Below are 115,343 nucleotides of genomic sequence, written 5' to 3' on the forward strand. Positions count from 1 at the left end.
AAGGCAATGGGCGCTGTCTGATGCCGGGGTTTATTGACGTCCACACCCACGATGATACCAATGTGATTCATCAGCCGGAGATGCTTGCCAAGATTTCCCAGGGGGTGACCACGGTGATTGTCGGGAACTGTGGCATCAGCGCGTCGCCAGTGGTTTTACCGGATGCGCCGCCCGACCCGATGAACCTGTTAGGGAAAAAAGACGCCTTTGTCTATCCCACTTTTCAGCATTATGTCGCGGCGGTGGAAGATGCCGGTCCGAGTGTGAACGTGGCGGCGTTGATTGGTCATACCGCGCTGCGAGCCAACGTGATGACGCAATTTGATCGTCCGGCCACCCGCAGCGAACTCGAACAGATGTGCGGGACGTTGCAGGACGCGCTTGATGCGGGGGCCATCGGTCTGAGTTCCGGCCTGGCCTATACCAATGCCCGCCAGGCACCGATGTCGGAAATGCAGCCGCTGGTGGATATCGTTGGTGCCTCGGGAGCAATTTACACCACTCATATGCGTAATGAACACGATGGTTTGCTGGACTCGCTGGAGGAATCATTTACCACAGCGCGGCAGGCCGGGGCAGAGCTGGTTATCTCGCATCTGAAATGTGCCGGAGCCGGTAACTGGGGACGGGCACCGCTGGCACTGGCGGCGCTGGAAAAAGCCGCCAGCGAACAATCCTGTAACTGTGATTGCTACCCTTACAATTGCAGCTCCACCACGCTCGATGCCTGGCGTGTTGATGGCAAGATGGAAATTTATATCACCTGGTCGGAACCTCATCCGGAGATGGCAAAAAAGACCTTGCAGGAGATCGCTGAACTCTGGGGTGTTGATCAGTGGCAGGCCACCGAGCGCCTGCGTCCGGCCGGGGCGATCTACCATATGATGAGCGAGGACGATGTGCGTCAGGTGCTGGCCCATCCGTTGTCGATGGTAGGCTCCGATGGCTTACCTTCCGATCCCAATCCTCACCCACGTCTGTGGGGCACTTTTCCGCGCGTGCTGGCCTATTACTGCCGTGATCTCAAATTGTTCGACCTGGCAGAAGCGGTGCGTAAGATGACCGGCCTGTCTGCCACACGCTTTCGCCTGCGCGATCGTGGCAGGGTCCGTGAGGGGGCATTCGCCGATTTAACCCTGGTGGATATGACCCGCATTGAAGACGTTGCCACCTATCGCGATCCCTGCCGCCAGGCACCGGGCATAGATCTGGTGGTGGTCAACGGGGTGGTGAGTTATGAGGACGGAAAAGTGCAGGGCCGGAATGGACGCTTGTTAAAACGTGAACCCGGCATTCCGGCCATTTTATAACGTTAATGGGTGGCAGGCTGCCAGGTCCCAACATCACTTGCATTGATGCGTTTGGGTAACAGCTTCGCATCGTAGAACGCATCGGCAATTTTCTGTTGTTCTGCCAGGTTACTGATGTGCACCGGTTCGATCTGATAGCTGCGCTGGGCATTTGCCTGTTCCACGGTGGAGACGGGCAGATTGCCCCACAACGGCGACAGGATTTTCGCCGCCTCGGCGGGATTGGCTTTCAGCCAGGCGGATTCCTGTTGCAGCGCCTGATACACGGTATTCAGCACCTGAGCATGCGCTTTGGCATAAGGGGTGGACACCAGATAGTAGCGCTGGTAGCTCGCCAGGCCGTCACCGCTGGTCAGCACGCGCGCGTGCTGTTCCACCTTCGCACTGGTGACGTAGGGTTCCCAGGTGACCCAGGCATCAACGCTGCCATTCTCCAGCGCCGCACGACCGTCCGCCGGTGTCAGCCAGGCGGCCTTGACGTCATTAAATCCCAGTCCCGCCTGTTTTAGCGCCGCAATCAACAGATAATGGCTGCCCGCTGCTTTGGTGACGGCGATCCTTTTCCCTTTCAGGTCCTGCAACGTTTTAATCGCTGAGTTCGCCGGGACCAGGATCGCCTGTGCGTTGGGGGAAGGGGTTTCGCGTGCGTAGTAAGTCAGGTCCGCGCCTGCCGCCTGGGCAAATACCGGCACCGTGTCGGCGACATCGGCGGAAAGATCGACGTTGTTCAGATTGAGCGCTTCGAGCAATGGCAGGCCGCTGGAAAACTCGTGCCAGCTGACATTAATGCCTTCGGCAGCAAGGGATTTGTCCAGGTCGCCGCGCTGCTTAATCAGCGTCAGTAACGTTGAGGATTTCTGGTAACCAATTCGCAACGTTTCAGCCGCCTGGGTGGAAGCGGAGATGAGTGCTGTGAGCAGCAACGCGCTGACCAGCAGCGGTCGTAAAGTGGGCATGACCTTTCCTTTTGGCGTTTATTGTCATGCGATGGTAAAAGCCGGGCCGCTACACACCAACTGCCGTCTTTGCATAAGGTTTGCCGGATTTGAGATATCCTGTAACGGCGCGATTTATCACGCCTCTACAAAATAAGCTAACCCGTAAGTTCATCATATAGATCACGCAGCCGGGTGCGCAGATAAAGCACGGCTTTATGCTTACGAGATAATAATGTCTGCACGCTCACCCCGGTTTCTTCTGCCAGCTCTTTATAGCTGTATCCCTGCAACTCGGTTTTATCGAACACTTCTCGCTGCGCGGGTGGCAGCTCCGCAAGGGCTTCGCCTAACTCTGCCCATATCATCGCTTTCAGGTATTCATCCTCGGGCGTGTGTGGCACACCGAAAAGCGTCTCCGCCAGCTCATCCTCCGCCGTTTCACCCGCCTCATCATCGGCAAAATAGGCAGACAGAGGCAGCTCGCTTTTTTTGCGCGACCGGTCGGTCATTTCATTGCGGGCGGCGCGAAACAGCCAGGCGACGGCATTCTCCACCGGCTGATCCACCGTCATCAGCCGCCAGGTAACTTCCTGCAGGATATCCTCGGCATCGTCACGTACCGGGATGCGACGGCTGATAAAGGACTTCAGCCGCGATCGGCAGGCACCGATCGCTGACATTAGCAGGGATTCCTTCGCCGTTGCGGATTTCATGGCTGTCACTCAGCTTCCGGCGTTTTAGGCGGCGTGTTTTGGGTATCCGCATTATCCTCCCAGCGTCCACGCCAGCCACAGTGACCGCGAGCATCACGGCGTCCAAAACCTTCACGGCGTTGGCGCATAAACTCTTCACGTTGTTCGGGGGTCATTTGCATCCAGCGTTCGTGCATGCGGCGACGTTCGCGCACCATGCCAAACATGCCTGCATGGAAACCCAGGCCACCAAACAGGATGCGGCACAGGACTAACAACCCCAGCGCCTGCCAGAAGCCAATACTTTTCACCCCGATGATGGCGGGAAGTAACGCATTCCACAACGACATCACCAGCAAGCCAAGTACCACCAACAGCGCGACACCCAGCAACAACGGTTTAGCCATTCTGTGTCCACCCATGCCGCGACCACCAAACCGACGTCCACGCATATCAAAATCTCTCATCGTCTTTCCTCTCATCACATTAGCGGATTACTGCCTGTGTTGAGGTAGACGAATGAGCGAAAGAAATATTGCTAAAAAAAAGAAAAATTGTGGTGCACTGACTTTCTGATGATCTTTGTAGCGCAATTTACTGGCGCAAATCTTAATCAAATTTTTTGAATTTTTTCAGCAAATCCCTCAGCTTTTACTCTCCAGGTTACAGGTCTATTCTCTCTCACATCGGGGCACGACACCCCACCCACTAAAAATTATCTCTGAGGAATTGACCATGAAATCTATCAAAACTTTCGTTGTAGTTGCGGCCCTGTCACTGGTTTCTTTCGGCAGCTTCGCGCAGAGCATCACCGCTTCCGCTTCAACCCTGGATGGCGCAGAAGCCAAAATCGCTGCTCAGGCGAAACAGGCCGGTGCCTCTTACAAAATCACCGGTGCACGTGTGGATAACGGTGCTTACCTGTCAGCTGAACTGACTAAATAAACGGTTAACGCGGGAGTAATGATTAGCCAGATCACAATGATCGCACTAATTATCAATCTAGAAACAATAACTATAGTTATTATTACTTCCATCGAAGGCGCACAGCCTTCTAAACAGACAAATTAAGGATTAAGACCATGAAAACTATCAAAGCAATGTCCATCGCCGCTGTCGCTGCTCTTTCACTGATGTCATTTGGCAGCTTTGCCCAGAGCATCTCCGTAACCTCTTCAACTCTGGACGGTGCGGAAGCGAAAATCGCCGCTCAGGCAGCACAGCAGGGCGCGCAGTACAAAATTACCGAAGCGAACACCAATAACCGTGTTCACATGACCGCAGAACTGTACAAATAACGGATGGTCGTACAGGGAAGTGCCGGAAAAGGTCGCCGCAAGGCGGCCTTTTTCGTATGCGTGGCCCGTCCTGTGAGCGGGTAAGGCAAAGTAGAAAGTCGTTAAACCAGCCAGAACGTGATGGCAATGACGACAATTGCGAAAGTCGCCGTCGTACCCCAGGCGTAAGACGGCCAGAATGTCACTGCCAGCATCCCGAATCCGAGAATGAGCAGCACCGGGATCAGGGTGCTGGCAAAATATCTCAGTTGCCTGCGCAGCCACGTCATAAAGTAATTACTCATCTTATTCGACTCCTTTCCCTGGAAAACATCTTTGATCGTCCGGAAACTCAACCCGGTCCGTCGCTGCCTGCGGCCAGTAGCGGCACAATAATGTCGCTGATCGGTGTCGCGATGCCATGCGTCCGGCCGAGCCGTGACACCACGCCATTACGGATATCCCATTCCAGCGGGCGTCCGGCCTGGCGATCGGCGAGAATGGAGGTGCCTAAATCCGGCGGGGCACGATGGAAGCCATCGATAATCTCCTGCGGCACGTCATCACTCAGGATTGCCCCCTCGGCACGGGCAACCGACAGGCATTCACGTAAATAGGCTAATGCCACATCGGTGATATCGGCACGGGAGAACATACCGGCGCGGCGTCCTGACAGCACCATTAAACCGGCGACTGCGTTTTGCAGCAATTTACGCCAGGCAACCGAGGTGAAATCATCAGAGAGGGCGACTTCACAGCGCGTGCCCTCCAGCGTTTGCCGCACCCGTCTTGCTGCGGGCGTATCAGGCAAGGTCAGGCGTGGTTTGGCTCGCAGCCAGACGGAAGCATCCGGCTCGCGCTGTGCCGGAAACCACACCACCGATGGCAACACAGTCGCTCCCGCAACGGCATTCGCCAGCATCGCTTTCTGCTCCACACCGTTTTGCAACACGCAGACCACCGTGTTCTCGTTGCATAATGCAGCCAGCCACGGGGTAGTGGCTGCCAGCTGCGTCGTCTTCACGGCGACGAAAACCACGCTGAACGGATGGGTAATCGCTGCCGGATCGGTCAGTACCGGTCCCGGCACCACGATTTGGCCGCCATCAAAACGCACTTCCAGCTGTGGGTGAGCGGTACGGCCACACACCACCGGCGTACGTCCCACTTCATGCAGGGCGGCGACGATAGTGGTGCCAATCGCCCCTGGGCCGATAAGCGCAACCCCTGAATTTCCGGACATCATCAACTCCTCAATACGACGAATAAGGTGAGTAATACCATCAGGCATACGCTGATGCTATGCAGCTCAGTGCCAGAATTAAAGCAAAGTCTTTTCATTATGGTATGAATAAAAACTCATGCTTCAGAGATACAGGTCCTGTGCCTTACGCGACTCTGCCAGCAGCCAGTTGCGGAAACTCACCACATGCGGCTGCGTTTCTAACCCTTTCGGGCAAACAAAATAGTAGGCGATAGGGGAGGGAAAGGGCGTATCGAATAAGCGGATTAGGCTACCCTCGCCAATCTCTTTTTCCACATGGCCACTGCGCGCCAGAGCGATGCCCTGGCCCAGCAGTGCGGCTTCAAGCGTCATATTGGTATCCGCCAGCCGGACGTTTTCCTTCAGTGCCGGAATGCTGATGCCAACCTGTTTAAACCAGCTCTCCCATTTGGGCACCAGATCAGCACCGTCACGCGTGAGCAGGGGATAACGTAATAATTCGGCGGGTTCCTGCGGGGTGCCAAAACGGCTGAGCAACGCCGGGCTGGCTACCGGAAAGATTTGCTCCCGAAACATAAATTCGGAGTGCAGTGCGGGATAATTGCCGTTGCCGAAACGGATCGCCACGTCCGAATCAGAACTGGAGAAATTGATCACTTTATCGCTGGATTCCAGCGTTACCAGGATTTCCGGGTGTTGTCTCGTCAGATCAGGTAAACGGGGTAACAGCCATTTCAGGGCGAAGGAGTAAGTGGTGTTCACCCTCAGCCGGAACCTGCCGTTCTGCTCGTGGAGATCGGCCAGGGTGGCATCCAGATTCATAAAGAATTCACGCACTATCGGGGCAAGGGCTGCGCCAGCTGGCGTCAGACTTAAGGTTTTTCCACGCTGAAAAAGCGGTAACCCCCAGATGTCTTCGAGATTTTTCAGTTGATGGCTGACGGCGCTTTGCGTGATATGTAATTCTTCTGCAGCCGAGGTGAAGGTTGAATGCCGGGTGGCGACTTCAAAGGCGCGTAAGGTCGCAGTTGGCGGCAGATGTTTCATAAAACGGTGTCTCCCTGGTGAGCAAACCCTGGACGATAGCTATGAGTGAATGGTCATAGTATGGCATGTTCCGGGAACCGACAGGGAGTGCACATTGTTATTATTTTATTAAATTATTATGTTGTTATAATAACCGCAGGATAAGAACAACCGGCTCAGTTCTTATCCAGCCAGCTGATAAAAAAATCACTGAACGCCGCCACCTGCTGTGGCTGAAACCGGCGCTGTGGATAGACAAATTGCAATCCCACCTGGCGGCTGTCATAACGGCTGAAGCCGATAAAGTGATCGCCAAATAACACCACCAAATCGCCATTTGCCACGTCACGTTTCACATCCCACCACGACTTGCTGGCGATACCCGCACCGCCCAAAACCCACTGGCGGATAAGCGCGCCGTCATCACTGATCATCGCAGGGCTGATTTCCACCGTCCTGATTTCATCTTCAACGGCAAAGCGCCAGATATTCAGCAGTGAACCGCGTTGTTCCATCACCAGACAACGATGCTGCGGCAGTTCAAGCGGATGCCCCGGCGTGCCGTGGCGGGCAAGATAGTCAGGTGACGCGACCAGCACCCGATGGTTCGGTTTGATCTCGCGCTTCACCAGGTTGCTGTCAGGAAGATTGCCAAAGCGGATGCTCATATCCAGCCGCTGGGCGATTAAATCCTCAACCTCTTCGCTCAGCAGCAGCGTGCTTCTGACTTCCGGGTGCAGGCGAGAAAATTCGAGCAGTGCCGGGGAAAGATACTGGCGACCAAAATCTGAGGGTGCTGAGATTCGTAGCGTGCCGCTTAGCACGCCTTCGTGCTGCGCCAGTTTCGCTTCGGCCTGTTCCATCTCTTCCAGCACCCGCAGAGCGGATTGATAAAATTCTTCACCTACCCTGGTCAGAGAAATTGCCCGGGTTGAACGGTGAAAGAAGCGCGTCTGATAACGTTCTTCCAGCGCTTTCAGACGTGCGCTCATGGTGGCGGGCGACAGGTTCATGCGCCGTCCTGCTGCGGCCAGCCCACCGGCTTCAACCACTTGCACCAGTAATGTCAGGTCTTCAAGCTTGCCCATATTGTTCTGTTTTTCCGAATAGAGATTCAGTTTTCATCATCATTATCAAAATACCCGGAATGGTTTAGTGTCAAGCCACTTTATCTGACAGAGGAAAATGAGGAATGGCAGAAAAAATGCTTCTGAAGCCAACTCAGCTGGGGGGCATGACGCTGGCAAACCGCATCGTGATGGCCCCCATGACCCGCGCACGCTCGGCACAGCCGGGAAATATTCCCACCGCGCTGATGGCTGAATATTATCAGCAACGTGCTTCGGCAGGGCTGATCATCACCGAAGCGACGCAGATTTCACCCGAGGCGCAGGGCTATTCATGGACACCTGGTATGCACACGCCGGAGCAGGTTGCGGGCTGGAGTCTGGTCACCACGGCGGTCCACCGTGCCGGGGGGAAAATTATCTCCCAGCTGTGGCATGTCGGGCGCATGTCGCATCCGTCGTTCCATCCTGATGGACGGCCGCTGGCACCGTCAGCTATCCCATTTGAAGCGCAGGTGTGGATCGTTGACGAAAACGGTCAGGGACAGATGGTGGATTGCCCGTTACCACGCGAGATGACGGAACAGGACATTCAGACGGTGATCAATGAGTATCGTCAGGCGGCGATCAATGCGATTAAGGCAGGATTCGACGGTATTGAAGTGCATGGCGGCAATGGTTATCTGGTTGATCAGTTTTTGCGCCGCACCTCAAATCATCGTACCGATCAATATGGTGGCCCGCTCAGCAACCGTATCCGCTTTGCTCAGGAACTGCTGACGGCGATCAGCGATGCCATTGGTGTGCAGCGTACCGGGATTCGTCTGGCCCCGTTTATTACCCAGCGGGGTATGGATGACCCCGAAGCGGTGGATGCCATTCTCGCGCTGGCGGCATGGTGCAGCGAAAAAGGCATTGCCTTTATCCATCTGGCAGAAGCCGACTGGGATGATGCCCCAACCATCCCGGATGCATTCCGTAAAGCGCTACGTGCCGCTTTTAATGGCAGCCTGATCGTGGCCGGGAATTACACCATTGAGAAAGCCGAAACGTATCTGCATGCCGGATGGGTCGATCTGGTGGCGTTCGGTCGTCCGTTTATTGCCAACCCGGACCTGCCAGCACGCATTGCCAGCGATCTGCCGCTGGCTACCGTGAGCGATCCGTCCACGCTGTTTGGTGGTGCGGAGGCGGGGTACACCGATTATCCACGCTATGATGTGGCAGCGGCTAGCCAGCACTAGCCAGCGAACGCAGCCACTGTGCCAGAACCTCAGCATGGTTGTGCTGCGTATCTTTCGCGGCATATAACAGGGTGACAGTACCGTTGCTTCCCCGATCAGCCAGTTGGCGACCTTCCTCTTGATGTGCGGCCAGTTCATGTCGGTAACTTGCACTGAAAGAGGTGAAATCCATAGTTTCAGCGTGGAAGGCTTTGCGCAGTTCCGTTGAGGGAGCGAGGTTTTTACACCACTCGTCATAATGAAGATCGGTCTTTTTAATGCCGCGCGGCCAGAGTCTATCAACCAGCACCCGGTAGCCATCGTCAGCGCTGACAGGATCATAGAGGCGTTTACATTGGATCACAGTTATTTTCTCCTCTCCTGGGATTCCAGCCAGCCCAGGGTTTTTTCCATCGTCTGGCGCTCCTGGTCGGCCTGCATAATAAAAGGCGCTGAAATAGTCGCGCCTGCGGCGGATTTCGCCAGAATATCAAGACTATCGCCAATGCCGTACCCGCCATGGGTGATAAAAGGGATGATATTTATTCCAGATAAATCATGGCGAACTAAAAAGGAGCGCACGATAGAGGGCAGACTCATGCCCCAGATAGGATAACCAAGATAGACCGTTTTATATTTTTTCAGGTCGGCCAGATTATTCAATAAGGGAGGATTAAAGCCGCTTTTTCTCTCATTGCTCGCCTGTTCAACCATTTCCAGGTAATCAGCAGGATAGGGTTGCTGGGGGAGAATTTCATATTGGTCAGACTTAAGGGCGCGTTGAATAATACCGGCAATCACCCGCGTGTTGCCGCTGCGGGAATGCCAGGCCACCAGTGTCTCTGACTGGCCGGTGAGGATCGAACCGGTCAGGGGCTGCGCCACAGCGTCCTGAGCCAGCAGGGAAACACCGGTCAGGAAGGGAAACAATGCCCGGCGGCTGAGGTTAAATTCATCGTTCATACTGCCTCCGGCAGCAAGGTATTTATTCAGTTCAGGGCAACCTTAAAGCTTAACAGGCCCGAAAAAATACACCTTTTGCGGCATGATTGATGAGCGGGATTCATAGGGGTTATCAGGCTGTAGCGGCGCAATTTATTGCGCGGGGTTTACCGGCACCGTACTCAGAATTGCGCGATAAATCGCGCCGCTATGGAATCGTGCGGTTATTATAATGGCAGCGATAAGCTGCCATTTTTTAATCAAAGAATTGAGAACGGATATTCAACAAATACGCGGACTTCATTACCACCGACATTATAGTCAGAAGCATCAGACGAGACGCGCAATGAGGAGAAGCGCAGTTTCACTTTCAGGTCCTTCGCGGCACCATCCGGCACTTTATACTGCAGCTGGTTGAAGAATTCGTGCTCGTGACCATTATCGGTCGCTGCGGTTTTGATATTGTCACCACGGACATAAGCAACGTCATAGCTCAGACCATTGATACCGACACCGCTCAGATCGATGGAGTAAGCCACCTGCCATGAACGCTCGTCTTCACCTTTAAAATCAGACCAGTAAGAGTTCGCCAGCCAGATGGTGTTGCCGCCATCGCCTACGCCACCCTGATTACGGTATCCGCCATAATGGTAACCGGTGCTCCCGCTGCTTTGCTGATAAGCAACTTTGAAGGTATGGATATCGAAGGTATAGCTGGCCGCCAGGCTCCAGATGGTATTACTGCGGCCAGTGTCGAGCTGATCGGCATATTCCTGGCTCAGGCGTGAGTTATAACCGTTGAAATCCAGGCCAAAGGATTGATTAGCCGCAATTGGCGCTTTGTAGTTCAGACCGAGATATTGCTTGTTAATCACGTCTTCAACATTTGACGCGTAAAACGCACCACTCAGCTGATCGGTAAATTGATAACTGGCACCGGCAAAGCTCAGGGATTTCAGGCCGGTATTATGGCTGTCGTCACTTTTCTGCTGTTCATCGGTGAAATAACCAGCTGAAACGTTTAATCCGGCAACTTCCTGCGAGTTGATCATGAAACCGGTATAGGTTTCATCCAGCAGGCGTGAATCATCGGCGGTCAGGATTGGCAGAACCGGGCGCTGTGTACCGTAACTGAGCACGGTGTTGGAGAAGCGCATTTTTGCCGTGGCACCGAATTTAGCCAAATCTGACTTTGCTTTGCCATCGTTATCCTGGGCAAAGAAATCGATGCCGCCTGCGCCACTACGGCCACGGCCGCCATCCAGTCGAACCGCATACTGCGCCAGACCATCGACGCCAAATCCGACCGGTCCCTGAGTGAATCCAGAGGAGAAATTGGCGATGATGCCTTGTCCCCACTCGCGGCGAGTGCGAATGCCGTCGTCTTTATAATTCCTGTTGATGTACGCATTGCGTAACAACACATCCAGATGGCTATCGTCGAGGAAACCGTTGGAATCCTGCTGCGCCGCAGCGGCCATTCCCGAGAGACCCATTAATGATGCTACCAGTGAAAGTTTGAAGATCTTTTTCACGTTATGTCTGCCTTAAAAAATCAATATTATTCTGTTAATGCGAAAGACTGCGCGCGGGATATTACCATCGAATGCGTGACCGAAAGTGCCTCGTTTTTATCGATTTATGCGATTTTAACGGCATTAAATCTTTTCCTGGCGGGATGTAATGATGTGGAGAGTCTATAATTCGTACGTTCAAATGGCCGGAGAGATGGCGATATTAATTAAAATCACTCATAACTGATATCAGGCAATAACGCTACAAAGCTATTTTACTCATGGCTACAATCATTTCGTGCATTACGTAAATTAAATACCACCACCCGTACCCTCTGTATGTCCCACCTGTCATGACTGGCTGATATTAAACAGCCTGAATTTTTGCAGTGATGTTTGTCGCATCGTTTTCATAATAACAATTGAAGCAAACTACTGGAGAGCTATGGAACTTTTTATCAATAATCAGACGGTTCAGGTCGATACAGACGCCGATACCCCGTTGCTCTGGGTCATTCGTGATGATCTGGCGATGACCGGGACGAAATACGGTTGTGGCCTTTCGCAATGTGGAGCCTGTTCGGTGATGGTTGACGGGCAACTGGTCCGTTCGTGTGTCACGCCGATAGATAAGCTGGCTGGTAAGCAGATTACTACCATCGAGGCGATAGAAAGCGACGAGGTTGGCAAGCGCGTGGTGGCCTCCTGGATAAAGCACCAGGTTCCGCAGTGCGGGTATTGTCAGTCAGGACAGGTGATTGCGGCGACGGCGTTATTGAAACAGGTTGCGCATCCTTCTGATGAAGAGATTGCGGCGGCGATGGTCAACCTGTGCCGCTGCGGCACGTATAACGCCATCAAAGCGGCCATCCATGACGTTGCCGCACAGGAGGGTGAAGCATGAAATTCTCTGCGGACATCTTCACCGTCTCGTTGGCACAAATGACAGAGGGAGAGGCCACCAATCTCTCACGCAGACGTTTCCTCCTCGCCTCGGCCGGAACCGTGGCGGGGGCGTTTGTATTGGGTTTTGGCCTGCCGCTGGGCGAGGCGCAGGCGCAGGATGCTAACGCGACCGTCGCTGCCGGTACGCGCGTACCCGCATTCCTGGAAATTCGTCCCGACAACAGCATCCGTTTCCTTTCCCCATTTGTTGAAGGCGGGCAGGGTATCTTCACCGGCATGGCGCAAATCGTAGGGGAGGAGCTGGATGCTGACCCCTCGCTGTTCATTGTCGAAAATGCGCCAGCAGGTAACGATTACAAAGTGATGGAGGGCGGCAGGCGCATCACCGGGGGCAGTATGTCGGTGCGCATGAGTTACGACACCATGCGCCGCCTCGGCGCGCTGGCGCGCCACATGTTACTCCAGGCTGCCGCCGCAGAACTCGCGGTGCCGCTAAGTTCGCTGATCACGGAACCGGGTAAAGTGATCGATCCGGCATCCGGCAAGTCCCTCTCCTATGGTGAGCTGGCCGCGCGTGCCATGGATCTGCCCGTACCTGCGTCAGACACGATTAAATTGAAAGATCCGGCACAATTCCGCTGGATTGGCAAACCCGTCCCGCGTCTTGATATCCACGCAAAATCAACCGGCCAGGCAATCTATAGCATTGATTGTAAGGTGGAAGGCATGTTGCAGGCAGCGGTTCAGCATGCACCGCGCCTCGGTTTGACGGTGGGGGAGATCCGTAACGAAGAACAGGTTTCAGGTATGAAAGGCGTTCATTCGGTGCATCGCTTACCGGGAGCCGTAGCGGTGGTCGCCGAGCGCTGGTGGCACGCTAAGCGAGCCGTTGAAGCCTTACAGGTCAGCTGGAATGAACCCGATGAGTCGGCACGTGAGCGTTATATGCCAGCGGATTTCTCCTCAGACCAACATGCAGAGGCACTCGCGAATGAACCGGGTAAGGGTGACGATGCCGAGACTAAAGGCAATGTCAGCCAGGCATTAGCTAGCGCCCACAGCACCCTGCAAGCCACGTATCATTCGCAGTATCTGAACCATGCGCAATTAGAGCCACCCTCTGCCCTGGCGCGTTTTAACGCTGACGGCACCCTCGAACTGTGGCTGCCTAATCAGGCCCCGGAAATGTTCCAGGCTGACGCCGCAAAACGCACCGGTCTGCCGCCCGAAAAGATTTTCATCCATTCGCCACTGTTAGGGGGCTTTTTCGGCAGACACTTTGTCTATGACACGGCGATGGTGTATCCCCAGGCAATTGAACTGGCGAAGGCGGTCGGGCGTCCTGTGAAAGTGATCTGGAGCCGTGAAGAGGAGTTCTTACGCGACACCCATCGCCCGATGGCTGCCGTCCGTTTTCAGGCCGGGCTTGATGAAGCGGGCTATCCGGTGGCGCTTGAGGTGGTCAGTATTACCGAAGGCCCTACCGAGGGCATCGTCGGTAAACGTGGTGCCAAACTGGATCCCAGCGCCGTCGAGGGATTGACCGGCAAAGCCTATGACATTCCGCACCGACGTATTGCCCAGATTTACAAAAAAGGGCCGGTGATGCTGGGTTACTGGCGCTCGGTGGGCAACTCGATGAATGATTTTCTCTATGAAAGCTTTCTTGATGAGATCGCCTTTGCCGGAAAAAAAGATCCGTTTGAATTGCGCCTGCATCTTTTACAAGGCAATCAACGGCTGACTCATTTGCTGAATGCCGTAGTTGAACTTTCCGGTGGCTGGAAACCCGGTCCTTATGACGCTGCTGATGGCTCGAAGCGTGCACGGGGTATCGCGATGGCCTCTCCCTTTGGTACTCAGGCTGCCGCCATCGCTGAAGTGTCGATTGTCGATGGCCGGGTGAAAGTCCATGAAGTCTGGGAAGCGATTGATCCCGGCAGCATCATTAACCCGGCGATTGTGGAAGCGCAGGTGAACAGTGCTGTCGCGCTGGGATTATCCCAGGTGCTGCTGGAAGAAAGCGTCTATGAGCAGGGCAAACCCGTCGCCCGTAATTACGATATGTACCCGATTCTGCCGCCTTCAGGTATGGCCAACGTCCACGTCAGGATTGTAGCCAGTGGTGAAAAAATGGGAGGGATTGGCGAACCGCCACTGCCGGCTATTCCCCCGGCTGTAGCCAATGCGGTGTTCAGGCTCACCGGTCAGCGTGTTCGCAGCATGCCGCTATCACGCCACAACTTCGCGTAATCCTGAACTGAAGCCGGAGAATAACAATATGACCAAGCGCAGTATCAGTGTGGTGTTCGCTTTATTGATCGTTATCCTGGGCGTTGTGGCGTGGGTAATGCGTACCCCGACAGATAACATCGCAGTGAGTGAGTCGATGGATCCCCCATCGGCAGAATGGCTGAAACAGGGGGAATATGTTGCCCGATTAAGTGACTGTGTTGCCTGCCACAGTGTGCCAGATGGCGCGCCGTTTGCGGGCGGGTTAAAAATGGCGACACCGGTCGGCAATATCTATTCAACCAACATCACCCCGGATAAGGAAACGGGCATCGGTGAATATACCCTGACCGAATTTAGCCGGGCGGTACGGCATGGCGTTGCACGTGATGGGCATCGGCTTTACCCGGCGATGCCTTATCCTTCCTATGCCAAACTGAGTGATGAGGACGTTGCCGCGCTTTACGCCTGGTTTAAATACGCGGTTAAGCCGGTCAATCAACCCAATAAACCCAGTGACATTCCGTGGCCGTTAAATATGCGCTGGCCACTGGCCTTCTGGGATAGCGTGTTCACCGTTAATGGTCCCTGGCAGCCAAAGTCCGGCCAGGATGCGCAGTGGAATCGCGGCGATTATCTGGTCGAGGGGCCGGGTCACTGTGGCAGCTGCCATACGCCGCGTGGCCTGGCCTTTAATGAAAAAGGTCTCGATGCCGACAGCCCGCATTTTGTCGCTGGTGCAGCGCTGGATGGCTGGTATGCCCCGAGTCTGCGCGGGGACATCAATACCGGGCTGGCGCGCTGGAGTGAAGACGACCTGTATCAGTTCCTGAAAACCGGACGTAATCAGCATGGTGTGGTGTTTGGTTCGATGGCAGATGTGTTTAATAACTCGACGCAATACATGAGCGAAGACGATCTTAAAGCTATCGCACATTATCTGAAGTCCTTACCTGCGGGCAGCAACAATCAACCTCAGGCATGGAAATATGATGGTGATTCGATCAACAAGCTAAGTCTGCCAGCAAGGCTCAGCACCCCTGGCGCACAGACCTTTATGGCCCGTTGCAGCAACTGTCATGGTGCTGATGGTCGTGGACAGGCACCGTGGATCCCGCCGCTGGCCGGGGCGACCTCAATGCTGGTGGATCAATCGTCGGCAATCAATGTGACGCTGAATGGCTCGGCACGCGTGGTGGCGAATGGCATGCCGGATGCTTATCGTATGCCGCCGTTCCGCAAGCAGCTGTCCGATAAAGAAATGGCGGATGTGCTGAGTTTTATCCGCTCTTCCTGGGGGAATACCGGCGCGCCGGTAAGCGAAAAAGATGTGCATGATTTGCGCCAGCGCACCGATCCGGCCAGCAGTGACGTGATTATTTTGCAAATGCGTTAAGTGCAGGGGAACTCTGTAGAGTGACTCCGTCTTCTCAGACGGGGTCACTCAATACTACCGCCGATATCGGAGCGCATCCACCATCAGGGTAAAGGCGCGGGATGGTGCCCGGCGGCTTGGATAGTAGAGATGGTAGCCATCCCAGTAAGGACACCAGTCTTCCAGCACCCGCACCAGTTTTCCCTCGGCGATCAGCGGTGCTGCGAGGTCTTCCGGCAAATGCGCCAGGCCAAAACCACTCACCGATGCATTGAGTACATGGAAGATATTGTTGAAAACGGTCTGGCCCTCAACCCTGACACGTAGCTCTTCCCCCTCTTTTTCAAACTCCCAGGCATATAAGCCGCCATGCGTCGGCAGGCGAAGATTGATGCAGCGATGCGACACCAGATCGCGTGGATGGAGCGGGGTGGGATAACGCTGAAAATAGTCAGGCGAGCCAACCACGACAAAACGGACATCGTCACTGATTCTTACCGAGATCATGCCCTGAGCAACTGTCTCTCCCAGCCTGATCCCGGCGTCAAAGCGGCCTGCGACAATATCGGTCAGCCCATAATCGGTGATCAGTTCTACCTGGATATCCGGATAGTCAGGCAGGAATTTTTCCAGTTTCGGCCAGACCAGATAGGTGATCGCATAATCAGTCGCGGTTACGCGCACCACGCCGGTCGGGTTATCCCGCAGGTCGAGTACCGCATCCAGATCATTTTTGATTTCATCCAGCTTCGGACCGAGCGCCTGTAATAAACGCTCACCCGCTTCTGTGGGCGAGACGTTACGGGTGGTACGAGTGAGAAGGCGCAATCCCAGTCTGGATTCCAGCGCCTTCATGGAATGGCTGAGCGCCGACTGAGAAACGCCCAGTGTTGCCGCTGCGCGGGTAAAACTTTGCTCGCGGGCAACCGTGATGAAGGCCACCAGATCATTTAGGTTATCGCGCGACATTAATGAAATTCCTTCATCATTACATCCTGTTTTTACACCATAGTCAGAAGTTAACCTGTCAGATAAGGTTAAGAGTAGAGCGGTTAGACACAGACGAAGGGGAGGTTATGAACACAATCCGGGCGGGATTGGGTTCATTTTCCGGGGAACTGTCCGACAGGTAAAGTAAAATGCAGTACAAATCACCCGTAAGGATAAAAAATGCCACATGTAGATATTAAATGTTTGCCACGTAACCTGACGGAACAGCAGCTTGCAGCGTTGGCTGATGATATTACCGCTGCGCTGGTAAAACATCTGGGCACCACTGACGATGCGGTATCCGTTGCACTGAATGAAATTCCATCCGAAAAATGGAAGGGTGACGTTTATGACACCATCATCAAACCGCATTTAGCTGAGTTAATTAAAAAACCAGGTTACCAATACTAAGTTTATACAGGCCGGAATCGCCTTCCGGCCTGTGTCATACCATTTATGCCGGTAAGCGGGTTCTGCTGATGGTTAACCAAATCAGCGTTATCAGCATGGCGGTTGCCGCCACCATTTTCCCCGCCAGGAGCAGGCTTTCGTCACCACCGTAATCGGCGAGGCCATTTTTTCTCACATAGAGCACGGTGGCGGACGCGACCGGGGTCAGGGCAGGATCGGAGGCCATGATGAATGGCGCAGAACGGGTGATAATCACCCCGCACCGGCAGCAAGCGCACGGCAGTGATCTTCAGCCACCAAGACGGAACCAGATTTTTCCTTTACGCACCGCCCGGAAAATCCGGGATAGCGCATCGACCAGCATGCTCCGATCGTTTGTCCGGTGGTGATATAGCGTTGGGCGGACAAGAGCTGAAGCACATCGGATAACGGGTCCATAAAACGCTCACAATATACCGGGTAAGGGTTAATAGTGTCTGTTAACGCCCCGATTCTGTAGCGGCGCAATTTATTGCGCTTTTATCATCTGCATCTATGATTTTCGCTCATAACACTATTCACCTTTACGCGGTTCATTTTACGCTAACATTTTGCTAAAAAGACTCGCCTGTCATTTTCAGTGATAGTGTTGGTTCTGTGCTCATCACATCGTAATCACTCCACACGCATTTCCGGCTCCAGCCCCAATAATCAAGCAATGCAAAATAAAAGGAGAAAACGTGGCCAAAGCGGCACATGCCTCTCACTCTGTGGGAATGACCAAAAGCCTGACCTTATTATTCTCGATCGCCGGGGGGATAGCGGTAGGAAACCTTTACTGGGTGCAACCTCTGCTCGACTACATTGGCAACGCATTTCACGTTTCTTATAGCCATGCTGGATTGTTGGTCACCCTGACACAGATTGGCTATGCGTTAGGTGTGCTGTTACTGGTCCCGCTGGGAGATAGCCACGATCGCCACCGCCTGATTCCCGCCATTATGGCGGTATCCGCCCTGGCGTTAATTGCCTGTGCTTTCGCACCCACGTTTAGCTTCCTGCTGGCTTCACTGTTTTTTGTTGGACTCACCACGGTGACGGGCCAGTTGCTGATTCCGTTAGCGGGCGATCTGTCGGCGGATCACCAGCGCGGCAAAATCGTCGGCACCGTGGTTTCAGGTGTTCTGACCGGCATTCTGGCTTCGCGTACGGTCAGCGGCCTGGTGGCCGATGCCTTCGGCTGGCGTGCGATTTATGTTCTCGCGGCGCTGATGACGCTGGCTTTGGCCCTGATTCTGTTACGGTCTTTGCCAGCCGATCAAAAACGCGCAGCGGGTTCTTACCCGCAGCTGTTGGGTTCTATTATCACGGTCGTGCGTCAGCATCCCACCGTGCAGGTGACGCTGGTCCTGGGTGCCATTGGGTTTTCAGTCTTCACGCTATTCTGGACCGGGCTCACTTTTTTACTCAGCTCAGCTCCCTACGGTTACAGTGCCAGCCAGATTGGCCTGGTCGGCCTTGTGGGGCTGGCTGGCGCGTTGGCCGCACGACGTGCCGGGCGACTACACGATCGTGGTTGGTCAGCCGGTGCGACAGGTGGGGCGCTGCTGCTGGTGATGGTGTCCCTGATCATTGCCGAGATCGGGGGTTCCTCCATCTTTGCCATTCTGGCTGCAGTGTTATTGCTGGATATCGCCATTCAGGCCACCAACGTACTCAATCAGACGCGATTATTCGCGGTGGATGTCACGGCAAGGAGCCGTCTGAATACGGCGTTTGTGGTCAGCAACTTCATCGGTGGGGCGATCGGTTCTTCTCTGGCTGGTACGCTGTGGCAACTGGGTGGCTGGTCAGGGATTACCGCAGGAGAGATGGTCCTGACAGGCTGCGCGTTGCTGATATGGCTGGTACAGCGTAAGCGGCTGACGGTATTAGCATAAAAACAGCCCGCAATCCTTCTCAGGATTGCGGGTGGCGATTACTTGCCAGCCAGTTTGCTCAGCAGACGTTTGGCGACATCTTCGGAGCTGGCCGGGTTTTGTCCGGTGACCAGATTGCCATCTTCCACCACAAACGGCATCCAGTCGGCACCTTTCTGGTACTTAGCGCCCTGGGCGATAAACACATCTTCAATCAGGAACGGCACCACATCCGTCAGTTCCACCGCCGCTTCTTCGCTGTTGGTAAAACCGGTGACCTGCTTACCTTTCACTAACGGTTCGCCATTGGCGGCTTTGACATGGCGCAGTGCGCCCGGTGCATGGCAAACGAAGCCAATCGGTTTACCTGAGCGTTCAAAAGACTCAATCAACTGAATGGATGTGGCCGACTCGGCCAGATCCCACAGCGGACCGTGACCACCAGGATAAAACACGGTGTCAAACGCCGCCTGGTCAACGGTGTCCAGCTTCACGGTAGTCGCCAGCGCCTGCTGCGCCGCCGGGTCGGCTTTGAAACGGTCGGTCATTGCGGTCTGAAAATCAGGCAGGTCGCTTTTCGGATCCAGCGGTGGCTGCCCACCTGCCGGAGAGGCCAGCACAATCTCTGCGCCTGCGTCTTTAAACACGTAGTAAGGTGCAGCAAATTCTTCCAGCCAGAATCCGGTTTTCTTACCGGTATTGCCCAGTTCTGCGTGTGACGTCAGTACCATTAACACTTTCATGATAAATCCTCAGGTTGCGTAGTGAATTACTGCTGTTGGGTCTGGAATGACTGATCAAGCATTGAGGCGATGATGGCCGTTTTTTCCTGATAAGGCGCACGCAGCCGCAGGTTTGTGGTTCCCGCCTCGTCCTGAATCACCACCGGTTTGGCGTGGCTGAAACGTCGGAAGCCGTGAATGCCGTGGTAAGCGCCGATACCTGACGCACCGACCCCACCGAACGGTAAACTGTCGAGAGAAGCATGCGTCATCACATCATTGATGACCAGTGCGCCAGATGTTGTTTGTTGTGCCATCTGCTGCTGATGCAGCGGGTCATTACCAAAATAGTAGGCAGCCAGCGGACGCGGATGCGCATTGATGTAAGCAATGGCTTCACTGGCTGAGGTCGCATAGGTTTTCATCGGTAACAGCGGACCAAAGATCTCTTCCTGCATGATAAGCATCTCTTCGCTGACATCGAGCACCAGATGCGGCGCGATTTTTCTGCTGCGGGCATCGAAATCCGGCTCACCCTCAGGCGCCAGGCTGACCACCCGTGCGCCTTTGCTTTTCGCATCGTCAAGCACCGCAAGCAGGCGCTGATAATGACGATCGCTGATGATTGCCGTGTAATCCGGATTCGCCTGGACAGTCGGAAATGCCTGACGCATAAAGTTGCGGGCTGCGGTGACAAATGTGGCTTCAGCCTGCGGTGGCAGCAGCAGATAATCCGGTGAAATACAGATCTGTCCGGCGTTAAAGGTTTTAATGGTCATGGTTCTGGCTGCGGCCAGTGCGGCATCGGCATCAACATCCAGCACCACCGGCGATTTACCGCCCAGCTCCAGCGTCACCGGCACCAGGTTCTCTGCGGCAGCACGCATGACGTGTTTACCCACAGCGGTGCTGCCGGTGAACACCAAATGGTCGAAAGGTAAACGGCTAAACGCCTGTCCGACATCGGCATCACCCAGCACCACGGTCAGCTCCTGCGGGTCGAAATAACGCGCGACCAGTTCAGCCAGCAGTTCGGAGGTTTTTGGCGTCAGCTCCGAGGGTTTCAGCATCGCCGTATTACCGGCGGCAAATACACCTGCCAGCGGACCGAAAGCGAGGTTGATGGGGAAATTCCACGGACTGATGATGCCCACCACGCCAAGCGGTTGCGGTGCAATCCATGCCTGCATACCCGGGACCGGTACTTCGGCTGCTTCCGGTTTCATCCATTGCGCCAGATTATCGGCGGAATGTTGCAGCATATTGATGGTGGTGACCAGGTCGGCAGCCATGGTCTGGTACAGGCTGCGATGGCCGAAATCAGCACTGATCGCGGCGCTGATGGCAGCATGGTTATCACGGATCAGCGCGATGCTGCGCATCAGGCGGTCACGACGTAATTCAGCTGAAGCCGGACCCGCCTGCAAATGGGCGTTCTTCATCGTTTGCAGGATGTGCTGTAGCTGTTGATCATGGGGAGCGTTGTTCATCATCTTTTCCTGTCTGAATGCGTTTACTCAAGATGCGACAAGCTTAACCGCGCTGGATTTCCGCGGCTAACAAGGCTATTTTCGTGGGGGTATAAATTAATTTATGGGGACGTATGTCACTGGTTCGTTTGCGCACCTTTATGGAAGTTTACCGTCAGCGATCAATTTCCGGCGCGGCCAGAGCGCTGAACCTGACGCAACCTGCGGTATCTCAGCACATCAGCGGCCTCGAAGTGGCGATCGGACGACCGTTATTTGAACGCCAGCCACAAGGGGTCATGCCCACGCCAGCGGCTGAGGATTTGGCGGCGGATATTGGCCACTCCCTCGACACCGCCGAATCGGCACTCGCTTCGGCCAGGGCGCGTTCGATGGATGTCAGCGGTACTTTGCAAATTATCGGACATGCCGATTTTATGGCGGATAAACTGGCCGGGGAGCTGTTGCCGTTGCTGGAAAGCGGTATCCGGGTACATATGCATACCGGTGATGGTCCGCTGGTGGCGCAAATGGTCATTGAAGGTCACTGCGATCTGGGGATTACCGCGCATCCGGTGACCGATAGCCGTCTCAAAGGGGAAGTTATCTTTAGCGACAAGGTAGTGGCGGTAGCCGCCCCTGAGGTAGCGGAGCGGATCCATACCCGCCACGATTGTGCGGCGGGCCTGCTGCAGGAGCCGCTACTGGCGTATAACCTTGAACTTTCGCTGATCGATCACTGGCTGGATAAAAATCGCATCAAATACCAAACCCTGTTGCCTGCGCTGGTCGGCCAGGATTTACGGGGTCTGCGTAGTCTGCTGCTGCAGGGATTTGGCTGGTCGGTGATGCCGCTGTTTTTGTGCCAGCAGCATATCGACAACGGTGAGTTGGTCGCTCTGCACGCCCCCGTGGGAGATACCGAAATACGTTATAACCTGGTCTGGCTGCCCAGCGCACTGCGACAGCCAAGGATTGCCCATGCCCGGCAAACCCTGGTCTGGCGGCTGAACCGGGCAAATTGAGGAACGCGCATCAGAATGCGTGCTTTTTCTCCAGCACCCGGCAGGTAACGAAAGCACCTGCGGCGCACAGCAGGGCGGGAACAAAATAGTCATGATCCATGTGGGTAAACTCCATCACCAGCGTCACGGCGGTCAGCGGCATTTGCATTGATGCTGCGAGGAAGGCGGCACCGCCCACCAGCGCAAAGCTGCCGTTGTCACCGCCGGGGAAAGCCAGTTGCCAGAGAAAGCACAGCAGCAGGCTCAGCAGCCCCCCGACGGTTAACCCAGGGGTGAGTAGCCCACCTTCGGCTCCGCCCCGCAGCACCGCCAGAATGACCACCATCTTCAGCCCGAGCAGTAACGCCGCATCGTGGTAATCAATGCTGTCGCTCAGGGCCAGCTGCATCGGCCCTTTACCGTTGCCCGGTAACTGGGGGAAATGGAGGCTGAGAACAGCGAGCAGCGCGAACGCCAGCAAACAGAAAACCGGCATTTGCCAGTTGGCACGTACACCGGCGCGGGCGACACCGGTGGTTTTACGAAACAGCCATGCGGCACCGCCCAGCACCGGACCCGCAACAATCGCCCACGCCAGAAAAGAGTGGGAAAGGGTGCCAGAGGTAAAGTGATATTGTGATTCATTGCCCAGCCCCAGCGTTGCCGTCCAGGCCGCGATGGCGGAGGTGATGATGGCGGCCAGCGCTTTCTCCCAGCTGAACGACAGCAGCAGCACTTCAAGGCTGAACAACGCGCCGGCCAGCGGCACGTTGTATACCGCAGCCAGGCCAGCACCGGCACCACAGGCAATCAGCGTGCGGGTTTCGTCGGGATCCAATCCCACCCGGCGAGCCATAAATCCCCCTGCCAGCGCCCCCATTTCCCGTGGCGCAACTTCACGCCCCAGCGGAGATCCCAGCGCGACGGTGATGATTTGCAGCAATGCATGCAGGGTGGTGGTTCCCATCGGCATCCTTGCGCCAGATGGCGCAACAGCCGCGGCGACAGAGACCCGCTTGCGCCCATAGCGGCCGAGCAGCCACCAGCCACACCCGGCGACGATGCCCCCGGTTACAATGGCTGCAATACGGCGCAGGTGCTGTGAATCCGTCACCCCTTGCAGAAAAGATTCCGGGCTGATGACCCGGTCCATGCTGTAGCCAAAAGCGAGATGCTGAATGCTGTGTAAAATCATGGCGAGGAGCATTCCTGCCAGTCCTGCAAGCAATCCGGTTATTACCACTGCTGCCAGTCGCGGCAGGTATTTTTTATCGCCAGAAGAGGGAGTCATGACCAGGCGTCCTGTAAAAAGTGAAGCGTCAAAGATAACAGGGGCTTAGTCAATAGAAAGTCTATCAATGAATGTTAGCAGGTTATTATATGCAGATAATGTGGACAGATGCTCAGGCAATGGCGTGGGTATTGATGTCAGATCATTCCATTCCACAAATAAATATTTGAGGTTTGGCTGTGTCGCTGGATATGTTACGGGTCTGTTCTGAATTACTGGAACTTGCGCGGATAAATAAGTGTGCTGATGTGTAATTATTAATTATTGGCATTTTAATTTCCTTATTCTGTTTTAATATGTCACTCCCAATATGATTATATTATAATGACAATTGACGCGTCCCTGCGTCAATGGGCGCCAGCAGAATGGTATTATTTTTTATCTTCTGGAGGTTCAGGGATACTGGTTTTTCCCAGTTTTATTTTAAATCGATCACCTTCTTTTTTGATTTTTGCCCCCCGCTCACACCAGTAATCGGAGAGAGCAAAGAAGTCATCACTGCTGATATCAAAATCGATAACAACTTCTTTGAATTCACCGTTGAGCAGCTTCTCGTTCACATCACGAATTGATGTGGCTTTTACGCTTTTCATCTCGTTCCCCGGGTTAATGTCATCAGATTACAGCCATGCTTTTGTAGCACAGTTTTGGGGCAAGAACGGAAAATTAGGAGAGAACCAGGCCATTTTCTGGTGCGATAATTGGTCAGGCGATTGTTATATATAGAAAATCATTCTGCCCGGTGCGTCACCGGGCAGAGGGTTTTCTGAGCGGTTTCAGAGGCGTTGTTACTTCTTGTATTGCTCGTCGGTGACCTTTTCCATCCAGTCAACCGGGCTGCCGTTGACAGATTCGGCGATGGCGATGTGCGTCATGGCATTATCAGGGGTTGCACCATGCCAGTGTTTCACACCTTCCGGGATAAAAATGATGTCACCCTGATTCATCACCACGGTCTCTTCACCTTCACACTGAATCCAGCCCTGACCGTGAGTAATGATCAGCGTCTGGCCGAGCGGATGGGTGTGCCATGCGGTACGCGCACCCGGTTCGAAGGTCACAGTCGCGCCACCCACCTGAGCCGACCCGGTGCCACTAAAAGGTGCATCAAGACGCACGGTGCCGGTGAAATACTCTTCCGGGCCTTTGCGTGAGGGTACGGAACCATTAGGGATAATTTTTAACATGTTTAATTCCTTCTTAATCAGTCTCTGAATAACAGCTAAACCTTAGCAAAGCTGCGGGCCGAGGATTAGATGCCATACACGGGATGTACCTATGAGCATTATTCATGAGTTTGTTGCACTACTGGCGCGTTGTGATTGAGGAGAGGTGGTTATGACGCTTCAGCCCCCAACTAATAACGCAACCGGTGATAGCAACCGCACCTAAAACCGCACCCATCGGCCAGGGAGAGCCATCTTTCCACCATCCCAGCACTGCGGCGCTAAAGATGCCTGAGCCATAATGCATGGCACCAATTAACGATGAGATACCGCCAGCATTGGTGGTGGCCTCGGCTAAGGCACCGGCAACCGAGTTGGCTACAATCAGTCCGTTCATGGCAGCATAAACCAGAAATGGCAGGATCAGGCCGCTAATGCCGCCCCAGCCTGATCGACTATCCAGTGCGAACATCACCCCGGCTAATGCCGCAATGGTACTGCCGAGATGGAACAGACGATCGCTGCCGATGCGTTTCACCGTACGGCTGTTGAGAAAGTTGGCACCCATCACGCCAATAATATTGACGCTAAACAGCAAGCCATAAATCTGCGGTGAGATATGGTAATAGTCGATATAGGCAGAAGGCGTACCGGCGATAAAGGCGTAAAACCCCGCGTAGTAACAGGCTCCCGCCAGGCCATAACCCATGACCCGTTTATCCTTCAGTATTTTGACGTAGTCCTTCAAAGCATAGGAGAGCGGGGTGGTGGCGCGTGATTGAGGGTTGAGCGTTTCCGGCAGAAAGGCCAGCCCGACGATGGCAATCACGCCCAGCAGCACCATAAACCAGAAAATCATATGCCAGTTACTCCAGGCCATGATTTGGCCACCGAGTATCGGGCCGGATAACGGCGCAACCGCCATAAATAAAATCAGCGTCGACAGCATTTGTGCGGCACGTTCGCGGCTATAGAGATCGCGTACCATGGCTCGTGCCAGTACCGGTCCGGCACAGGCTCCGACAGCCTGGATCACGCGCCAGCTGACCATCTGGGTGATGGTGGTGGATAAGGCACAACCCATTGAGCCGATCAAAAACAGTACCAGACCGAGCGCCACCGGAATGCGTCGTCCATAACGATCACCCGCTGGCCCCCAGATTAATTGCCCAAGGCTAAAGCCAATCAGAAAGCCGGAAAGGGTGAATTCGATTCCCCCGCTGGCAGCATGCAAATCCTTGCCCATCACCGGCATCGCCGGTAGGTAGAGGTCAGTTGATACTGAGGCAAACGACATCAGTGCGCTCAGGATAATCAACAGACGTAAATCACGCCGTTGCGTTACAGCATCCATCACAGGAGTAGTCATAGTCGGTTTCTTGCTGGAGAAGTTATTCATGCAGGTGCGGAGAACAATCGGTATCTGCAGGTAAATTAACAGATTTTTTGCCGATGATTAGCCTGGCGACAGGGATTGACCTTATGAGGCGGATTCATAAAAGATGCCGAACGCCAGCCAGAGCGTTCGGTGACATCCATTTATGCCAGACAATAGCAAACCAGGACACCGATAACAGGTGTACGCAATAGAATTAAATTAATCCGGAGAAGGGCTTATATCGGCTTATTTGGTCTTCAGATCGGGGGAATTACTTATAAATTTCCGCCACACCGTAAAGTTTATTTTCACCGCCAGCGGCGATAATTTTCATTGATGTTGCACCCTGTGCCTCGGCCTTATCCGCCAGTTTATTGGTCAGTCCGTCGAGGGAATAGGCACCGGAAGCAGAAACCACACCGACTTTTTGTTTACCGGCGGTATCGTTGATGACATCGACGGCAAAGGCGCTGTTAACAGCAAAAAGAGTGGTTAAGGCAAAAGCGGAAGCAATTAACGTTTTCATAGAAACCTCACATAATTAAAAGAAGAGTTGGCTAACGACGAGATAATAGTATCATTACGAATTACAGTTTATTAGCGGGCAAAACCCGATAGGCGTAATGAGTAAAACTCATCAGTACCGCTCCAAAAGGTTAAGCATTGAACCGAAATCTGGCTTAGAACAGGGCTTATGTCACAATCCGTCAGCTTTTTCTGGTCAATTTGTGAATAAATCACATATATTTCAGTTTATGTATGGTTTTCAGGCCGGTAGCCTGACAAAAGATGACAAAGAGGCGTAATCGATGCTCAGGGAAAATTTTAACGACCTCATCTATCTGGTGATGGTGGCGCGAGAGCAGAGTTTTACCCGTGCTGCCGCCAAACTGGGGGTATCGCAATCGGCGCTGAGTCACTCTATTCGTGGACTTGAGGAGCGGCTTAATACCCGCTTACTAACCCGCACCACCCGCAGCGTGGCACCGACGGAAGCAGGCGAGCGGTTAATTCAGAATGTCGGGCCGATGATTGCCGATATCGAAAAAGCCTTGCTGCAATTAACCGATGATCAGGGCAAACCCTCCGGGAATATCCGTATTACTGCCGGGGAGCACGCGCTGGCTTCAACCCTCTGGCCGTTATTAAAACCTTTTTTACAGGCCTACCCGGAAGTCAATATTGAATTATCGGTGGATAACACCCTGACGGATATTGTCAGTGGCCGCTTTGATGCCGGGGTGAGGTTGGGTGAACAGGTTGAGAAAGATATGGTGGCGGTACGCATTGGTCCGGACTGGCGCATGGTGGTGGTGGCTTCCCCCGACTATTTCGCGCAAAACGGGATACCGGAGACCCCATATGAACTCCAGAACCATAACTGCATCAATATGCGTTTGCCGACACTCGGGGGGATTTATAACTGGGAATTTAGCAAGGATGGCAAAGAGATCCGGGTCAAAGTTGAAGGACAGCTGATTTTTAATAACCTTGCCTCGCGCGTTGATGCCGCATTAACCGGGATGGGGGTCGCCTGTGTGCCTGAAGATAGCGCCAGAAAATACATTGATGAGGGGAGACTTCAGGTGGTGCTGGATGACTGGTGTGCACCTTTTGCCGGTTATTATCTTTACTATCCCAGCCGTAAACAGCATACGGCAGCTTTTTCAAAACTGATTGAAGCGGTGCGCTATAAATCGTAATCGGCGTGGGCAGCCGACCTACAGTCGTAGAGTCGGCAACACTTGTCAGTTAGCGGCGGAGGTTTCCACGGTGTAAACATTAACCGCGAAAGATTTCACCTCATCCTTGAAGTTGTTAGTGGTTACCGCGATATAGGCATTCTTCGTGGTTTTAAATTGCTTCAGCACGATCTGGACATTTCCGGTGCAAACAAAGGAGGTAGCGAGATTGCCGCCTGGCTCCGAAAAGTCTTTTAAAAATGAGCAATCCACCGCATGTCCGTTCGCTTTGAAGGTGGCATCGTCACCTTGCCAGGTAAAGGTCGCGTTAACCCCGTCATCGATGGATTTCGCGATCAGACGCTGTGTTGTCGTGGATGCGGAGGCGCTGGCGGACCTGACGCGATACATTTTTTTCGCTTTCATTTCCTTCACGGTAGCGCAAGCATCTGCAACCCCCCGATCACAGGCCGTGCTGTAGAGTTCGGTGGCTTTGTAATAGTCCTTTTTCACCCCCAGCCCATTGAGATACAGATAACCTAAACCGGTTCTGGCCTCTGCTGAGTCTTTCGCTACGGCTTGTTCCAGATAAAAGCGTGCTTTGACGTAATCCTGCTTCACGCCTTCACCATCGGTAAGCATAACGCCGAGATTATTCATTGCGGACAGGTCGCCGTTATCGGCGGCTTTTTTGTACCAGGCGGCGGCGAGCGCATCGTTGCGTTTTACCCCGATACCATCATCATAGGCGCTGGCGAGTAAAGCCTGTCCCTTCGGGTTACCCAGCGCGGCTGACTTCTCGTAGTACTGAAATGCCTTACGGGTGTTTTTTGGCACCCCGTCACCGGTGGCATATCGCCAGCCTATTACCGCCTGCGACTCGCTGTTGCCAGCATCGGCGGCCAGCTGATAATACTTAAGCGCCAGGGTGGGATCAGGCTGGCCATTCAATCCCTGAGCATAGATAACCGCCAGATTATTCCATGCATCACCATGCTGCGCCGGACCGGCCTTTTTATACAGTTCGATGGCTTTATTAAGATCCTTTGTCACACCCTGTCCATAGGTGTACATCAGGGCGAGAGCATGACAGGCATCCGGGTTATCCTGTGCCACGGCTTTCTCCAGCCATTCCTGTGCTTTGCCGTAATCCTGCGTGACGCCGTCACCTTTAAGATAATCGATGCCGAGGGTCGTTTGTGCTGCGGCATTACCGTTTGTTGCCGCAGTTTGCAAATCAGCCAGACTTTCTCCGGCATAAGTGGTGCTGCAACCCAATAATGTCACCAGCAAAGCGATAGCTTTAGGAGTAAATAGTTTCATCACAATAAAATCCAGAATGGTAATGGCTAAGAAAGGGAATGAAATACGTGAATAACATCATGACGCATCTTGCGTGCGCAGTAATTCTTCCAACGCGGCAGATTGGGTCACCAACGCCGAATATTCACTTTTAAACAATTTGATCTTGCTTTGATTGCCGCCATTGGTTTTTATCATCGCGCTTAAATCTTTAAATCTGCCGATGGCGTTATAATAACGTACCAGCCTGTCAACATACTCAGGGGGAAGGTTCTGTAACTTAGGCAGCGTGGCTTTATAAATATCATCGTGCAAATAGGCAGCGACAACCTCAAGCCGTGCAAGCGCCTCGCTATCGTTGTCCGGTAAAGGTACGCAGACTTTCCACTCCTCGACGAGAGACTGTTCATAGCCCCCGGTTTCAACGGCTTGCAGGTTGTATTCCACCTCGGAGTGCAACATGATTTTTATCTTTTGCACTTCATCAAGGGCATTTTGTTCTTTATCCACGGAAGATAAGTGATTTCCCCAGAGAAATATGCCTAACGCGACGATGACCGAAAACGCTTCCCAGTTTATTTTTCGCAATAACCCCATAAAAAATATTTTGATGTCAGCAAATTTAGGCCATGTCATCCTGACTTACCCGATTTAATTAAAACAGGCGATCAATGTTGCCAGCATCATCATCATTATTCAAGAGAACCCATTAATATGCTTAAAGGATCACACTGCCGTAATGCTGAGGATTCAGCATGACATGGGCAATAGTCTGTAAATTTTCCGCGCAGGTTTCCCGTGACCAGGAGCCACCCAGACAAATACGCAGCGCATCCGGTGGGTTATTATCGGTGCAGAAGGCCGCGCTTGAGACAGCACTGACGCCAAGCTCGCGCAGCTTTACCGCCATTTCGGCAGGATTCCAGTTGAAATGACGCGGCAGCTGCAACCAGAGGTGGAAACCCTGCGGTGTGGCGCGGTAACTAAAATCGCGCAAAATGTCACTGGCCATTTTCTGGCGAATCACCGATTCGGCACGCACGGAAAGCAACACCCGATCGGCGGTGCCATCGCTGATCCACTGGGTCGCCAGCGCGTTGGTAATCGGGCTGGCCATGACGTTCAGCGCGCGCAGCGCACCCGCCAGCAGCTGGGTATTGCGCTTACCCGGACCTTTGATAAATGCGGTGCGCAGCCCCGGCCCAAAACATTTGGACATGCCGGTGACGTACCAGGTCAGTTCGGGGATGAGCTCGCTGAACGACGCAATATGCTGTGTCGCCAGTGCAGCATAAGCCTCATCCTCAATCACTGGCACGCTGTAACGCGATGCCACATCAGCCAGCGCTTCACGGCGGCGCAGCGGCAGCGTCAGGGTGGTGGGGTTCTGGATGGTGGGATTGATATACAATGCGCTGATGTTGCCGGTCTGGCATTGATGTTCAAAGGCGCGCGGCAGCGGGCCATCTTCATCGCAGGGCAGGGATTGCAGCGTGATATTCAGCTGGCTGGCGATGGCTTTCAGGCCCGGGTAGATCAAATCACTGACGCACACGCTGCCACCCTTGCGGCACAGCAGGGTTAGCAGTCCCACCAGTGCGCTATGGATCCCAGGGGCGACCAGAATGTCTTCCATGCTCACGGCGGGTAACTGCTTCTCCAGCCAGACCTTTGCCATCGCCTTATCATCGGCCTGCCCGCCAAAATCCTGGTAACGCAGCAGGCTGAGAATGTTTTTATGCGCGAACAGGTTAATCGCCCCTTCACTGATCGCCTGTGCCAGCTCGATACCGGGCTCAATCGGTGAATTCATCGTCATCTCATAACTGCTGCCCCCGCTGAGCGGGACGGCGGGCACCTTACCACGAATGTAACTGCCGAGGCCTGGCCGTGAGTCAATCAATCCACGTCGTTTGGCTTCCGCGTAGCCACGGGTCACGGTGGTGTAATTGAGCGCCAGCAGCAGTGCCAGCTCACGTAACGGCGGCAGACGATCGCGGGGCTGAAACTCGCCGCTGTTGATGCCGTCGGCGATGATATCGGCAATCAACAGATAAGCCGGGCGTTGGGTGTTCTGATTTTGATAGCTGTTCCAGCGACTGCCGAGTTTATTAAGCATGCAGACAATTCCAGCAAAATGGCGAAGTGTGCATCACTATTGCCTGGCGGAGGTTAATCTGCAATCACCTTATCCATTGATTGCATCATTGATTGCATGATGATTTTAATTGTGTGCATTTTTGGTGCAAATTGGCATCAATTCAGTGCATCTCAACGTGATTTATCGCTATCTGGCACGGCAGGTTATGGGAATGTTAGTAGGATGAAAAATTTTTTTGCGCATAATTTGAGCATTTGATGGGCCATTGATTGCATACCCCGGATCCGCCGCTGGCACGTACCTTGCTCCAGTCTCTGTGCATCACCTGCGATGTACCATGACGGGGAGCGAGGCTCCCCCTGATCAAAACCGGGAGAAACGTGCTATGCCAAAAGTAACTTTGCCAGCTCATAAGACGGGTGATTTCTTTGTCGATTACGAAGAAAAAGTGTTTGAAGATGTGAAGGCGGAGCCGGGCCAGAAGGCGCTGGTGACTTTCCACACCGTGGCTTTTGAAGGCTCGATCGGTTTCGTCAACATGCTCCAGGCTACCCGGCTGCAACGTAAAGGATTCGAAACCTCCATTCTGCTGTATGGACCGGGCGTATTGCTCGGCGTGCAGCGTGGTTTCCCGACCATCGGTGCCGAAGCTTTTCCCGGTCACCAGAACTATGCCAATCAGCTGACCAAATTTATGTCTGAAGGCGGCAAAGTCTACGCCTGCCGCTTTGCCTTACAGGCCCTGTATGGTCACGGCGAGCCTTCGCTGCTGGAAGGGGTTCGTCCAATCAATCCACTGGATGTGCTGGACCTGAAACTGCTGCACGTGCGTGACAACGCGGTGATCATCGATACCTGGACGATGTAAGCGGAGGTGCGTTATGGCTGAGTCACGCATTATTCGTGCCGCCGCCGCCCAGATTGCGCCAGATCTCCATGAGGCCAGCAAAACGCTGGCCCGGGTGCTGGACGCTATCGATCAGGCAGCCGCACAGGGGGCAGAGATCATTGTCTTTCCTGAGACTTTTGTACCTTACTACCCCTACTTCTCGTTTATCACGCCCGCGATGACCGCCGGAGCGGCGCATCTGAAATTGTATGACCAGGCGGTGGTGGTGCCCGGCCCGATCACCCATGCGGTGGGCGAACGCGCCCGTTTGCGCAACATCGTGGTGGTGCTGGGGGTGAATGAGCGTGACCACGGCACGCTCTACAACACCCAGCTGGTGTTTGATGCCAGCGGGGAACTGGTGCTGAAGCGTCGCAAGATCACCCCGACCTATCACGAACGGATGATCTGGGGGCAGGGAGACGGTGCCGGATTGAAGGTGGTGGAGTCCGCGGTTGGGCGCATCGGAGCCTTAGCCTGCTGGGAGCACTACAACCCGCTAGCGCGCTACAGCCTGATGACGCAGCACGAGGAGATCCATTGCAGCCAGTTCCCCGGTTCGCTGGTGGGGCCGATTTTTGCCGAGCAGATGGACGTCACCATTCGCCATCATGCGCTGGAGTCCGGTTGCTTTGTCATCAATGCCACTGGCTGGCTCACTGAGGAGCAAATCAACGAACTGACCAGCGACCCGGCATTACAGAAGGGTCTGCGTGGCGGCTGCAACACCGCCATCATCTCGCCGGAAGGCCGTCACCTGGTGCCGCCGCTGACCGAAGGTGAGGGGATTTTGATTGCCGATCTGGACATGGCCCTGATCACCAAACGCAAACGCATGATGGATTCTGTCGGCCACTATGCCCGACCAGAATTACTCAGCCTGCGCCTCGATGCGACACCTGCCCGTTATGTGGTGGCGCGTGATGATGAGTCCGAAACGGGAGGAGACCGCGATGCAGAACGTACCGTCTACGCGCCAGCAGCTGATCACTGAGCTGCTTACTCAGGGGGTTAACGTGATCAATCCCCGCCAGGACCATGTCAGCCGTCATGGCGGCGCCGGGCCATCGGATCATCAGGCGATGAATATCGATGGTGTGACGGTGATGGTGCCGATCTACACCCATTCCGCACGGCAGTCACCCTGGCAGGTGAAACACGAGGAGTCCGGTGCCACCCGGCTGTACAACAACCTGATTCCGGTGCGGGAGATCAGCATCGCCCATAAACCGCGTTTTTATGAGCGACAGACGGCGGACGGCGTACCCTACTCGCAGATTGCGACGCTGCATGGCACCGACGTGCTGGCGACCACCGTGCTGCAAACCTGCATCCGCTATGAAAATCGCGCCAAAGCCTGCCAGTTCTGCGCTATCGGGCAGTCGCTGGCGGCGGGTAGCACCATTGCGCGCAAAACCCCGCAGCAACTGGCAGAAGTGGCAAAAGCGGCCGTGGAGCTGGATGGGGTGAAACATATGGTGATGACCACCGGCACCCCCTCAGGCAGCGACCGTGGTGCCCGCATTCTGGTGGAAAGTGCGCTCGCCATCAAAGCGGCGGTGGATTTGCCGTTGCAGGGACAATGCGAGCCACCGGGAGATGCGAAATGGTTCCGACGTATGAAAGACGCAGGCATTGATGCGCTGGGCATGCATCTCGAAGCTGTCACGCCGGAAGTGCGCGCCCGCATTATGCCGGGTAAGGCCCAGGTAAGCGTGGATCAGTATCTTGAGGCGTTCGCCGATGCGGTGGCGGTGTTTGGCCGGGGCCAGGTCAGTACCTATATCCTGGCGGGTCTGGGCGATACGCCGCATGCCATCCTGTCGCTGTCGGAGACGTTGATTGACCTCGGGGTTTATCCGTTTGTCGTGCCTTTTGTACCGATCAGTGGCACACCGCTGGAACATCATCCGGCCCCTGACAGCCAGTTTATGTCGTCCATTTTGCAGCCGCTCGGGCAGATGCTGAGTCAGGCAAGCCTGCGTTCCAGCGATATCAAGGCGGGCTGCGGTCGCTGCGGTGCCTGTTCTTCACTTTCCAGCTTTGAACAGGCAATGGCGTAAGGGGGCATGATGAATCACTACGCGGGTTACACCATCAAATGGGTCACGCTGCCGTGGGAACGGCGGCAGGCTTACGCACTGCGCCAGCGGGTGTTCTGCCAGGAACAGGGATTGTTTGAGGGCGATGACCTGGATGACATCGATGGCCATGCCCGGCTGCTGGTGGCACTTGGCAGCGTGGGCGGCTGGCATGATGAAGTGGTGGGCACGGTACGCATCCATGAACTGGCACCAGGGGTCTGGATGGGATCGCGCCTCGCCGTGGATAACGCCTACCGTCGGCAGGGCCAGCTGGGGCCGACGCTGATCCGTCTGGCGGTGTGCAGCGCTCATGCGCTGGGCTGCCGGGAATTTTATGCCCAGGTGCAGCATCAGAACGAACCGCTGTTTCGCCGCATGCACTGGCACACGCTGGAGTGGCTGGATTTGCGTGGTGTCCGCCATGCCAGGATGCAGGCCGATCTTAACTTCTATCCCCCCTGCTACGACCCGCTGAGTGGCATGGTGATCAATACCCCGGTGCGCAAGCCAGCTGAGATACCGATCTTTCTGACGGGGGTAGCACAATGAATCATGACTTACCCGCGCTGATTGCACGGCTGCACGCCTTCAGTGGCATCGCCCATAAGCGTGATATCCAGCAGGTGGCGCAGCAGCTGCGCGATGCCTGGCCTAACCCGAACCCCAATGGGGATGATTGCGCGCTGATCCCGGATGGCAGCGGCTACAAGCTGCTGGCGATGGAGGGATTTATTAATCGCTTTGTCGCGGAAGACCCGTGGTTTGCCGGCTGGTGTGGCGTGATGGTCAATCTGAGTGACATTGCTGCGATGGGCGGACGCCCGCTGGCGGTGGTTAATGCCCTGTGGGATGACGCGTTACCCCATGCGGAGCAGATCCTGCAGGGGATGGCGGCGGCATCACGTGCGTATCAGGTGCCGGTGGTGGGCGGTCACACCAATCTGCGTAGCGATCAACCACAACTTGCCGTGGCGGTGCTGGGGGAAACGACCCATCCACTCAACAGCTTTGCCGTACAGCCGGGGCAGACGCTGATGGTGGCGATCAATCTGCATGGGCGCTGGCATCCTCCCGGTTACAACTGGGATGCGGCGACCCATGCCGACCCTCTGGCCCTGCGTCAGGCGTTGTCCCTGTTACCGGCGATGGCCGAAGAAGGATTGCTTCAGGCAGCGAAAGACATCAGCCAGGCCGGGCTGGCGGGCACGCTGGTGATGATGCTGGAGAGTGGCGGGCTGGGCGCGGAGCTGGACCTGACGCTGATCCCGACCCCGCCCGGCGTAGAACTGGAGCAGTGGCTGTGCGCCTTCCCCAGTTTCGGTTTCCTGCTGGCTGTGGAACCACAACATTGCGACGAGGTGGCTGAACGCTTTACCCGCTGCGGGATTGCCTGTGCAACGGTGGGACATTTTACCCCGGAAAGAAAACTCATCATGCAGTACCAGCAGCAGCGCACCTGCTACTGGGATCTGGCGCAACAGCCGCTTACCGGCATGAACAATCAAGAGAGGAACTGACGATGCCTGCAATGCATTTTGTCGTTTGCTGGCCTGATGGCAGCAAAGATACCTGCTATTCCCCCTCCACCGCCATTGAGAAGCATCTGGAGGTGAATCATCCCTATACGCTGGCGGAGTTCGTCACCCTCAGCACCCGTGCGCTGGACGAAGCCAGTGAGAGGGTAAAAGCGAAGTTCGGTTATTTCTGCTCCAGCGCGCAGGACCAGTCTGCGGTGATTGTGCAAAAAGCCCGCCAGTTCACGGCGGAGCAGCAGGTCATTGTGGAAAAAATCACCCCCGTCCCGGTCTGATAACAAGCGAGATTACGATGAACAACAATCATTATCCTGTCGTCATTATTGGCGGCGGGCAGGCGGGTCTCGCCATGAGCTGGAACCTGACGCAAAAAAACATCCGCCATATCGTGCTGGAACGCCACCAGCTGGCCTGGGCATGGCGCGAACAACGCTGGGACAACTTCTGCCTGGTGACGCCTAACTGGCAATGTAAGTTGCCCGGTTTTCCCTATGACGGCGACGATCCGCACGGCTTTATGCTGCGCGATGAGATCATCGATTATGTTGCACGCTACGCCCGTAGCTTTAATGCGCCGTTACGCGAAGGGGTTAACGTGTTGCGCGTAGAGAAAACGCCACAGGGTTTTCAGTTGCTGACCTCTGCCGGGGTTTTCACCGCTGATCAGGTGGTGATCGCGGTGGGTAATTATCATCGCCCGCGCTTCCCGGAGATCGCCGCACAACTGCCAGAAAGCATCATGCAGGTGCATTCCGCCAGCTATAAATCGGCGCAGCAACTGCCCGCCGGGGACGTGTTGGTGGTGGGATCGGCGCAATCCGGCGCACAGATCGCGGAAGACCTGCATCTGGCCGGTCGCCGCGTGCATCTGTGCGTGGGCAGCGCGCCGCGCGTAGCGCGGTTTTACCGTGGGCGTGACGTGGTGGACTGGCTGGATGATATGGGACATTACCGTCTGACGGTGGACGATCATCCGCTGGGTGAAGACGCGCGGCGCAAGACTAACCACTATGTCACTGGCCGTGATGGTGGGCGTGATATCGACCTGCGCGCTTTTGCGTTGCAGGGTATGCAGCTATATGGCCGCCTGCTGGGTTATCGCGACGGCAAACTGCTCATTGCCGATGACCTGAAGGCTAATTTGGACGGCGCTGACGCCACCTCGCAGAAAATTAAAGACAGTATTGATGTCTGGATCGCTGAGCAGGGTATCGACGCACCCACTGAAGCGCGCTACCAGCCGTTGTGGCAACCGGAAGAGAGTGCAACGCATATCGATCTGACCAACATTGCCGCCATTATCTGGGCGGTGGGGTTCCATACCGATTTCAGCTGGATCGACGCACCCGCATTCAATGATAAAGGCTATCCACGCCATACCCGTGGCGTCTCGGTTCAGCCGGGGCTGTATTTCCTTGGATTGCCGTGGCTGTGGACCTGGGGATCGGGCCGCTTTGAAGGTGTGGGTGAAGATGCCGCCTGGCTGGCGGAGGCGATTGAGCAGCAGCACCAGGGCGCTGCGGAGGCGGCGTATGTCAATGATCACCGTTGAGGATGGCGCGTTCTGGCAGCAGGAAGCGCAGCGTCTTGACTGGCAGCAGGGCTTTAGCGCGCTGGTTGCAAGTATTGAGGGTGGGCCGCGCTGTCGCTGGTTCCCCGGAGGGAAAACCAATCTGAGCTATAACGCCCTCGACCGCCATCTGGCGATCCGGGGGGAACATTGCGCCATTATCCACCGCGATTACCTTGGGCAAACCCATCGGCTCAGCTACCGTGAACTCTGGCAGCAGGTCAACGCCCTGAGCAGCCTGCTGGCAAGCTGGGGGATTCGCCAGGGAGATCGGGTGCTGATTACGTTACCGATGACGCCGATGGCCGCCATCGCCATGCTGGCCTGCGCCCGGCTTGGGGCGGTGCATGTGGTGGTTTACTCTGCCAGTACCAGCGAAGCGCTGGCCCAGCGTATCCACGCCTGCCAGCCTGTATTGTTGATCCACAGCAGCGAGAAGCGCAGCCGCGAGAGCCTGCCCTCCATCCCTGCTGCCACCGCCACGTTACGTGAGGCAGATATTGCGAGTGCGGAATTTAGCCGTGAGCTGGCGCAGCATCACGGGCGCGTGGTGCCCTGTGTCTGGGTAGAGTCGTCTCAACCTTCACATTTGCTATTTACCTCCGGCACCACGGGAGCGCCAAAGGGTATTGTGCGCGATACCGGTGGCTACGCCGTGGCGCTGCTTGCCAGCCTCCATCACCTGTTTCAGGTTCAGGATGATGAGATTTTCTTTACCACGGCGGATGTAGGATGGGTCACCGGACATAGCTACGGCGTCTATGCCCCGCTGCTGGCGGGGATCACCACGGTCATGTGTGAAGCCAGCCCGGCGAATGCCCCTGGAGAAAGCTGGTGGCAAATGGTGGCGGAGCTGGGCATCACCCGTATGTTAACCATCGCAGGTGCGATCCGCATGGCGCGCCAGCAGGGGACGCCGCGTGCCAGCCTGTCGGCGCTGCGATCGCTCTATCTGGCTGGCGAACCGCTCGACAGTGCAACTCATGACTGGGTGAGCACGGAGATGTGCGTGCCATGCGAAAATCATTACTGGCAGACTGAGTCCGGCTGGCCGCTGCTGGCGGGGGCGGGCAGCGGCCTGAAACCGGTGTTCAGCCGCTCAGTGGCGATCGTGGATCCGGCGAATGGTGCATTATGTCTTGCGGGGGAATCTGGGATGTTGGTGGTAAATGGCACGCTCGGTCCGGGTGGCATGTCAACGCTCTGGCAGGATGATACGCAGCATGATCAACGTTACTGGCTACAGCGGGATGGGCGCTGGAGTTACGCCACCCATGATTGCGCCATGTGGGTGGGCGATACGATCGTGATTCAGGGGCGTATGGATGACGTGATCAACATCGGCGGCAAACGTCTGGCGACAGCGGAAGTAGAAAATGCACTGGCGGGGCTGGATGGCATCGTTGAAGTGGTGGCTACCCGCACCCCACATCACCTGCTGGGTGAAATGGTGGCGCTTTTTGTGGTTACCGATGGGTTAAATGCGCAACAGGAGGCGGCCCTGAAGCAGCAAATACGCGAACGCCTGGTCAGTCGCTGTGGCCGCTACGCGCTGCCGCGCAAGATTCACTTCCGCCGTTCGCTGCCTAAGACCTTTTCAGGGAAGTTTTTGCGCCGGGTGCTGAGTGCGTGACTGGTAAGGTGTCTCACAGGGGCTAGTCGATTATCGGGTTATTTTTCAGTTCATTATAAGGAATAAGGCCTACCCCATTAAACACGGTTCTCTGCTGATCGGCGATCTGTTGCGGAGACCGTGCCGGTATCAGCTCGCTATTGATACCCGTCAGCTGTGAAAACAGCGACATAAAATGTCTGGCGCTGATGGGGGTGTCATCAATCAGATGTTGGTGGTTATCACTGGTGAGAATAAAGAACGGAATATTGTAATTTTGCCGCGCATCATTGCCATGACGTACCGGACGCTCACTGTCATCGACAGTCATACCGTGGTCAGAAAAATAGACAAGTGCGTAAGGTTCGCCGCTGCGTGCCAGAATGTCATGGGCGCGCTGAATAAAGGTATCCAGCTTCTGCAGGGTAGCGAGATAGCAATTGAAGCTCTCCTGCTGGCTGATATGCAGATTAACCGGAAAACCGTTTAACCGTGAGCAGGTGTCGGGATGAGAACCGATCATATGGAGAAATACCGCGTTATCGCTGCTATGGTTTTCGTTGACGATACTGTGCAAATGCTCCAGCAGGGCCATATCATCCGTATCGTTCTCTTCATAATCGCCTTTCTTGAAGAAAACCTGATGATTCGCTCTGCTGCCGATGAGCGTTGCAGGTGTGTCGAAGGTGGCGAGAAAACCCTGATTAGAGACCCAAAATGTATTGAAACCGGCACTATTCGCCAGGGCGACAATGCTGTTATTTTCCTGCGTTTTCACCCCGTCACTGAGCGCGAGCGTGCGAGGCAATGACAGGTAGGTATTAGGTGCAGTGGAAATATAGTCAGTAAAAAACAGTCCCGGAGCCGTATTCAACCACGGCGTGGTGTTATGCTGATAACCATAAACGGATAAATAATCCCGCGCGACACTCTCGCCAATAATAACAATCACATTCTTGTATTTTCCGCTATGGCTGAGGATAGGAAAATCATCTGGAATTGAATTGGATGCTTTTAGTTTTTTTAACTCCAGACTGGCCTTGTACACGGAGGTGATAACTTGCGTTGCCATCCTGTTTGGAAAGGAATTCATATTAACCATGACGAAAAGAATGAAATAGATGGCCTGATGTTTTTTGCCAAAGTCGCCACCGTAAATAATAAATAGCAACAGTGAGGTGATTGCCATAACAAACAGCAACCAGGCGGTAAAGCTCACCCCTTGCAGGAACTCCAGACTTTCACCTGGATTGGTCTGCAATGCTGACACCACATAAGGGTAGCTGATCCGCCCAAAGTTGTAACCTACCGGGATATAGAGAGAAAGAAGCAGCAGCATTAAGCCTGAGAAGTAGAAAGTCAGCGGGTTTTTTCTGGCAACAAAAAGAATGATGAACGTCAATATGATGTTTCCCGCACTGGCGTATCCCGTGCCGACGGGAATGGCTAGCGCGGCGATTACTGCCGGAATAATCCATTTTAATGCTGACTTAATCGTCACTGAGTTTTCTTTTAATCTCAGTGGTTGTTTAGAAATATCTACTCTATTTTCAGCCATAACACTTTTTCCTGGATGGTAAATACCAGCGCATCTTTTAAAAGCCGCGCAAAGTACATCAATCCGGGAAAGGATTAAATGACGGGGGGGTGAGATATTCCTGAATATCCAGGGTGGTCAGATGACGCACCCTTAAAAAACACCTGCAATAAGACTAAAAGCGTTTTACCCGCAGGGGTTTCAATCGTATAAAGTCATGAAGATTTAAGTACCACCACGGCATAAAAGCAGGGCTTTGCCGTGGCATTTTTGAAAACACAATCAGTGGGATCCCCCAGTTCCAGGCAATCGCCCTTATGCATCTCAAAAAGGGTACTGCCTTCCTGAAAGGTGAGGGTACCCTCAAGCACCCAGATCAGCTGACGGCGGGACAGATAAGATATCGCTGGCATGGGAACGGCAACGCCTGCCGGAAGTTCAACGCTTACCAGGTCAACGGGGATTTGTCCCGGTGATACGTGGCGTCTGATGTAACCGGTCTCCGGGTCTTGCCAGACCGCCTGTTGATCGTGTCTGACCAGCGTGCCGGTCTGAACCTCGCTCAGCGCTATCAGCTGGGACATACTCATATCAAAAGCACCCGCCAGGCGCGCCAGCAAGGTTGCGGTAGGGCTGCTCTCGCCACGTTCAATTTTGTGGATCATTGCCCGGGAAACACCCGAGTTTTCGGCAAGGTCTGTCAGAGACCAGGCTCGCTTTTCTCTTTCGGCCTTAATTTTTTGTCCGATCCGCTGGTTTACATCATCTTCTTTACTGGATAATTTATCTAACATAATGGATAACTAAGATAGTGAACAATACATCTACTTTAGTGACAGAGAAACGAGGTGTCCACCATGAAGATTCGAACCGCAAATGAAGGGGATGCAGATGTCATCGCCGACATTTATAACGACGCAGTACTTAATACCACGGCTATCTGGAATGACAAAACCGTCGATTTCCTCAACAGAATTAAATGGATGCGCGATCGAAATGACGCTGGCTTCCCAGTGCTGGTTGCTGTTGATGAGGAAGGGAAGGTTCTGGGTTATGCCTCATATGGCGACTGGCGTCCGTGGGATGGCTACCGCCATACGGTGGAACACTCAGTTTATGTCCACAAAGAGGCTCGCGGCAAAGGTGCGGGGGGAGCACTGATGGCCGAACTGATTCAGCTGGCTCAGCAACAGGGCAAACACGTGATGGTGGCGGGTATCGAATCCGGCAATGAAGCCTCTATCGCATTGCATAAAAAACTGGGTTTCACCGAGGTCGGGCGGATGACTGAGGTGGGAACCAAGTTTGGTCGCTGGCTGGATCTGACTTTCCTCCAGTTGCGCCTGGATACCAGAACCCATCCCTGATACGGGACGGCACAGGGAAGTGCCCTGGCAATGAAGTCAATAAACAATGCTTCGCAGTGGTAATCTCAGCTGATATTTTTATCAACATACTGAATTCACATCAGACACAAGCCTGAGAAACCCGATGCAACCTTCAATGCCCAACTGGAATGATCTGCGAATATTTCTGGAAGTTTATCGTTGTGGCAGCCTGTCTGCGGCGGCACGTCAGTTGCGGATCGACGTTTCCACCGTGTCACGTCATATCGCCAGCCTTGAAAAGTCGCTGGCTGCTCCGGTATTTCAACGACTGCCGGCTGGACTGAAAGCCACCACCAAAGGGCGTGAAATTCTCTCCTTTATAGAATCCATGGAATCCCATTCGCTGGCGATGATGCAGACGGATAAAGCAGGTGTCAGCCATTTGCCCGCCGGGGAAATCAGGATTGGCACCATGGAAGGGATAGCGTCGTTCTATCTGGCCGGGAAGATCGGTAAATTTAATGAAAAATACCCCAATATTCTGGTGGAATTATTAACTTCATCGCATCAGGTGCATGTGAACCGTCGCGAAGCCGATCTTTTTCTCAGTTTTTATCCCTATGATGGTAAAGGACTGGATATTCTTCCGGTGGGTAAGTTCAGGCTCTATCTGTATGCCCATAATGATTACCTGCAAAAATACGGTGCTCCCGCCCATATCAGTGAGTTGCGTAATCATAAATTTATCAGTTATATCAGCGACCTGATTCAGCTGGATACCGTGCGCTGGCTGGATGAGGCGATTATTAATCCGGATATTATCTTTAGTTCCAGCAGTCTGGTTGCACAAATGTTTGCCGCCGCCAGCGGGACAGGCATTGCCATGCTGCCGGAATTTATGCAGGCGGAGCGATTTGGACTAAAACCCCTACTCAGGGAGTCGGTTGAAGTGAGCCGTGTGGTATGGCTTTCCGTCCATAGCGAACTGCGTTATTTGCCAAAGATGAAAGCTATCATCGCATTTTTGCTGGAGGTGTTCGGGAATGATTATCCGAACGATCCTGGTATTCGCTTAAAATGATGTCATTGCACTGACAAAGTGCACATTCTGAGCAAGTCTGGTAAATGTAAAAACCATTAATATCAATGTAATGGGTTTGTATCATGCCTCCATGCTAGTGTCAGATCTTATCGGCTAACTCAAATTCCTTTTATTGGTGCAATACCGCCCTTGCAAAAATGCAAGGGCGAGTGCTAAATCGCCAGTTCCTCATGGTTATCCCGTTTGTTAGGATTTCCGGACAGAAGGGGGAATTACAATGAACAATGAAATAGAAACAACAGAACTGAGAATTAATAAGATATATTCTTCGGGGGAGTTTAAATCACACGTAAGAAACAAAGGTTTGATAATTACCTTTCTGGTGCTAATCACCTTTATTTTCTTCTTTTCATTACCACTGCTGAACTCGTTATTTCCGGCAGTGATGAAATACCAGATTGCCGGTTCATTTAATATCGGGCTGTTATGGGTCATCCTCCAGTACCCATTGGGTGCAGCGGTTGCATGGTGCTACGCAAAAAAGATGGGGCGCTATGACGACCCGAAATGGATCACACATTATCTGGCACGTGGTAAAGCGAAATGAAAACGAAATATCTGCTGGCTGCAACCATACTTACTCTTTTTTCTGCAACGGCAAATGCCGCCGACACCATGGTCGGGCAGGGTCACAAATATATGACCTTTACCATTTTTACCCTGTTGTTCCTGGCATCACTCTCTATCACCTGGATTGCCTCACGTAAAAACAGTTCTGCCGGAGATTTTTACACCGCCGGTGGTCAGATTGGGCCATTACAGAACGGGCTGGCCATTGCCGGTGATTATCTCTCGGCTGCCGCTTTTCTGGGTGTTTCCGGGTTGATCGCGCTTTATGGTTTCGATGGTGTTAATTACCTGATTGGCTTTTTCGTCGCCTTCATTCCGGTGTTGTTACTGGTTGCCGAACCATGCCGCAACCTCGGACGTTACACGCTGGGTGATGTGCTGGCCTGGCGTAATGGTTTTCGGGCCACCAAGTTTGTCGCGGCGGTATCGAGCGTCATCGTGGCGCTGTTTTATATGGTGCCGCAGATCGTCGGGGGCGCGGTGATCGTCAGGGCACTGATTGGCATCCCCTATGAAGTGTCAGTGATTGCGGTTGGCATGCTGATGCTGATTTATGTCGCGTTTGGTGGCATGCGCGCGACGACGGCGGTGCAGGTTACCAAAGCCGTATTGTTGATCTCCTGCTGCTTTATCCTGGTGGTGCTGTCCTGGTTACCCTTTGGCTTTAATGGCCTGGCGTTCCTCAACACCCTGACCGCCGATCATCGCCTGCAACAATACGTGATGTCACTGGTTAACGATCCTTCGTTCACGCCGCAGGAGGCAGGACAACGCTTTTTAGAAGCCGGGCTTTACCTGAAAAAACCGCTTGAGCAGGTTTCTCTCGGACTGGCCCTGCTGCTGGGCACCGCAGCCATGCCACATGTGCTGATGCGCTTCTTCGCCGTGCGTAATTCTACCGATGCCAGAAAGTCTGTGCTGTGGAGCATGTTGTTTATCGGTGTTTGCCACCTGTTCATTATCGTCATTGGCTTTGCCTGCGCACATTACCTCGGTGCGGATGCGGTAAAAGCAGCGGATAAAGGTGGCAACCTGGCGGCCCCGTTACTTGCACAGTATCTGGGGGGCGGCGCTGAAAGTTTTGCGGGTAACTTCCTGCTGGCGCTGGTTGCCGCTATCTCCTTCGCCACCATCGTTGCTGTTGTTGCCGGTCTGACGCTGGCGGCTGCTTCGGCGATGGCGCATGACGTCTATGTCGGCGCGATTAAGAACGGCGTCGCGACCGAACGGCAGCAGGTTGCCGCAGCGAAAATTGCCACATTGCTGATGGCGGTGGTGGCGGTTATTGCCGGAATCGAAGCCAAAGGACAAAACGTGGCGCACCTCGTTGGTCTGGGCTATGCAGTGGCGGCTTCTGCCAACCTGCCGGCACTGGTGATGTCGCTTTACTGGAAGCGCTGCAATACCGCAGGGGTGATCGCCGGGATCGTCGGCGGCACCGTGCTGGCTATCGTTATGGTGATGGTTTCACCCTCAATGACCTATCCGCTCCATCAGCGCGCGGTGCTGGAAGGCCAGCTGAAAACACTGGCTGCGGAACAGGCAAATGCGCCGTCACGCCAGGCGTTGCAAGCGCAGATCAACGCTATCCCGGATGACGCCACCAGCATTGTGGGTCTGAAAGCCCCGCTGATTGAACTCAGCAACCCTGGCATTGTGTCAGTGCCTGTTGGCTTCCTGCTGGTGATTGTCTTCTCTCTGCTGTTCCGTGACGAACGCGCTGAGCGTTTATGGCCGGAACTGGCGGTTCGCAGGGAACTGGGACCGCAGCTGAAATGAACTCCCGGCCGTGAATAAATCCGGCCGCATAAATAAGGACTGAATGATGTTTTTACCTCAAGTGAAAGTGGCTGCCGTGCATGCTGCACCGGTTTACATGAATGCTCAGGCCACTCTGGAGAAGGCGCTGGCCTATATTGCGGAAGCCAGCCGCAACGGTGCTGAACTGGTGGTGTTTCCCGAATCCTTCATTCCCGGATTTCCGGTGTGGGCGGCGCTGTGGGGACCGATCCATAACCACCGCTGGTTTGAGAAAATGGCAGAGAACAGCCTGCTGATTGATGGCCCTGAAATTAAGGCACTGTGCAGTGCGGCTGCCCGTCACGATATTCTGATCTGCATGGGGTTCAGTGAGCGCAGCCCGGTCAGCGTGGGCTGTCTGTGGAACTCGTCGGTGCTGATCGATCAGAGCGGGCAGATTATTAACCATCACCGCAAACTGGTGCCGACTTTCTATGAAAAAATGGTCTGGGCACCGGGGGATGGTGCCGGTCTGAAGGTGTGCGAAACCCGCATCGGCCGCGTGGGTGGATTGATCTGCGGTGAAAACACGAATCCACTGGCGCGTTATGCATTGATGGCGCAGGGAGAGCAGATCCACATTTCGCAGTGGCCTTCTATCTGGCCGACTAAGCGGCCTGCCGCCGGAGGGAATTTTGATAACCTGGCGGCCAATCGAATCCGTGCCGGTGCGCATTCATTTGAAGCGAAATGCTTTGGCATTATGAGTGCGTCAGTGATGAATGATGAAATGAAAAACATGCTGATCGACGGCGACAGCGCGGTCGCGGACATTCTGGAAAACACCCCGCAGGCCGCCACCCTGTTTGTTGACCCGACAGGCACACCGATCGGCGACACGCTGCAACATGAAGAGGGTATTGCCTGGGCCACCTTTGATTTGAAGAAGATCATCGAAGTGAAGCAACTGCATGACGTGGTGGGTTATTACAATCGTTTTGATGTTTTTAACCTCGAGGTTAATCGACGCCGACTGGTTCCGGCGACGTTTTCCGGCGATGATGTTCAGCCCGAGGCAGAAAATAATGTGGTGGAACAGCAATAAATATTCCGCCAGTTGAGCAGGGCCAGGGACGGCTCACTCTGCTGATTAAATAATATTCCTGCCAACCTCTTCCTTTCCTGGTTTTTGTTCTTTTTATTGTCAGGAAACCGTAAAAACCAATTCCACTATGCAACCATCACCAAACGCCAATGTCTTCATGGAGGCATGATAATGTGTTTCTATGGTGAGTAATGTGAAGAATAAAAAGATACTGGTGATCTGTCGGGATAATATTGGTGATAGTTTGCTTGCGACGCCGTTAATAAAACAACTTTCCAGGAGCAACGAGGGACGAATAGATATTCTGACCAACAGTTACGCATCGCCGATATTTGATGGAAATCCGTATATCGGGAAAGTGTGGATATACAGTAAAACTAAACACTGTCAAAACAGGTTCTCTGCGTTAAAGTCGTTATGGGACAGGGCACGGCTTTGCCTGGCGTTAAACCGGGAAAAATATGATTGTGTGGTGATTGCGAAATCACTTTGGGATAAGCATTCGCTGAAGTGGGCCAAAATTATTCGTGCAAAGGAGATCGTTGCTTTCGGTAATGACCGTCATCCACGCATCACCAGACTGCTGCCAGTGCAGGACAGCAAACTCCACGTAGCAGAAGTGTTTTTTAATCTGGCGAAAGGGGTTTATGTTGATGCTATGGAACCTGAAGAGCTTGATATTTATCCGAAAACTGAACTGGTTGATCACTATCGACGTGTGATAAATAACAAAGACAATCAGATGTTGATTGCGATACAAATCAGCTCACGCAAGCAATGCCAGCGATGGCCGCTGGAGAGCTTTATTTCACTGGTGAAGAAAATAGCTGACAGAACGTCCTTTCGTATTGTTTTGCTGTGGTCGCCCGGCGAAGAAAGCTCATTGACACATCCAGGCGATAATATTAAAGCGGAAATGATCACCTCCGCCTGTAAAGATATTAATTTAACGCCGGTCTATACCGATTCGTTAGAAGATCTTAAAGCGGTGCTGGCGAATTGCCATGCGATGGTCAGCAGTGATGGCGGGGCGGTGCATATCGGTGCGGCAACTGGATTACCGGTGGTGGCGATGTACGGTAATAGCGATCCGGCAAACTGGCATCCGTGGAAAGTACCGCATTGTATTCTTCAGGGTATTGATAACAATGTCAGTAATATTACGTCTGAACAGGTATTTAAGTCGCTAATATCATTATTGCCCGCTATTCCTGAGCAAAAAAATGATAATAGCCCGGAAAGACAATCGCTTTCCGGACCGGATTTTATGGCGACAGAAAAATTCCAGAGGAGTGGGGTTTAAGCAATTGCACCGCCACCGTCAACCAGCACCGTCGAGCCAGTGGCATACGGGGTAGAAGCAAGATAGAAAATCGCGTTGGCGATATCTTCCGGCTGCCCCATGACACGCGCCGGTAATGTTGCGGCAGTGTCTTCATACATCTTCTGACGATCCGCCTCGGGTAAGCCTTCCCATAACGGTGTGGCGATCATGCCCGGTGAAACGGTATTAACGCGAACTTTTTGCGCAGCCAGTTCCAGCGCGAGACCACGGCCTAACGACTCGATGGCCGCGTTGATGGCACCCTGTAATACCCACTGACCCGGACGCACACTCAGGAAACCAGAAATAAAGGTCAGTGAACCGCGTTCATTGATGGATACCGCCCGCGCCACGCGATAGGCACCCCAGAATTTGCTGTCCATCGCGCTATAGGCATCGGATAAGGCCAACTCTCGTACCAGACCGCCTGGCGTTTGTGCCGCACTGACTACCACATGATCAAAACTACCCGCCTGGGCAAAATATTTTTCGACAGCGGCGTCATCGGTGAAATCAAGGGCGGCGGTGTGTACTCCGCTGCCAATGCGTTGCGCCACAGCATTCAGCTTATCCAGACTACGCGAAGCGATAACCACCTCGGCACCCGCTTCAGCAAAAACTTTTGCCGCCGCAGCACCGATCCCTGAACTTCCACCAACGACAAGTACACGTTTACCTGCGAAGGAATGTGACATGAGAATGCTCCTGTGATGTTAACTGACGCGATAACACAACGCGCTCAGGACGATAAATACAGTGTAGACAGGGATGCTATCATTGGATTAAACAATGATAATCAATGCAGAAAATAATTAACTATTCGTGGATTAAGAATAATGGATCAACTCAGCCTGTTTCGTCTGTTTATCGCCATTGCTGAACGCGGCAGCCTGGTGGCGGCATCACGGGCGCTGGCCATCGCCCCCTCGGTGGCAACGCTGGGCCTGCAACGTCTGGAAGAGATGCTTGGCGTGGTGCTGGTTATTCGTACCACGCGCCGCTTATCCCTGACGCCGGAAGGGGAACGTTTTCTGGCAGATTGCCGCCGCATCCTGATGGATATCGAGGAGGCGATCGATGCATTATCCGATCGCGGACCATTACGCGGGGAGATTCGGCTGACGGCGACCAATGACTTTGGCCGTAATACCCTGGCACCCTTGATTAATACGTTTATGCAGAGCAACCCGGAAGTCCGTATTGCGCTGTATCTCAGTGACTCGGTGATTGATCTCGCCGAAAGTGGTTATGACATTGGCTTACGCTTAGGATCCTTCGGCAAATCGCGCGCTGACAGGCAGCGACTGATCGCCGGTACGCGCCAGGTGTGTGCGTCCCCTGCATACTGGCGAAAGGCGGGTAAGCCGCAGCATCCGCTGGAACTGGAACAGCATAATTGCATGGTGCTGGCTCGCCCAGATGCCCCGCAATCGATTTGGTACTTCCGCGATGATGACAGGGAATTCGGCGTGCGAGTCAGCGGCGATCGTACAGCCAACGAAGGGGCGACACTGCGCAGCTGGGCCATTGCGGGAGCCGGGGTTATTCTCAAATCCAGCATTGATATTATTGATGATGTTGCACATGGTCGATTAGTCCCGGTGCTAAGCGGCTTTGAACTAGCCGAGGGGCATGACTATAACCTGTATGCCATTACGCCTGCTGGCCGTCGCCAGTCGCGTCGTGTTAAGGCGCTGGTCGATTTTCTGCGGCAACAGCTGGCGACACCTTAACCAGACGGGAATAGACTGAACCTGGATGCGGGCTTATTTTTATCTTGAAAGTAATCGATTACAAAATAATAATATCCGACATCTACCCCACGCTGACATCCCACAACAGGAACCCGTGATCCATGAACCCGGCAACGCTCAATAGCCATCCCGACACTGACCTGCAGTTCCGCAATGTTGTGGTGGACATGGTTGACTGGATTGAGAAAAACCTCGGTGCAGATCTGCAATTGAGAAGGGTGACGAAGAAAAGCGGCTATTCCCACTGGCATTTTCAACGCCGCTTTACCGAGATCAGTGGCTGGAAGCTAGGGGAGTACATCAGGGCACGCCGCCTGGTGAATGCCGCTTATGATCTTGCTTTCACAAGCAAAAGCCTGGCTGAGATTAGCGTTGAGTATGGCTTCAAAAGCCAGAATTCTTTTTCCAGAACATTTATTCGGTTGCTACGCATTAAGCCCAGCGTGGTGCGTAAAGACTTTGCCGGCCATGGCGATGCATTGTGCAAACTGACGCTCCACCTGCGGCCATGCGGAGACTGGTATCGCCAGGCGTATTACCGTAACCAATCAGGCTAATGTCTTTTCCGGGTTGCAGTGCGAAAAGATGGCACGCTGCCTTGCCACCGTTAGCGATATCATCAGTTACACAGACGTTAGCGGTGTGGAGGGGGGGCTGTTAGCAGGCGACTGGCCAGCACATAACCGTCCCTCTCTGTCTGACCCCACCCGTCGGGTGCCTGATCCGGTGATTTGTAAGTATGGCTAACTGCCAGTAATCAATGCCGAAGAAGTAATGTCTGTCCGGACAGTCTTATTTAGTGGATACTGGTAACCGGGTAGAATCACTACGAGGTGAGTGCTCTGTTATAAATGGGAAATATAAATCCCGGCAGGAGATAAATCTGCCAGATAAAGTCTGTCTTCTCATTAGTGATATGAAAAATGCTGCTTGATCATAATTTCTCTGTAAGTAAGTCCATGTTTTTTGCTTGTGATCAGAGTTTTTTATCAAGAATTTCTTTTAATGCCTGATTTTCTAGTGTCAGGGCGGCAAATTTCTGCTTAAGGAGGCGGTTCTCCTCCACAAGTTCTTTTAAATGTATAATATCAATGTATTCCATGCCATCATATCTGGCTTTCCATTCATTATAAGAGGCTTCGGTTATGCCTGCCTCCTGGCATACATCCTGTACTGAGCGTCCGTCCTCCACGGACTTCAGCAGGGCAATAAACTGAAATTCGGTAATTTGATTTTTGGGCATCACACTCTCCTCAGGCAGATATTATCAGTATGGTCAAAAGAGACAAAAGGAATGATTTATAATCATAATTTATCCAATTAACTATCACGAATAATATTATTAGCATTAAATGCTGGGTTGCTAATACTTAAATTGAGTTGCCTTATATAATATGATGATTAAAAAGGGCTTTAGTGTAGATGATTACCAGGAATTAACATCGGCTGAATCGATTTACTGGAAGAGCATCAGATTTCACACGATGCTGAATTTTCTTACCGATACGCCATGATCTGGTTTAAGAATAACCTTAAAAACGTGCATCTTAACTATTGTTTTCTTGTGTTAACGTCCTTGTTCCGTAAAAGAGTGAGTCCCTTTCCTGGCCGGTTTTTGGGCTAAGGTGTTGCTGCACTGGCTCTATTACGTTACATGAATCTTGTAGAAAAACATCTGGTTTGATTCCTAAATTTGATGTTGTAATCTCCGCAATTATATTGGATTAACTATTCTCATCTTACTGATATTCTGCATTATAGGTCTCGTCGGCAGGCGAAGTTAACTGACTAAATTCTCGGTGGAAATTGGGTTTCATTCAGGATTGCACTTCGCAGATACACGATAAAATAAGCTATTTTATAACATTCTCAAGACGTTAATTTCATGACGAAATTACCCATTCGTGCTTAAAATCAAGTATATAAAAAGCATGAATGTGCTGTTTTTTTTACTACGATGAGATTAAAAACTTTTTTGTCTGCGCTGACCGGAATTAAGTGGCTATTTTTAAAAATTATCCAGAGATATCTAAATATTTTTACCCTTCGCTTAAATCAAAAAAATCCTTATCAATTAGCAGGATGTTTGTTGGGTATTGAATTTTGCCTGGCGTCAAACGCCATCAATTTTAAAGCTTGTACTCTTCAAAGGTGTTGTTTTTTATAATTAAACATATGTAAGTGTGAACCTTTTGTTTTTATTAATCATGAATGCTGTCTTCTTTCTTGTTATATGATCAAAGGGTACGATATGAACAAGTGTAAATATACTGAAAGGCAGATCTATTTTACTCTAGAGCAAGTAGAGAAGGGTACTCCAATAAAAGACGTCTGCAACATAATGGGGATTTCTCAGGCAACTTTCTACAACTGGCGGAGCAGATATGGTCCCAGCAGGGTTTCCAGTCATCCTGAAATTGAACGCTTAAAAGAAGAAAACAAAAGGCTTAAGATGATTATTAATGAATTGGAAAATGATAAAAAAATATTACTCTGGGAATTCACCAGAAGAAGATGATCTGTGTGTTGAAAATTGTTCCTTTTGGAACACCTGACAGTAGCTCAGTCCAGAGAGTGTATCCTGGAGTCACCCCGGCCACATCACAATCTGGGCTGAGCATGGAGGTATAGACTTCAATATAGTAGCCTACTGAAAACCGCGTTCGTTTATCTCTTCCTGCCTGCTTAATTACCCCTTACTCGCCTGTGGATACCTTCCCTGGCTACTGATGCTGCTTAAACAGGATACCAGGTCTTATCTCCCTGTATCATTGGTTATGAGGCACCGTCGCCATGGCAATTGTAGACATTTAAAATAAATAAACTTTACAGCAGTAACGACTATAAATCACCCCGGATATGGTCAGTTTTGTTTCTGATATGACATTTAAATCCAGATATACAAGGTGAAATGTTATTTAAATCAATGGGTGGCGGTCTTTTTTTTCCAATATTAAAAAAGGAGGGTGAACGAATCCCTCTGATTTTTTTTTGTGAAAATTATGCATATCTGACTTCACCGGAAGTGCTTTGAATTTTCAAATCACTGGTTTCTATGCTTTCTCCAGAAAAACCCTGACAGGTTTCAACTGACATGAGAGGAATGTCCTATGTTTGTTAAAAAAACACCAATACCAAAAAGGGTAATGGCAGATGCAAGAAACCTGGTTTTTTTCTCCGGTTTAAAAAGGCATTCGTCGGTAGTTTTTGTCTTTATGATGCTGCTATTGATGATGGATGTGCCGTCCGCACTGGCGGTTTATACCAAACCTTTTGGTGAAGATAATGTTCTGTTGGATACAACGCCGCAGCAGCCTTATAAGGCATTTCCAGGTCAGGTTATTCAGCATGTTAAATTCGTATCGCAAAGAGAAGGTTGCATCGTCCTGACGACGAAGTCATATCGTATCCAGGAAAGTATTCAGCAGGGCAGCAGCTGGCAATTTACCCGAAGTTTAGGTATAGGGCCTGTTTTAGACTATGAATACCAAATCTTGCCCACAGAACCCTACACGGCACCCACAAAACCCGGTTTATATAAAATTTCCGTCCCACTTGCGCAGCCGGTAAAAAATTCTGTTTGTCGCGCTGAAGATTCTCCCTCTGAACAGAACTCAAGTTTTGTGCAGGTTAGTACTCCTACAGACAATAATATCCAGCTATCAGTCCGAACCCAGTCACTGAGGTATGATAATGAGACTGATACTTATTTCATTCCATTTAATTATGCCCGCTCATTTAATAATATTCCTTTGCAGGCGGCACTGACAAAAAGTAATGTGGATTATAACCACTTGATAAGTTGTCAGATAAATGGTGATGCCAGTGTGGCTAATGGTACGGCGGGAGGTGACTACCTAACCACCACTAATACTATTGGCTGGCGAGAACTCAATCCTGATCTATTGAAGCCCGGCGTGAATGTGAATATTACCGGCACATGTGTGGTGGCGGGCAGAGGAGGAATGCCAGACAAAACCTATACAATGAACCCAGTTAAATTTCGTCGCGAATCAGCTGGTATGGGTGAGCCAAGATTAGTCATTGATGATCAAGTTAATGGCCACGCTATTTACAAATATGATTTTATTCATACCTATAACCTTCACATTGATACCACTCAAATTAATGCCAATACCACCCCATGGGAGGAGTGTGAGCTTCGTACCAATGAAAGTAGTGGCAGGGCGGTTTATTTGTTTAAAGACAAGACAAATAGTTATCAGGTTAAGTCTACCGACCTTAATTCACCGGGAGACGCAGATAACGAGGTCACAGCCACCGGAACAACGCGAGAATATAACGCCACCTGTTATGTTCACCGTGGTCAATGGGATGAGCAGTCTCAGTATGCGGGAGAAGTGATGTTGACCCGTAACAAACCAAACATGGTGGACCGGTTACAACTGGCCGGTTCTTGTATCAAACCCCTCGACAAATCGGAATACCGCCCCGGAGAAACCGCGACCGTTAAGGTGACCCAGGCATTGTTTGGTGATGCAAAAAACGTTGTGTTAACGATGAATCCCTATGAAGGCTCAAGGGATAATAACCTGTGGAGTACAACAGAATGCCCTAAAAATGGGGACAATGTTAGTGTCAGCAAAATAGGTAATAGCTGTATATCAAACTTTTCCACTAACGGTCATTTAGCCGGGGACTGGAAAATCAAAGCCAGCAATGATGTTTTGTCGCGTAAGGAAGACAGTCTGCGCATGATCGGTTCTAACCATGAGTTAGACAAAAATAGCAAAGACTATGTCGTGGATATGCGGTCAATCACCATTATGCCTGAGGTTACGGTGGCAACGACCGACCCTAAATCGGATCTTCCTGCTGGGATCGTTTATCGTCCCGGAGACAAGGTAAATCTGGAGTTTTCCGCGACGTTAAAAGCTTATACGCCTACTGGTCAGGGCAACTCTCAATTTGTTGGGCAACTATTGGCGCTTAATATCCAGCTGCCGGAACAATTGCTCAAACAGAATCTGGCTCCGGCCATGATTGGAAATAGCAAAGTTGACTTTTCATCAACCTGGGATGGCCATACAAACACCAATATTCTGAAATTAGATGCACCGGTACCCGTTGCTGACGGTACCAGAATGACCATACCCCTCCAGCTCAGAGTGATGACCAGTGAAGAAGCGGAAAAAGCTGATGCTGGCATCCAATTAACGCAGCTTAAAGATCTGAAGAGCCTTTCTTTCACTGCGAAGGTGGGGGGTGTTTCTGCGGATGTGACCAAACAGGCGGAACCGAAGTCCGTTTACCTCAAATTCGGTGCCCCTTTACTGAACGCTGATAACGTCTATGACCTCAGTGTGAATGCGGACAAACCGCTGACGTTTGGTTCGACATCGAGCGATCAAAACCTCCTCGTCACTTTCAAAACTCACTCTTCAGTGAGCCAACCGATCAAAGCGACGGAACTGAGGTTAGCTTTGCCGGATGGGGTCGTGCGCTCTCATCAGGGAGACATTGCGCTGAATTGTGAGAAGCACCCAGGCTGCACGTTTGACATTGATAATGCATGGACCGGAAAAGGGGACAATCCGCTGATTATTCGCTCACTGGAGCTGCAACCCGGTGAAACTTATAGCGTGTCAATTCCTGTTCAGCTGGAAAACAATCATCCCACAGCGATCAAACCTGTAGATCTTGTTATCGGGCAGTCGCCGAGCGTCAAAAATGAGTCACCGGATCGGATTGTGGCGGTAGATAGCGTTGTTCACGGTCATAAAGATGTCAAAGTCGAAACCCGTGGCAAGGTTGAAATCTATGAACTGAATGCCGAGAAGCAGGAAGTGAAAGCAGATGGAATCTCATTTACCGCCCACGTTGCCGTCCTGGGGGTGACGCCGACCGATAAAGTCAATCTCACGGATGGGACTAAAAGCTGGCCGATGACCCTTCAAAGCAGCTGTGAAGCTGAGAAAACGGCCTGTTTTAATGCAGATATTCCCATCCCGGACAATCCCTTTACCTACAAGTTGACGGCGGTCGTCACTGATCAGAATGGCGGGCCTCTGGCATCGACTGATCTCGTCCAACCCCTGGCAGACGACTCTCCTTTCAGCTTCGCGTTGCAATGTAAAGGGGATATCGGCGATGCCGCCCAACAATGCTCGTTGACCTGGGGAGTGGAAACCGCACAGGCACGCGTACCTTACCTGGTGAGCCCCAACTGGATGACGCTGACCTGGCTTAGGGACCACAACAGGATAGACCGTGATCTTTATAAGGATATATCCGACACCATCAGAGACAACGAATATCTCGTGTTCAAGAGAAAAAACGTCAGTGACAGTGGCTGGAGTCCCCTGGTGAAGTTTAGTGGAGCGAAAGTGCCGCTTTTGAACCCGAAAAAATTCTATAGCAAAGACATCGATGTCGAGAGCGTTCTTACCCCGGGGGCTATGTTGCCACGTTATGGTGCGATGCAGTTCTACCTCGACCAGTAATCAGACGGAAAAACCGCTCATTTAACGGCTAATCATAGGATTTCTATCATGACGACGATAACTAAAGAGTATGCAAGTTTCCCGTATGACGTTGCGACGGGGAATGCGCTGACAGCACTCAGTTTTCACTCTATTTACGACATTCTTGCCGTGGATGAAGAGCGTTTTCGTTGCGATTACGATAATGCTCTGGATGGTTGTGCAGCCGCAATTTACAGCCAGGCTAAGACCTTTGCTCCACTGGCAAAAAAATATGCCAGCAGCAATGCCGGTCACGCGTCAGATAACCTTCCTGCTACAGCCACATCACCGTTGGCGTTTTTCTCTCAGGCACCTTTAGTGGGTGCCAGTGGTGCAGAGGCGCGTATTGCTCGTTATCAGGTTCCTCTGTGGGATGTCCTGTTTGGCCGCGACGTGACCCGTTATGCTGAACCTGGCAGCATTCAGTCGCTAGACTCGCCGGTGAGTTATTTGCTGTATCTGGTCAACAGATTGAAAAGGATGAAGGATGGAAGTGCTACGGCGATGGATAGGCTGTTTAGTCGTCGCCCTGACTTAAAAACAATGCTGCTCTCCAATGTCGCGATGAATCAGGTTATTCCGGCCAGCGAATTGGCCGGAGAGATCGTGATGGATGCAACAGCCCCCCTGGTTGCGAAAAGCGATGGGAGTCGTGAAAGCCTATTCACCGCACTTGCGGCCGCCCACTATCCGCTCACGCTGCCGTTTAATGCCGCAGCGGTACGCACCCGTCTTGCCCTGGATGCGCTATCGTTGTCACAGGGGGAGATGTTTGAACAGCTGGCGGAGGGATACCGGCGTGATGTCCCGAAACATGCGGCAGCCCTGGCCTTAAGTGGCATCGATCCACAACTGGCCAAAATGCTGACGGAAGCACTGCCTGCGGAACTGGCACCGGTGACCCTCAGCTTTAAGGTCAATGCCGATAAGGCAATATTGTCAGAACTTGATGATCTTATTGATATGTCTTCATTCTGGCCTGGCCAGTTGTGGACGGACTATCCCAGTATCATCCCATCGGCGTTGACACTGACATCTGCCAGCGGCGGTACCATCAGCAATGCCCAACTGAAACCGGTGATGGATAAAGACGCCAGAACGGTTTCTTTCCAACTCAGTGTGGACGCCGGAAGCGTTGCCGCAGATGTCTACCGCGGTAAGACAACCCTGACATGCACTTTCAATGGCGTGGCTCATCTCCTTGATGTCAGTGTTGTGCTGACAGGGCATGGTGCAACCACCGCTGCGATGCAGAACGCTTTTAAAGTGGAATCGACAGCGATCGCCAATAGCTTCGGAACGGATATTGCTGCGCTGACTGAAGCACAGATGCAGGTACCCGCTGAAATGCTCAGTCAGGCTGCCGGGATCTCCACGGCGGATTTGATCGCGTTATTGAGCGGTGGCGAAGGAGACGTGGGCTCAGCCATGTCCCCCGGCAGTAAGCTGACAGGGCGATCCTGCGGTGCGGCTTATGTTTGGGGAAGTGCTGCCGGTGTCAATGACGCGCTGCCTGGCCAGGTCAGGGAAGGTATGGTCAGCGTCACGCCCTATGTGCTATTGCGATTGCAGAAGTTTATCCGTCTGTTGAATCATACCAATCTTCCTGCGGCCGATCTGGATCTTGTCCTGCAAAGCGCTCTCCAGGCAGAAAAACAAGGGGATATTACTCAGGGGACACTACGCGCTCTGGGTGTCTATCTTCGTTACCGTGATGTTTATGAGATGACGGCGGCGGAGTTTGCCTCTTTTCTCTCAACGATTCCGGCAGCGTCACATAGCGGCGAGGTTTCTCTGTGGCAACAGCGGTTTGCCACTGGCCAGATTACAGTGACTGACAAAGAACTCACTTCCGAGCAGAAGGCACTGATTGCGGCAGCCGGAGCGATAACGGTTGCTGATATTGATGCCCTGATTGCACGTAGTCAGGATAAAAAAGCCAGTGCGGCCAACATTGCCGCGCTGCTGCGTCCGGCCATACTGGCGCCACGTCTTGGACTCAAAGTGGGTGTTTTAATGGGGTTGATTGATGTGATCACCGGCAATGTCAGTGACACTCGCCTGTCATCCCCTACCGTAAAGGCTGACGAGAAGGACAGGGATACGCTGGATCTTTTGCTGCTGCTGGACGAGGTACAGCAATGGCTGGCACAGAGCAAATGGACCGCTGAGGAAGTCGTCGCGCAGGCTGCGAAAGACATGAGTCAGGATGAACAGAAATCAGCAGCTGATCTGTTTAAAGGTAAGACTGTGGCGGACAAAGATGTGCCGCCACTGGCGGCACCGTTCCTGGTTCACGCGTTTAGCCTGCCACCGGCGGTCGCCACCACTATCGCAACATTCCATGCCAAATCGTTTTCGGCACTGTCTGGCAAAGCGGATACTTCCCTGCGTGGTGTTCTGCTGAGTATCAATATTATCAACCGTTATAACCTAAATCAGCAGGCGATTCAGCCGTGGAACAGTGGGGCGATAGGCACCGATGAGCACCTGACATTTTGGGATCAGTTACTGACAATGAGTGACTATGCCTGGCTGGCGGCGAGCGATGATCCCGCGACACCGGCTATCATCACCACGTTGTATGCAGCGACATGGAAGGGGCGGCTGGCAACGATTTATGCCGCAGAGATGGCCGCAGTGAATGAAATTCTGACGGTGGAAAACTACAGCTCAAACCAGCATGCCTTGCTGGCGCGCCGTGTGGCCTGGGCGGCAAAAACGGGCTGGTCGCTGACCGATATCAACCACATCATCAAAATGGGACCAACGCTCACCGACGCCGACGCCCAGGCGCTTAGTCTGCGCGTCGGCCCGACAGACGCCACGGCGCGCCAGACGATAAGTGATCGCTACTGTGAAGCGCGTAACCAGGCCGTACTGACCTACTATCAGGCGCTATGCCGTCAGCATTTTATCGACACCGAAGGTCTGCGGGGTGAGCAAGCGTTTAACGAGCATTTGCCAGATGCAACCGATGTGGCCGGGCAGCTGCTTTCTGATATCAAAATGAGCGCTAAAGTAACCACCAGCCGCGTGACAGAGGCTATCGCGGCGGTGCAGGCTTTTATCCAGCGTATTGTGGAAGGACTTGAGGCGGGATTGCAGTTTAATGCTGGTGAGTTGCTGCGCTGGCAGGAGACCGACGCGAAATACGCCATCTGGGCGGCCAATGTCCAGCTGCACTGGCATCCGGATCAATACATTATTCCAGCGGCCCGGTTAAATAAAACGCCAGCCTTCAGGGTATTTGAAAATAGTTTGTCGCAATCCCGACTGGATGAAGAACAGATTGAGACGGCGTTGACCGGATACCTGAGTGAACTCGAACAAACGGTGAATCTCGATATCGTTGGTGGCTTCCAGGACGGCATGGATGCAGATACCAGCCCGTTGTATTTCCTGGGCCGTACCAAAAAAGCGCCTTATGACTATTGGTATCGTCGCTGGGGTAACAATGACGCAGGCGTCCGTGTCTGGAGCGCCTGGCAGAAAATCACCCTGCCGATGCAGCAGAATGTCATGTTGAAAGCGCCCTGGAAACCTGCGGGCTGGGACACTGCCTGGTGTACAACGCTTAACAAGGAAGCTCCGGATGTAAAAGACTTTTTGCCGGTACAGGCACGTCTGGTGATGCTCAATAGCCGCCTTTATTTCATCTGGGCAAGTATCAGAGCGGTGACGGAGACTGTCAGCACCAATCCCGCAGGTAATGATCCGCTTCCGATAGATAAAAAACAACAGGCCACCCCTTACGATGCCAATAGCTATACCGCGCCCGTTAAAAAGTATTACCACGTTATTTCTGCTGTACACCGCAAACTGGATGGAGGATGGAGTGAGCCGGTAGACATTTATCAGGATTATGCCGTCGAGGAGTCGAAGATCGATCCTGCTGCCCATCTTAATGCGTTTGTGATCCCTGAAGGCGCCGCAAAGTTTGATGGCATGGTGAGTAATGTGCAAATCCCGGCGGGAGATTTACTGATGGTTTCCCTGCTGAGATTACCGCTTGCGGTGGAGCCAGAACTGGATAAGGTGACCACCTACTTATTGTTTGATGCTTTCCTGAATGACGTCTCCTCGCGTGACGACAAAACCCCGTGGCTTAAAAACAGTGCGGCCAGCCCTGAGTCGGGTGTGAACTACAAAGAAACAAAGGATAAGTTACTGCATGACTACATTGCCAGACTGAACAAAGACTCGTATCTCTGGCTGAAGCAGGCTCAGCCGAATATGCCAGATCAGATCTGTGGCAATGAACTGTATGTGTCTACGCGGGTGATGACTCCCTGTGTACCTTATTCCTGGCTGTTCACTGAGCGGCATATGATCAGCCGGGGTGAGGCGGTGTTTGGCAATGCAGTGGGACTGACGCTGCAAGTTGAAAGTGCCGGCCAGATTGGGATGAGTTCATACGGTGTGCGCTCTGTCGTTACCCTGACAGACAAGCAGCTGGGCGCTATCCCCTCTGGTTTTAAACTGGTGCATTTCCTGATCTATCAGGGCGTATCCCGCTACAGTCGGGTTCAGTCCACGTCTGATGCCCTGGTGGTATTCGGCGTCTATAACGGCCAGCTGACCAGCAAAGGCGATGTACGCCACGGTCTGATTCTGGTCAGCGTGGATGCCAGTAATGTGGTTGATTTTGACGGTTCAAAAGATGCGCTGGTGGAAAGCGGCGAACTGAGCGTTTCCAATGCCGAAGTTCAGCAAGATGCGGCGGAGATTCGTGAAAATATTCGCGGGGTGCAGTTCCTGGTTACCCGTCATCCCAATAGCATTGATGCAGGGAGTAACACAAACCGCACGATTCATGGCAACGGCGATCCGCTGATTGGTCAAAAGGTTATCGCGATCCCCGGCGTGTCATTCATGTTGCTGGTGGGGAATACGGATGCGATTGGGGCGAAACTCAATGAACTGGAAAACTGGAGTGATGATGCCTTCACCTCAGACAACGATGGGCGCCGTGCTATCTGGACCTGGGATCTGCAACCGAAGGACGTTGCAACCCTACAGTTAATTACGCGGATAGACAAACCAACAAAACTGAACGTGGGCTATCTCGCTAATAGCGCCAATGTCAGCTTTTGGCAGGGTACATCCAGACTTGCAGGCGCCAGTAGCGTTGACAAAGATAAACCCTTATTTATTGCCACGCAGATTGTTGTATCGGATGAAGATAAAGCGGCAACGTCTTCTTTCACTAAGACCCTGTTACAGCCAAATGCCGATATGGTGGGTTTTAGCGAGATGACCTTCCGTTTCCGGGTTGGTGAAGGAACGGCGAAAAACCCGACGCTGAGGAAAGGCATTAACCTGCGTATTCTGGGTAAAGATCAGCTAATAAACCAGGGGGCAGATCTGATGACGGCCGCAGACTGGGGCTGGCTGAAACCCAATTTTTATGCGGAGGATAACCAGCTAGTACTGGATCGCAAATACCAGCTGCTTTCTACGGAGCCGCAGTATTTTGTGATGAAAATTGCCGTACCGGCAGAAGCCGAGCGTAATATCCGCGTCGATATCAACAATAAGCGTGTCTTCGCACTTTCCCTGGCGCTGAAAACTTCGGTAAAGGTTGAAGATATTAAAGTGTATGCCATGGGGACCGACATAACCAAGCCGGCAACCCTGGTAGTGTTGAATAGTGCCGGGGCGGGTTTTAGCCTGAGTAATGGTACGGTGATGCTGGATGCGCCAGATGAGGCGTCACTGAAAACGTATATTGCCAGCTACAGTTATTTCTTTATCGCCATTCCCTGGGCAGTGAGCTCCATGACGGAGATTGCGAGAACAGGACTGCAATTTATTTATGATCCTCTGATGAAAGGCGAGACACCTTTCATCGGTAAGATCGGTATCGATGTTCCGGCCCTGTCACGGCTCATTATTCAATCGAGCTGCTTCCCCGAACGGATTAACGTTGGGGATATTGCCACTATTCGTATTGAGATTAATCCAAACGGTGAGGCGCTGGATAAAGATAAAAATAGCAAGCTGGTTATCCAGCTGGATAAGTCTTTCCAGCTTGAGGAAAATGGCATTATCGCCTCGGCTAAACTGCAACGCGATCCGGTCCTCGGCATTCTGATTTTTACCGAGCTGCCAGCAGGGCCGTTGAGTTTTGTTATTCCTGTCCGGGCGCTTAATGTTGCGAACCCGAATCTGCCGCTGGCGACCATTCAAATGAAAAGCCAGGGATCTTCAATGCAGGCGGTATTGAAGCAGCCGGTGGTGGATAATGGGCTGCTTGAGGCCTGTCTGGATTTGCGCTATGGCGCTGACGTTAAAACACTGGCACAGACGGGATCATGGCAATCCATCACCCTTAATGAGCTGAAATCGCCTTATCTGCTCGCAGCCATTACCGTTACCGCGGGGAGTTCGGCGCAGGATCTTATCGCCTCATTACTGCTTCCGGCGGGGATCGTCATTGAGAAGGACCCGACGAAGCTCAATGCTCTCACGGCAGCGCTTACCCTGCCCGGTGAAACTCTGCTGAAGTCGCCCGTTGATATGGATGGCAAAAGTGACACATCCGTTGACTTCCCGTGCCAGCTGCCAATGGGAAACACGGTGATTCTGCTCATTCCACTGAAAGTGACGGCGTCAGATCAGGCCTTCATCGGACAGTTGCGGGCATCGCTGCGCACCTTGCAGAATCCGCAACCGATCTGGACCGAACAGGCGGCGGCATTTATTCAGACGGTTAATAAAGGCGCGCTGTCGATTTCATCTATCTGGGAGAGTGAGGGATTAACCATCCAGGTTGGTGATACATTGACATTGCAATTGATGGTTAAAGCCACTGACGACTCGAAGGGCAATGCGGTAACACTGCAACTGGGGCAGGGCTATTCGTGGCAATCGGGCAGCCCGGTGGAAGTCAGAGCGAAGGGGAATGTCACCCATGTCGTGCCGACTTATGATGCGGCAAAAGCCACCCTGACCCTGTCGGCCGCTGCTCTCAATGTCGATCTGAATAAAGACGAGAGTATGACCCTGCGCTTTCAGATTCTTGCAAAAGCGGATGTTGCCAGAACAGAAAGCAACAACGTCACTCACTTTGTGGTGACGAACAGCAAAGGGGAGACAGCGCAAACCCACGATCTGCCCCTGCCGACGCCACAACTGCAAGGCTGCCACATCACGGCACGGCTGTATAACCAGGGAAGTGACACGCCTCTTGATGAAAACACGGTACTCATCAAAGGCACCACTTATGACTGCCGTATTTCTGTGTCAATGCGCGCTGAAGATATTGCCCGGCAAACGCGCGCACCCAGTGTGGCGCTGGCCACAGGGGCACTTGCCACCGTGATAAGACTCCAGGTGACACCGGACAAGACGATATTTCAGGCGTTTACTCCGTCTGTAGAGATTAAGTATCAGGGGATTCAACCGCTTTCAGATGCAGATAAGGACAAACTGGGGAGCAGTGATAGCGTTAAAAACACGTTAGGCGGGATACTGAAAGTCTCTCTGGCTGCGTTCGAAGGTCAGGATTTTTCCGGAACCATGACGGTGCCGGTAACGGTCAGCGGCCAGATTGGTGCCAGCGTTAACGGCATCACGGTGATGGCAATACTCCCGGAGTTAACAGCACCCACGGCTCGCAGTTGGCTGACGAATATTAATGGCCCATCAGCCGTGATTAAATTAACCAGCTGGGATCCCGGTAATGCGCCATTCCAGAATCTGCATTTTACTCACGGTGGAGACAACACCTTTAGTGATCCGATTAACCTGCCGACCACACCTTTGCTGGATGATGATGATGCGAAGAAAGTCTCAACGCTACCGCGCCTGGTCCGACTGAATTCACATTTTGCCGCAGAGTTGGTGCGAACTGCCGGAAGGGATGTGCGCGTCCTCTTCAAACCCACCACTCAGGATTACCCATTACCCCCGATGGAGGCGAACGGCAAACCGGATGCCGTTGAGCAGGATGTGGCTAACCTGGTGTATTTTTGGGAGCTGTTCTTCCATGTGCCGTTGCTGGTATCCCAGCGGCTTAATGAAGAAGGGCGGTTTGATGAAGCACAAAGCTGGCTGAAACATCTGTTTGAGCCTTTCCCACCCCGGGAAAATGGGCAACTGCCTTCCCCGTGGAAATGTCGCCTGCTGACGTCCCGTTTCAGCTACGTCTCTGTTGATACCCTTGACGGGGTGGCTGACCCAGACCTGATCGCCAGCGTGCAACCCATTTATTATCAGAGGGCGGTGTTCTTCGCCTATGTGAAAAACATTCTGGATCAGGGAGATAGTCAGTTCCGTGCGCTAACACGTGACGGCTTTAACAGTGCGCATCAAAGTTACTTGTTGGCTGCCAGATTGCTCGGTGCTGAAGATGATGACAGCGTTCCACAGGTCTGGGTACCAGAGGCAGTCGAGGAAGCGGTGCCGGATTATGTTAAGGCATTGATGCAACTGGATGATACGCGCTTCTTTATACCACGCAGCAATTTGCATAATCGTTTGTTTAAACAGCTCCAGCAGCGTCTGTTTAACCTGCGCAACGGACTGACGCTGGATGGTAAACCACTGAGCCTCCCTCTGTATGATTCCCCGCTGGATCCGACGCAACTGCATGTTAGCCGTGGGCTGCAACAGGACAAAGGGACGGAGCTGAAAGCGGGTCAATTCACCACTTTCCGCTACAACGTGCTTTATCCCCGCGCCAGTGCCGCTGTCGATGTGTTGATCCAGTTTGGTAATCAGTTGCTGGCAGCCACCGAACGTCAGGAAGAGATGGGATATCAGACCTTGTTGTGTAAACAGCAGAAGTTGATGGCGAAATTTGTGTTTGATAGCCAGAAAGACGCACTCAGCCTCAACCAGGCGGCGCGGGTGGGGTTAGAAGCCGCGCTTAACGGTGCCAAAGCCCGGCAAAACACGCTTCAGGCATGGATCGATACCGATATCACTTCTGCGGAGAATAACGCGTTAGCTCAGCGTAGCCTGGTGCGTCAGTTAAATATTTCCGGCTCATCATTACTGGCTACCGGAGCGGCATTAGATGTGATTCCCAACATCTTCGGGCTGGCAGACGGGGGAGCCCGTCCGGCAGCGATTCCTAATGCGGTTGGGATGTCGATCCAGACGGCCGCTGAGTCACAGATGAGTGATGCCCTGACAACGGAGATTCGGGCATCTTATGCCCGTCGGATTGAAGAGTGGCAAATGCAGAAGCTGGCTGTTGATGCCGAAGTGACACAGCTTGAAGCCCAGTTGCGTGCGGATACGCTGCAGGCGCAGATCTATCAGCGTCAGTTGGATCAGACGGTAGAACAAATCCAGCAATTTGATGACCAGTTACAGTTTATGCAGACCCGCTTCACGCGCGCGGCACTTTACCAATGGCTGAGTGCACAGGTTTCGAGCCTCTATTATCAGGCTTACGATGTGGCGACTTCATTATGTTTGATGGCGCAGACTGCCTGGCAATATGAGACCGGTGCTTACGATAAAACTCCCGACTTTTTTACCGGCGTTAGCTGGATGAGTTACCAGAAAGGATTGACCTCAGGTGAACAATTGCGGCTGGGTCTGATGAAAATGGAGCAGGCTTATCTGACACGCTCTGAGCGCAGTCTGGAGTTGCGTCATACCTTTTCGGTGAAAGGTGCCCTGGGCGCAGCATGGGACACAACCCTGCAAGGGCGTGATAAAGAGATAAATCATATGTTCGCCATCCCCTTCATTGTCTCGGAAAAAGCATTGGCGCAGCGCTATCCCAATCTCTACCAGCGCCAGGTTGTCGCGGTCACCGTGACATTGCCGTGCGTGGTGGGACCGCTGGAGGACATTTGCGCCATCCTGGTGCAGAAATCGGGCTTCTTCACGACCAGCGCCGATGACAATGCAACTGCAGCGTTGGCACTCATAAACTCACCTGATTTCAAGGGATTGGAGGGTAAGGAGAGTGTCATGTCCCTGAAAGGAGGATCATCACAGATTGCGCTGTCAACGGGACTCGATGATGCCGGAGCCTTCGTCATGAATTTCAATGATGAACGGCTGTTGCCGTTTGAAGGTAATGGTCTCGTCGGCGAGTGGGAACTTCAGTTCCCGCGACCAACCAGCTCTGAACAGCAACGCATTCTCCAGTCTCTGACCGATGTGATTGTGACGTTCCACTATCGTGCACGTGATGCGGGCCTCGCCAGTAAATACACAGCCACCGTGCTCAGCGCTATCTAGTCATAAGGAGCCAGATCATGAGAACCAATACGATCTCTTTGCTGATACGGAAACAGCCAACCGTTTCGTTAACACTGGTCGCTCTGGCGATCGGATTCTCCGCCGGGGCATGGGGAAAACCGACGAAACCTGCCACCGTGAACAATGACAACTTTGTGTTGCAGCAGCGTACCATTGCGCCGATATCGCCGCTCAATCGGATACTGACAGCGGATTTCTCGCTGAAAACCAGTCAGAGTTTTAACGGGCAGAAAATGGTCTATGTGCGAATATGTGGCGATGTCAGTGATGCCGATCCGCATACGCTGGCACAACGCTTTTACCCGGCAGCCGAGAATGACGTGCCGGTAGCTCAGGCGGTAGCGTTGACACTTAAACCAAACGTCGATTATCGGATATTGGTCCCCATGGCCTATGACGAAGCCATTGATAAGGCTGTCGATAAAAAAATTGGTTTGTCAGTGAGTCTTACGCCCCTGAAGCAGGCGGCAACGGATTGCAGCAGTACTGCCGATGTGCTTTCTATCGCGCAAAACGTGAAAGTGCTGCCGTTGAGTGAGGTCACGCCGGTTATTCGGCCCCTGGACTGGAAGTTACAAACGATACAAACCGCCCCCAGTAATTTTTCAGCCGTGGTCGATGTGCTCGGGGCAACCTCTGGCGATAAAGTCAGCTGGACCTCGCAAGAGGGAGATGAACCAGCACATGATCAAGCGCTGGTCGCGGTTGGCGATATCACCAGCAGTGAAGTGCCTGTAGCCGGAAAAATGCTTCCTGCTGAGGTTATTGGCAAGCGATACCAGAGTGGGGTGGTTTCACCGACCCGTATGGATTACAGCGCCAAAGTGACGGTGAAAGCGGGTGATACGATCCGGGAAACGCAATATGTGGTGGGGGGGAGTGACAGCCCGCCGATGGTCTCCTACAAATGTGATCAGGATTCCCCCACGCAGTGCGTCATTACCTGGGGGGCAACGGTCCCCTACGTGAATGAGCATGGCAGTCTGGGAATTAATACCACCACGGGCTGGTTGTCCCTGTCAAAAGTGCCGCCGCCTGACATCTACGCCATTCAACCCACCAGCCACTGGCAGCAGCCGAGTTGGTTTCCGACGGAAAAAGAATTTAAGGGCCAGCAAGCCACGGGTAATACGGGAGCGTATATGGGGGCCGGCAGCTCCCTGTTCTCGGATGGCATCATGCCGCATCAGGGGTCTTTTACCCTGAATTTTGAACCATTGCCGTAATCCGTCGGGAGAGCACAATGGACAATATCTCTGTAAACGAAAAAGTCTCCGCACCTTCAGCGCTAGCCTTGCCTAAAGGCGGTGGCGCGATTCAGGGAATGGGGCAAGTGCTATCGCCAGCAGGCAGTCGGGGATTGAGCGAGCTGAATTTCCCCCTGCCGCTTACCCCGGGCCGTGGTTATGCTCCGCCCCTTTCACTGCATTACAGCAGCAGTGACGGAAATGGTGTTTTTGGTCTGGGATGTCATGTAAGTGTTATGCGTGTGGTAAGACAAACGCGCTATGGCGTACCGCAATATACTCAGGATGATACTTTCCTCGGGCCAGATGGCGAAGAACTGGTCGCGGAACGTGATACTACGGGCAAGATTATCATCCGCGAGTGTGAAAGTTACGGCAATCAGAAGTTAGCGGGAACTTACACCGTCACCCGTTATTTTCCCAGTGTTGAGGGGAGTTTCCATCGTATTGAACACTGGGCGCTGGCAAACGATCCAGGATTCTGGCTGATTCATGACGCTGACGGCGATTTACATTGCCTGGGGAAAGATGCCAGTGCACGCCTCGCGGACCCAGCCAATCCACAACATGTGGCTGAATGGTGGGTGCAGGAGTCACTGGCACCCACAGGGCATCAGATTTGCTATCAATATCGTTCGGGCTGTCTGAGTGCGGCACTGGATAAGGTGTTTTATGGCAATGTCGATGCCACAGATAGGTTGGCGGCATGGCAGAACCTGTCTGTCGATCCGGGGAAATGGCTTTTTACCGTTATTTTTGATTATGGCGAACGTGGCACCGATTTTAATAAGGCTCCGACTTATGATGCTGAGCGTAATACCGCACCACTGCGCAAAGACCCGCTGGTATTTTATGAATATGGATTTGCTCGAGAAATAAACGTCCTGTGCCGCCAGGTATTAATGTTTCATCGGTTTAAGGAGCTAAATAACGGAGCGCCTGCGCTCATCAGTCGTTTCCTGCCGGAATATGATGAGTCCCCCATGCTGACACGCCTGGTGAGTGTCCGTACGGTGGGTTACGATCAGCAAGGTAAGGCGCTTTCTATGCCACCGGTGGATCTGGAGTACACCCCTTTCCCGACATCACTGGCGGTGGAAAACTGGCGACCGCTGGAAGCGCTGGTGGCGATAAGAGATGGGCAAGATTATCAACTGGTGGATCTCTACGGGGAGGGACTGCCGGGGCTGCTCTTTCGTGACGGTGGCGGCTGGTATTATCGCGCCCCGCAACGGGGGGAAGCTGAGAACAGCATCATTTATGGTCCAATGCAGTCGTTGCCTGTCAGCCCCTCTTTTAAACGCAGTGAGATGGCCCTGATGGACCTGAACGGCGATGGCAAACTGGATTGGATTGTCCAGCGTCCGGAGTTGGCAGGCTATTTCACGCTGGGAAAAGATCGGCACTGGTCAAACTTTATCCCCTTCCATGACTGGCCTTCAGAATTTATGTCAGTGCACGCGCAACTTGCGGATTTGCTGGGTGCCGGATTGTACGATCTGGCGCTGATTGGCCCCAAAAGCGTACGCCTTTACATCAATCAACGCGAAGGTTTTGCTGCTCCGCAAACTGTCATTCAGGATCCGGCCATCACCTTACCGGTCGCTGGCCGCGATGTCACCGAGCTGGTCGCTTTCAGTGATGTTTTGGGATCAGGACAACAACATCTTATTAGCGTTCGTCATGACAGCGTGACCTGCTGGCCAAACCTTGGCAGAGGGCATTTCGCTGCGCCGCGGACCCTCAAAGGGTTAACGCTCGATAGCAATACGTTTAATCCTTCTCAGCTCTACCTGGCGGATGTTGATGGTAGCGGGGCGGTGGATATTTTATATGCCGAAGCGGATCGTTTATTAATCTTTCGTAACCAGTCGGGACAATCTTTTGCCGCACCGCTGATTTTGCCATTGCCGCAGGGGGTGCATTATGACCGGCTTTGTCAGTTAAGCTGTGTTGGTCTGGAAGGCAATGGTACTACTACCCTGGTGTTAACTGTTCCTCATATGGCGGTGCAGCACTGGTGTTATACCTTCGCAGAGCAAAAACCTTATCTGCTCAGTGGCATCAACAGCAATATGGGTATCGACATACAGCTGAAGTACCGCAGTTCGGCTCAGGCCTGGCTTGACGAGAAAAAAGAACATCCTGAAGCTGAATGCCATCTACCGTTCCCGGTGCAATTACTTAGTAGCATCGAAACACGTGATGAAATCACCGGCAACCTATTGACGCAGCGATTTAATTTTCGCGGTGGTTATTATGATGGTGTGATGCGTGAACTGCGAGGCTTCCGCCTGGTTGAAAGCAGGGATACAGACGAGAACGCCCAGGGTACCACGGGCACAACCCGTGTTTGCAGTGCGTCACTGACACGCACCTGGTACCACACCGGTCGTGAAAATGATGAAGACATCACGTCAGAGGCGCCCGCGTTATGGATGCCCTGGCAACCGGGTAAAACCCGGCTGACCATGCCGGAAAGCGAAACCCAGTATGACGCAGACTGGACGGCGGGGGCCGGGCAGGCGTTAGTGACACAACGGTTGCACCGGGCATTGCAGGGGCAAATGTTACGCCAGGAAGTTTATGGCCTGGATGATTCGCCGCAGAGTCACATTCCTTATTACGTGACGCTGTCACGATATCAGGTGCGTTTGCTACAAGCGGCATACAGTGACCAGGAGCCGGTTGTACTGCCATTGCTGATCGAAACTCTGGGTTATTACTACGAACGGGTTGCCGCAGATCCAAGAATTTCCCATCAGGTACAACTGAAGTTTGATGCTTTCGGTCATGTTGTGCATAGCGTTGATATCGCTTATCCGCGGCGTGCAAGAGCAGAACTCTCTGCCTGGCCGACAACTCTGCCTGAGGGAGGGTTTGATGCCACTTTTGACGATCAGCAGACACGGGTCAGTATCTATGAAACCCGTAGTCAGGCTCGACACCTTACAGACCCGCAGGCATGGTGCATAGGATTGCCTGAGTTGTCCCGTCAGAATGCCTTGCAGTACCCGGCATCAGTGATTCCTGTGGGAGGGTTTAGCCAGCAGCGCCTGCTCCAGGCGGACAGTGTGCTGAGCGCTGATAAACCCAGGGTCTTCGCTGGCCAAACACGCATTGTTTACGCTGACCATTTCCCTCCTGTTGCCGGATTGATCGACTATACCGAAAGCGCTGAACTGGATGAGTCATGTCTCAAGGCTTTTGACGGTGTTTTAACGCGCGACGAGTTAGAAAAAAAACTGCTGGAAGCAGGTTATCTCCAGGTTGAAAAGCAACTGGGACCTCAAGCGGAATCTGACAAAATCTGGGTGGCTCGACGGGGATACACGCCCTCCCGATACGATCTCAACGGTTTTTATTTACCGACCTCAACGCGCCCAACGTTGCTGGTGGGTGCTACGGAGATGAACTGGGATAGCTATTTCTGCGTAGTGATAAGCGTAACGGACGCGGCCAAACTGGTGACTTCCGCTAAGTATGACTATCGGTTCATGTCTCCCTGGCAGGTAACGGATATCAACAATAATAACGCGGAGGTTTTGTTCGATGCACTGGGACGCGTCGTGGCGACCAGCTTTTATGGTACTGAAGAGGGGAAAGCGACCGGTTTTAAACCGGTAAGTACCTTTACAGTTCCGACTGAAACCTTAGCCCAACTACTCGATAAACCCGATGATAAACAGGACGTTGCCTGTTATATCCTGACTGAGCCGTTTAGCTGGATGGGAAAACTGGAACCGTCCGGATTTGAAACCAGTGAGTGGCGCAGCCTGCTTGAGCAGCGATTGCTCACCCCGGAAGGTTATATTCGCAAAGCCGCGCGTATCCGGGCGGCTGCAACCGGGTTGAATAAACAGACAGCGGAGAAGATCCAGGCAACGGAACAAATCCCGATTCATGGGGCGATTTTCACCGCAGACCAATATCCGGATCGGCCACAGCAGGTTCGCATCGGCGTCGCCTTTTATGATGGATTTTCCCGGACGTTGCAAACTTCACAGCGGCATCCAGCGGGTGAAGCCTGGCTGCGGGATAACAATGGCGCACTCAAAGTCGCTGACGGAAAATTAGTTACGGACAGCAGCAATAACCGTTGGGCAATATCCGGGCGCGTGGAATACAACAATAAAGGGCTGCCTGTCCGTGTGTATCAACCTTATTTTGTTGATAACTGGCGTTACGTTAAAGACGAGTCGTTGCTGGTTCATGGTTATGCTGATACGCATTTTTACGACCCACCAGGGCGTGAAGTGAAAGTATTAACGGCGAAAGGATACTTGCGCAGGCAGGGATATTATCCGTGGTTTACCGTGTCAGAAGATGAAAATGACACGCTGGAATAAACCATGGTGTACTGCGGGTGAGTAGCGGTGGTGAAACTATCGGCTAACAGGAGATAGACAATGAAAAAGTTTTATTTTACACGGTTACTCCGTGGGATGCTGCTCATCTCGCTAACGCTGGGGGTTTATGGTGGAGGGGCGGCGGGCGCTGCAGATTATTCGATTTACAACGCCGATAATAAAACGGTGCTGGCGGCTTATATCAATGAAGATGTCTATATAATAGGTAATCAATATTATGACGCGGGATCGTATGAAGGGGCAGTGACTCCGGTGCTTCCAATTGAAATCAAAGGCTATACCAGCAGAGAACCGGGAAAGTACACAGCTGAAGGCAAGATTTCCAGAGCCAGCATGGATGTCTACAGCGTAAGTTCTGACCTGACGAAAAGTATTGAGGGTAGTATGGGGCCGTCCTGGCTGGGTTATTTTTTGCAAACGGGCACCAATAATGGTTTTGACTTTGATAATGGTTCGCACCCAAGAAAAGCCGGGCTTGCATTACGGCTGCATATTGATGAACCCAGAACGTGGCTCAATGGTTATTGGGATTATGGTGATTATCTCTACGGTGATCCTGACCCACAGGGATTCAAAAATTATGTACAGGTCGGGAATAACACCTGGCAGATTCGTGCGCCAGGTACAATACAGTTTTTCAGATATGGTGAGTTATCAGCAATCAACGGTTCTGACCATAAACCTGTTCCTTTTCCAGTGGATATCAGCCCGGAAATGGGTATGTTTCGTATAGGTTCAGTTTTTATTGAATATTTTGCTTATAACAACACAATGACCCGGGGCGGTCCGGAAGAAAAAGCGGTTAACGGTTCGGTATACCTTATCGCTAATATCCACTTCGTCAGCCGAAAAACCACCGTAAAAATAACCGGGAATGAAATTTCCACGCATTCCGACGCGATTACATCACGCGACAGTGATCCGCCAGGCACATCGCTCGGCGATCCAATACCCGCAACACTGTCGTTTCCGTTTACCAGCACGGATCCTATCGCCTCATTACGTTTATCAAACAGCAGCGACAGTCTGAAAATTAAGGGTATCCGGGTTTTTACTACCAATGTGCCGGGCATCGGCTACCAGATTACGGATAAAGACGGGAAAGAGCTTTCACCAACCAGCGCGCGGGTGCAAGGAGGGAATCTGACGGTGCCGGTTAATTTAACCTTTATCAAGACCGGGGAAATTATGTCCGGTTCAAAAGTCAGCAAGCTGAATAATATGGGCAAACTCATGGTGATCACCGGTAAGGATATTAATGACCGGGTGCTTTATGACTCGCAGGCCCCGTTAACTTACGACGGTAACGCCAAAATTATCGTACCGGCACTGGGCTGTGATTGATGATAAATCAGCTGATCACGGACATTAACTGCGATGGCGCTGAGGCATAAACACCCGGTATTTCATCGCTGTCAGATATGTTCAGCTAGCGCTAACAAGGAGGCAGAAAATGAATCCGACAGTATGCAGTAATACCCCATCGGTCACAGTTACTGACCCTCGTGGCGGCACGATACGTGATATCTCCTGGTGTCGTCACCCGGATACGTTGCAAAACACCGAGTTGCGCATCACGAATCACCGCTTAGATGCCCGAGGGGCGATGGTTGCGAGCGCGGATCCACGGATGGGTAAAGCCGGGCTGACCAATTTCAGCTGGCTGACCGATCTGGCCGGGAATGCACTGCGCCGACAAAGTGTGGATGCGGGTATCACGCTTCACCTGCATGATGCAGCGGGTCGGTTGCTAATGATGGTGAGCGGCATCAGTACAGACAGCAAGGGGACTCAGAATCTTAATCAGGCGCTAACGCGCACCTTTCGCTATGAGTCGACCTCGCAGCCGGGCCGCCCACTGAGTATCACTGAGCAAGTGAGCGGCAGAGCTGCTCACGTCATGGAGCGTTTCGTCTATGCCGGCAACAGCCAGCAGGAGTGCGAGCATAATGTGGCTGGCTTATGTGTCAGCCACTATGATCCCGCTGGACTGCAACAGATGGAGGACGTTGCGCTGACCGGGACACCGATTATCGTTAGCCGCCGTCTGATCAGAGACGCGGATAACCCCGATTACGTAACTGACTGGCAAGGGGAGGACACCACCGCCTGGAACGATTTTCTCGAGTCAGGCCTGCATAGCACCCGTACTCTTGCCGATGCAAGTGGCGCGGTGCTGCGGTTCACTGATGCGCAAAGCAATTCTCAGCGCCTGAGTTACGACGTGGCAGGAAGGATGAACGGCAGCTGGCTGACGGTGAAAGGCGGCAATGAGCAGATTATCGTCCAGTCGATAGTTTACACCGCCGCAGGGCAGAAGCAGCGCGAGGAACATGGTAACGGGGTGGTGACCCTGTACATGTACGAACCTGAAACACAACGGTTGCTGGGAATGACGGCGCTACGTTTAGCGGATACGAAGATAATGCAGGCATTGCGCTGGTACTACGATCCGGTGGGAAATGTGACACAGGTGGTGAATGATGCCGAAGAGACCGGGTTCTGGCGCAATCAGAAAGTGGTGCCGGAGAATACTTACACCTACGACAGCCTGTATCAACTGGTGAAGGCCACCGGGCGTGAGATGGCGGATGCCGCGCGGCAGAGCAGTCGTTTACCCTCAGCCACTGTGCCGTTGCCAGGCGACAGTACGGTTTATACCAACTTTATCGAGATATACAGCTACGACAGCGCAGGCAACCTGACGCAGATGCGCCACAGTGCACCGGCGACCAATAATAATTACACCACGGATATTACGGTAAGCGACCGCAGCAACCGGGGGATTCTGAGCACAGTCGGGAACAATGCCGCAGAAGTGGACGGGTTATTCACGGCGGGGGGACAGCAGATCTGGTTACAGCCGGGTCAGGGGCTAAGCTGGACGCCGCGCGGCGAATTGTTAAAGGCCACGCCAGTGATGCGTGACGGAGCAGCGGACGACAGGGAAAGCTACCGTTATGATGCCAGCAGTCAGCGCATCCTGAAGGTCAATACACAGAAAGTTGGTGGCAGTACGCAGCTACAACGGGTGGTATACCTGCCGGGGTTAGAGCTGCGCACCACCGAAAGAGACGGTAAGGTGACGGAACAACTCCAGGTGATGACTCCCGGGGAAGCCGGTCGTGCCCAGCTTCGGGTGTTGCACTGGGAGAGCGGTCAACCAGAAGGCTCAGGCGAAAATGATGGTCTGCGATGGAGCTATGACGATCTCACAGGGAGCTGCGGTCTCGAGCTGGATGGTAAAGGACAGATTATCAGCCGGGAAGAATACTACCCTTATGGTGGTACAGCGGTATTGACGTCAAGAAGCCAGAGAGAGGTAGCCTACCGGACGGTGCGTTATTCTGGCAAAGAGCGTGATGCAACCGGGCTGTATTACTACGGTTATCGCTATTATCAACCCTGGGTGGGGCGCTGGTTGAGCGCAGATCCCGCCGGGGCGGTGGACGGACTGAACCTGTTTCGAATGGTGCGCAATAATCCTATGACATTACGGGATCATGATGGCCTGGCACCGGAAACGGAGGCGCAAAAACGGGCGCGTTATCTTTCCGAGTTACAGGATTATGATTACAGGATAGAAACAATTCTCAGTGAGATTAAAAAGATACACAATGTCGTTGATGCCATAAACGAACCGGATAAAGCCATCAAACTGCTCGGCAAGAGTGCTGCTGGGCTGATGGTCAAAACGACCGCCAACGCGGGCATAGCCGCAGCCGGAGGTGCTGTCGGTTCCGCATTAGGTGGAGCAACCCTAGGTACTATCGCTTTGCCAGGCATTGGTACTATTTTGGGTGCCACTATCGGTGCAACAATCGGTGCCACATTGGCAACGAATGTTGCCTCGCGTCCCATCAAGAAATTGCTCTTTAAGTTGAAAATTAAAACTTCCCGGTTGCAAACATCAAAAGCTAACACCGCCATGAATAGAGTTGACGATCATGAACTGGTGGCTGATACCAAAAATTGGATCCAGGAAAATCTGGGTAAAGATAGTACGAAAACCCATGGATATGCACTGGTTAAAAAAGGAATAAAAGAAGCGATATCAGTTTCGTTACCGGTTGAGGGGGGGGTAAACGGGATTCTGCTCGCAAAAGAACTGGGAAGTGGCATCACACTGGCGAAACAGGAAAAAATTATGGACACAATGGACCGCATGCAGAGGATGCTGCCCCCGGAACTGCATGAAGAAATGGTGAAAAAATGGAATTATTTAAATAGCGATCAAAGCCAGCCATTGTTTAACAAAGACAGAATGAAGAAAAAAGGTATCACCAACACCCTGCTCCAGGGAAGCATATGGGATGAGAAAATGAAGATTAAATTAATGGGAGAAATAAGGAATGATATTATGGTGAGATGTTCAGATATCTTCAGAATGATGCAAAATTCGAATAAATGGGCTGTTCAATAATTTTGATGTGCGTCTCTTGAGTTGGCAGGGCTTGCAGAATCCGGAAAAGATTCTGCAAGCTTTTTTATTTTGATAGCATTAAATTTTACTCACCAGAAAGTGGGTTTTTATACTGTATCGAATTTATAGGATGTTTAGAGCAATCAACTATCTGATGCCGCCATTCAGGTGTTTTTATGTGATAAATAATACTTACCAATAACCATTGGTGAAAAATAGTGATGTTGCATGGTTAAGCGGCTTTCTATTTTTCCAAAATTAGATTCTTGCGTGGGTTAATGTTGCCATCACTCTCCGTGATTATTATTAATAAAACAAACTGTCGGAGATTATTATGCAACATATTATCCGTTATGGGGCTATGTTACTCATTCAGACGACTTTGGTTGCCTGCTCATCTTTCTATCCCCCATGGAACAGTCCAAGGGATTATCCTGTAAATTATAACGATCTTTCCAGTGACAGGACCAGGGTCATGACCATGACTGATGAACTGCGTTCCGTCATTATTGTGCCGGGTGCGGTTAACGGCATAAATTCTGACCTGCGCGTTTGCCCGGAGCCACCGGCAGATGCGGCGGATAATATTGCCAACTCATTTAAAGCTGATCTTCAGGCATCAATGGAAAGTTCTGCCGGCAAAGCGGGCACACAGACTTCGGCCGCTAAAATATCTTCTTCTGACCTGGCATCGATATTGAATCGTTCCCAGGGGCTGGAATTATTTCGTGACGGTGCCAATGCACTTTGCCTCGCCTGGCTAAATGACATTTACAACAATGGCGATCTTAACTCGTGGCGAGATGACTTCCGCTATCTTCTGCTGATTTCATCGCAATTAATTGATAAACAAATATCTACCAATAATAAATAATCATCTATTCAAAATCATGACGGCATCGATTTTGCACACCAGGTGGTCTTCAGGCACCAGCTCGTCGAGGGTGACCATTTCAAACTGGTATTGCTGTGGGGCGGGTTCTTTCAGCACGGCAGCCAGTCCGTTAATTGCACTGACCTTATTAGATCAAAGTCCCGCTCTTACGGCCAGGACTTTGTCAGCAGTCTGAGCCCGCGATAGCGGGCTGAGTCTAGTCTGATTCGCGCACAATCAGCCTTGCTTGCTGCAAATGTTGAAAATCTGCTTCTCCAGGCTGAAAGATACGTCGGCTAAAAAAGATACCCAGTTGCTTACCATTCTCTTTAGGAAAGGGATCCATGGTGGTGAGTGGCGGGCTTGAATAGGTTGCGCCGGGCGTATTTCCGTAACCAATCAGGCTAATGTCTTTGCCAGGTTGCAACCCCAAAAGACGGCACGCTGCCATGGCACCGATAGCGATATCATCCGTTGCGCAGACAATAGCGGTGGGGATGGGCTGTACTTTAAGCAGGCGACTGGCCAGCACATAACCGTCCATCTCGGTCAGCCCCCCGACCATTTGCCACTCGTTACGATAGAGAAGCTGATGATCCAGTAAACACTGCTTGTAACCCTCGTGGCGTAAGCGTGCATAGTTGAATTCAGCCGACGTATTGATAAACGCAATATGCTTATGGCCGCGAGCAATTTGTCGCGCGGTAGCCTGATAGAATGCATCGAAATGATCGACATCCACCCATGCATGCGGGGTGGAGGATTGCGTTCTGCCAAAGGTAATAAAGGAGACATTTTGTTGCTGGGCAAACTTAACGCGCAGGTCATTAACCCGCGTCCGCAATATCAGAATGGCGTCGACCAGTTTTTGCTGCACCATGTCCTGATAGCCACGGACATCGTCATCACTTTCGTTGCTGTGCTGATTGGTGATGAGCAATTTCAGGCCAGAAGCCTGTAATTCAAAAACCAGCGCTCCCAGCATGGATGAGTAAAATGGCTCAACCAGCATGCCATTAACCAGTGGCGGCGGCAGGACCACACCGATCATATTGGTTTTGCCGCCTTTAAGTCTTCTGGCAACCGGATTAGGGATATAGCCTAATTCGATGGCCCGCTGCATAACGCGTTGCCGGGTATCATAAGCCACATCGCTATAGCCATTCAGCGCCCGTGATACGGTTGACGTTGATAACTTTAGGTCTTTGGCCAGTTCCGAAAGTGACATACATGTTCCCTGAAATCGCTGTCTGAACGAAAAGTGATTTAGCTTACCCGGTCAAGTGCCTGGCTTAAATCATTTAGAATATCGTCAATATCTTCGATACCCACCGACAGACGAATCATTTCTGGCGAGACACCCGCAGCAAGCAATTCAGCTTCGTTTAACTGACGATGCGTTGTTGAGGCGGGATGGCAGGCCAGAGAACGCGCGTCGCCAATATTGACCAGGCGTTTGAAAAGATTGAGCGCATCGTAGAACGTCTCACCGGCTTTGAAGCCGCCTGTTAAACCGAAGGATAGAATCCCGGAAGGTAAACCCTGCATATAGCGCTGAGCAAGGGCATGATGGGGATGTTCGGGCAATCCGGCGTAATTAACCCAGGAAACCGCCGGATGCTGTTGCAAAAACTTCGCCACCTGCAGCGTGTTGGCCACGTGAGCTTTCATGCGCAGCGTCAGTGTTTCGAGGCCCTGCATCAATAAAAAGGCATTCATCGGAGACAGGGCAGCGCCGGTATTTCTCAGCGGAACCGTGCGGGCGCGCGCGATAAATGCTGCCTCACCGAAGCTTTCGGTATAAACCACGCCATGATAAGCAGGCTCAGGGGTCGTCAGGCAGGAGAATTTCTCTGGATGCAAATGCCATGGGAATTTCCCGCTATCCACAATGACGCCACCCAGTGAATTGCCATGACCGCCAACGTATTTGGTCAGGGAATGGACAACAATGTCGGCACCATGCTGAATCGGTTTGCATAACACCGGCGAAGCAACGGTGTTATCAATCATCAAAGGAATGTGATGTTGATGGGCAACCTGCGCCAGGGCAGCGATATCAATAATATTACCGGCGGGATTACCAATGCTTTCACAGAAAACGATTTTGGTATTTTGTTCGATCGCTTTTTCGATAGCCTCGGGGCTGTCATTTTCGGCAAAAATCACGTTGATGCCGAGGCCCGGCAACATATGCGCTAACAGGGTATAGGTGCCGCCATACAATTGCGGTGTCGCGACAATGCTGTCCCCGGCACGCGCTAACGCCAGAATGGCGCAGGTTATTGCGGCACTGCCGGAAGATAATACGAGCGCACTAATTCCCCCTTCCAGGGCAGCCATGCGCTTCTCCAGAACATCATTGGTTGGATTCATGATCCGACTATAAATATTACCCGGCACCTCCAGATTAAAAAGGTCGGCGGCGTGCTGGGCACTGTCGAATTCATAAGCGACATTCTGATAAATAGGCACGGCAACACTTTTGGTTACTGGGTCGCACTGGAAGCCAGCGTGAATAGCAAGGGTGGCATCTTTCATTATTATCTCCTTAAGATAAGTAATACGGGAGGTATCGAATCGGATAAATTGAGCATTAGATGTAATGCATCCCGATCAATTCTTCAATCCCTGCATCTTTCGTTCTCATCAGCTAATATTTAAAAGTGTCGCAATTTGGTGCGATGCAGGGTGCGCGCGCACTCTTTTTGTGCATAAAAAGAACGGTTGTTATTAATAAAGAGGAATCAAAAACGGTTTTGTTAACTGGCATCCGACTTGCAACGAACAGGAAAATACGCCTTATTTTATTTTCTAATAAACTTAGAATTAAAAAACACGACTACGGTGGTTGATACATGAGAGAGTTAAGTTTAAAAGATGTCCAGCCTGCAATGTATGGTGGGTTATTGCTCTCGGCGGGGGGGAGTGGTGTTAATAATTCTCTGGAGAAACACGATCTCGCGGCGGAAGTGGCACTGGGTCTTAATATTGTCAAACTGGCGGAATTGGATGAAATCGATCCTGAAGGGTATGTATTAATTTCCACATCAGTAGGTGCGCCAGGATTTGCCCAACCAGAACTGGTGTTAAAAGATCATATTACCGCCGCCGAAAATCTGATTGAAAAACTCGGACGCAAACCTGCCGGTGTGATGTGTGGTCATGTCCCCGGATTTAATGGCTGGCTGGTGGCTGCGGCCCTGGATCTGCCCTACATTGACGCGGCTGCTAATGGCCGTGGGCATCCCACCGTGAAAATGGGCGGAATGGGCCTGGCCTCCAGGCCGGATATCTCGATTGTTCAGGTTGCGCAGGCAGGTTTTGCCTCATCCGGGTCGAAAATTGCCGTCGTCGCTGAAGGGAATTTGATCAAAACCTCCCAGGTCATGCGCCATTGCGCCACCATCAGTGGTGGGTTGGTAGCCTCAGCGAGAGGCCCTTACCAGGCTGATTTTATTCGTGAAAATGGGGCCGCCGGGGCCATATCGTTCCAGATTGAACTCGGCAAGGCGATGTTATCCGCCCCCCAGGGATTGGCCCGGGCTAGTGCTGCCGCCGCATTTATGGGGGGAGAAGTTATTCTGACCGGTAAAGTGGTAACGAACGATGTGGTCTATCAGGATGGCTTCGACATTGGTTTTGTCACCATAACCGATGGCACTGAGACCCTGCGTCTCGGGGTTTACAATGAATATATGACGGCCGAAAAAGACGATGCTCGTCTGGCGACGTTCCCGGACATGATTGGTTCTGTCGATGCAGTGACCGGAGACCCGATTGCTATTTCAACCATGAAAACGGGCCAGGAAGTCAGCATTATTATTGCGCATCATTCCTCCTTCCCGCTGGGTAAAGGTGCTCTGGACCCGGTGGTATTTGCAGAGATCGAGCAAGGGCTTGGGCTGGAACTGTACTCATATATAAACGCAAAATAACAGGACGTATTATGATTAAGTTGTATGACAGCAAACTTTCCGGCAATGCATGGAAAATTAGATTGATGTTGAATTTTTTGCAAATCCCCTACACCAGGGAAACCTTAAATCTGGCGGAAGGTAAGCATAAAGAAGAAGCCTTCAAAAAAAGAAATCCATTTGCCCGTATCCCGGTAGTTGAACTTGCTGACGGACGTCACCTTAATGAGTCCAATGCTATCCTGCTTTATTTTGCCGAAGGTTCTTCATTGCTGCCTGCCGATCCGGTTATGCGATGCAAAATTAATTCATGGTTGTTCTTTGAACAGGCGGATTTATTGCGTTTCCTGGCTTATCCACGTTTTTATACCATGACAAACCAGCGTGAAAAGTTTGCCGATATCATTGCGCATTATATGGAGTTGGGGAAAATCGCCCTTACCCATGTTAATCAGGCGCTGGAGAACAATAGCTGGATCGCCGGGGAAAGTTTAAGTGTGGCCGATTTCAGTCTGTATCCTTATATCTCGATGGCGGAAGAAGGTGGATATAGCTTAGCGGAATGGCCAGCTATTCAACGCTGGATGAGTAATTTCAAAGATATTCCCGGTTATGAAAATCTGGTGAATGCCTGATTATTATTTCTTTCGCTAACAGGTGGGTGGCACGGCGTTGCTGCCAGGGTTAATTTTTCGACCTTTCAGGATCATAATTATGTCTCGTCACATCACTGCCCAGCGGGGTAGCGAATTACGCTGTAAAGGATGGCGTCAGGAAGCCATTCTCAGAATGCTGGAAAATAATCTGGAAAATGCCGAGAACCCAGACCAGCTGGTGATTTATATGGCTTGGGCAAAAGCCGCACGCGACTGGACCAGTTTCGATCACACGGTTGCGGCCTTAAAACGGCTGGAAACCGATCAGACGCTGGTGATGCAATCCGGCAAGCCAGTCGGCATTTTCTCTTCACAAAACACCACGCCAGTGGTCCTGATGGCAAATGGCAATGTTGTCGGTGGCTGGGCTGGCGATGATGACTATCGCGCGCTGGAACGGGCAGGGCTGACGATCATGCCGGGCATGACGGCGGCCGCCTGGCAGTACATTGGCAGCCAGGGCATTTTGCAGGGCACCTATGAAACCTTCATGTCCGCTGCACGGCAACATTTCTCTGGTAGCCTGGCGGGTCGGCTGATTGTCACGGGCGGATGCGGTGGCATGAGTGGCGCGCAACCCCTTGCCGGGCAACTGGCCGGGGCCGCAACGCTGGTGGTGGAAGTGGATGCGAGAAAAATTCAACGCCGCCTCGACAGTGGTTACTGCCAGGTGCTGACCTATGAACTGGATGAAGCGCTGGGCCTGTGCGCCGAAGCGCAGTCTGCCGGTAAAGGGATTTCGGTAGGGTTAGTGGGGAATATCGCCGAAGTCCTGAGCATCCTGGTTGAGCGCAACCTGACACCGGACATTGTGACTGACCAGACCATCGCTGACCCGGTCAACGGCTATTTCCCGCTGGGTGTGACGCCCGAAGCGGTTGCCCGCCTGCGTCAGACCGATCCGGAAAAATTAAAGACATTGTCGTATGCCACACTCAACCAGCATGTTTCAGCCATGCTGACGTTGCAGTCGCGTGGTGCGATTGTTTTTGAATATGGTAACAACCTGCGCAAATATGCCAGCGAAGCGGGCGTCAGCGCCGCCTTTGACATCCATTCCTTTATTGAACTGTTTATTCGCCCCCTGTTTTGCCAGGGCATCGGTCCATTCCGCTGGATCGCAGTGAGCGGCAATCCCCAGGACATCTATAAGATTGATGAGCTGGTGCTTGAGTTGTTCCCGGAAAATCAGCGCATCGTCGATTGGATAAAAACCGCCAAAGAACATGTGCAGTTTACCGGTCTGCCCGCGCGTATTGGCTGGATGGGGTACGGTGAACGCAAAAAGCTGGCGCTGGCGGTGAACCAGCTGGTGGCGGCGGGTGAAATTGGGCCGATCGCTTTTACCCGTGACCATCTCGATTCAGGTTCTGCCACTTTACCGCATCGTGAAACGGAAAATATGGCGGACGGTTCCGACGCGATTGCTGACTGGCCGATTCTCAATGCTCTGCTCAACTGTGGTTCAGGTGCCGATCTGGTGGCCGTGCACTCTCTAGGCAACTGGGGGGTATCTGCCGGGGTCACCACCGTGGCAACGGGGGATGAAGAGTCTGCCGGGCGTTTAGCCCGCGTGATGGATAACGATACCAGTATCGGGATCCTGCGCCATGCCAGTGCCGGTTATGAGACAGCGGTTGATCTCGCTATCGAATCCGGGCTGGGTATTGCGGCACAGTTCAGGGGCTGATATCGATGTCACAGTCATCCACGCGCTCCGTTCTGACCTCAACGCACTGGGGAATTTACCAGTTGCAGATTGAGAACGCGACCATTGTCGGCGTGCAGCCCTGGGCGGATGATCCGGAACCCTCGGCGATTGGCGAATCGCTGCCGGAAGCCGTTGATGGTCCGGTGCGCATTGCCCGCCCTTTGATCCGCCGTGGCTGGTTGGATAAAACCCCCCGCGATCGTAAGCCGCGGGGCCGGGATGAATTTATCGAGGTGTCCTGGGACGAAGCACTGGGGCTGGTGGCGGGAGAGCTGGATCGTGTGCGGCGGCAATATGGTAACCCGGCGATTTATGCAGGTTCCTACGGCTGGGCCAGCGCTGGACGTTTCCATCATGCCCAAAGTCAGATCCATCGTTTTCTGAATCTGGCCGGGGGCTATACCGGCTCAGAGAATACCTACTCATCCGCAGCAGGTGAGGTGGTTCTGCCGTATATCATTGGCAATCAGCGCGGGTTGGTGAGCCATTACACCACCTGGGAGCAGATCGCCAATCATAGCGGCCTGGTGCTGACTTTTGGCGGCTTACCTGGCCGCAATAGCCAGATTCAGGGCGGTGGCGTCGGCAGGCACAATCATCAGCAGGCGCTGCAACATGCTGCTGAGCAGGGCGTGCAGTTTATTAATGTTTCGCCCTGCCGCCAGGATATGCCGGAGCAGATGGCGTGTGATTGGTTGCCCATCCGCCCAAATACCGATACCGCGTTGATGCTGGCGCTGTGCAGTGAATTGATCCGACAGCAACGGCACGATATGGCGTTTATTCAGCGTTATACCGTGGGTTTCGAAAAGGTTCTGGCCTATTTACAGGGTCAGGACGATGGCATAACCAGGGATGCAGCGTGGGCTGCGCAGATCTGTGACATTCCGCAGGCAAAGATTATCGAGCTGGCAGAGTTAATCGCCGCGAAGCGCACCATGATCATGGTTAACTGGGCCATTCAGCGCGCGGAATACGGCGAGCAGCCCTACTGGGCCGCTGTGACCCTGGCTGCTTTGCTTGGGGAAATCGGTTTACCGGGTGGTGGATTCGGTTTCGGCTACGCCTGTCTGAACGGCGTGGGTCAGGATGAACTGGGCTATCGCTGGCCAAGTCTGCCGCAGGGGAAGAATCCGGTTGAGGACAGTATCCCGGTGGCCCGGCTGGCCGATATGCTGCTGTCACCGCATGCGGAATATGCCTTTAACGGCAAGACGCTGCGTTACCCGGATATCCGCCTGGTGTACTGGGCGGGCGGTAACCCTTTTCATCATCATCAGGATCTTAATCGTCTGGTTGAAGCCTGGCAGCAACCGGAAACCATTATCGTGCAGGAACCATTCTGGACGGCCACCGCACGTCATGCCGATATTGTGTTGCCAGTCACCACTTCATTCGAGCGCAACGATCTGGCGCTGGTGAACCGCGATAACACCGTGGTGGCGATGAAGCAGGCGATCCCACCTTTCCGGGAAGCGCGGGATGATTACCATATTTTCCAGGGACTGGCGCGACTGATGGGCTTTGAAGCGTCGTTCACCGAGGGGAAAACAGCAGAAGACTGGGTTGCCGAACTTTATGAGCAATCGCGCAGCCGCAATCCGCAATTGCCGCCGTTTACCCAGTTCTGGCAACAGGAAGTCACTACCTTCCCGTTACCTGACAGCCATTTCAACCTGCTGGCAGAATTTCGTGCCGATCCGCTGGCTCATCCTCTGCGCACGCCTTCGGGCCGCATTGAATTGTTTTCACAGCAGGTTGCCGATTTTGGTTATGCGCAGTGCCCGGGGCATGCGGTGTGGCTGGCACCGGATGAATGGCTGGGATCGGATCTGGCCCGGCATTATCCGATTCATCTGTTATCGCCACAGCCCGCGGACAAATTGCACAGCCAGTATGATCACGGCAAACACAGCCGCGCCGGGAAAATTGCCGGACGTAATCGTCTGCTGATGAATGCAACTGATGCCGATGCGCGGGGAATTGGCGAGGGCGACATCGTGCGCGTTTACAACGCGCGTGGTCAATGTCTGGCCGGGGTGAGGCTAACGGATACGTTGATACCCGGGGTGGCGCAACTGCCCACCGGTGCCTGGTTTGACCCGATCTATCTTGACGATGGCTGTCTGGATAAGCATGGCAATCCCAATGTCCTGACGCAGGATAAGGGCAGTTCTCCGCTTGCGCAGGGACCCAGCTGTAATTCTCTGCTAGTGGAAATTGAGCGCTATGCAGGCATAGCACCGCCTGTTACGGCATTTACCCCGCCGGATATTTATTACCAGACCGAATAAGTCTGCGGGTTATTCAGCATTAAATAATGCGTGAGAAGTCATGCGGTTTTAACAGCCTGGGTGATTTCATTCCGATTTGCAGTGGTATTAATTTAAATTTAAAAAGGTATGAATATGTCTTCGCAGAAATTCACATGTGAAAAGGTCATCACAGGTATCGTTGTTCTGGCCGACAGAATGATTGATGACGGTTTTGTCGCGATTAACCAGGGACTCGTTGTCGCGGTAGGTTCAGCAGAAGAGGGCGTGCCTGAAGCGAATGAGGTTATTGATTATCGTGATAGCTATATTTTCCCCGGTGCGATTGATGCTCAGGTTCACAGCCGCAGTCAGAAAGACAATGAAGATTTTATCTGGTCAACGAAGGCCGCTGCTGCGGGCGGTGTGACCACCATCGTGGATATGCCTTATGATGCCGGACGTTTAATCTGCAACGAAGCACTGTTTAACCTGAAAAGAGCAGAAGCAGAAGCTCAGGTCAGGGTTGATTTTGCTTTGTATGGCACGGTTCATCCAGAGGAAGGCAAACAACATCTGGCGGCGATGGCGCAGGCCGGTGCCATCGGTTTTAAATTCTCCAGTTTCGGCACCGATGCTCAGCGTTTCCCGCGTATTGCCCCGCATATGTTGCATGAATGTTTTAGTGAAATCGCCTCGCTGGGTTTAATTGCCGGCGTGCATAACGAAAATGATGAGTCGGTTAAATTCCTGATTGAAAAATTGAAACAGGAAAATATCACCGACTATCGCGCACATAATCTTTCCCGTCCTCGTTATACGGAAAATATCGCCAGTGCCGAAGTGTATGAACTGGGCGCGGAAACAGGTTGTCGTGCGCATATTGTTCACTGCTCGAATGGCCGTGGTATTCAATTATGCAAGAGTTATCGTGACCAGGGATACGATGTGACCGTCGAAACCTGTCTGCATTATTTAACGCTCAGCGAAGAAGAAGATGTTGCCCGGCTGGTCGGAAAGGCAAAAATTAATCCACCGGTGCGCCAGAAAGCGGAGCGTGAAGCCTTGTGGCAGCATCTGGAACAGGGAAATATTACCGTCCTTTCCACCGATCACGTTAGCTGGTCACTGGATCGCAAACAATCCGCCAATATGTTTGAAAACGCGTCAGGGGCGTCTGGTCTCGAACTGCTGGTGACGCTGGCGCTGACCGGTGCTGAACAACGCAATGTGGCCTTTCATCATCTGGCGAAAGTGCTGAGCTATAACGCGGCGCGGCTGTTTAAACTGGATAATTGCAAAGGCGCACTGGAATGCGGCAAAGATGCCGATCTGATCATCATTAAACGCGATCCTTATATCTATTCGGCGGCGGCCAGCGGCAATAACTTCTCTGGCTGGTCTCCTTATGATGGACGCGAAATTTATTACCGGGTTGAACGCACCATGCTGCGCGGTGAATGGGTCTATGCCGACAATGTGGTGACGGCAGAACCCGGCAATGGCCAGTTTGTGTCGCCACAGACCCGCCGTCAGGAGCCGGGCACATGCTGATCAACGACAATCGGATGTGGCAATGGCTGCAAACCCTGAGCCAGTACACCGACCCGGCGCAACCCTACACGCGTCGTTCGTTCAGCGATCGTTTCCTGCAAGGACGTGGCTGGTTAACCCAACTGATGCAGGAGCTGGGGCTGGCAACACGCATTGATAGTGCGGGCAATCTGATTGGTACCCTCCAGGGGACTGATCCCGACGCGGGAACTGTCGTTATAGGCTCTCACAGCGATACCGTGCCGGGGGGCGGGCGCTTTGACGGTATCGCCGGGGTGATTGCCGGGCTGGAGTGCGTGGCAGCCATGACCCATGCCGGTTACCGGCCACGGCACACCCTTGAAATCATCGATTTTCTCGCGGAAGAACCCAGCGAATGGGGTGTTTCCTGCGTCGGCAGCCGGGGAATCAGTGGCTTTCTCGATGAAAAATTACTGGCGACACCACACCCGGTAAGTGGAGAAACGCTGCGGGAGGCGGTACGGCGTATGGGCGGCAATCCTGACCAGCTGTCTGTCAGAAACGACATCACCGCCAGTTTTGAACTGCACATTGAACAGGGGCAGATCCTCGAACATCACGAGGAGGATATCGGTATTGTCAGCGGCATTGTCGGGATTTTACGTCTGACGCTGACGTTAAGCGGCCAGGCCGCTCATGCCGGTACTACACCGATGGCGATGCGTCAGGATGCGCTGGTGGCGGCGGCCAACGTGATTCAGCGTGCCGATAGCCATGCGCATGCGGTACTTAAAACCACCAAGCACCATCTGACCGTCACCTGCGGGCAAATTTTCGCCTCACCCAACGCCAGCAATGTGGTGCCGGGTGAAGTCAGGCTGGTGTTTGACATCCGTTCAGACAATCACGCGTTGATGGAGACATTCGCCGCATCACTGCGAGCGATCGCCGCACAGGCAGCGGAGGAGTGCAGCGTCTCGTTGTATGACTTTGAAGTCCTGACGGACACCCATCCGACCTTATGTCACCCGCAGCTGATGGCGTTGATTGAGCAATCATGCCAGCAGCGCGGATGGCTATCCCGGATCATGCCCAGCGGTGCCGGGCACGATAGCGCCTTTATTGCCACCCTCGCCCCCGCAGCAATGCTGTTTGTTCCCAGCCTGCTCGGCAAAAGCCACTGTCCGGAAGAGTGGACATCACAAGAACAACTGGCGCGTGGCATCAGCGTATTACTGGATTCTTTCATCGCTTTTGACCAGCGCGACTCCTGAACACCAGATTGCCGCCCCTCATTCAGCGTTCATTGTGGGGTGGCACAGAAAATAAGGTAGTGGATTAATCATGATTTCGTTCGAGAACGTCACCAAACATTATGAAGATGGCACGCTGGTTGTTGACCGGCTGTCCTTAACGGCGCCGACCGGGAAGCTCACCATTCTTGTCGGGCCATCAGGATGCGGCAAAACCACCACATTACGCATGATTAATCGGTTAATTGAGCATTCATCGGGGAAAATTTTACTCAATGGTCAGTCCATTGAAGAAATGGATGTGGTCAAACTGCGCAGAAGAATTGGCTATGTCATTCAGAATGCGGGGCTTTTTCCGCATAAAAACATCATTGATAACATCGCTGTGACCGCCATTCTCAACGGTGCAACCCGCCAGGCGGCGCGTAAAACGGCACACGAATTGCTGGAACGGGTGGGGTTATCGGCAGCACTGGCAACCCGCTATCCCTGGCAGCTTTCGGGCGGACAGCAGCAACGCGTCGGTGTTGCGCGGGCGCTGGCTTCTGACCCGGAATTTATGCTGATGGATGAGCCATTCAGTGCGGTTGACCCGGTGGTGCGTGAACAGCTGCAGGATGAATTTCTCCGTCTGCAACGGGAAATTGGCAAAACCATCATCATGGTCACCCACGATATTGATGAGGCGATGAAGCTGGGAGACCAGGTCGCGGTGCTGATGCCGGGTGGCAGACTGGCGCAAATGGCCTCTCCGGCGACATTGCTTAGCGCGCCTAAAAGCCCGTTTGTTGCTGATTTTATTGGCCGGGATCGTGGTTATCGCCGCTTAACTTTCAGCCCTTTGCACCCACAGTTGCCTTTGCAACCTGAACCCAGTATCAGCGTGGGTGAGAGTGTGGCCAACGCCAGAGCGCTGGCTCAGGGGCGCTGGATTCTGGTCACCGAAGATCAGAAACCGCTGGGATGGTTTGATGTGGAACAGACCACGGCAGCAACCGTTGACCTGCACGACATTAATCTTGGCAGCACTTTCTCGCCGTTATCCGGCACGTTACGTCAGCTGACGGACGCGGTTCTCAGCTCCCCCTGCCAAAGGGGCATTATTGTTGATGACCAGCAACGCCTGTTAGGGGCAATGGATTTTGATAATGTGCTGGAAACCCTGCGTGCCAGTAATAAGGAGGTGGGGTTATGAGGTTTGATTGGTTATGGCGGCAAAGCGATCAGATCTTCCAGCTGTTTATCTGGCATCTCTGGCTGTCTGTGGTGCCGGTGTTGATCGGCTTATTGCTGGCTATCCCGATTGGACGCTTAATTCAGGCTGTGCCGCGCCTGAAAGCGCTCATCCTCAATCTGTTTGGCCTGCTTTATACCATTCCCTCGCTGGCGCTGTTTATTTTGCTGCCCGCCGTGCTGGGAACACGCATTCTCGACACCATCAATGTGGTGGTGGCGCTGACAATTTACGCCTTCGCCTTATTGGTGCGTACGGTATGCGATGGACTGGATTCCGTCGCGCCGGATATCCGCCAGGCGGCTCTTGCGCTGGGATACAAACCCTTGCAGCAATTTGTCGCCATCGATCTGCCGATCGCCATACCGGTGATTGCCGCAGGTATCCGTGTTGCCATCGTCTCTAACGTCAGCATTGTCTCGATTGCGGCGCTGGTGGGCACGCCACAATTAGGCAGTTTGTTTACCCAGGGTTTTCAGCTGCAATTTCTGACGCCGATCATCGCCGGAGTGGTGTTGTGCATTCTGCTGGCCTTTATCCTCGATAACCTGGTGGTCTATGGCACCCGTCGTCTGGTGCTGTGGCAACCGGCAAGGAGAACATCATGATTGACTGGTTTGCTGATGGCGCACACTGGACGGGCGATGGCGGCTTATGGGTACTGATCTACCAACATCTGATTTACAGCGCGGTTGCCCTGATTTGTACCATGATCGTGGCTTTTCCGATTGGTTGCTACTGCGGCCATACTGGCAAAGGTGAACGATTATTACTCGGTTGCGCCAACGCTCTGCGGGCTTTGCCTTCATTTGGCCTGATCATTATCCTGGTGATTGTTCTGGGGCCGGTTTTTACCTCGGATTTAGCCTTTATCATCCCGAGCCTGATTGTGTTAATTGCCCTGGCACTGCCTTCGATCATGCTTGGCATCTGGTCGGGAATAACCAGTATCGATCGTACCGTGATTGATGCCGCCAGAGGAATGGGATATTCCGACTTACGTCTGTTATTAACCGTAGAATTACCCTGTGCCTTACCCTTGATTATTTCAGGTATTCGTAGCGCAACGCTGCAAATCATCTCCACCGCCACCATCGCTGCTTATGTTTCATTAGGCGGTCTGGGACGGTTAATTATTGATGGGCGCGCACAAAACGATTATCCACAGATGATTGCTGGCGCAGTGCTGGTGGCATTGCTGGCACTGCTTGTTGATTGCTTTTTTTCACTGCTGATCAGAATCATTGTTTCCCCTGGCATTTTACGGCGGGAGTCCCTGCTGAAATCACCCATTCGTTTATTTTCTACACGCAACCGGAGTCTGCTTAAATGAAATTGAGTCATTTTTTTGCCGTGTCACTGTTTTCTCTCGCGTTTGCTCAGGCATCCTATGCGGCAACGCCAACAACGATTATTGTCGGATCGGCGGATTTTCCTGAAAGCCAGCTGTTAGCGACTATTTATGCGGATGCGCTGGCAGCGAAGAATATTCATGTTGAAAGGAAAATGAATATCGGCAGCAGGGAGGTATACATGCCCGCGCTCACTGATGGCTCGATCAACCTGATTCCGGAATATACCGGTGCGGCTCTGCAATATTTTGATAAGAATTCTACGGCGAAAAGCAGCGATCAAGTGACCAGTGACCTGAAGAAGGTGTTGCCAAAAGGGATTGCCATGCTGACGCCCTCACAGGCTCAGGATGTGGTGACCCTCGCGGTAACGAAGAAAACCGCCAGTGAATATAATCTGAAAGATATCGATGATCTTAAGGATCACAGTAAAAATATGATCCTCGGCGGTCCGGCAGAATGGAAAACCCGCCCGGAAGGGATCCCCGGATTAAAATCAGTCTATGGGTTGAATTTTAAATCCTATAAAACGCTGGATGTCTGTGGTCCGCTGACGCTTTCTGCCCTGGAACACGGGCAGGTGAATGTTGCCTGTGTGTTCTCCACCGATCCTGCCATTAACACCAAAAATCTGGTGTCGTTAAAAGATACCAAAAATCTTAATCCGGTGCAGAATGTCGTTCCCTTGCTGTCCGCCGATAAGGCAGATAAGACCGTGAGTGATACGTTAAATGCGATCTCTCAGGCGTTAACCACGGAAGATTTGATTGCGATGAATGCGCGTCTTAATGATCATGATGATTTTGATACGATCGCCAATGACTGGCTTAAAGCACATAAAATAAACTAACTCCACACGGTGGAAGAGGAAACTCTTCCACCTGATTATCATGACGGCTGGATATGAAATGAAAGACTTCATGCATGCAGTGTTGATGAAGCAAGAGCGTGTGATATTAAGCGATCAGGGATGTTCCGTTGACGATATTGTGGCGATCGCTGCCGGGGCTAAGGTTTCACTTGATACTGCCTCTCTGGAAAATATGCGCAAAACGCAGATGCTTATGCAGAGCGCAATAACCAGTGGCATGCCAATTTATGGTCTGACAACCGGTATCGGTGATTTGTATTCCGTCAAATTAACCCCTGAAGAGATCAAACGCACCCAGCTGAATATGCTGCGTAGTCACGCCAGCGGGGTAGGTGAACCGCTCGATGCCAGCAATGTCAGGGCGATTATGGCAACCATCATTGTGGCGATGCTGAAAGGTGCCAGTGGTGTGTCACCTGAGTTGCTCGCCACTATGGTGGCAATGCTGAACCAGGGGGTGATTCCCCGCGCCCCAATGGGTGGTTCGGTGGGGTATCTGATTGCGACGGCGCATATCGGGCTGGCGGTATTTGGCGAAGGCGAGTCCTGGTATCAGGGCGAACTGTTATCCGGCGCTGAAGCACTGCGTCGTGCTGGTATTGCGGTGCGTGAACCGGGGCCGCGCGAAGGGCATGCGCTGATCAGTGGCACTTATGAGATCAGTGGGCTCGGGGCGATAGCACTGGTCCGCTGTGAGGCGCTGATCAAGCTGGCCGATCTGGCTGGTGCGATGAGTCTGGAAGCCATGAAGGGGAATACCCGTGGTTACGATCCACGTTTGCATCGCTTTCGTCCGCATCCTGGTCAGACCGAAACCGCCGAACGCTTAGTGAAAATTTTAGCGGACAGTGCAATCCTGGCTCACTATCGCGATCATCGCTTGCAGGATGCGCTGAGTTTGCGCTGTATTCCGCAGGTGCACGGTGCGGTGCGGGATGCTATCGCCTGGTGCCGACGCGTGCTGGAGATAGAAATCAACTCGTTAACTGATAATCCAGTGTTTATTGTTGAAGATAACGCGTTAGTCGCCCTGCCTGGTGGTAATGGGCATGGTGCCCCGGTGGCACTGGCGCTTGATCACCTGGCGATAGCGATTGCCACTTTATCAACGATATCTCAGGCCCGCAGCGATCGGCTGGTGAACGGCCATCTGAGTGGTTTACCGGGATTTCTTTCCGCTGATCAGGGCGGTGGTTCGGCATTCTCCATCTCGCCTTGCGTGGCGGCGGCGTTGTCTGCTGAGAATCGCCTGCTGGCGGCCCCGGCGTCAGTACACACCATGTCTACGGTGGCGGGACAGGAGGATCATATTTCGCAGGGCGCGGCATCAGCGCGTAAAGCGCAGGCTGCCACCCGTAATCTGGCCGATTTATTAAGTGTCGAATTGCTGTGCGCGGCCCAGGCACTGGATTTTCATGCACCATTACAACCCGCCACTGTCACCTCAGCGGCACTGCAATTGATCAGAACAAAAGTGGCGTTTCGCGATCGTGACCGCGCCATGTACCCGGATCTGGCGGCGGTTCGTCAGTTCATTGATAACGGCGAGCTGAATAAAATTGTTGATGCGGTGATGGCATAACGCGCGTCAGGCACCCACCCGCTGGGTGCCTGATAAAACGATCAGAACACGACGGAATAGTTCAGCCCAAAGGTTCGGCCTCGCCCCTTGTAAGTATAAAGACCGGCATCACCGTAGGTCGGACTGTACAGACCCGGCGCGCGCTGGCCCCAGACGGTGGTGTAATCTTTGTCCAGCAGGTTTTCGACACTGAAGCTGAGTTTGCCGATTGGCAGGTCATAACTTCCCAGCAGATCCACCGTGTTGTAACCATTGATTTTTTTGCCATCCGCATCGGAAACATCGAAGGTCTGGGTGCTCTGCACTCGCAGATTCCAGTTACCTGGTGCCCAGTTGAGCCAGGCGCTGACTTTAGAAGGGCTGGCGCTATCCACGCTCAGCTTCTGCCACTTTCCTTCGACACGGGTTTCAGATTTGATCAGATTGAAATTGGTCCCGGTACTCCATTCGCTGTCGCTAAAGAAATAATCCACCTGACCTTCCACGCCATAAATGCGGCGTTTGTCGTCGTCGAGGTTAATCGTCATGTCTGTTTTGTTGATGCTGATGGTTTTATCCGACAGGGAATAATAGGCCGCGATTTGGGTTCGCACATTATCGCCGGTAAAACGCCAGCCAAGTTCATAGGCATCAACCTTGATACCGTCCAGTTTTGAGTTATTGACGTTGACGCTATTGGTCAGATTGTAGTGACCATTACTGAGCTGATAGGTGCCGGACCCGTAATATTTCGCCAGATCCGGGATTTCAAAGCCTTGCGAAAAATTGAACCACAGCTGCTGACGTTCCGTCAGATGTCCCAGGATACCCGCATTGAAAAGCAGGTTGTTGTAGTCGGTGGTGCCGCCAGGAACCGCATCTGCCGAGTTGGCTCGACCAGTGGCAATCGCCTGCTGCTGGGCATAGCCGACAAAATCATCCACTTTATTTTTGGTGTACTGATAACGCACGCCGCCGCTCAGCGTGATGGCGGCAAAGTCGTAGCTGGATTGCAGGAACGGCGCGAGGTTAGTAATACTGTAACCCGGGTAGCGACCCACATTGTACGCATTGTTCAGCGTCATCCCACCACTGGCGGCAGCGGTGGTGAGGTCAAAAAATTGCTGATTAGCATCAAAGGTTTCATGTTCTGCATCGAGACCATAAGTCAGCGTCAGGGCATCAACCGGCTTGCTGTTAAGCGTCAGTTTTCCGCCATAAAAATCCGTTTTTTGTTGTGACGCACCGATGCTGGTAACGCGCCCGCCACTGAGCGTCGGGAAGGGGTAAAACGTCAGACTTTCATCGCGATAGTAAATCTGGGCAACCAGATCCTGACCGAGAAAATCGGTATTCGAGTATTGCAGATTAATCAGATGACGTTCAGTGCCGGGCAGACGATCTGAATCCAGATTGCCGCTATTGTAAGCATTACCCGAGCCTGTCACGGCGGAGAAGTTCTCTCCCAGATACAGGCCGTGTTTGCCATCCGATTCGCTTTTATAATACTGCGTTGTCAGCTGCAATTGCTGATGGTCGTCGATGTTGAGCGTTCCGGTGCCCATGACATCCAGGCGGTCGGAATATTGCAGCCCGGTCTGGGTGTTATCGATAATGACTTCATCACCCTTACCGTCATACCAGCCACCGTAACGCTGGTATGCCACTGACAAGCGTCCAGCTGCCTTGTCATTACCGCCACTGACTGCTGCGGCGATGTTCTCATCATGATCGTTATGACTGTTAAATCCGCTTTTAAGCCCGGTTTGAACTTCAACCTGCGTCTCTGGCTGACCTTTTTTGGTGACGATGTTGATCAGGCCGCCGGTACTGCCGCCGCCATAAAGCGATGTCGCCCCTGAAATCACTTCAATGTGTTCGATATTAAAAGGATCGATGGAATCCAGCTGACGGCTGTCGCTACGCGATGAATTGAGACGCACGCCATCAACCATCACCATCATGGAGCGTCCGCGCATATTCATACCGTAATTGGTCCGTCCCTGACTGCTTACGTCCATACCCGGAATGAGCTGCGCCAGAATTTCCTTCAATTCCTTGCCGCCCCGAGCCTGCTGTTCGATCTCGGCCTGTTCAACAATCCACGTGGTTTGGGCCATTTCCGTCACGCTGCGGTGTGAACGGTTGGCAGACACCACCAGCTGTCCATCTGGTGACTCCTCCGCCCAGGCCACGGAAGAGAGCATGGCAATCAGGCAGGGTTTTATGACCCAGAGATAAGGTTGTTTCATGGTTATCTTTCCCAGAAAGTGTTTTATGTTATTGTTTAATAGTGATTTTATTGCAATTCGGGTGGAGCACAGAAGAAGGGTGAGTCATAAATACCGGCCGGGTCATCGCGCTAATACCCGGATTTACAGAAGGGTGATTCATAAGGGAAACTCATCTTATTGTTGATAATGATTATCGTTATAATAAGTATTTCTTTTACATTCTCAACAACATCCTGAAATATTTACACACTTATTTTTAGCGAAATCCTCACAAAATTAATGCGTTTGTCCTTCCGGATGGCGGGAAGATGCGCCTTGCGCTGGCACAATCTTCCATTGCAAAACCCGAAATCTGTCTCAGGCTTTTAAACTAATACGCCGCACCGGCAGCGCCTGAAACACCCGGCGGCTCGGTCTATCGGCGGTGGGGGACAGTAGTAGTTCGCAGGTGGCTTCGGCCATCTCGGCCAGCGGCTGGGAAAAGGTGGTGAGTTGATAACCCAGCCAGCTGGCCTGTTCGATGTTATCGAAGCCAATGACACTGATATCCTGTGGAATGCGTAAACCAAACTCATATCTCGCCGCATCCATAAACCCGCAGGCGATAAGGTCGGTTATGCAGAACACGCCATCCGGGCGTGCTGTCTGACTCAGCAACTCCCGCGCCGCATCGACACCGCTTTGATAGCTGGCGCTACCGGGCCTGACCAGCGACACCTGAGTCCCGGCTTCAGCCGCGGCTGCCAGAAAGCGGGTTTCGCGGATCACCATACTTGGCGAGCGCGCAGAGGAGGAAACCAACGCGATCTGCTGACAGCCCGCGTTAACCAGCAGCTTAAAGGCTTCATTCATGGTCGAGCTGTAATCGATCTCAATGCTATCTGCTCCGGCAAACTGCCCCATGCGGTTGATCACAATCACCTGTTGACCACTTTGCAGACATATTTCAATCAGCGAGCTGGGGGGTTTGCCTGACAACACAATGGTTGCCGTGGAACGGTAGTTAAGCGTCTGTTGCAGGGCTTCTCTGGCGCTGTCCTCGCCGTCATCGGTGTTGATCACCATCACAGCCCGGCCATATTTATTCAGGCTGCGGGTAAGGTGCTCCAGTAAACTGGCCTGGTACGGCGACGCCAGATTGCCGCCGAGGATACACACCGGGCGGCTGGCCTCTTTGGAGAGGCCACGCGCCAGATGATTGACGTGATAATTAAGCGCCTGTGCGGCCGCGAGCACTTTACGCCGGGTTTCCGCCGAAACGCTGCTGCCAGGGGTAAAGGTGCGCGACACCGCGGAACGGGAAACGCCCGCGAGGCGCGCCACCTCGGTGGCGCTGGCAAAACCCGGATTTTTATCGCTCATGACGCAAACCTGCCGCGCTGAGTGCGTTTTCGATGGCGATGGCATGCTCCGCCAGCCGGGTCAGCGAGGGTTTAGGTGTCTCAAACCATTCATCCGGATGGAGCTGACGCTTGTCACGGACCACGGTCAGGGCATCATCCAGGGTTGGATAGCGTTGCGGACATTCAAGGTGCATAAACAATGCTACCAGCGCGACTGAGCGACTGCGTCCGCCACGGCAGTTAACCAGAATATTGCCCCTTTTGCGGTTGCGGTAGGAGGGTTTATCAGGAATCTGCTGCTGGAGCGCCGAACGCATCAGGTAATACCCGGCATGCAGCATTTCTGGCGCATTGCCGTCGCCGTCAATCAGGCCGAGTTTGTAGTAACGCACCGCACCGGAACCGTGATTCAGCAGATGCGCCGCAGCAAGGTCTTCCGGGGTGGTGACCCAGTCGATATCGAGGTTCACCGCGCAGTTAATCACGATACCAATATCATGTTCGGCCAGCAGCGCCGCATCGCACACGCCGCTGGATCCGCCGATATAGATATCCACCTCCCAGCCGGGAAAATCGCTGACGATTAAACTTAGCGGCGGGCGGGGATAATGCGTTGTCAAGGCCGGGAGCGGCGTTGGCGGGGTGTCCAGTGGGATGCCTGAGGCGCGTGCAACGGAGGCCGCGATGCCTGGCGCGGACGCCAGTACCGGCAGGCCGTTAAAAATACCAGCTGCATCGCCGGGAACCGGCCCGGTCTGGCCGCCTGCTTCGCGCACCAGCAGCAAGCCTGCGAGACAATCCCAGGCATTCATATGCAGTTCAACATAACCATCAGTGCGTCCTTCCGCGACCCAGGCCAGCGCCAGCGCACCGGAGCCGCCGCGACGCACGCTGGCCCCCTGATTCAGCATGGCAGCCATCACGTCGAGATAGCGGCGCTGACTATGACGGGAAGACCAGCCCAGTTCTAAACAGGCCTGCTGCATATCGTCAATGGCGTTACAGTGTAACGGTTGATCATTTTTCAGCGCATAGTGACCACGGCGCGTCTGGTAAAGCTCCTTGCTGACCGGGTTGTAGATGGCACCCAACTCGGTGATGCCCTGGTGAACCCAGGCAATACACACGCAGAAATGGGTGATGCCGCGGGCATAGTTGGCGGTGCCATCAATCGGATCTACCACCCACAAACTCTCTGCACTGGCGGGTGGATGGGCGCTCTCTTCGCCCAGCACCAGGTCGTCGGGGAAGGCGTCGGTGATGGCCTGCAACACCAGCGCCTCAACGGCAGTGTCGGCTTCGGTGAGAATATCCTGATGGCCTTTGAGTTGATATTCACCCGCTTTGCGCGATTGAAAATAACGCAGCGCTGACTCTCCCGCCTCGATGATAATGCGTTTCAGCGCCGCTTCTCGTTGTTCTATATCGATATGGATCAAGGTTATCTGCCTGTGATGAAGAGAAAAAGGGTGATCGCCTGGTCTGGTCAATCGCTATTTTTGATAGTTCAGGCTCCAGATATCCTGCCAGTCCTGACGGCTTTTCCAGTCGTTTTTGGCCGTTGCCGTCAGGTATTCCATCAATTCTGCCCGGTATTTTTCGATGCCGGAGGCTTCATCAGCAGGCAGTTTTACCGTCTGATTGGTAGACATTTTGCCGTCTACACCCTGTGGGGCAATGCCTTCAGCCGTTAACAGATAATGAATAAACAGTTTAGCCGTATTCGGGCTATGGCTACCGGTGGCGATCACGCCGAGGCTGGGATAATTCCAGCCAATAAAGGGTTTCATGCCACTGCACAGGCCCAGTTTCATGCCCAGCTTGTTGTCTCGAAATTTGGCAGTTGAAACCAGCCCAACAAAGTCAGTTTTGCCATCCGGCGCGCCAATGGCGGAAGCGGCATCGTTATCAGAATGGGTGAGCAAAACGCCGTTGCCTGCCAGCGCTTTGACGAAAGCCGCGGTGGCCGATTTTTCATCGGTTTGCAGCGGTTTGCCGAACTCCTGCTGGTACGCATCGCGGATCTGCTGATCGTAATGGGTTTCCATCTGGCTGAACCAGTCGGTATACGCGGGTTTGCTGGTGGGATCCTGCATCGCCACCCGGCCATGCCACTGTGGCTCGGTAAGCTGCCAGATATTGGTGACCGGGCAGGTGGTGTGATGATCGGTGTTGTAGGCGAAGACGTTCGGTGCCAGCACCACGGTCAGCGGTTGCTGATAGCGGGCGGCAATGTTGCCGCGCAGATCCTCTGGCACCCAGCTTTGGGCATAACCTTTATTGATCAGCTGCGTCATCCCGGCTGGCGCATCCTCGACAATGGCTACATCCGTCCTGACATTCTTTGCCTGCGCTTCACGACTCATGATTTCAATGATCTGCGGGGCATCGGCTTTTACCCCGGTCGCCTGTAACCCGTATTGCTCACTGAAAGCTTTCGCCTGCTGCACAATCTTCCCGGTGGAGGCATAGACGGTAATCGGTTGTTCTTTTTTGGCGGCAGCGATCAGGGCCTGCAAATCGAAGGATTCCGCATGGGCCAGCGGGCCGCTGAGTAAGGTACTGGTGACGAAAAGGGCGGTTAAACGACGTTTCATTTTGCTTCCATCATCAAGTGAACAATTGGGTTAAAGGGCAGGGACACGCTGCCCGTGGCTGTTAAAGAAATGCAGGGAGTGAGCGGGTAACTGGCAATGCACCTGCTGCTGTGCCTGCCAGCGCGGTCGCAATTGGGTGGAGTGGAACAGATGATCATTGCCAGCCACCAGTTCAATCACCCAGCTGCCGCCAGTGGGCATGATGTTATCGATGGTCATTGGTACGCTGTTGCTGACGGATTCCGCGCTGATCACCACTTCTTCTGGCCGGATCCCGCAGACCTGCGCCGGTGCGTCCAGCGGGAAGCGCTGCTGTAAATGTTGCGCCAGCGGGCTTAACGGCTGATCAAGCGGGATCATATTCAGCCGTGGCGTGCCGATAAACTCGGCGACAAAGCGGTTCGCTGGGGTGGCATAGATTTCATCCGGCGTGCCGACCTGCTGCATCTGCCCGGCGCTCATCACCGCGATGGTGGTGGCGAGAGTCATCGCCTCCCACTGATCGTGGCTGACAAAAACAATGGTGGTGCCGAAGGTGGCATGTAAGCGGCGCAGCTCGGCGCGCATTTCCAGCCGCAGCGTGGCATCGAGGTTAGACAGTGGCTCGTCAAGCAACAGCACGCCGGGGTTAACCGCCAGCATGCGCGCCAGGGCAACACGCTGCTGTTGCCCGCCAGACAGCTGGGCCGGATAACGCGCGGCGTAATCGGCGATACGCAGTTTCTCCATCACGTCGCGGCACCGGGCAACGCGCTCTTTAGCCGGGACTTTTTGCAGACGCAGACCGAAATCCACGTTCTGCTCCACGGTCATGTGCGGCCACAGCGCGTAGCTCTGAAAAACCAGACCGATGCCGCGTTTCTCAGGAGGCAACCAGGTCCCCTGCAGTACAGAGTCCACCACGTTGTCTCCGATGATGATTTCGCCACCGCTGGCATGCTCAATCCCGGCAATCATGCGCAGGATAGTGGTTTTACCGCAGCCGGACGGTCCGAGCAGGCACATAAATTCGCCGTCTTTAACTGTCAGGTTGATGTTGTTGACCGCTGGCGCGCTGCTGCCAGCATAGGTTTTGGTCAGATTGGATAAATGGATTGAGGGCATGTTAGTTCTCCAGACCATCGGCCAGACCAGTCCCGGTGATTTTCTGAATGATCACCGTGCCAGCCCAGGAAATAAGCGCAATCATCAGCACCACGGCGTTGGCCGCCTGCTGGTAGTTGTAGTCAATCAGACGCAGGGAATAGGTGGTCAGCACATCTGTGGCTGGGGTCGCGAGGATGACGAACAGGCTCACGCCTTTAATGCCAGAGATAAACGGCAGCAGGATCCCGGTGGCCAACGGGGCCGCCTGAATGGGGATCACAATGCGGGAAATGCGCGCGAACCAACCGGCACCGGCGATACGTGCCGCTTCTTCCGCTTCTTTGCCTAACTGGGTCATGGCCGCAATACCGGAACGGCTGGCATAAGGCATTTTTTCGGCAATCAATGCCAGGATGAGAATCAGCGGGGTGCCGTACAACGCCGGAACCGGTCCACGAGCCACGGCAAACAACGAAAGAAAGGCGGCGGCAAAGGCGATGCCGGGCACCAGATACGGCAGGAAGGTTAACTGACGCAAGAACGCCGCGATCCAGCGCGAATGGCAGCGCATCACCGCATAACCCACCAGTAAGCCCAGCACCCCACAGGCAGCGGAGGCGGAGCCGACGATCAGCAGCGTGTTCCACACCGTATGCCAGAATTCCGGCGTCAGCAGGATGCCGTTATGCAGGGCGACGGTATCGAGGTTATGCCCGATCCAATACGCCAGCGTGAAGTTGTCGGCGGTGAAGCGGCCTGGCAGGGTCATCACTGTTGACAGGAACAGGGTGATCAGCGGAATCGCCACCCCCAGCAGCACAAACGCCAGCGGCAGAAAGGAGGCCAGTATGCGCCAGGATCCCAGCTGGCGGCGACGTTCCATCACGCCTTTACCGCCGACGGTGACGAAGCGTTTTGCCTCGCGCAGCATCTTCATATCGAGGATCAGGGTGATCATCCCCATCAGCATAATCACCGTGGCGATAACCGCTGCCACGCCGGACTGGCGAGTGCCGATTGCCCGGTATAACCCGGTGGAGAGGGTGTCGAAGTGCACCGGAAGCCCAAGAATATAGGGCAGGGCGAACTCACCAATGCAGTCGGCGAAGATCAACAAGGCGGCAGACAACAGCGCCGGGCGCATCAGCGGAATGATAATTTTCCAGGCAATGGTGCGGCGCGAGGCACCCAGCACCCTGGCGCATTCTTCCATCTGGCTATCCATGCGCTTCAGGGCATTGCCGACAATCAGGATCACCAGCGGTGCGTAGTGCAGCACCATGATCACCACAATCGGGAAGTAACCATAGGCCACCCAGTTTGGCGTCTGGATCCCCATCGCCTCCAGCCAACCCGGCTGACCGCCAATGGCGTGATTTTTAAAAATGGTGGTCCACGCCAGGGCGAAGGTCCAGGAGGGCAGCATAAACGGCACGATAAGCAGGGTGGCGAACCACTTTCTGCCCGCGACGTTGGTGCGGTTGATCAGCCAGGCCAGCGTCATCCCGACGATCAGTGCACCCACCACGGTGCTCAGGGCCACGGCCAGCGTATTGAGTAACGGTGTCCAGAGCAGCAGATGCGACATTTTTGATGTCAGGGTGCGCAGCAGGTAGTAAGTGGTGAATGCGCCCTCAGTGGCATCGGTGCGGCCTTCGTCGCCACTTTGCACCAGCACGGCATTCAGCAGTACCGCAACCACCGGGGCAAGAATGATCCAGCTAAATAGCATCATCAGCAGTGCACCCAGCAGATTCGCAGGCTCCTGGCTGATGATGGACAACGCGTGGCGGAGTTTCGTCCACGCCAGGTTGCGCGGGTGAGTTTCGGCTTGATAAGACACAGATGCATCCCTGTCGGTTGAAAACAGACAGGAATATATCGGTGCAATGTGACAGTTTTGCGACCTTTTTGCACATATGTGCAAAATGTTGCGCGCGGCAAATTAACCGGCGGAAACCGGGGCTTCACCTGAGGGGAGAGCCGCCTGTTGCAGGCACTCGATGATCAGGCGATGTAACGGGGCATTATGGTTGGCATAGCGCGTGACGACGATCAGTTCGCGGTAGAACGTCAGCTCGCCAAGGGGGAGAATACGCAAGGCACACTGCCGCTCCGTCCATAATCCGGCCCAGGGAACCAGCGCGATACCTAAGCCGCTCTCAACCATTTTTACGATGGCATCGATTTCATCCACTTCCAGCGCCAGTTTGGGTTCCAGACGATGTTCGCGCAGGAACATGCTGACCTGACGCCCACCAAACGAGGTGCGGTCATAGCGAATAAACGGCTGGCTGCGCAGCAACGCCAGCGGTTCGTCGCCCGTAAGCGTTGCGGGGGCAATAAGCACATAAGGTTCGCGCACCAGCGTGTTATGCCACAGCTCTTTCGCCAGCGGAAATCCCGGTTTTATCACCACGGCAAGGTCAATATTCCCCGCTTCAACCTGGGTCAGCAGGTTAAAAGAAACCCCCGGCAGCAGTTTGGTCTCCAGCCCCGGTGCGGTGGCGTGCAGTTGAGTCAATGCCTGCGGTAACAATCCGGTCTGAATCGAGGATATCGCGCCAATTTTTATCGAACCGCGATAATCATTGAGGTTTTCGGGCTGGGCCATGCGGGAGAAGATTTGCAGAATCTCTTCGGCCATCGGTAACGCGCGATTGCCATCAGCATTGAGAATGGCGGTGCGACCGGAGCGGTCAAACAGCTGCATTCCCAGCGCTTCTTCGAGGCTGCGAATTTGCGCACTGACTGCCGACTGGGTTAAGCCAATCCGTTGTCCGGCAGCGGCAAAAGATCCTAACTGAGTTACTGCTACAAAGGTTTTTAGCTCACGCAGCATAATATCCACACTCATCGAAAAAATTGTTGTTTGACGAAAAATATATTCGCTTTTAATAAAAAATTTTATCCTTATTATCACAGAATCACAACGACACCAATACAACCTTGATTCTGGAGCACAACATGGCGTTAAGTCCTTTTCACCTTGCGATTCCTGTTTACGATCTGGCTGCTGCGCGTAGCTTTTACGGCGAAGTCTTTGGTCTGAGCGAAGGCCGTTCCAGCACCCAGTGGGTGGACTTTGACTTCTATGGTCACCAGCTGGTGATCCACGAACATCCTAAAACCGCGAACCAGGATCATGCGCATACCAACCCTGTCGATGGTCACGATGTGCCAGTGCCGCATTTCGGCATCATTCTGAGCTGGGAAGAGTGGGAAGCGCTGGCTGCCCGCCTGCGTGATTTCAAGACTGAATTCGTGATCGAACCCTATGTCCGATTCAAAGGTCAGGTGGGCGAGCAGGCAACCATGTTTCTGTTCGACCCGTGTGGCAATGCGCTGGAATTCAAAGCGTTCAAAGATATGAGCCAGCTGTTCGCTCGTTAAGCCACTGCCAGGGCGAGGTTCGCCTCGCCAGATCACGGGACACTATGGTCAAGAAAACATTGACGTGGCGGCGCGATCCTTCAGGTGAACGCTGCATGATTGTCACCTTACCCGGGCATTCCGCACCCCATACTCTGCTCTCTCAGCTCGCGCGATTTCTGCATGCTAATCCACTGCCTGGCGTCCGTGATATCGTCCCGGCGGCGCATTCGCTCGGTATTCACTATCAGCCGGAAGTGCTGTGGCGTATCGATAATTCCCTGTCACCTTACAGCCAGCTGGTGAATCGCCTGGATGCAATCTTGAGTCGTTTTTCCCCGCAGGAAACGGAACAGGGACGCGAGAGGGTCATTCCTGTCTGCTATCAGGGGGAGTACGCACCGGACCTGATAAATATTGCGCAGCATTGCGGGATATCACCCGAGGAAGTGGTCAGCCGTCACCAGCAAAAAGTCGTCGATGTGCTGATGCTCGGCTTCTTGCCCGGTCATCCCTACCTTGGGGCGCTGGATGCGATCTTTACCTTGCCGCGTCGCGCTACACCGCGTCTTTCTGTCGCAAAAGGATCGATCGGTATTGCCAACCAGATGGGGGTGATTTACCCACTGGCCTCACCGGGCGGCTGGAACCTGATAGGGCGAACGCCGCTGACGCTGTTTTCCAGCGAACGCCAACCGGCGTGCCTGTTACAGGCCGGTGATCGGGTGCGCTTTCGCGCCATTGATGAAGCGGAATTCAAAGCGCTGGAGGACATGCCGTATGTCGCTTGAGGTGTTACACCCGGGTATGGCAAGCAGCCTGCAGGATGAAGGGCGTTACGGTTATCAGCAGGCGGGTGTTCCGGTGTGTGGTGCGATGGACCGCTACTCTCACCGCCTTGCCAATCTGTTAGTCGGTAATCAGCGCGATTGCGCTTCTCTGGAGATTACCCTGCTGGGGCCACGCCTACGCTTCTGGCGTCGTGCTGTTATCGCACTGTGCGGGGCCGATCTTTCCCCGCATATTAACGGGCAGCCGGTGCCCATGCAGCAGGCGATTTCTGTTCCTGCCGGGGCGGTGCTCGGTTTTGGTCAGCGTCGGCAGGGAGCGAGGGCATATTTAGCTGTGCACGGTGGCTTTCATGTTTCACCGACGATGAACAGCCGCAGCACTTGCCTGATGGCGCAGTTTGGCGGTTTTGCCGGACGCTATCTGCGTCAGGGCGATCATCTGGTTACCCGCAGTGCCTTTGCCAACGCCACCCCCCGCGTGTTGCCCTTTAACGCGCCAGCGCTTTTCCCTCGCGAGCAACAACCCATTCGCCTGATGGCCGGACGTCACTGGCAGCAACTCTCCGCTGACATGCAGCAACGCTTTCTGGCTGCTGTTTATCGCATCGGCCAGGATTCGAATCGCATGGGTTATCGCCTGGAGGGGGAAGTGATTACCCGGGAACAGGCCAGGGAACTGCCTTCGGAAGCGGTGGATTACGGTACCCTGCAACTGCCGCCCGATGGACAGCCGATTATCCTGATGGCCGATGCGCAAACCACCGGCGGCTACCCAAAAATTGCCCATGTTGCCAGCGTCGATCTGCCGCGCCTGGCGCAAATGCTGCCTGGGGACGAAATACAATTTCGGCTGATCAGCGTCGATCAGGCACAACAACTGGCGATTGAGCGTGCTGCATGGCTGAATGCTTTGTGCACGTAAGCGTTATTTTATTCGCGGTAAATATAAACCGGTCAATGACCGGTTTTTTAATGCCTGCTATTTCCCTGCACCAAAATGAGGATATTGCCTGCATAACGTGCAGCGGAATAAATGATCGCCTGCTAAGTGTTTTTTATTTCCCGTTTAACGGTTGAAAGGAGGGGGAAATAAGCGGAAAAGTATGCTCGCAAATGAAAATAAAAATCATTTAATTAACTCATCCATCATTTTTATCATTCAGTGACGCTAAGCACGAAACATTTTTATCAGTTCGACAAATGGCATTTCTCTTGCTCCAGATCAATGACAGTGTTCAGAAAAAACAATAGCCGCACGGCTGATATTGAACCTCCATCTCATTGTTTTACAAGGCAGGTGAAAAATGTCGTATGAAGTTGAATCACAATTAACCTTACCTCGCGGGCGTGTCAAACCACAGTATGGTGAAAGCAGCGTTGCCCGGCGTGCGGCAATAGCCTCCATGACCGGCACCGCCATTGAATATTATGAATTCGGTATTTATGGCTTTATGGCGGTTATTATTGGACCGCTGTTTTTCCCCGGCGGAAATGATACGGCGGCACTGCTTTCTATATTGGCGGTATTTGGCAGCGCGTTCTTAATTCGTCCGCTAGGCGGGGTTTTACTGGGCAGACTTGGCGACCGTATCGGTCGCCGCAAAGTATTATTATTGACCGTGTTGGGGATGGGAGGCGCAACGGCAGCCATTGGTCTGTTGCCAACTGCCGCCGCAGTGGGTATTTCGGCACCCTTGCTGCTGGTGGTGCTGCGCCTGATTCAGGGATTCTTTGCCGGTGCGGAAATTATTGGAGCGGCGGCATTTGTTGCCGAATCTTCACCGACGGGGCGACGCGGTTTTTATGGTGCCTTCACCCCGGTAGGGGTGGCGCTCGGTGGCGGGTTTGCAGCGCTGGTGTGCGGTGTGACCAGCAATCTGCTGGACAATACTCAGCTGGCGGCCTGGGGCTGGCGCATACCCTTCCTGCTGACCATCCCATTGGTGATTTTCTCGGCGTTAATTCGCCACCAGGTCGAAGAAACCCCGGCCTTTAAAGAATTTCTTGCCAGCAATAAAATACAAAAGCGTCCGTTCAGCGATGTCTTCCGTACCCAAACGCCAGCCATGTTACGTGTCATCATGCTGACGTTCGGCCAGAATGCCGGTTACTGGATTGGCCTCGTGTTTATGAATATCTATCTGACCTCCTGGCTGGGCTTTGACAAAAAACAGGTGTTCTGGCTGATGGCCGGCATCAGCCTGGCAATGGCCAGCATGATGCCGTTCTGGGGTGGTTTGTCAGACCGTTACGGACGTCGTGCCATTCTGCGCATTGGATTTATCGGTTATGTGGTGCTGGTGATTCCGATGATGATGCTGATGGACCACCACAACATCTGGCTGGCCGCGCTGGCGATGTTTATTGCCACGCTACCGATGCCAATTGTGCAATCGGTAGGGTATCCCACTTATGCCGAGCAGTTCCCGACAGCCATGCGCTACACCGGCATGGCGATCAGCATCAATATGGGCGCGATTCTGGGTGGCGGTATCACGCCGTATTTAGTGACCCTGCTGATCAATAAAACCGGTTTCCTGCTGGTTCCGGGCATCTTTATGGCATGCGCGGCGCTACTTAGCCTGTGGACGCTGATGCGCCTCAAAGATACCCATAATGAGGTGCTTAAATGACCCCTTTTAGCACACCGGCGGCGTTACGGGCGGCGACAGCGCGTGGCGAATGGCGTCAACCCACGGCTGGGTTATTGGATGGCTATCAGCAAGCCAATCTGGTGGTATTACCGCAATCCGACGCCTATGAATTCCTGCTGTTTTGCGTGCGCAATGCGAAAGCCTGCCCGGTATTAGCAGTCAGCGAACCGGGACAGACCGAAATTTTAATGGGAAAAAGCCACATTGATCTGCGCAGCATGTTTCCCCGTTATCGTGTCTGGCAGCAGGGCCAGCTGGTAGATGAGCCGTACGATTTGCTCGGCCGTTGGCCGGATGATGCCGTGGCGTTCCTGCTGGGATGCAGCCACTCGCTGGATGGTGCATTGCGCCGCGCAGGTATTCCGGTGAGTCTTGCCGCGCCACCGGTCTATCTGACACAGATTCCGTGCCAGCCCACTGCCCGTATGCAGGGATATGTGGCAGTGAGTATGCGTCCCGTCGCAGCAGATAAAGTGGATGAAGCGGTGGCGCTGAGTGCGGCCTATCCCTCTGCACATGGGACGCCGTTACATATTGGCGATCCCGCAGAGATTGGTATTACCGATCTGGCAGCACCGGACTTCGGTGTCTTTCCCGGGGTGCACTCCGGCCAGGTGCCGGTGTTTTGGGCCTGTGGCGTGACACCGCAGCAGGTGTTACCCGCGCTGGGGAGTGCATATCTGTTTACTCACTATGCCGGGCATATGCTGGTGCTGGATGACAGGGTAGAACACTACTCGGCGCAACTGCGTTAACGCAAGGAGAGGCCGTCCAGCAACAAAGCGACTTTAAAGTTTGCATTCAATTTCGGAGCCGGGGGTAAATTTACCCTCCGGCTTTAATATTTTGGCATCCACTTCTCTTCCTGGTGTTACTGCAACATTTTGGTGCAAGCTGGTGCTGTAATATGCCAATATTCTGCCGCTGGCGTCGCCTTAACACCGATATTAACTTTGGCATGGTATATGCAAATCTGACTGACTCACTTGTCAGTCGGAGCAATAATATGACTAATACAGCATTGTCTGACGCTGTCGTCGTTAGCCAAAAGAAAAAATGGGGTCAATTGGCTTTGGGACTGCTTTGTATGATATCGATCTCCAGCCCCCAATATGTCTGGGCATTATTTACCCGCCCATTGATGGAAAAGCTAAATGCGCCTTTGGCCGAGATTCAGATTACTTTTTCAATTCTGATTATTTTGCAAACGTTCTTCTCACCTATTCAGGGCAAGCTTATTGATCGCTTTGGGCCGCGTAAATTGATTGCCGTAGGGACCGTATTGACGGGACTGAGCTGGATGCTGGTTGCGCGCATGGAATCGCTGATGGAGTTATATCTCTATTATGGTGTGCTGGGAGGGCTGGGTACCGGCATTGTTTATATCGGTGTCGTCGGCCTGATGGTGCGCTGGTTTCCTGAGAAGAGAGGGTTTGCTACCGGCATGGTGGCGGCAGGATATGGTATGGGGGCGGTCCTGACGACGTTTCCGATCACCTCCTCTCTGGCAGCGAAAGGGCTGGAAAATACCTTGTGGCAGTTTGGTCTGATCATGGCTGTGGTGGGTTTTATCGCCAGCCAGGGGCTACGTGCACCGCAAGCTTCAACGGCTCAGAGCGCCGATGTTCCCCACAATGTCAGCAGCAAAAACTTCACATCGCGGGAAATGTTACGTCAGCCACTTTTCTGGTTGATGTTTGTCATGATGACCATGATGTCAACGTCTGGCCTGATGGTGACATCGCAAATGGCCATTTTTGCCGGTGATTTTGGTATTACTTCGGTGACGGTGCTGGGTATGGCTGCGCTGCCTCTGGCCATGACCATTGACCGTTTTATGAATGGCCTCACCAGACCGGTGTGCGGCTATATTTCCGACCGTATTGGCCGTGAAAAGATGATGTTCATTGCGTTTGGGCTGGAAGGTTGTGCAATGACGTTATGGCTACTGTGCAAGGATGATCCTCTGCTGTTTGTTTTGCTATCCGGGCTGGTGTTTTTTGGCTGGGGTGAGATATTTTCGTTATTCCCGGCCACGTTAACCGATACCTTTGGCACCCGCTTCGCCACCGCTAACTATGGATGGCTGTATATTTCTCAGGGTATTGGTTCGATCTTTGGTGGCCCGCTGGCGGCATTATTGTATCAGCATACCAGCAGCTGGGGCCTGGTGTTTGCATGCGCGATTACGCTGGATATTGTGTGTGCGTTACTGGCCTTACTGGTACTTAAACCCTGGCGCAGCCGTTTTATCCAGCAATTAAAAGTAAATATCTGATTATCCCCCCGGCATAATATTATTTCTGATTATTATGCCGGGGTGTAATAAATATCGCTTGTCAACGATCCCTCGCAAAATAACTCTTTTCTGCCCCGTAACGGGCATCAGGTTTGGTCCTGAGTACCTGTCTTAAACATAAGCACCAGGTCTATCATTTCCCTATGGCGTGTGGCATATATGGCGCATGTGGATACCGCTGTTGTCAGCCAGAGGAATAAGATGAAAAAAACGCTTTATGTCAGCGATCTTGACGGGACTCTCCTGAACAGTGGCGGGGTATTGTCGGACTATTCCCGACATGCCATAGAAGCTTTCTTTGACAAAGGCGTGTTTTTCACCTGTGCAACGGGCAGAACGCTGAGTTCAGTCAATATGCTGCTGGAAGGCGTAAAGTTCTCCTGCCCGGCGATACTCAGTGATGGGCTGTTTATCTTCGATATGATTGCGGACAAGCCGGTGAAAACCCTGCGTCTGCACGATGATTTAATCCGGGCTGTCGAGCGTGAACTGGAACGATGCGGCCAGGAAGGATTTCTCTACTGCCTGAAGGGCACTGAATATGGCCTGTTCTATAAGACAGCCAGTGATGACCTGAGCCAGCACTTTATCGAGAGTAAACGCCCCTTTCTGGGGGAGAAAATCTTCAAAACGGTGTCATTTAGTGAACTGCCGGAAGAGTATGTCCCGCTCTATTTTGTCATTTACCATGACTACCACACCCTGTCATTACTGCAGAACGCTATCACCGGCGAAGAGGGTGCGCATTGCCTTCTCAACCGTGATGTCTACAGCGCGCAACCGGATATTTATTTTATGAATATCCTGTCTGACCAGACGTCAAAAAGCTCAGCCATCGACTTCCTGCGAGATTATCTGGGGGTTAACGAAGTGGTGGCGTTTGGCGATAACTTTAATGATCTGCCGATGCTGATGAATGCCGATCGCTGCTACGTTCCTGAGAACGGCATTGAAGAAGCAAAAGCTATCGCTACCGAGGTGATTCCTTCATGCGATGCGGATGCTGTGGTCAGGTTCATCGAAAAAGACCTCCTGAATCGGTAGCCCACTCAGTCCCTGCGAAATTCTGATGAGTCTTTACTGAGAACGCAATGTCGCAGGAAAATATATCCGTCAGTACTCACAGGCGGGTATTTTATCTTATCCGTATGACTCATTGCCCCTTTAAATAGTCAAGTCTGACTGCTGCGTAATGTTACAAAGACGTGTTACCAAAATTAAGTTACAGGACAGGATGTAAAAACCTGGTTGAGACATTGATCACAATTCTTGTGATGGTGCTTCAGGTAGGGTTACGGGTAACAGATTGGGTGGCTTTTTAAAATTATCCCGTTTGTCTTCCAATAGTAACTTTCATATCCAGGGGCGCACTGATGAAAGAGATGCATAAGAATAATATTGCATTACCTGCCAAACGCTGGTGGTATTTAATGCCAGTTATATTTATCACTTATAGCCTGGCTTATCTGGATCGGGCTAATTATGGATTTGCTGCTGCATCAGGAATAGAAAAAGATCTGGGAATATCTCATGCAACGTCGTCGCTGATTGGCGCATTGTTCTTTTTAGGTTATTTCTTTTTTCAGGTGCCGGGCGCAATTTACGCCGTTCATCGCAGTGTACGGAAACTTATTTTCGTCAGCTTAATTTTGTGGGGTTTCTGTGCCACCGCCACCGGGTTTGTGACCAATATCCCCATGCTGATGGTCATCCGCTTCATATTGGGCGTTGTGGAAGCGGCAGTGATGCCGGCAATGCTGATTTATATCAGTAACTGGTTCACAAAAACCGAACGTTCCAGAGCGAATACTTTCCTCGTGTTAGGCAATCCGGTGACCGTGTTATGGATGTCAATCGCATCGGGTTATCTGATTGATGCCTTCGGCTGGCGGGAGATGTTCATGATTGAAGGGGCTCCTGCGGTACTGTGGGCATTTGCCTGGTGGTTTTTAGTCAGAGATAAGCCATCACAGGTGACCTGGCTGAATCCTGAAGAAAAACGCGTGTTACAAAACCAGCTCGATGAAGAACAAAAGAATATTAAGCCGATGCGCAACTATGGCGAGGCTTTGCGATCCAAAAAAGTGGTGATGCTCTGTTTCGTTCATGCACTGTGGAGTGTCGGAGTTTATGGTTTTATGATGTGGATGCCTTCTATCCTGAAAATGGCCGCCACCATTGATATTGTCTCCGTAGGCTGGCTTACCGCGGTGCCATACTTTGCCGCGATTGTCACCATGTTGCTGGTTTCCTGGTTATCGGATAAATTTCAAAACCGGAAAGTATTTATCTGGCCATTATTAATGGTTGCTTCGATAACCTTCTTTGGCTCCTGGCTGATTGGTTCACAGCATTTTTGGCTGTCTTATGGCTTACTGGTTTTAGCCGCAGCCTGTATGTATGCACCCTATGGACCTTTCTTTGCTTTTATTCCGGAAATTCTGCCAAAGAATGTGGCGGGTGTTTCAATGGGGCTGATTAATTGCTGTGGTGCATTAGGGGCATTTCTCGGTGCATGGTTAGTCGGTTATTTAAATGGTTTAACCAACTCGCCGGGTGCATCCTATACTTTTATGGCAGTTTCGCTGCTGATGTCGGTTGTCGTGATGTTTTATGTTAATTCATCCGGCGATAATGAAGCCGATGCCGGAAAAGTTAACCTGATGCTGGAATAACAAGATATTTAATTAAGCCCCGGAGAAAATCTGCCGGGGCTTAGATTTATCGATTACTGTATTTTGCTACCCAGCCACGGCTGCGCCTGGGTTGATGAACGTGCTTTTGCCACATCCTCTGTAGAGACCTGTCCAGCCGAATTACCCCAACTGTTACGAATGTAGGTCATCACATCCGCGATGTTACTGTCAGAAAGTTTCTGGGCAAAACCCGGCATACCTGCTGCCGTTGGATTCGCATGGGTAAATGGCCCCTGGCTGCCATTCAGTGCCACATTAATCAGGCTTGATGGGTCAGGGGAATTCACCTGCGGGTTACCTGCCAGCGCAGGGATCATATTACGGATGCCACTCCCATTAGAGACATGGCAGGCGCTGCATTGAGACTCAAAGACTTTCTTGCCTACAATCATGGCGGTATTGTCAGCTGAAAGAGGCTGGGGCACAGGTGTTCCGGATGCAGGCAGAGACTTCAGATAAAGTGCGATTGCCTGAAGATCGTCATCTGTCATGTGTTGCGTCGAGTTTTCGATGGCTTCCGTCATCGGACCGGATGACGCAGTCATCTTATTGGTGCCCGATCGCAGATAAGACACGATATCGCTTTCACTCCATTTGCCGAGACCTGCATGGGGATCAGGCGTCAGGTCTGGTGCGTACCATCCCTGCAACGCTCCCCCCTGCAGATAAGCGGAGGTATCGCCACCCAGCATATTTTTTGCCGTATGACAGGACGAGCAGTGTCCGGGACCATCAACCAGATAAGCACCACGGTTCACCTGGTCACTGACATTAGCCTGCGGCTCAAATACCTTGTCTTTGAAAAATAACAGATTCCATCCTGCCAGCGTCCAGCGCTGGTTGAACGGGAACGGGAGCTGGTTCTCCACAACCTGGTTTTTGACTGGCGGAATGGTACGGATATAAGCCCACAAATCGGCTAAATCCTGATCGGTTAATTTAGCGTAAGCATTGTAGGGCATTGCCGCATACAGGTATCCGTGAGAGCCGACACCGTGACGCACTGCACGATCGAATTGCTCCTGCGACCAGCCGCCGATGCCGGTATCCGGATCGGAAGTGATATTGGAAGAAAGGATCGCGCCAAATGGGGTGTTAAGTTTGTACCCCCCGGCGAACGGTTGACCACCCTCTGCGGTATGACAGGCCGTACAATCTGACAGCCTGGCAACATACTCCCCACGCTTGATTTGTTCGTTCAGTTGATCAGGATTCTCAGCAACCAGCACCTGTTGCGGGTAGCTTTTATGCAGCCCATATTGCACTAACGCGGTATAACCTATCGCGCCGAGCACCGCGACCGTGACCACTCCATAGGCGACACGTCGAATGTTTTTACCCATGATATTCTCCTTATCGCACCAGTGATCCCGGATTTTTGAGATAGTCATTGACGATGGCGTGAGCGGTCCACAACGTCAGTGCGCTGAGGGTAATGGTGGGGTTATATCCGCCGTTATTGGGATAAGAAGAAGCACCCAGCACAAACAGGTTGTGCGCGTCCCAATGTTGCTGATAGCGGTTAAGCACCGAGGTCGCTGGGTCCAGCCCCATCACCGCGCCGCCAATGGTGTGCGAGCTGTCATAGGCGCGGAAGGGGGAGTTGTGCTTATCCGGGAAGGCTTCCGTCTCCCAGGATGTGGCACCGGATACACGGCATATATCTTCGATGCGATCGCGGATAAAGCGCGCCATGAGTCGATCATTCTGGTTGTAGTCAAAGGTCAGTCGCAGTAACGGCTGGCCATTTTCATCGGTGTAGTTTGGATCGAGCGAAAGATAAGAATCGCGATGCGAGTATGAAGTCCCCTGACCCTGGATCTTGGCGTAGTTTTGGTAGCTTTTCTGGAACGTTTTCTTCCAGGCCGAGCCCCACATTTTACTGCCAGGGGGCAGGCGGTCAGTCATTCCCAGCGGCGTACCCTGGTCGGACAGCGCCTGGATCCCTGCGCCACCGAGGAAACCTAATCCGGAGTGATCGAAGTTATCGCCGTTGAAATCATCAATCTGCGTCGACAAGGCCCCGGTAGAAATGAACGGGTTCATATGTTCATTTTCATAATAGAGATAGCCCATCGACATGGTTTGATAGTTATAGGCACGGCCTAACGTACCTTCACCGGTCGCATGGTTATAGGCTTTGCCGATTTTGGACAGCAACAGCAAACGCACGTTATCCAGTTGATAAGCCGACAGGCAGACGATATCCGCAGGCTGGAAACCGGTATTCCCATCCGAATCGCGGAAAGTCACCCCCGTCACAGTTTTTCCGTCTGCGGCTTTATCGATATAAAGCGCGGTGCATTCGGTCAACAGCGTGAAATGAGTTCGGTCCATCAGCGCTGGGACAACGCAAATATTCGGTGATGATTTGGACCAGTTGCCGCAACCGTAGAAACCGCAGTAGCCGCAATAGGTACAGGGGGCGAGATTCACACCCAGCGGATTGGTATAGGCAGCGCCAATGGTCCCGGCAGGAATCGGGAACGGGTGGTAGCCCATCTTCTCGGTGATCTGGTGAAACTTATCATTCCAGTGGGAACGGATCAGCGGGGGAGTAGGGTATTCGTTGGTGCGGCTGCCTTCAAACGGGTTACCACCGGGTTGTGTCACGCCGCCGATGACGCCCGCTTTGCCTGAAATACCGGCGATTTTTTCAACACGATCATAAAAAGGCTCAAGCTCGGCATAACTGATGCCCCAGTCCTGCACGATCAGGCCGTCAGCCAGCTTCATATTATGGTAACGGTCGCGCAGGCGGGTCGCCATTTCGAAATCTGAAGGGTTGAAACGCCAGGCATTCGCCGCCCAGTGCTTGCCGGCACCGCCGACACTGAATCCCATCTGGAAGGCATTCCAGTCACGAGCGGGAAGGGCTTTTTGGCTGCTGTCATTACGAAAAGTCAGCGTTTCTACCCGTGGTGGTTTTAAAATCTCGCGTCGCACGCCATAACGTAGCTCGTCGGCGGCAATCGCAGGAGAGAAGTTAGTTTGTGTTTGTTCCCATGGGCCACGTTCAATTGCGACGA

The 115,343-nt window shown here is 52.9% G+C and carries 90 protein-coding genes and 1 pseudogene (2 of these 91 running past the window's edge); 54 read left to right on the forward strand and 37 right to left on the reverse strand.

Annotation, left to right across the window (positions count from 1 at the left end; genetic code table 11):
* On the forward strand, nucleotides 1-1,310 hold the 3' portion of the coding sequence (locus RCF31_RS27150) for an N-acyl-D-amino-acid deacylase family protein (RefSeq protein ID WP_416414787.1). The gene continues 142 nt to the left of window position 1, outside the view; the window shows 1,310 of its 1,452 coding nt (coding positions 143-1,452); its start codon lies beyond the left edge, outside the window; its stop codon occupies nucleotides 1,308-1,310.
* Between the two features lie 2 nt (nucleotides 1,311-1,312).
* Here RCF31_RS27150 and RCF31_RS27155 read toward each other — a convergent pair whose 3' ends face one another.
* From RCF31_RS27155 to RCF31_RS27165, 3 genes are all read right to left on the reverse strand, one after another.
* Nucleotides 1,313-2,266: an aliphatic sulfonate ABC transporter substrate-binding protein gene (locus RCF31_RS27155; RefSeq protein ID WP_416414788.1), complete on the reverse strand. Its 954-nt coding sequence runs from the start codon at nucleotides 2,264-2,266 to the stop codon at nucleotides 1,313-1,315.
* 137 nt (nucleotides 2,267-2,403) lie between these two features.
* The gene (locus RCF31_RS27160; protein ID WP_416414842.1) at nucleotides 2,404-2,961 is read right to left on the reverse strand and encodes an RNA polymerase sigma factor; all 558 of its coding nucleotides are present in this window, start codon (nucleotides 2,959-2,961) and stop codon (nucleotides 2,404-2,406) included.
* Nucleotides 2,962-2,966: 5 nt separating this feature from the next.
* Nucleotides 2,967-3,407, reverse strand: coding sequence for a hypothetical protein (locus RCF31_RS27165; protein ID WP_416414789.1), 441 nt, complete (start codon nucleotides 3,405-3,407; stop codon nucleotides 2,967-2,969).
* A gap of 268 nt (nucleotides 3,408-3,675) precedes the next feature.
* On the opposite strand from RCF31_RS27165, the gene RCF31_RS27170 reads away from it, so the two are divergent.
* Complete coding sequence (locus RCF31_RS27170) at nucleotides 3,676-3,885, forward strand: YdgH/BhsA/McbA-like domain containing protein (RefSeq protein WP_013511516.1); 210 nt, start codon at nucleotides 3,676-3,678, stop codon at nucleotides 3,883-3,885.
* Nucleotides 3,886-4,022: 137 nt separating this feature from the next.
* The gene (locus tag RCF31_RS27175) at nucleotides 4,023-4,238 is read left to right on the forward strand and encodes a YdgH/BhsA/McbA-like domain containing protein (protein ID WP_084878987.1); all 216 of its coding nucleotides are present in this window, start codon (nucleotides 4,023-4,025) and stop codon (nucleotides 4,236-4,238) included.
* Between the two features lie 101 nt (nucleotides 4,239-4,339).
* Here RCF31_RS27175 and RCF31_RS27180 read toward each other — a convergent pair whose 3' ends face one another.
* From RCF31_RS27180 to RCF31_RS27195, 4 genes are all read right to left on the reverse strand, one after another.
* On the reverse strand, nucleotides 4,340-4,522 hold the full coding sequence (locus tag RCF31_RS27180; protein ID WP_416414790.1) for a hypothetical protein: 183 nt from the start codon (nucleotides 4,520-4,522) through the stop codon (nucleotides 4,340-4,342).
* Between the two features lie 47 nt (nucleotides 4,523-4,569).
* Nucleotides 4,570-5,460, reverse strand: coding sequence for an oxidoreductase (locus RCF31_RS27185; protein WP_416414791.1), 891 nt, complete (start codon nucleotides 5,458-5,460; stop codon nucleotides 4,570-4,572).
* A 123-nt stretch (nucleotides 5,461-5,583) separates the two neighbouring features.
* Nucleotides 5,584-6,489: a transcriptional regulator GcvA gene (gcvA, locus tag RCF31_RS27190; RefSeq protein WP_416414792.1), complete on the reverse strand. Its 906-nt coding sequence runs from the start codon at nucleotides 6,487-6,489 to the stop codon at nucleotides 5,584-5,586.
* Between the two features lie 155 nt (nucleotides 6,490-6,644).
* Nucleotides 6,645-7,556: a LysR family transcriptional regulator gene (locus RCF31_RS27195; protein WP_416414793.1), complete on the reverse strand. Its 912-nt coding sequence runs from the start codon at nucleotides 7,554-7,556 to the stop codon at nucleotides 6,645-6,647.
* Between the two features lie 104 nt (nucleotides 7,557-7,660).
* Here RCF31_RS27195 and RCF31_RS27200 point away from each other — a divergent pair, with 104 nt between their 5' ends.
* The gene (locus tag RCF31_RS27200) at nucleotides 7,661-8,779 is read left to right on the forward strand and encodes an alkene reductase (RefSeq protein WP_416414794.1); all 1,119 of its coding nucleotides are present in this window, start codon (nucleotides 7,661-7,663) and stop codon (nucleotides 8,777-8,779) included.
* On the opposite strand, the gene RCF31_RS27205 is transcribed toward RCF31_RS27200, so the two are convergent.
* The 3 genes from RCF31_RS27205 to RCF31_RS27215 all read right to left on the reverse strand — a co-directional run bounded on the left by RCF31_RS27205 (nucleotide 8,766) and on the right by RCF31_RS27215 (nucleotide 11,196).
* A complete protein-coding gene (locus tag RCF31_RS27205; protein ID WP_416414795.1) occupies nucleotides 8,766-9,122 on the reverse strand; it encodes a DUF488 domain-containing protein in 357 nt (118 codons plus the stop codon). The genes RCF31_RS27200 and RCF31_RS27205 overlap by 14 nt on opposite strands.
* A 2-nt stretch (nucleotides 9,123-9,124) precedes the next feature.
* Nucleotides 9,125-9,721, reverse strand: coding sequence for a flavodoxin (locus RCF31_RS27210; RefSeq protein WP_416414796.1), 597 nt, complete (start codon nucleotides 9,719-9,721; stop codon nucleotides 9,125-9,127).
* A gap of 239 nt (nucleotides 9,722-9,960) precedes the next feature.
* Nucleotides 9,961-11,196, reverse strand: a complete 1,236-nt coding sequence (locus RCF31_RS27215; protein WP_416414843.1) for an OprD family outer membrane porin — start codon at nucleotides 11,194-11,196, stop codon at nucleotides 9,961-9,963.
* A 463-nt stretch (nucleotides 11,197-11,659) separates the two neighbouring features.
* Between RCF31_RS27215 and RCF31_RS27220 the strand changes: the two genes are divergently transcribed.
* Genes RCF31_RS27220 through RCF31_RS27230 form a run of 3 tightly spaced genes read left to right on the forward strand, consistent with a single transcriptional unit; the run spans nucleotide 11,660 to nucleotide 15,748 of the window.
* Nucleotides 11,660-12,118, forward strand: a complete 459-nt coding sequence (locus tag RCF31_RS27220; RefSeq protein WP_416414797.1) for a (2Fe-2S)-binding protein — start codon at nucleotides 11,660-11,662, stop codon at nucleotides 12,116-12,118.
* On the forward strand, nucleotides 12,115-14,373 hold the full coding sequence (locus tag RCF31_RS27225; protein WP_416414798.1) for a molybdopterin cofactor-binding domain-containing protein: 2,259 nt from the start codon (nucleotides 12,115-12,117) through the stop codon (nucleotides 14,371-14,373). The genes RCF31_RS27220 and RCF31_RS27225 overlap by 4 nt, the downstream gene beginning before the upstream one ends.
* A gap of 28 nt (nucleotides 14,374-14,401) precedes the next feature.
* Entirely contained in the window at nucleotides 14,402-15,748 is a 1,347-nt protein-coding gene (locus RCF31_RS27230) for a c-type cytochrome (protein WP_416414799.1), read from the forward strand.
* A gap of 54 nt (nucleotides 15,749-15,802) precedes the next feature.
* Here the strand turns inward: RCF31_RS27230 and RCF31_RS27235 are convergent, their stop codons facing one another.
* Complete coding sequence (locus RCF31_RS27235; RefSeq protein WP_416414801.1) at nucleotides 15,803-16,696, reverse strand: LysR family transcriptional regulator; 894 nt, start codon at nucleotides 16,694-16,696, stop codon at nucleotides 15,803-15,805.
* Between the two features lie 201 nt (nucleotides 16,697-16,897).
* Here RCF31_RS27235 and pptA point away from each other — a divergent pair, with 201 nt between their 5' ends.
* Nucleotides 16,898-17,128 carry a tautomerase PptA gene (pptA, locus tag RCF31_RS27240; RefSeq protein ID WP_084879355.1) on the forward strand — a complete coding sequence of 77 codons (231 nt, stop codon included), beginning with the start codon at nucleotides 16,898-16,900 and terminating at the stop codon, nucleotides 17,126-17,128.
* 43 nt (nucleotides 17,129-17,171) lie between these two features.
* Here the strand turns inward: pptA and RCF31_RS27245 are convergent, their stop codons facing one another.
* Nucleotides 17,172-17,384 carry a hypothetical protein gene (locus tag RCF31_RS27245; protein WP_416414802.1) on the reverse strand — a complete coding sequence of 71 codons (213 nt, stop codon included), beginning with the start codon at nucleotides 17,382-17,384 and terminating at the stop codon, nucleotides 17,172-17,174.
* 463 nt (nucleotides 17,385-17,847) lie between these two features.
* On the opposite strand from RCF31_RS27245, the gene RCF31_RS27250 reads away from it, so the two are divergent.
* Nucleotides 17,848-19,047: an MFS transporter gene (locus tag RCF31_RS27250; RefSeq protein WP_416414804.1), complete on the forward strand. Its 1,200-nt coding sequence runs from the start codon at nucleotides 17,848-17,850 to the stop codon at nucleotides 19,045-19,047.
* Nucleotides 19,048-19,085: 38 nt separating this feature from the next.
* Here the strand turns inward: RCF31_RS27250 and RCF31_RS27255 are convergent, their stop codons facing one another.
* Together RCF31_RS27255 and RCF31_RS27260 are read right to left on the reverse strand one after the other, a co-directional pair.
* Nucleotides 19,086-19,769 (reverse strand): type 1 glutamine amidotransferase domain-containing protein, encoded by a 684-nt coding sequence (locus RCF31_RS27255; protein WP_313684418.1) that lies wholly within the window; start codon nucleotides 19,767-19,769, stop codon nucleotides 19,086-19,088.
* A gap of 26 nt (nucleotides 19,770-19,795) precedes the next feature.
* Nucleotides 19,796-21,238, reverse strand: a complete 1,443-nt coding sequence (locus tag RCF31_RS27260; protein ID WP_416414844.1) for a coniferyl aldehyde dehydrogenase — start codon at nucleotides 21,236-21,238, stop codon at nucleotides 19,796-19,798.
* A gap of 113 nt (nucleotides 21,239-21,351) precedes the next feature.
* On the opposite strand from RCF31_RS27260, the gene RCF31_RS27265 reads away from it, so the two are divergent.
* On the forward strand, nucleotides 21,352-22,242 hold the full coding sequence (locus RCF31_RS27265) for a LysR family transcriptional regulator (RefSeq protein ID WP_299454152.1): 891 nt from the start codon (nucleotides 21,352-21,354) through the stop codon (nucleotides 22,240-22,242).
* Nucleotides 22,243-22,252: 10 nt separating this feature from the next.
* On the opposite strand, the gene RCF31_RS27270 is transcribed toward RCF31_RS27265, so the two are convergent.
* From RCF31_RS27270 to RCF31_RS27290, 5 genes are all read right to left on the reverse strand, one after another.
* Nucleotides 22,253-23,512 carry a chloride channel protein gene (locus tag RCF31_RS27270; RefSeq protein WP_416414806.1) on the reverse strand — a complete coding sequence of 420 codons (1,260 nt, stop codon included), beginning with the start codon at nucleotides 23,510-23,512 and terminating at the stop codon, nucleotides 22,253-22,255.
* 371 nt (nucleotides 23,513-23,883) lie between these two features.
* Nucleotides 23,884-24,105 carry a hypothetical protein gene (locus RCF31_RS27275; RefSeq protein WP_416414808.1) on the reverse strand — a complete coding sequence of 74 codons (222 nt, stop codon included), beginning with the start codon at nucleotides 24,103-24,105 and terminating at the stop codon, nucleotides 23,884-23,886.
* Nucleotides 24,106-24,300: 195 nt separating this feature from the next.
* Nucleotides 24,301-24,699, reverse strand: coding sequence for a cupin domain-containing protein (locus tag RCF31_RS27280; protein ID WP_299454143.1), 399 nt, complete (start codon nucleotides 24,697-24,699; stop codon nucleotides 24,301-24,303).
* 118 nt (nucleotides 24,700-24,817) lie between these two features.
* Nucleotides 24,818-26,047: a multidrug effflux MFS transporter gene (locus RCF31_RS27285; protein ID WP_416414809.1), complete on the reverse strand. Its 1,230-nt coding sequence runs from the start codon at nucleotides 26,045-26,047 to the stop codon at nucleotides 24,818-24,820.
* A 280-nt stretch (nucleotides 26,048-26,327) separates the two neighbouring features.
* Entirely contained in the window at nucleotides 26,328-26,582 is a 255-nt protein-coding gene (locus RCF31_RS27290; RefSeq protein ID WP_084879343.1) for a DUF1471 domain-containing protein, read from the reverse strand.
* A 283-nt stretch (nucleotides 26,583-26,865) separates the two neighbouring features.
* On the opposite strand from RCF31_RS27290, the gene RCF31_RS27295 reads away from it, so the two are divergent.
* Nucleotides 26,866-27,759 (forward strand): LysR family transcriptional regulator, encoded by an 894-nt coding sequence (locus RCF31_RS27295; protein WP_416414811.1) that lies wholly within the window; start codon nucleotides 26,866-26,868, stop codon nucleotides 27,757-27,759.
* Between the two features lie 45 nt (nucleotides 27,760-27,804).
* Here the strand turns inward: RCF31_RS27295 and RCF31_RS27300 are convergent, their stop codons facing one another.
* The 3 genes from RCF31_RS27300 to RCF31_RS27310 all read right to left on the reverse strand — a co-directional run bounded on the left by RCF31_RS27300 (nucleotide 27,805) and on the right by RCF31_RS27310 (nucleotide 31,159).
* Nucleotides 27,805-29,061 carry an SEL1-like repeat protein gene (locus RCF31_RS27300; protein ID WP_416414812.1) on the reverse strand — a complete coding sequence of 419 codons (1,257 nt, stop codon included), beginning with the start codon at nucleotides 29,059-29,061 and terminating at the stop codon, nucleotides 27,805-27,807.
* A gap of 57 nt (nucleotides 29,062-29,118) precedes the next feature.
* Nucleotides 29,119-29,676, reverse strand: coding sequence for a hypothetical protein (locus RCF31_RS27305; RefSeq protein ID WP_416414813.1), 558 nt, complete (start codon nucleotides 29,674-29,676; stop codon nucleotides 29,119-29,121).
* Nucleotides 29,677-29,758: 82 nt separating this feature from the next.
* On the reverse strand, nucleotides 29,759-31,159 hold the full coding sequence (locus tag RCF31_RS27310; RefSeq protein WP_416414814.1) for a PLP-dependent aminotransferase family protein: 1,401 nt from the start codon (nucleotides 31,157-31,159) through the stop codon (nucleotides 29,759-29,761).
* Between the two features lie 367 nt (nucleotides 31,160-31,526).
* Between RCF31_RS27310 and RCF31_RS27315 the strand changes: the two genes are divergently transcribed.
* From RCF31_RS27315 to RCF31_RS27350, 8 genes are read left to right on the forward strand one after another with little or no spacing between them, the layout of a single operon-like run.
* Nucleotides 31,527-32,009, forward strand: coding sequence for an MSMEG_0572/Sll0783 family nitrogen starvation response protein (locus tag RCF31_RS27315; protein WP_084879338.1), 483 nt, complete (start codon nucleotides 31,527-31,529; stop codon nucleotides 32,007-32,009).
* Between the two features lie 13 nt (nucleotides 32,010-32,022).
* Entirely contained in the window at nucleotides 32,023-33,024 is a 1,002-nt protein-coding gene (locus RCF31_RS27320; RefSeq protein WP_084879337.1) for a Nit6803 family nitrilase, read from the forward strand.
* Nucleotides 32,984-34,093 carry an MSMEG_0568 family radical SAM protein gene (locus RCF31_RS27325; RefSeq protein WP_310618225.1) on the forward strand — a complete coding sequence of 370 codons (1,110 nt, stop codon included), beginning with the start codon at nucleotides 32,984-32,986 and terminating at the stop codon, nucleotides 34,091-34,093. The genes RCF31_RS27320 and RCF31_RS27325 overlap by 41 nt, the downstream gene beginning before the upstream one ends.
* A 9-nt stretch (nucleotides 34,094-34,102) precedes the next feature.
* On the forward strand, nucleotides 34,103-34,663 hold the full coding sequence (locus RCF31_RS27330; protein WP_416414845.1) for an MSMEG_0567/Sll0786 family nitrogen starvation N-acetyltransferase: 561 nt from the start codon (nucleotides 34,103-34,105) through the stop codon (nucleotides 34,661-34,663).
* Nucleotides 34,660-35,631 carry a sll0787 family AIR synthase-like protein gene (locus tag RCF31_RS27335; RefSeq protein WP_416414815.1) on the forward strand — a complete coding sequence of 324 codons (972 nt, stop codon included), beginning with the start codon at nucleotides 34,660-34,662 and terminating at the stop codon, nucleotides 35,629-35,631. Before RCF31_RS27330 ends, RCF31_RS27335 begins: the two co-directional genes overlap by 4 nt.
* A 2-nt stretch (nucleotides 35,632-35,633) precedes the next feature.
* A complete protein-coding gene (locus RCF31_RS27340; RefSeq protein ID WP_416414816.1) occupies nucleotides 35,634-35,924 on the forward strand; it encodes an MSMEG_0570 family nitrogen starvation response protein in 291 nt (96 codons plus the stop codon).
* Between the two features lie 17 nt (nucleotides 35,925-35,941).
* The gene (locus RCF31_RS27345) at nucleotides 35,942-37,201 is read left to right on the forward strand and encodes an MSMEG_0569 family flavin-dependent oxidoreductase (RefSeq protein WP_416414817.1); all 1,260 of its coding nucleotides are present in this window, start codon (nucleotides 35,942-35,944) and stop codon (nucleotides 37,199-37,201) included.
* On the forward strand, nucleotides 37,182-38,852 hold the full coding sequence (locus RCF31_RS27350; RefSeq protein ID WP_416414819.1) for an AMP-binding protein: 1,671 nt from the start codon (nucleotides 37,182-37,184) through the stop codon (nucleotides 38,850-38,852). Before RCF31_RS27345 ends, RCF31_RS27350 begins: the two co-directional genes overlap by 20 nt.
* Nucleotides 38,853-38,874: 22 nt before the next feature.
* On the opposite strand, the gene RCF31_RS27355 is transcribed toward RCF31_RS27350, so the two are convergent.
* Entirely contained in the window at nucleotides 38,875-40,389 is a 1,515-nt protein-coding gene (locus tag RCF31_RS27355; RefSeq protein WP_416414820.1) for a phosphoethanolamine transferase, read from the reverse strand.
* 194 nt (nucleotides 40,390-40,583) lie between these two features.
* Entirely contained in the window at nucleotides 40,584-41,162 is a 579-nt protein-coding gene (locus tag RCF31_RS27360) for a helix-turn-helix domain-containing protein (protein WP_416414821.1), read from the reverse strand.
* Between the two features lie 63 nt (nucleotides 41,163-41,225).
* Between RCF31_RS27360 and RCF31_RS27365 the strand changes: the two genes are divergently transcribed.
* From RCF31_RS27365 to RCF31_RS27390, 6 genes are all read left to right on the forward strand, one after another.
* On the forward strand, nucleotides 41,226-41,735 hold the full coding sequence (locus RCF31_RS27365; RefSeq protein WP_313689680.1) for an N-acetyltransferase family protein: 510 nt from the start codon (nucleotides 41,226-41,228) through the stop codon (nucleotides 41,733-41,735).
* A gap of 124 nt (nucleotides 41,736-41,859) precedes the next feature.
* Complete coding sequence (locus RCF31_RS27370; protein ID WP_299454099.1) at nucleotides 41,860-42,777, forward strand: LysR family transcriptional regulator; 918 nt, start codon at nucleotides 41,860-41,862, stop codon at nucleotides 42,775-42,777.
* A gap of 238 nt (nucleotides 42,778-43,015) precedes the next feature.
* Nucleotides 43,016-43,345, forward strand: coding sequence for a DUF485 domain-containing protein (locus tag RCF31_RS27375; protein WP_299454097.1), 330 nt, complete (start codon nucleotides 43,016-43,018; stop codon nucleotides 43,343-43,345).
* Nucleotides 43,342-45,147, forward strand: coding sequence for a cation acetate symporter (locus RCF31_RS27380; protein WP_416414822.1), 1,806 nt, complete (start codon nucleotides 43,342-43,344; stop codon nucleotides 45,145-45,147). The genes RCF31_RS27375 and RCF31_RS27380 overlap by 4 nt, the downstream gene beginning before the upstream one ends.
* Before the next feature lie 46 nt (nucleotides 45,148-45,193).
* Nucleotides 45,194-46,213, forward strand: a complete 1,020-nt coding sequence (locus tag RCF31_RS27385) for a carbon-nitrogen hydrolase family protein (RefSeq protein ID WP_416414823.1) — start codon at nucleotides 45,194-45,196, stop codon at nucleotides 46,211-46,213.
* Between the two features lie 193 nt (nucleotides 46,214-46,406).
* Complete coding sequence (locus RCF31_RS27390) at nucleotides 46,407-47,516, forward strand: glycosyltransferase family 9 protein (RefSeq protein WP_416414824.1); 1,110 nt, start codon at nucleotides 46,407-46,409, stop codon at nucleotides 47,514-47,516.
* On the opposite strand, the gene RCF31_RS27395 is transcribed toward RCF31_RS27390, so the two are convergent.
* Nucleotides 47,513-48,232, reverse strand: coding sequence for an SDR family oxidoreductase (locus tag RCF31_RS27395; protein WP_416414825.1), 720 nt, complete (start codon nucleotides 48,230-48,232; stop codon nucleotides 47,513-47,515). The two genes, RCF31_RS27390 and RCF31_RS27395, sit on opposite strands and share 4 nt — an antisense overlap.
* Nucleotides 48,233-48,373: 141 nt before the next feature.
* On the opposite strand from RCF31_RS27395, the gene RCF31_RS27400 reads away from it, so the two are divergent.
* On the forward strand, nucleotides 48,374-49,270 hold the full coding sequence (locus RCF31_RS27400; RefSeq protein ID WP_416414826.1) for a LysR family transcriptional regulator: 897 nt from the start codon (nucleotides 48,374-48,376) through the stop codon (nucleotides 49,268-49,270).
* 122 nt (nucleotides 49,271-49,392) lie between these two features.
* The gene (locus tag RCF31_RS27405) at nucleotides 49,393-49,848 is read left to right on the forward strand and encodes a helix-turn-helix domain-containing protein (protein WP_416414827.1); all 456 of its coding nucleotides are present in this window, start codon (nucleotides 49,393-49,395) and stop codon (nucleotides 49,846-49,848) included.
* 425 nt (nucleotides 49,849-50,273) lie between these two features.
* On the opposite strand, the pseudogene RCF31_RS27410 reads toward RCF31_RS27405, so the two are convergent.
* Nucleotides 50,274-50,534: pseudogene (locus tag RCF31_RS27410) on the reverse strand (transposase); the annotation flags it as partial.
* 1,008 nt (nucleotides 50,535-51,542) lie between these two features.
* Between RCF31_RS27410 and RCF31_RS27415 the strand changes: the two are divergent.
* The 8 genes from RCF31_RS27415 to RCF31_RS27450 all read left to right on the forward strand — a co-directional run bounded on the left by RCF31_RS27415 (nucleotide 51,543) and on the right by RCF31_RS27450 (nucleotide 76,920).
* Nucleotides 51,543-51,809: a transposase gene (locus RCF31_RS27415; protein ID WP_416414828.1), complete on the forward strand. Its 267-nt coding sequence runs from the start codon at nucleotides 51,543-51,545 to the stop codon at nucleotides 51,807-51,809.
* A gap of 592 nt (nucleotides 51,810-52,401) precedes the next feature.
* Nucleotides 52,402-55,755 (forward strand): hypothetical protein, encoded by a 3,354-nt coding sequence (locus tag RCF31_RS27420; protein WP_416414829.1) that lies wholly within the window; start codon nucleotides 52,402-52,404, stop codon nucleotides 55,753-55,755.
* 48 nt (nucleotides 55,756-55,803) lie between these two features.
* Complete coding sequence (locus RCF31_RS27425; RefSeq protein ID WP_416414830.1) at nucleotides 55,804-65,985, forward strand: Tc toxin subunit A; 10,182 nt, start codon at nucleotides 55,804-55,806, stop codon at nucleotides 65,983-65,985.
* A gap of 17 nt (nucleotides 65,986-66,002) precedes the next feature.
* Complete coding sequence (locus tag RCF31_RS27430; protein WP_416414831.1) at nucleotides 66,003-67,232, forward strand: hypothetical protein; 1,230 nt, start codon at nucleotides 66,003-66,005, stop codon at nucleotides 67,230-67,232.
* Nucleotides 67,233-67,249: 17 nt separating this feature from the next.
* Nucleotides 67,250-71,602, forward strand: coding sequence for a SpvB/TcaC N-terminal domain-containing protein (locus RCF31_RS27435; protein WP_416414832.1), 4,353 nt, complete (start codon nucleotides 67,250-67,252; stop codon nucleotides 71,600-71,602).
* Between the two features lie 60 nt (nucleotides 71,603-71,662).
* Nucleotides 71,663-72,967: a hypothetical protein gene (locus RCF31_RS27440; protein WP_416414833.1), complete on the forward strand. Its 1,305-nt coding sequence runs from the start codon at nucleotides 71,663-71,665 to the stop codon at nucleotides 72,965-72,967.
* Nucleotides 72,968-73,076: 109 nt separating this feature from the next.
* A complete protein-coding gene (locus RCF31_RS27445) occupies nucleotides 73,077-76,046 on the forward strand; it encodes an RHS repeat protein (RefSeq protein ID WP_416414834.1) in 2,970 nt (989 codons plus the stop codon).
* A gap of 481 nt (nucleotides 76,047-76,527) precedes the next feature.
* Nucleotides 76,528-76,920 (forward strand): hypothetical protein, encoded by a 393-nt coding sequence (locus tag RCF31_RS27450; protein ID WP_416414835.1) that lies wholly within the window; start codon nucleotides 76,528-76,530, stop codon nucleotides 76,918-76,920.
* Between the two features lie 217 nt (nucleotides 76,921-77,137).
* Here the strand turns inward: RCF31_RS27450 and RCF31_RS27455 are convergent, their stop codons facing one another.
* The gene (locus RCF31_RS27455; RefSeq protein WP_084879320.1) at nucleotides 77,138-78,148 is read right to left on the reverse strand and encodes a LacI family DNA-binding transcriptional regulator; all 1,011 of its coding nucleotides are present in this window, start codon (nucleotides 78,146-78,148) and stop codon (nucleotides 77,138-77,140) included.
* A 38-nt stretch (nucleotides 78,149-78,186) separates the two neighbouring features.
* Nucleotides 78,187-79,461 (reverse strand): O-acetylhomoserine aminocarboxypropyltransferase/cysteine synthase family protein, encoded by a 1,275-nt coding sequence (locus tag RCF31_RS27460; RefSeq protein ID WP_416414836.1) that lies wholly within the window; start codon nucleotides 79,459-79,461, stop codon nucleotides 78,187-78,189.
* A 317-nt stretch (nucleotides 79,462-79,778) separates the two neighbouring features.
* Between RCF31_RS27460 and RCF31_RS27465 the strand changes: the two genes are divergently transcribed.
* From RCF31_RS27465 to RCF31_RS27515, 11 genes are all read left to right on the forward strand, one after another.
* Nucleotides 79,779-80,858 (forward strand): DUF917 family protein, encoded by a 1,080-nt coding sequence (locus RCF31_RS27465; RefSeq protein WP_416414563.1) that lies wholly within the window; start codon nucleotides 79,779-79,781, stop codon nucleotides 80,856-80,858.
* 20 nt (nucleotides 80,859-80,878) lie between these two features.
* Complete coding sequence (locus RCF31_RS27470) at nucleotides 80,879-81,472, forward strand: glutathione S-transferase family protein (RefSeq protein WP_416414564.1); 594 nt, start codon at nucleotides 80,879-80,881, stop codon at nucleotides 81,470-81,472.
* Between the two features lie 79 nt (nucleotides 81,473-81,551).
* On the forward strand, nucleotides 81,552-83,183 hold the full coding sequence (locus RCF31_RS27475) for a urocanate hydratase (RefSeq protein WP_416414566.1): 1,632 nt from the start codon (nucleotides 81,552-81,554) through the stop codon (nucleotides 83,181-83,183).
* Between the two features lie 5 nt (nucleotides 83,184-83,188).
* Complete coding sequence (locus RCF31_RS27480; protein ID WP_416414568.1) at nucleotides 83,189-85,498, forward strand: molybdopterin-dependent oxidoreductase; 2,310 nt, start codon at nucleotides 83,189-83,191, stop codon at nucleotides 85,496-85,498.
* 114 nt (nucleotides 85,499-85,612) lie between these two features.
* Nucleotides 85,613-87,010 carry a dihydroorotase gene (locus RCF31_RS27485; protein WP_416414570.1) on the forward strand — a complete coding sequence of 466 codons (1,398 nt, stop codon included), beginning with the start codon at nucleotides 85,613-85,615 and terminating at the stop codon, nucleotides 87,008-87,010.
* A complete protein-coding gene (locus RCF31_RS27490; RefSeq protein ID WP_416414571.1) occupies nucleotides 87,004-88,245 on the forward strand; it encodes a Zn-dependent hydrolase in 1,242 nt (413 codons plus the stop codon). The genes RCF31_RS27485 and RCF31_RS27490 overlap by 7 nt, the downstream gene beginning before the upstream one ends.
* Nucleotides 88,246-88,315: 70 nt before the next feature.
* Nucleotides 88,316-89,419, forward strand: coding sequence for an ABC transporter ATP-binding protein (locus RCF31_RS27495; RefSeq protein ID WP_299454059.1), 1,104 nt, complete (start codon nucleotides 88,316-88,318; stop codon nucleotides 89,417-89,419).
* Entirely contained in the window at nucleotides 89,416-90,066 is a 651-nt protein-coding gene (locus RCF31_RS27500; protein WP_416414573.1) for an ABC transporter permease, read from the forward strand. The genes RCF31_RS27495 and RCF31_RS27500 overlap by 4 nt, the downstream gene beginning before the upstream one ends.
* Nucleotides 90,063-90,791: an ABC transporter permease gene (locus RCF31_RS27505; protein ID WP_416414574.1), complete on the forward strand. Its 729-nt coding sequence runs from the start codon at nucleotides 90,063-90,065 to the stop codon at nucleotides 90,789-90,791. The genes RCF31_RS27500 and RCF31_RS27505 overlap by 4 nt, the downstream gene beginning before the upstream one ends.
* Entirely contained in the window at nucleotides 90,788-91,660 is an 873-nt protein-coding gene (locus RCF31_RS27510) for an ABC transporter substrate-binding protein (protein WP_416414575.1), read from the forward strand. The genes RCF31_RS27505 and RCF31_RS27510 overlap by 4 nt, the downstream gene beginning before the upstream one ends.
* An 85-nt stretch (nucleotides 91,661-91,745) precedes the next feature.
* Entirely contained in the window at nucleotides 91,746-93,263 is a 1,518-nt protein-coding gene (locus tag RCF31_RS27515; RefSeq protein ID WP_416414846.1) for an HAL/PAL/TAL family ammonia-lyase, read from the forward strand.
* 41 nt (nucleotides 93,264-93,304) lie between these two features.
* Here the strand turns inward: RCF31_RS27515 and RCF31_RS27520 are convergent, their stop codons facing one another.
* The 7 genes from RCF31_RS27520 to RCF31_RS27550 form a co-directional block, all read right to left on the reverse strand.
* Nucleotides 93,305-95,494, reverse strand: coding sequence for a TonB-dependent siderophore receptor (locus RCF31_RS27520; RefSeq protein ID WP_416414576.1), 2,190 nt, complete (start codon nucleotides 95,492-95,494; stop codon nucleotides 93,305-93,307).
* Between the two features lie 339 nt (nucleotides 95,495-95,833).
* Nucleotides 95,834-96,838 (reverse strand): substrate-binding domain-containing protein, encoded by a 1,005-nt coding sequence (locus RCF31_RS27525; RefSeq protein ID WP_416414577.1) that lies wholly within the window; start codon nucleotides 96,836-96,838, stop codon nucleotides 95,834-95,836.
* Nucleotides 96,828-98,258 (reverse strand): inositol monophosphatase family protein, encoded by a 1,431-nt coding sequence (locus RCF31_RS27530; RefSeq protein WP_416414578.1) that lies wholly within the window; start codon nucleotides 98,256-98,258, stop codon nucleotides 96,828-96,830. Before RCF31_RS27530 ends, RCF31_RS27525 begins: the two co-directional genes overlap by 11 nt.
* Nucleotides 98,259-98,312: 54 nt before the next feature.
* Entirely contained in the window at nucleotides 98,313-99,416 is a 1,104-nt protein-coding gene (locus RCF31_RS27535; protein WP_416414579.1) for an ABC transporter substrate-binding protein, read from the reverse strand.
* A 30-nt stretch (nucleotides 99,417-99,446) separates the two neighbouring features.
* Nucleotides 99,447-100,520 (reverse strand): ABC transporter ATP-binding protein, encoded by a 1,074-nt coding sequence (locus tag RCF31_RS27540; protein ID WP_416414580.1) that lies wholly within the window; start codon nucleotides 100,518-100,520, stop codon nucleotides 99,447-99,449.
* A 1-nt stretch (nucleotide 100,521) separates the two neighbouring features.
* Nucleotides 100,522-102,345 (reverse strand): ABC transporter permease, encoded by a 1,824-nt coding sequence (locus RCF31_RS27545; RefSeq protein WP_416414581.1) that lies wholly within the window; start codon nucleotides 102,343-102,345, stop codon nucleotides 100,522-100,524.
* Between the two features lie 102 nt (nucleotides 102,346-102,447).
* Nucleotides 102,448-103,344 carry a LysR family transcriptional regulator gene (locus RCF31_RS27550; RefSeq protein WP_416414847.1) on the reverse strand — a complete coding sequence of 299 codons (897 nt, stop codon included), beginning with the start codon at nucleotides 103,342-103,344 and terminating at the stop codon, nucleotides 102,448-102,450.
* 125 nt (nucleotides 103,345-103,469) lie between these two features.
* Between RCF31_RS27550 and RCF31_RS27555 the strand changes: the two genes are divergently transcribed.
* From RCF31_RS27555 to RCF31_RS27590, 8 genes are all read left to right on the forward strand, one after another.
* Complete coding sequence (locus RCF31_RS27555; protein ID WP_299454029.1) at nucleotides 103,470-103,895, forward strand: VOC family protein; 426 nt, start codon at nucleotides 103,470-103,472, stop codon at nucleotides 103,893-103,895.
* Between the two features lie 95 nt (nucleotides 103,896-103,990).
* Nucleotides 103,991-104,665: a 5-oxoprolinase subunit PxpB gene (pxpB, locus tag RCF31_RS27560; protein WP_416414582.1), complete on the forward strand. Its 675-nt coding sequence runs from the start codon at nucleotides 103,991-103,993 to the stop codon at nucleotides 104,663-104,665.
* Entirely contained in the window at nucleotides 104,655-105,587 is a 933-nt protein-coding gene (locus RCF31_RS27565; protein WP_416414583.1) for a biotin-dependent carboxyltransferase family protein, read from the forward strand. The genes pxpB and RCF31_RS27565 overlap by 11 nt, the downstream gene beginning before the upstream one ends.
* Nucleotides 105,588-105,969: 382 nt before the next feature.
* Nucleotides 105,970-107,298, forward strand: coding sequence for an MFS transporter (locus tag RCF31_RS27570; protein WP_416414584.1), 1,329 nt, complete (start codon nucleotides 105,970-105,972; stop codon nucleotides 107,296-107,298).
* Complete coding sequence (locus tag RCF31_RS27575) at nucleotides 107,295-108,074, forward strand: D-glutamate cyclase family protein (protein WP_299454019.1); 780 nt, start codon at nucleotides 107,295-107,297, stop codon at nucleotides 108,072-108,074. Before RCF31_RS27570 ends, RCF31_RS27575 begins: the two co-directional genes overlap by 4 nt.
* A 251-nt stretch (nucleotides 108,075-108,325) precedes the next feature.
* Nucleotides 108,326-109,597 (forward strand): oxalate/formate MFS antiporter, encoded by a 1,272-nt coding sequence (oxlT, locus tag RCF31_RS27580; protein WP_416414585.1) that lies wholly within the window; start codon nucleotides 108,326-108,328, stop codon nucleotides 109,595-109,597.
* A 222-nt stretch (nucleotides 109,598-109,819) separates the two neighbouring features.
* Nucleotides 109,820-110,662, forward strand: coding sequence for an HAD family hydrolase (locus tag RCF31_RS27585; RefSeq protein WP_416414586.1), 843 nt, complete (start codon nucleotides 109,820-109,822; stop codon nucleotides 110,660-110,662).
* A 329-nt stretch (nucleotides 110,663-110,991) separates the two neighbouring features.
* Entirely contained in the window at nucleotides 110,992-112,293 is a 1,302-nt protein-coding gene (locus RCF31_RS27590) for an MFS transporter (RefSeq protein WP_299454011.1), read from the forward strand.
* A 53-nt stretch (nucleotides 112,294-112,346) separates the two neighbouring features.
* On the opposite strand, the gene RCF31_RS27595 is transcribed toward RCF31_RS27590, so the two are convergent.
* Together RCF31_RS27595 and RCF31_RS27600 are read right to left on the reverse strand one after the other, a co-directional pair.
* On the reverse strand, nucleotides 112,347-113,657 hold the full coding sequence (locus tag RCF31_RS27595) for a c-type cytochrome (RefSeq protein WP_416414587.1): 1,311 nt from the start codon (nucleotides 113,655-113,657) through the stop codon (nucleotides 112,347-112,349).
* 10 nt (nucleotides 113,658-113,667) lie between these two features.
* Nucleotides 113,668-115,343, reverse strand: the 3' portion of a protein-coding gene (locus RCF31_RS27600) for a GMC family oxidoreductase (RefSeq protein WP_416414588.1). It continues 97 nt past the right edge of the window; the window shows 1,676 of its 1,773 coding nt (coding positions 98-1,773); the start codon falls outside the window, past its right edge; its stop codon occupies nucleotides 113,668-113,670.

This window comes from Pantoea sp. App145 (assembly GCF_047947045.1).
In the GTDB taxonomy this organism is placed as follows: Bacteria; Pseudomonadota; Gammaproteobacteria; order Enterobacterales; family Enterobacteriaceae; genus Pantoea.

Bases quoted from the DNA above. Each gene is read 5' to 3' on its own strand.
- RCF31_RS27155 (WP_416414788.1), bottom strand. From the start codon at position 2,266: ATGCCCACTTTACGACCGCTGCTGGTCAGCGCGTTGCTGCTCACAGCA.
- RCF31_RS27160 (WP_416414842.1), bottom strand. From the start codon at position 2,961: ATGAAATCCGCAACGGCGAAGGAATCCCTGCTAATGTCAGCGATCGGT.
- RCF31_RS27165 (WP_416414789.1), bottom strand. From the start codon at position 3,407: ATGAGAGATTTTGATATGCGTGGACGTCGGTTTGGTGGTCGCGGCATG.
- RCF31_RS27170 (WP_013511516.1), top strand. From the start codon at position 3,676: ATGAAATCTATCAAAACTTTCGTTGTAGTTGCGGCCCTGTCACTGGTT.
- RCF31_RS27175 (WP_084878987.1), top strand. From the start codon at position 4,023: ATGAAAACTATCAAAGCAATGTCCATCGCCGCTGTCGCTGCTCTTTCA.
- RCF31_RS27180 (WP_416414790.1), bottom strand. From the start codon at position 4,522: ATGAGTAATTACTTTATGACGTGGCTGCGCAGGCAACTGAGATATTTT.
- RCF31_RS27185 (WP_416414791.1), bottom strand. From the start codon at position 5,460: ATGTCCGGAAATTCAGGGGTTGCGCTTATCGGCCCAGGGGCGATTGGC.
- gcvA (WP_416414792.1), bottom strand. From the start codon at position 6,489: ATGAAACATCTGCCGCCAACTGCGACCTTACGCGCCTTTGAAGTCGCC.
- RCF31_RS27195 (WP_416414793.1), bottom strand. From the start codon at position 7,556: ATGGGCAAGCTTGAAGACCTGACATTACTGGTGCAAGTGGTTGAAGCC.
- RCF31_RS27200 (WP_416414794.1), top strand. From the start codon at position 7,661: ATGGCAGAAAAAATGCTTCTGAAGCCAACTCAGCTGGGGGGCATGACG.
- RCF31_RS27210 (WP_416414796.1), bottom strand. From the start codon at position 9,721: ATGAACGATGAATTTAACCTCAGCCGCCGGGCATTGTTTCCCTTCCTG.
- RCF31_RS27215 (WP_416414843.1), bottom strand. From the start codon at position 11,196: ATGGGTCTCTCGGGAATGGCCGCTGCGGCGCAGCAGGATTCCAACGGT.
- RCF31_RS27220 (WP_416414797.1), top strand. From the start codon at position 11,660: ATGGAACTTTTTATCAATAATCAGACGGTTCAGGTCGATACAGACGCC.
- RCF31_RS27225 (WP_416414798.1), top strand. From the start codon at position 12,115: ATGAAATTCTCTGCGGACATCTTCACCGTCTCGTTGGCACAAATGACA.
- RCF31_RS27230 (WP_416414799.1), top strand. From the start codon at position 14,402: ATGACCAAGCGCAGTATCAGTGTGGTGTTCGCTTTATTGATCGTTATC.
- RCF31_RS27235 (WP_416414801.1), bottom strand. From the start codon at position 16,696: ATGTCGCGCGATAACCTAAATGATCTGGTGGCCTTCATCACGGTTGCC.
- pptA (WP_084879355.1), top strand. From the start codon at position 16,898: ATGCCACATGTAGATATTAAATGTTTGCCACGTAACCTGACGGAACAG.
- RCF31_RS27255 (WP_313684418.1), bottom strand. From the start codon at position 19,769: ATGAAAGTGTTAATGGTACTGACGTCACACGCAGAACTGGGCAATACC.
- RCF31_RS27260 (WP_416414844.1), bottom strand. From the start codon at position 21,238: ATGAACAACGCTCCCCATGATCAACAGCTACAGCACATCCTGCAAACG.
- RCF31_RS27265 (WP_299454152.1), top strand. From the start codon at position 21,352: ATGTCACTGGTTCGTTTGCGCACCTTTATGGAAGTTTACCGTCAGCGA.
- RCF31_RS27270 (WP_416414806.1), bottom strand. From the start codon at position 23,512: ATGACTCCCTCTTCTGGCGATAAAAAATACCTGCCGCGACTGGCAGCA.
- RCF31_RS27275 (WP_416414808.1), bottom strand. From the start codon at position 24,105: ATGAAAAGCGTAAAAGCCACATCAATTCGTGATGTGAACGAGAAGCTG.
- RCF31_RS27280 (WP_299454143.1), bottom strand. From the start codon at position 24,699: ATGTTAAAAATTATCCCTAATGGTTCCGTACCCTCACGCAAAGGCCCG.
- RCF31_RS27285 (WP_416414809.1), bottom strand. From the start codon at position 26,047: ATGACTACTCCTGTGATGGATGCTGTAACGCAACGGCGTGATTTACGT.
- RCF31_RS27290 (WP_084879343.1), bottom strand. From the start codon at position 26,582: ATGAAAACGTTAATTGCTTCCGCTTTTGCCTTAACCACTCTTTTTGCT.
- RCF31_RS27295 (WP_416414811.1), top strand. From the start codon at position 26,866: ATGCTCAGGGAAAATTTTAACGACCTCATCTATCTGGTGATGGTGGCG.
- RCF31_RS27300 (WP_416414812.1), bottom strand. From the start codon at position 29,061: ATGAAACTATTTACTCCTAAAGCTATCGCTTTGCTGGTGACATTATTG.
- RCF31_RS27305 (WP_416414813.1), bottom strand. From the start codon at position 29,676: ATGACATGGCCTAAATTTGCTGACATCAAAATATTTTTTATGGGGTTA.
- RCF31_RS27310 (WP_416414814.1), bottom strand. From the start codon at position 31,159: ATGCTTAATAAACTCGGCAGTCGCTGGAACAGCTATCAAAATCAGAAC.
- RCF31_RS27315 (WP_084879338.1), top strand. From the start codon at position 31,527: ATGCCAAAAGTAACTTTGCCAGCTCATAAGACGGGTGATTTCTTTGTC.
- RCF31_RS27320 (WP_084879337.1), top strand. From the start codon at position 32,023: ATGGCTGAGTCACGCATTATTCGTGCCGCCGCCGCCCAGATTGCGCCA.
- RCF31_RS27325 (WP_310618225.1), top strand. From the start codon at position 32,984: ATGCAGAACGTACCGTCTACGCGCCAGCAGCTGATCACTGAGCTGCTT.
- RCF31_RS27330 (WP_416414845.1), top strand. From the start codon at position 34,103: ATGAATCACTACGCGGGTTACACCATCAAATGGGTCACGCTGCCGTGG.
- RCF31_RS27335 (WP_416414815.1), top strand. From the start codon at position 34,660: ATGAATCATGACTTACCCGCGCTGATTGCACGGCTGCACGCCTTCAGT.
- RCF31_RS27340 (WP_416414816.1), top strand. From the start codon at position 35,634: ATGCCTGCAATGCATTTTGTCGTTTGCTGGCCTGATGGCAGCAAAGAT.
- RCF31_RS27345 (WP_416414817.1), top strand. From the start codon at position 35,942: ATGAACAACAATCATTATCCTGTCGTCATTATTGGCGGCGGGCAGGCG.
- RCF31_RS27350 (WP_416414819.1), top strand. From the start codon at position 37,182: ATGTCAATGATCACCGTTGAGGATGGCGCGTTCTGGCAGCAGGAAGCG.
- RCF31_RS27355 (WP_416414820.1), bottom strand. From the start codon at position 40,389: ATGGCTGAAAATAGAGTAGATATTTCTAAACAACCACTGAGATTAAAA.
- RCF31_RS27360 (WP_416414821.1), bottom strand. From the start codon at position 41,162: ATGTTAGATAAATTATCCAGTAAAGAAGATGATGTAAACCAGCGGATC.
- RCF31_RS27365 (WP_313689680.1), top strand. From the start codon at position 41,226: ATGAAGATTCGAACCGCAAATGAAGGGGATGCAGATGTCATCGCCGAC.
- RCF31_RS27370 (WP_299454099.1), top strand. From the start codon at position 41,860: ATGCAACCTTCAATGCCCAACTGGAATGATCTGCGAATATTTCTGGAA.
- RCF31_RS27375 (WP_299454097.1), top strand. From the start codon at position 43,016: ATGAACAATGAAATAGAAACAACAGAACTGAGAATTAATAAGATATAT.
- RCF31_RS27380 (WP_416414822.1), top strand. From the start codon at position 43,342: ATGAAAACGAAATATCTGCTGGCTGCAACCATACTTACTCTTTTTTCT.
- RCF31_RS27385 (WP_416414823.1), top strand. From the start codon at position 45,194: ATGTTTTTACCTCAAGTGAAAGTGGCTGCCGTGCATGCTGCACCGGTT.
- RCF31_RS27395 (WP_416414825.1), bottom strand. From the start codon at position 48,232: ATGTCACATTCCTTCGCAGGTAAACGTGTACTTGTCGTTGGTGGAAGT.
- RCF31_RS27400 (WP_416414826.1), top strand. From the start codon at position 48,374: ATGGATCAACTCAGCCTGTTTCGTCTGTTTATCGCCATTGCTGAACGC.
- RCF31_RS27405 (WP_416414827.1), top strand. From the start codon at position 49,393: ATGAACCCGGCAACGCTCAATAGCCATCCCGACACTGACCTGCAGTTC.
- RCF31_RS27415 (WP_416414828.1), top strand. From the start codon at position 51,543: ATGAACAAGTGTAAATATACTGAAAGGCAGATCTATTTTACTCTAGAG.
- RCF31_RS27420 (WP_416414829.1), top strand. From the start codon at position 52,402: ATGTTTGTTAAAAAAACACCAATACCAAAAAGGGTAATGGCAGATGCA.
- RCF31_RS27425 (WP_416414830.1), top strand. From the start codon at position 55,804: ATGACGACGATAACTAAAGAGTATGCAAGTTTCCCGTATGACGTTGCG.
- RCF31_RS27430 (WP_416414831.1), top strand. From the start codon at position 66,003: ATGAGAACCAATACGATCTCTTTGCTGATACGGAAACAGCCAACCGTT.
- RCF31_RS27435 (WP_416414832.1), top strand. From the start codon at position 67,250: ATGGACAATATCTCTGTAAACGAAAAAGTCTCCGCACCTTCAGCGCTA.
- RCF31_RS27440 (WP_416414833.1), top strand. From the start codon at position 71,663: ATGAAAAAGTTTTATTTTACACGGTTACTCCGTGGGATGCTGCTCATC.
- RCF31_RS27445 (WP_416414834.1), top strand. From the start codon at position 73,077: ATGAATCCGACAGTATGCAGTAATACCCCATCGGTCACAGTTACTGAC.
- RCF31_RS27450 (WP_416414835.1), top strand. From the start codon at position 76,528: ATGACTGATGAACTGCGTTCCGTCATTATTGTGCCGGGTGCGGTTAAC.
- RCF31_RS27455 (WP_084879320.1), bottom strand. From the start codon at position 78,148: ATGTCACTTTCGGAACTGGCCAAAGACCTAAAGTTATCAACGTCAACC.
- RCF31_RS27460 (WP_416414836.1), bottom strand. From the start codon at position 79,461: ATGAAAGATGCCACCCTTGCTATTCACGCTGGCTTCCAGTGCGACCCA.
- RCF31_RS27465 (WP_416414563.1), top strand. From the start codon at position 79,779: ATGAGAGAGTTAAGTTTAAAAGATGTCCAGCCTGCAATGTATGGTGGG.
- RCF31_RS27475 (WP_416414566.1), top strand. From the start codon at position 81,552: ATGTCTCGTCACATCACTGCCCAGCGGGGTAGCGAATTACGCTGTAAA.
- RCF31_RS27480 (WP_416414568.1), top strand. From the start codon at position 83,189: ATGTCACAGTCATCCACGCGCTCCGTTCTGACCTCAACGCACTGGGGA.
- RCF31_RS27485 (WP_416414570.1), top strand. From the start codon at position 85,613: ATGTCTTCGCAGAAATTCACATGTGAAAAGGTCATCACAGGTATCGTT.
- RCF31_RS27490 (WP_416414571.1), top strand. From the start codon at position 87,004: ATGCTGATCAACGACAATCGGATGTGGCAATGGCTGCAAACCCTGAGC.
- RCF31_RS27495 (WP_299454059.1), top strand. From the start codon at position 88,316: ATGATTTCGTTCGAGAACGTCACCAAACATTATGAAGATGGCACGCTG.
- RCF31_RS27500 (WP_416414573.1), top strand. From the start codon at position 89,416: ATGAGGTTTGATTGGTTATGGCGGCAAAGCGATCAGATCTTCCAGCTG.
- RCF31_RS27505 (WP_416414574.1), top strand. From the start codon at position 90,063: ATGATTGACTGGTTTGCTGATGGCGCACACTGGACGGGCGATGGCGGC.
- RCF31_RS27510 (WP_416414575.1), top strand. From the start codon at position 90,788: ATGAAATTGAGTCATTTTTTTGCCGTGTCACTGTTTTCTCTCGCGTTT.
- RCF31_RS27515 (WP_416414846.1), top strand. From the start codon at position 91,746: ATGAAGCAAGAGCGTGTGATATTAAGCGATCAGGGATGTTCCGTTGAC.
- RCF31_RS27520 (WP_416414576.1), bottom strand. From the start codon at position 95,494: ATGAAACAACCTTATCTCTGGGTCATAAAACCCTGCCTGATTGCCATG.
- RCF31_RS27525 (WP_416414577.1), bottom strand. From the start codon at position 96,838: ATGAGCGATAAAAATCCGGGTTTTGCCAGCGCCACCGAGGTGGCGCGC.
- RCF31_RS27535 (WP_416414579.1), bottom strand. From the start codon at position 99,416: ATGAAACGTCGTTTAACCGCCCTTTTCGTCACCAGTACCTTACTCAGC.
- RCF31_RS27540 (WP_416414580.1), bottom strand. From the start codon at position 100,520: ATGCCCTCAATCCATTTATCCAATCTGACCAAAACCTATGCTGGCAGC.
- RCF31_RS27550 (WP_416414847.1), bottom strand. From the start codon at position 103,344: ATGCTGCGTGAGCTAAAAACCTTTGTAGCAGTAACTCAGTTAGGATCT.
- RCF31_RS27555 (WP_299454029.1), top strand. From the start codon at position 103,470: ATGGCGTTAAGTCCTTTTCACCTTGCGATTCCTGTTTACGATCTGGCT.
- pxpB (WP_416414582.1), top strand. From the start codon at position 103,991: ATGATTGTCACCTTACCCGGGCATTCCGCACCCCATACTCTGCTCTCT.
- RCF31_RS27565 (WP_416414583.1), top strand. From the start codon at position 104,655: ATGTCGCTTGAGGTGTTACACCCGGGTATGGCAAGCAGCCTGCAGGAT.
- RCF31_RS27570 (WP_416414584.1), top strand. From the start codon at position 105,970: ATGTCGTATGAAGTTGAATCACAATTAACCTTACCTCGCGGGCGTGTC.
- RCF31_RS27575 (WP_299454019.1), top strand. From the start codon at position 107,295: ATGACCCCTTTTAGCACACCGGCGGCGTTACGGGCGGCGACAGCGCGT.
- oxlT (WP_416414585.1), top strand. From the start codon at position 108,326: ATGACTAATACAGCATTGTCTGACGCTGTCGTCGTTAGCCAAAAGAAA.
- RCF31_RS27585 (WP_416414586.1), top strand. From the start codon at position 109,820: ATGAAAAAAACGCTTTATGTCAGCGATCTTGACGGGACTCTCCTGAAC.
- RCF31_RS27590 (WP_299454011.1), top strand. From the start codon at position 110,992: ATGAAAGAGATGCATAAGAATAATATTGCATTACCTGCCAAACGCTGG.
- RCF31_RS27595 (WP_416414587.1), bottom strand. From the start codon at position 113,657: ATGGGTAAAAACATTCGACGTGTCGCCTATGGAGTGGTCACGGTCGCG.